98 protein-coding genes and 6 pseudogenes (2 of these 104 only partly in view) are annotated in these 114,439 nt (G+C 59.8%); 46 read left to right on the top strand and 58 right to left on the bottom strand.

The annotated features are described in order from the left end of the window. The 7 genes from ACR9ZQ_RS32015 to ACR9ZQ_RS31985 all read left to right on the top strand — a co-directional run. Positions 1 to 1,751 carry the 3' portion of an acetate--CoA ligase family protein gene (locus ACR9ZQ_RS32015; protein ID WP_481429654.1) on the top strand. 304 nt of this gene lie to the left of the window's left edge, so the window shows 1,751 of its 2,055 coding nt (coding positions 305-2,055); its start codon lies beyond the left edge, outside the window; its stop codon occupies positions 1,749 to 1,751. Between the two features lie 6 nt (positions 1,752 to 1,757). After that, the gene (locus ACR9ZQ_RS32010) at positions 1,758 to 2,540 is read left to right on the top strand and encodes a carnitinyl-CoA dehydratase (protein WP_481429653.1); all 783 of its coding nucleotides are present in this window, start codon (positions 1,758 to 1,760) and stop codon (positions 2,538 to 2,540) included. A gap of 121 nt (positions 2,541 to 2,661) precedes the next feature. Continuing rightward, on the top strand, positions 2,662 to 4,251 hold the full coding sequence (locus ACR9ZQ_RS32005; protein ID WP_481429652.1) for an ABC transporter substrate-binding protein: 1,590 nt from the start codon (positions 2,662 to 2,664) through the stop codon (positions 4,249 to 4,251). Between the two features lie 97 nt (positions 4,252 to 4,348). After that, complete coding sequence (locus ACR9ZQ_RS32000) at positions 4,349 to 5,356, top strand: ABC transporter permease (protein ID WP_113325141.1); 1,008 nt, start codon at positions 4,349 to 4,351, stop codon at positions 5,354 to 5,356. Then, positions 5,353 to 6,180, top strand: a complete 828-nt coding sequence (locus ACR9ZQ_RS31995) for an ABC transporter permease (RefSeq protein WP_113325142.1) — start codon at positions 5,353 to 5,355, stop codon at positions 6,178 to 6,180. The genes ACR9ZQ_RS32000 and ACR9ZQ_RS31995 overlap by 4 nt, the downstream gene beginning before the upstream one ends. Next, positions 6,173 to 7,804 carry an ABC transporter ATP-binding protein gene (locus tag ACR9ZQ_RS31990; protein WP_481429651.1) on the top strand — a complete coding sequence of 544 codons (1,632 nt, stop codon included), beginning with the start codon at positions 6,173 to 6,175 and terminating at the stop codon, positions 7,802 to 7,804. The genes ACR9ZQ_RS31995 and ACR9ZQ_RS31990 overlap by 8 nt, the downstream gene beginning before the upstream one ends. Before the next feature lie 57 nt (positions 7,805 to 7,861). After that, entirely contained in the window at positions 7,862 to 9,865 is a 2,004-nt protein-coding gene (locus ACR9ZQ_RS31985) for a CocE/NonD family hydrolase (protein WP_481429650.1), read from the top strand. Between the two features lie 3 nt (positions 9,866 to 9,868). Here ACR9ZQ_RS31985 and ACR9ZQ_RS31980 read toward each other — a convergent pair whose 3' ends face one another. After that, entirely contained in the window at positions 9,869 to 10,783 is a 915-nt protein-coding gene (locus tag ACR9ZQ_RS31980) for an alpha/beta hydrolase (RefSeq protein ID WP_113325556.1), read from the bottom strand. Between ACR9ZQ_RS31980 and ACR9ZQ_RS31975 the strand changes: the two genes are divergently transcribed. Together ACR9ZQ_RS31975 and betC are read left to right on the top strand one after the other, a co-directional pair. After that, positions 10,782 to 10,994, top strand: a complete 213-nt coding sequence (locus ACR9ZQ_RS31975; protein ID WP_481429649.1) for a hypothetical protein — start codon at positions 10,782 to 10,784, stop codon at positions 10,992 to 10,994. The genes ACR9ZQ_RS31980 and ACR9ZQ_RS31975 overlap by 2 nt on opposite strands. A 196-nt stretch (positions 10,995 to 11,190) precedes the next feature. After that, complete coding sequence (gene betC / locus ACR9ZQ_RS31970) at positions 11,191 to 12,705, top strand: choline-sulfatase (RefSeq protein WP_481429648.1); 1,515 nt, start codon at positions 11,191 to 11,193, stop codon at positions 12,703 to 12,705. A gap of 169 nt (positions 12,706 to 12,874) precedes the next feature. On the opposite strand, the gene ACR9ZQ_RS31965 is transcribed toward betC, so the two are convergent. The 3 genes from ACR9ZQ_RS31965 to ACR9ZQ_RS31955 are packed head-to-tail and all read right to left on the bottom strand — an operon-like array spanning position 12,875 to position 15,626. Then, positions 12,875 to 14,125 (bottom strand): Zn-dependent hydrolase, encoded by a 1,251-nt coding sequence (locus ACR9ZQ_RS31965; protein WP_481429647.1) that lies wholly within the window; start codon positions 14,123 to 14,125, stop codon positions 12,875 to 12,877. An 11-nt stretch (positions 14,126 to 14,136) separates the two neighbouring features. Beyond that, a complete protein-coding gene (locus ACR9ZQ_RS31960) occupies positions 14,137 to 14,778 on the bottom strand; it encodes a TenA family protein (RefSeq protein WP_481429646.1) in 642 nt (213 codons plus the stop codon). 5 nt (positions 14,779 to 14,783) lie between these two features. Further along, complete coding sequence (locus ACR9ZQ_RS31955; RefSeq protein WP_481429645.1) at positions 14,784 to 15,626, bottom strand: BtpA family protein; 843 nt, start codon at positions 15,624 to 15,626, stop codon at positions 14,784 to 14,786. 26 nt (positions 15,627 to 15,652) lie between these two features. On the opposite strand from ACR9ZQ_RS31955, the gene ACR9ZQ_RS31950 reads away from it, so the two are divergent. Next, on the top strand, positions 15,653 to 16,555 hold the full coding sequence (locus ACR9ZQ_RS31950; RefSeq protein WP_481429644.1) for a PfkB family carbohydrate kinase: 903 nt from the start codon (positions 15,653 to 15,655) through the stop codon (positions 16,553 to 16,555). A gap of 3 nt (positions 16,556 to 16,558) precedes the next feature. Here ACR9ZQ_RS31950 and ACR9ZQ_RS31945 read toward each other — a convergent pair whose 3' ends face one another. Genes ACR9ZQ_RS31945 through ACR9ZQ_RS31920 form a run of 6 tightly spaced genes read right to left on the bottom strand, consistent with a single transcriptional unit; the run spans position 16,559 to position 22,242 of the window. Then, positions 16,559 to 17,329 (bottom strand): glutamine amidotransferase, encoded by a 771-nt coding sequence (locus ACR9ZQ_RS31945; protein ID WP_481429643.1) that lies wholly within the window; start codon positions 17,327 to 17,329, stop codon positions 16,559 to 16,561. Positions 17,330 to 17,356: 27 nt separating this feature from the next. Then, entirely contained in the window at positions 17,357 to 18,427 is a 1,071-nt protein-coding gene (locus ACR9ZQ_RS31940) for a phosphotriesterase family protein (RefSeq protein WP_481429642.1), read from the bottom strand. Further along, positions 18,427 to 19,431 carry an ABC transporter permease gene (locus ACR9ZQ_RS31935; protein ID WP_439018240.1) on the bottom strand — a complete coding sequence of 335 codons (1,005 nt, stop codon included), beginning with the start codon at positions 19,429 to 19,431 and terminating at the stop codon, positions 18,427 to 18,429. The genes ACR9ZQ_RS31940 and ACR9ZQ_RS31935 overlap by 1 nt, the downstream gene beginning before the upstream one ends. Further along, the gene (locus tag ACR9ZQ_RS31930; RefSeq protein ID WP_405049695.1) at positions 19,428 to 20,237 is read right to left on the bottom strand and encodes an ATP-binding cassette domain-containing protein; all 810 of its coding nucleotides are present in this window, start codon (positions 20,235 to 20,237) and stop codon (positions 19,428 to 19,430) included. Before ACR9ZQ_RS31930 ends, ACR9ZQ_RS31935 begins: the two co-directional genes overlap by 4 nt. Beyond that, on the bottom strand, positions 20,234 to 21,184 hold the full coding sequence (locus ACR9ZQ_RS31925) for an ABC transporter substrate-binding protein (RefSeq protein ID WP_310381770.1): 951 nt from the start codon (positions 21,182 to 21,184) through the stop codon (positions 20,234 to 20,236). The genes ACR9ZQ_RS31930 and ACR9ZQ_RS31925 overlap by 4 nt, the downstream gene beginning before the upstream one ends. Continuing rightward, on the bottom strand, positions 21,181 to 22,242 hold the full coding sequence (locus tag ACR9ZQ_RS31920; protein ID WP_310381768.1) for a LacI family DNA-binding transcriptional regulator: 1,062 nt from the start codon (positions 22,240 to 22,242) through the stop codon (positions 21,181 to 21,183). The genes ACR9ZQ_RS31925 and ACR9ZQ_RS31920 overlap by 4 nt, the downstream gene beginning before the upstream one ends. 329 nt (positions 22,243 to 22,571) lie before the next feature. On the opposite strand from ACR9ZQ_RS31920, the pseudogene ACR9ZQ_RS31915 reads away from it, so the two are divergent. From ACR9ZQ_RS31915 to katE, 3 genes and pseudogenes are all read left to right on the top strand, one after another. Continuing rightward, a pseudogene (locus tag ACR9ZQ_RS31915) lies at positions 22,572 to 23,280 on the top strand (SDR family oxidoreductase). Between the two features lie 255 nt (positions 23,281 to 23,535). Continuing rightward, positions 23,536 to 24,036 (top strand): YciE/YciF ferroxidase family protein, encoded by a 501-nt coding sequence (locus ACR9ZQ_RS31910; protein WP_310381764.1) that lies wholly within the window; start codon positions 23,536 to 23,538, stop codon positions 24,034 to 24,036. 86 nt (positions 24,037 to 24,122) lie between these two features. Continuing rightward, positions 24,123 to 26,261 carry a catalase gene (katE, locus tag ACR9ZQ_RS31905; RefSeq protein ID WP_481429641.1) on the top strand — a complete coding sequence of 713 codons (2,139 nt, stop codon included), beginning with the start codon at positions 24,123 to 24,125 and terminating at the stop codon, positions 26,259 to 26,261. 77 nt (positions 26,262 to 26,338) lie between these two features. Here katE and ACR9ZQ_RS31900 read toward each other — a convergent pair whose 3' ends face one another. The 3 genes from ACR9ZQ_RS31900 to ACR9ZQ_RS31890 form a co-directional block, all read right to left on the bottom strand. Then, a complete protein-coding gene (locus ACR9ZQ_RS31900) occupies positions 26,339 to 26,611 on the bottom strand; it encodes a hypothetical protein (RefSeq protein WP_481429640.1) in 273 nt (90 codons plus the stop codon). 297 nt (positions 26,612 to 26,908) lie between these two features. Further along, positions 26,909 to 28,963 carry an ATP-binding protein gene (locus tag ACR9ZQ_RS31895; RefSeq protein ID WP_310381758.1) on the bottom strand — a complete coding sequence of 685 codons (2,055 nt, stop codon included), beginning with the start codon at positions 28,961 to 28,963 and terminating at the stop codon, positions 26,909 to 26,911. A 270-nt stretch (positions 28,964 to 29,233) separates the two neighbouring features. Next, positions 29,234 to 30,769 (bottom strand): sensor histidine kinase, encoded by a 1,536-nt coding sequence (locus ACR9ZQ_RS31890; protein ID WP_481429639.1) that lies wholly within the window; start codon positions 30,767 to 30,769, stop codon positions 29,234 to 29,236. 1,262 nt (positions 30,770 to 32,031) lie between these two features. Here ACR9ZQ_RS31890 and ACR9ZQ_RS31885 point away from each other — a divergent pair. Beyond that, positions 32,032 to 32,331 (top strand): GCG_CRPN prefix-to-repeats domain-containing protein, encoded by a 300-nt coding sequence (locus ACR9ZQ_RS31885; protein WP_481429638.1) that lies wholly within the window; start codon positions 32,032 to 32,034, stop codon positions 32,329 to 32,331. A gap of 112 nt (positions 32,332 to 32,443) precedes the next feature. On the opposite strand, the gene ACR9ZQ_RS31880 is transcribed toward ACR9ZQ_RS31885, so the two are convergent. Continuing rightward, complete coding sequence (locus ACR9ZQ_RS31880) at positions 32,444 to 34,558, bottom strand: carboxy terminal-processing peptidase (protein WP_442206628.1); 2,115 nt, start codon at positions 34,556 to 34,558, stop codon at positions 32,444 to 32,446. A 538-nt stretch (positions 34,559 to 35,096) separates the two neighbouring features. On the opposite strand from ACR9ZQ_RS31880, the pseudogene ACR9ZQ_RS31875 reads away from it, so the two are divergent. From ACR9ZQ_RS31875 to ACR9ZQ_RS31855, 5 genes and pseudogenes are all read left to right on the top strand, one after another. Next, positions 35,097 to 35,398 (top strand): annotated as a pseudogene (locus ACR9ZQ_RS31875) (transposase); the annotation flags it as partial. Between the two features lie 242 nt (positions 35,399 to 35,640). Beyond that, positions 35,641 to 35,815, top strand: a pseudogene (locus tag ACR9ZQ_RS31870) (histidine/lysine/arginine/ornithine ABC transporter ATP-binding protein); the annotation flags it as partial. Positions 35,816 to 35,988: 173 nt separating this feature from the next. Beyond that, a complete protein-coding gene (locus tag ACR9ZQ_RS31865) occupies positions 35,989 to 39,237 on the top strand; it encodes an adenylate/guanylate cyclase domain-containing protein (RefSeq protein ID WP_481429637.1) in 3,249 nt (1,082 codons plus the stop codon). 73 nt (positions 39,238 to 39,310) lie between these two features. Further along, positions 39,311 to 39,991, top strand: a complete 681-nt coding sequence (locus tag ACR9ZQ_RS31860) for a peroxiredoxin-like family protein (RefSeq protein ID WP_007822094.1) — start codon at positions 39,311 to 39,313, stop codon at positions 39,989 to 39,991. A 449-nt stretch (positions 39,992 to 40,440) separates the two neighbouring features. Next, positions 40,441 to 41,274 (top strand): SMP-30/gluconolactonase/LRE family protein, encoded by an 834-nt coding sequence (locus tag ACR9ZQ_RS31855; RefSeq protein WP_481429636.1) that lies wholly within the window; start codon positions 40,441 to 40,443, stop codon positions 41,272 to 41,274. Between the two features lie 8 nt (positions 41,275 to 41,282). Here the strand turns inward: ACR9ZQ_RS31855 and ACR9ZQ_RS31850 are convergent, their stop codons facing one another. Further along, complete coding sequence (locus ACR9ZQ_RS31850; protein ID WP_481429635.1) at positions 41,283 to 41,600, bottom strand: FCD domain-containing protein; 318 nt, start codon at positions 41,598 to 41,600, stop codon at positions 41,283 to 41,285. Between the two features lie 40 nt (positions 41,601 to 41,640). Here ACR9ZQ_RS31850 and ACR9ZQ_RS31845 point away from each other — a divergent pair. Further along, positions 41,641 to 41,895: pseudogene (locus ACR9ZQ_RS31845) on the top strand (dihydroxy-acid dehydratase); the annotation flags it as partial. Between the two features lie 17 nt (positions 41,896 to 41,912). Beyond that, a pseudogene (locus ACR9ZQ_RS31840) lies at positions 41,913 to 42,630 on the top strand (ribonuclease activity regulator RraA). 30 nt (positions 42,631 to 42,660) lie between these two features. Here ACR9ZQ_RS31840 and ACR9ZQ_RS31835 read toward each other — a convergent pair. The 7 genes from ACR9ZQ_RS31835 to ltnD form a co-directional block, all read right to left on the bottom strand. Continuing rightward, positions 42,661 to 43,560 carry a carbohydrate ABC transporter permease gene (locus ACR9ZQ_RS31835; RefSeq protein WP_481429634.1) on the bottom strand — a complete coding sequence of 300 codons (900 nt, stop codon included), beginning with the start codon at positions 43,558 to 43,560 and terminating at the stop codon, positions 42,661 to 42,663. Positions 43,561 to 43,669: 109 nt separating this feature from the next. Further along, positions 43,670 to 44,602 (bottom strand): carbohydrate ABC transporter permease, encoded by a 933-nt coding sequence (locus ACR9ZQ_RS31830; protein WP_310381732.1) that lies wholly within the window; start codon positions 44,600 to 44,602, stop codon positions 43,670 to 43,672. A gap of 81 nt (positions 44,603 to 44,683) precedes the next feature. Next, positions 44,684 to 45,988 carry an ABC transporter substrate-binding protein gene (locus ACR9ZQ_RS31825; RefSeq protein ID WP_310381730.1) on the bottom strand — a complete coding sequence of 435 codons (1,305 nt, stop codon included), beginning with the start codon at positions 45,986 to 45,988 and terminating at the stop codon, positions 44,684 to 44,686. Positions 45,989 to 46,140: 152 nt separating this feature from the next. Continuing rightward, positions 46,141 to 47,208 carry an ABC transporter ATP-binding protein gene (locus tag ACR9ZQ_RS31820; protein ID WP_481429633.1) on the bottom strand — a complete coding sequence of 356 codons (1,068 nt, stop codon included), beginning with the start codon at positions 47,206 to 47,208 and terminating at the stop codon, positions 46,141 to 46,143. A gap of 77 nt (positions 47,209 to 47,285) precedes the next feature. Continuing rightward, entirely contained in the window at positions 47,286 to 48,059 is a 774-nt protein-coding gene (locus ACR9ZQ_RS31815; protein WP_481429632.1) for an SDR family oxidoreductase, read from the bottom strand. Next, complete coding sequence (gene denD, locus ACR9ZQ_RS31810; protein ID WP_481429631.1) at positions 48,056 to 49,042, bottom strand: D-erythronate dehydrogenase; 987 nt, start codon at positions 49,040 to 49,042, stop codon at positions 48,056 to 48,058. Before denD ends, ACR9ZQ_RS31815 begins: the two co-directional genes overlap by 4 nt. A gap of 277 nt (positions 49,043 to 49,319) precedes the next feature. Next, positions 49,320 to 50,246 carry an L-threonate dehydrogenase gene (gene ltnD, locus ACR9ZQ_RS31805; RefSeq protein ID WP_310381722.1) on the bottom strand — a complete coding sequence of 309 codons (927 nt, stop codon included), beginning with the start codon at positions 50,244 to 50,246 and terminating at the stop codon, positions 49,320 to 49,322. A 153-nt stretch (positions 50,247 to 50,399) separates the two neighbouring features. Between ltnD and ACR9ZQ_RS31800 the strand changes: the two genes are divergently transcribed. The 8 genes from ACR9ZQ_RS31800 to ACR9ZQ_RS31765 all read left to right on the top strand — a co-directional run bounded on the left by ACR9ZQ_RS31800 (position 50,400) and on the right by ACR9ZQ_RS31765 (position 60,082). Then, a complete protein-coding gene (locus tag ACR9ZQ_RS31800; RefSeq protein WP_481429630.1) occupies positions 50,400 to 51,395 on the top strand; it encodes a LacI family DNA-binding transcriptional regulator in 996 nt (331 codons plus the stop codon). A gap of 171 nt (positions 51,396 to 51,566) precedes the next feature. Continuing rightward, positions 51,567 to 52,490, top strand: coding sequence for an ArsR/SmtB family transcription factor (locus ACR9ZQ_RS31795; RefSeq protein WP_481429629.1), 924 nt, complete (start codon positions 51,567 to 51,569; stop codon positions 52,488 to 52,490). 206 nt (positions 52,491 to 52,696) lie between these two features. Then, entirely contained in the window at positions 52,697 to 54,205 is a 1,509-nt protein-coding gene (gene arfA / locus ACR9ZQ_RS31790) for an arabinosylfuranosidase ArfA (RefSeq protein ID WP_481429628.1), read from the top strand. 196 nt (positions 54,206 to 54,401) lie between these two features. After that, positions 54,402 to 56,306, top strand: a complete 1,905-nt coding sequence (locus tag ACR9ZQ_RS31785; protein ID WP_481429627.1) for an ABC transporter substrate-binding protein — start codon at positions 54,402 to 54,404, stop codon at positions 56,304 to 56,306. Between the two features lie 109 nt (positions 56,307 to 56,415). Then, positions 56,416 to 57,420, top strand: coding sequence for an ABC transporter permease (locus tag ACR9ZQ_RS31780; RefSeq protein ID WP_310381711.1), 1,005 nt, complete (start codon positions 56,416 to 56,418; stop codon positions 57,418 to 57,420). A gap of 3 nt (positions 57,421 to 57,423) precedes the next feature. Then, positions 57,424 to 58,281, top strand: a complete 858-nt coding sequence (locus tag ACR9ZQ_RS31775; RefSeq protein WP_310381708.1) for an ABC transporter permease — start codon at positions 57,424 to 57,426, stop codon at positions 58,279 to 58,281. Positions 58,282 to 58,283: 2 nt separating this feature from the next. Then, on the top strand, positions 58,284 to 59,273 hold the full coding sequence (locus ACR9ZQ_RS31770; RefSeq protein ID WP_310381706.1) for an ABC transporter ATP-binding protein: 990 nt from the start codon (positions 58,284 to 58,286) through the stop codon (positions 59,271 to 59,273). Continuing rightward, on the top strand, positions 59,270 to 60,082 hold the full coding sequence (locus ACR9ZQ_RS31765) for an ABC transporter ATP-binding protein (protein WP_481429626.1): 813 nt from the start codon (positions 59,270 to 59,272) through the stop codon (positions 60,080 to 60,082). Before ACR9ZQ_RS31770 ends, ACR9ZQ_RS31765 begins: the two co-directional genes overlap by 4 nt. Before the next feature lie 281 nt (positions 60,083 to 60,363). On the opposite strand, the gene ACR9ZQ_RS31760 is transcribed toward ACR9ZQ_RS31765, so the two are convergent. The 5 genes from ACR9ZQ_RS31760 to ACR9ZQ_RS31740 form a co-directional block, all read right to left on the bottom strand. Further along, positions 60,364 to 60,978 carry a DJ-1/PfpI family protein gene (locus ACR9ZQ_RS31760; protein WP_310381702.1) on the bottom strand — a complete coding sequence of 205 codons (615 nt, stop codon included), beginning with the start codon at positions 60,976 to 60,978 and terminating at the stop codon, positions 60,364 to 60,366. Positions 60,979 to 61,037: 59 nt separating this feature from the next. After that, positions 61,038 to 61,985: a substrate-binding domain-containing protein gene (locus ACR9ZQ_RS31755; RefSeq protein ID WP_481429625.1), complete on the bottom strand. Its 948-nt coding sequence runs from the start codon at positions 61,983 to 61,985 to the stop codon at positions 61,038 to 61,040. Between the two features lie 53 nt (positions 61,986 to 62,038). Beyond that, positions 62,039 to 63,031, bottom strand: a complete 993-nt coding sequence (locus ACR9ZQ_RS31750; RefSeq protein ID WP_481429624.1) for an ABC transporter permease — start codon at positions 63,029 to 63,031, stop codon at positions 62,039 to 62,041. After that, positions 63,028 to 64,515 carry a sugar ABC transporter ATP-binding protein gene (locus ACR9ZQ_RS31745; protein ID WP_481430956.1) on the bottom strand — a complete coding sequence of 496 codons (1,488 nt, stop codon included), beginning with the start codon at positions 64,513 to 64,515 and terminating at the stop codon, positions 63,028 to 63,030. Before ACR9ZQ_RS31745 ends, ACR9ZQ_RS31750 begins: the two co-directional genes overlap by 4 nt. Before the next feature lie 103 nt (positions 64,516 to 64,618). Further along, positions 64,619 to 65,299: a GntR family transcriptional regulator gene (locus ACR9ZQ_RS31740; protein WP_310382178.1), complete on the bottom strand. Its 681-nt coding sequence runs from the start codon at positions 65,297 to 65,299 to the stop codon at positions 64,619 to 64,621. A 211-nt stretch (positions 65,300 to 65,510) separates the two neighbouring features. On the opposite strand from ACR9ZQ_RS31740, the gene ACR9ZQ_RS31735 reads away from it, so the two are divergent. From ACR9ZQ_RS31735 to ACR9ZQ_RS31720, 4 genes are all read left to right on the top strand, one after another. Then, on the top strand, positions 65,511 to 66,737 hold the full coding sequence (locus ACR9ZQ_RS31735) for an iron-containing alcohol dehydrogenase (protein ID WP_481429623.1): 1,227 nt from the start codon (positions 65,511 to 65,513) through the stop codon (positions 66,735 to 66,737). Positions 66,738 to 66,753: 16 nt separating this feature from the next. Beyond that, positions 66,754 to 68,241 carry an NAD-dependent succinate-semialdehyde dehydrogenase gene (locus ACR9ZQ_RS31730; RefSeq protein ID WP_481429622.1) on the top strand — a complete coding sequence of 496 codons (1,488 nt, stop codon included), beginning with the start codon at positions 66,754 to 66,756 and terminating at the stop codon, positions 68,239 to 68,241. A gap of 18 nt (positions 68,242 to 68,259) precedes the next feature. Beyond that, a complete protein-coding gene (locus ACR9ZQ_RS31725; RefSeq protein WP_481429621.1) occupies positions 68,260 to 69,078 on the top strand; it encodes an alpha/beta hydrolase in 819 nt (272 codons plus the stop codon). 275 nt (positions 69,079 to 69,353) lie between these two features. Continuing rightward, a complete protein-coding gene (locus ACR9ZQ_RS31720; RefSeq protein ID WP_310381687.1) occupies positions 69,354 to 70,610 on the top strand; it encodes an arsenic transporter in 1,257 nt (418 codons plus the stop codon). Between the two features lie 112 nt (positions 70,611 to 70,722). Here the strand turns inward: ACR9ZQ_RS31720 and ACR9ZQ_RS31715 are convergent, their stop codons facing one another. From ACR9ZQ_RS31715 to ACR9ZQ_RS31695, 5 genes are all read right to left on the bottom strand, one after another. After that, positions 70,723 to 71,790, bottom strand: a complete 1,068-nt coding sequence (locus tag ACR9ZQ_RS31715; protein WP_310381685.1) for an ABC transporter ATP-binding protein — start codon at positions 71,788 to 71,790, stop codon at positions 70,723 to 70,725. Positions 71,791 to 71,804: 14 nt separating this feature from the next. After that, the gene (locus ACR9ZQ_RS31710) at positions 71,805 to 72,650 is read right to left on the bottom strand and encodes a carbohydrate ABC transporter permease (protein ID WP_113324376.1); all 846 of its coding nucleotides are present in this window, start codon (positions 72,648 to 72,650) and stop codon (positions 71,805 to 71,807) included. Between the two features lie 3 nt (positions 72,651 to 72,653). Then, positions 72,654 to 73,571, bottom strand: coding sequence for a carbohydrate ABC transporter permease (locus tag ACR9ZQ_RS31705; protein WP_481429620.1), 918 nt, complete (start codon positions 73,569 to 73,571; stop codon positions 72,654 to 72,656). Positions 73,572 to 73,641: 70 nt separating this feature from the next. After that, the gene (locus ACR9ZQ_RS31700) at positions 73,642 to 74,886 is read right to left on the bottom strand and encodes an ABC transporter substrate-binding protein (RefSeq protein WP_481429619.1); all 1,245 of its coding nucleotides are present in this window, start codon (positions 74,884 to 74,886) and stop codon (positions 73,642 to 73,644) included. Between the two features lie 105 nt (positions 74,887 to 74,991). After that, complete coding sequence (locus ACR9ZQ_RS31695) at positions 74,992 to 75,690, bottom strand: GntR family transcriptional regulator (protein WP_310381676.1); 699 nt, start codon at positions 75,688 to 75,690, stop codon at positions 74,992 to 74,994. A 62-nt stretch (positions 75,691 to 75,752) separates the two neighbouring features. On the opposite strand from ACR9ZQ_RS31695, the gene ACR9ZQ_RS31690 reads away from it, so the two are divergent. After that, complete coding sequence (locus ACR9ZQ_RS31690) at positions 75,753 to 76,895, top strand: mandelate racemase/muconate lactonizing enzyme family protein (protein ID WP_481429618.1); 1,143 nt, start codon at positions 75,753 to 75,755, stop codon at positions 76,893 to 76,895. Between the two features lie 139 nt (positions 76,896 to 77,034). Here the strand turns inward: ACR9ZQ_RS31690 and ACR9ZQ_RS31685 are convergent, their stop codons facing one another. The 3 genes from ACR9ZQ_RS31685 to ACR9ZQ_RS31675 form a co-directional block, all read right to left on the bottom strand. Beyond that, positions 77,035 to 78,249 (bottom strand): GGDEF domain-containing protein, encoded by a 1,215-nt coding sequence (locus tag ACR9ZQ_RS31685; RefSeq protein WP_481429617.1) that lies wholly within the window; start codon positions 78,247 to 78,249, stop codon positions 77,035 to 77,037. 100 nt (positions 78,250 to 78,349) lie between these two features. Then, complete coding sequence (locus ACR9ZQ_RS31680; RefSeq protein WP_481429616.1) at positions 78,350 to 79,222, bottom strand: alpha/beta fold hydrolase; 873 nt, start codon at positions 79,220 to 79,222, stop codon at positions 78,350 to 78,352. A 929-nt stretch (positions 79,223 to 80,151) separates the two neighbouring features. After that, the gene (locus ACR9ZQ_RS31675; protein ID WP_481429615.1) at positions 80,152 to 81,066 is read right to left on the bottom strand and encodes a phosphotriesterase family protein; all 915 of its coding nucleotides are present in this window, start codon (positions 81,064 to 81,066) and stop codon (positions 80,152 to 80,154) included. 343 nt (positions 81,067 to 81,409) lie between these two features. Between ACR9ZQ_RS31675 and ACR9ZQ_RS31670 the strand changes: the two are divergent. Continuing rightward, positions 81,410 to 81,595 (top strand): annotated as a pseudogene (locus ACR9ZQ_RS31670) (hypothetical protein); the annotation flags it as partial. Here ACR9ZQ_RS31670 and ACR9ZQ_RS31665 read toward each other — a convergent pair. Beyond that, on the bottom strand, positions 81,522 to 83,315 hold the full coding sequence (locus ACR9ZQ_RS31665; protein ID WP_481429614.1) for an ABC transporter ATP-binding protein: 1,794 nt from the start codon (positions 83,313 to 83,315) through the stop codon (positions 81,522 to 81,524). The pseudogene ACR9ZQ_RS31670 and the gene ACR9ZQ_RS31665 sit on opposite strands and share 74 nt — an antisense overlap. A gap of 751 nt (positions 83,316 to 84,066) precedes the next feature. On the opposite strand from ACR9ZQ_RS31665, the gene ACR9ZQ_RS31660 reads away from it, so the two are divergent. Further along, entirely contained in the window at positions 84,067 to 84,894 is an 828-nt protein-coding gene (locus ACR9ZQ_RS31660; protein WP_481430955.1) for a MipA/OmpV family protein, read from the top strand. An 18-nt stretch (positions 84,895 to 84,912) separates the two neighbouring features. Here the strand turns inward: ACR9ZQ_RS31660 and ACR9ZQ_RS31655 are convergent, their stop codons facing one another. From ACR9ZQ_RS31655 to ACR9ZQ_RS31590, 14 genes are all read right to left on the bottom strand, one after another. After that, positions 84,913 to 85,269: an EamA family transporter gene (locus ACR9ZQ_RS31655; RefSeq protein ID WP_481429613.1), complete on the bottom strand. Its 357-nt coding sequence runs from the start codon at positions 85,267 to 85,269 to the stop codon at positions 84,913 to 84,915. A gap of 5 nt (positions 85,270 to 85,274) precedes the next feature. Further along, the gene (locus ACR9ZQ_RS31650) at positions 85,275 to 86,450 is read right to left on the bottom strand and encodes a peptidogalycan biosysnthesis protein (protein ID WP_310381661.1); all 1,176 of its coding nucleotides are present in this window, start codon (positions 86,448 to 86,450) and stop codon (positions 85,275 to 85,277) included. Beyond that, a complete protein-coding gene (locus tag ACR9ZQ_RS31645; protein ID WP_481429612.1) occupies positions 86,431 to 87,246 on the bottom strand; it encodes an alpha/beta hydrolase in 816 nt (271 codons plus the stop codon). The genes ACR9ZQ_RS31650 and ACR9ZQ_RS31645 overlap by 20 nt, the downstream gene beginning before the upstream one ends. Then, entirely contained in the window at positions 87,236 to 88,111 is an 876-nt protein-coding gene (locus tag ACR9ZQ_RS31640) for a fatty acid desaturase family protein (protein ID WP_310381657.1), read from the bottom strand. The genes ACR9ZQ_RS31645 and ACR9ZQ_RS31640 overlap by 11 nt, the downstream gene beginning before the upstream one ends. After that, positions 88,108 to 88,458 (bottom strand): DMT family transporter, encoded by a 351-nt coding sequence (locus ACR9ZQ_RS31635; protein WP_310381655.1) that lies wholly within the window; start codon positions 88,456 to 88,458, stop codon positions 88,108 to 88,110. The genes ACR9ZQ_RS31640 and ACR9ZQ_RS31635 overlap by 4 nt, the downstream gene beginning before the upstream one ends. Further along, the gene (locus ACR9ZQ_RS31630; protein WP_481429611.1) at positions 88,455 to 89,408 is read right to left on the bottom strand and encodes an arginase family protein; all 954 of its coding nucleotides are present in this window, start codon (positions 89,406 to 89,408) and stop codon (positions 88,455 to 88,457) included. The genes ACR9ZQ_RS31635 and ACR9ZQ_RS31630 overlap by 4 nt, the downstream gene beginning before the upstream one ends. Before the next feature lie 4 nt (positions 89,409 to 89,412). After that, a complete protein-coding gene (locus tag ACR9ZQ_RS31625) occupies positions 89,413 to 90,825 on the bottom strand; it encodes an aspartate aminotransferase family protein (RefSeq protein ID WP_113325177.1) in 1,413 nt (470 codons plus the stop codon). 12 nt (positions 90,826 to 90,837) lie between these two features. After that, complete coding sequence (locus tag ACR9ZQ_RS31620) at positions 90,838 to 91,524, bottom strand: MtnX-like HAD-IB family phosphatase (protein WP_481429610.1); 687 nt, start codon at positions 91,522 to 91,524, stop codon at positions 90,838 to 90,840. Between the two features lie 87 nt (positions 91,525 to 91,611). Further along, positions 91,612 to 92,982, bottom strand: a complete 1,371-nt coding sequence (locus ACR9ZQ_RS31615; RefSeq protein WP_481429609.1) for a sensor histidine kinase — start codon at positions 92,980 to 92,982, stop codon at positions 91,612 to 91,614. Beyond that, positions 92,979 to 93,641, bottom strand: coding sequence for a response regulator transcription factor (locus ACR9ZQ_RS31610; RefSeq protein ID WP_310381646.1), 663 nt, complete (start codon positions 93,639 to 93,641; stop codon positions 92,979 to 92,981). The genes ACR9ZQ_RS31615 and ACR9ZQ_RS31610 overlap by 4 nt, the downstream gene beginning before the upstream one ends. 326 nt (positions 93,642 to 93,967) lie before the next feature. Then, positions 93,968 to 95,098 carry an NAD(P)/FAD-dependent oxidoreductase gene (locus tag ACR9ZQ_RS31605; protein ID WP_481429608.1) on the bottom strand — a complete coding sequence of 377 codons (1,131 nt, stop codon included), beginning with the start codon at positions 95,096 to 95,098 and terminating at the stop codon, positions 93,968 to 93,970. A 43-nt stretch (positions 95,099 to 95,141) separates the two neighbouring features. Next, positions 95,142 to 95,417 carry a hypothetical protein gene (locus ACR9ZQ_RS31600; protein ID WP_481429607.1) on the bottom strand — a complete coding sequence of 92 codons (276 nt, stop codon included), beginning with the start codon at positions 95,415 to 95,417 and terminating at the stop codon, positions 95,142 to 95,144. A 23-nt stretch (positions 95,418 to 95,440) separates the two neighbouring features. Beyond that, positions 95,441 to 96,949: an amino acid ABC transporter permease/ATP-binding protein gene (locus tag ACR9ZQ_RS31595; RefSeq protein ID WP_310381640.1), complete on the bottom strand. Its 1,509-nt coding sequence runs from the start codon at positions 96,947 to 96,949 to the stop codon at positions 95,441 to 95,443. A gap of 60 nt (positions 96,950 to 97,009) precedes the next feature. Further along, a complete protein-coding gene (locus ACR9ZQ_RS31590; RefSeq protein WP_310381638.1) occupies positions 97,010 to 97,843 on the bottom strand; it encodes an ABC transporter substrate-binding protein in 834 nt (277 codons plus the stop codon). Between the two features lie 227 nt (positions 97,844 to 98,070). Here ACR9ZQ_RS31590 and ACR9ZQ_RS31585 point away from each other — a divergent pair, with 227 nt between their 5' ends. Continuing rightward, positions 98,071 to 99,147, top strand: a complete 1,077-nt coding sequence (locus tag ACR9ZQ_RS31585; protein ID WP_310381637.1) for a LacI family DNA-binding transcriptional regulator — start codon at positions 98,071 to 98,073, stop codon at positions 99,145 to 99,147. A 214-nt stretch (positions 99,148 to 99,361) separates the two neighbouring features. Here the strand turns inward: ACR9ZQ_RS31585 and ACR9ZQ_RS31580 are convergent, their stop codons facing one another. The 3 genes from ACR9ZQ_RS31580 to ACR9ZQ_RS31570 are packed head-to-tail and all read right to left on the bottom strand — an operon-like array spanning position 99,362 to position 102,107. Beyond that, positions 99,362 to 100,081 carry a GntR family transcriptional regulator gene (locus ACR9ZQ_RS31580; RefSeq protein ID WP_310381635.1) on the bottom strand — a complete coding sequence of 240 codons (720 nt, stop codon included), beginning with the start codon at positions 100,079 to 100,081 and terminating at the stop codon, positions 99,362 to 99,364. A gap of 35 nt (positions 100,082 to 100,116) precedes the next feature. Next, entirely contained in the window at positions 100,117 to 101,547 is a 1,431-nt protein-coding gene (locus tag ACR9ZQ_RS31575) for an MATE family efflux transporter (RefSeq protein ID WP_481429606.1), read from the bottom strand. An 11-nt stretch (positions 101,548 to 101,558) separates the two neighbouring features. Further along, a complete protein-coding gene (locus ACR9ZQ_RS31570; RefSeq protein ID WP_481429605.1) occupies positions 101,559 to 102,107 on the bottom strand; it encodes a cysteine hydrolase family protein in 549 nt (182 codons plus the stop codon). 390 nt (positions 102,108 to 102,497) lie between these two features. Between ACR9ZQ_RS31570 and ACR9ZQ_RS31565 the strand changes: the two genes are divergently transcribed. From ACR9ZQ_RS31565 to ACR9ZQ_RS31530, 8 genes are all read left to right on the top strand, one after another. Next, positions 102,498 to 103,613 (top strand): ABC transporter substrate-binding protein, encoded by a 1,116-nt coding sequence (locus ACR9ZQ_RS31565; protein ID WP_481429604.1) that lies wholly within the window; start codon positions 102,498 to 102,500, stop codon positions 103,611 to 103,613. Positions 103,614 to 103,627: 14 nt separating this feature from the next. Next, positions 103,628 to 104,680 carry an ABC transporter ATP-binding protein gene (locus ACR9ZQ_RS31560; protein WP_310382177.1) on the top strand — a complete coding sequence of 351 codons (1,053 nt, stop codon included), beginning with the start codon at positions 103,628 to 103,630 and terminating at the stop codon, positions 104,678 to 104,680. Positions 104,681 to 104,682: 2 nt separating this feature from the next. Continuing rightward, on the top strand, positions 104,683 to 105,555 hold the full coding sequence (locus ACR9ZQ_RS31555) for an ABC transporter permease (RefSeq protein ID WP_481429603.1): 873 nt from the start codon (positions 104,683 to 104,685) through the stop codon (positions 105,553 to 105,555). Further along, entirely contained in the window at positions 105,552 to 106,352 is an 801-nt protein-coding gene (locus tag ACR9ZQ_RS31550; protein WP_310381626.1) for an ABC transporter permease, read from the top strand. The genes ACR9ZQ_RS31555 and ACR9ZQ_RS31550 overlap by 4 nt, the downstream gene beginning before the upstream one ends. Before the next feature lie 16 nt (positions 106,353 to 106,368). Beyond that, entirely contained in the window at positions 106,369 to 106,989 is a 621-nt protein-coding gene (locus tag ACR9ZQ_RS31545) for a cysteine hydrolase family protein (RefSeq protein ID WP_113320833.1), read from the top strand. 1 nt (position 106,990) lies between these two features. After that, positions 106,991 to 108,376, top strand: a complete 1,386-nt coding sequence (locus ACR9ZQ_RS31540) for a zinc-binding metallopeptidase family protein (protein ID WP_310381623.1) — start codon at positions 106,991 to 106,993, stop codon at positions 108,374 to 108,376. A gap of 48 nt (positions 108,377 to 108,424) precedes the next feature. Continuing rightward, a complete protein-coding gene (locus ACR9ZQ_RS31535; protein ID WP_481429602.1) occupies positions 108,425 to 109,312 on the top strand; it encodes an MBL fold metallo-hydrolase in 888 nt (295 codons plus the stop codon). Between the two features lie 325 nt (positions 109,313 to 109,637). Then, positions 109,638 to 109,844, top strand: a complete 207-nt coding sequence (locus ACR9ZQ_RS31530; RefSeq protein WP_405049703.1) for a helix-turn-helix domain-containing protein — start codon at positions 109,638 to 109,640, stop codon at positions 109,842 to 109,844. 52 nt (positions 109,845 to 109,896) lie between these two features. Here the strand turns inward: ACR9ZQ_RS31530 and ACR9ZQ_RS31525 are convergent, their stop codons facing one another. The 5 genes from ACR9ZQ_RS31525 to ACR9ZQ_RS31505 all read right to left on the bottom strand — a co-directional run bounded on the left by ACR9ZQ_RS31525 (position 109,897) and on the right by ACR9ZQ_RS31505 (position 113,963). Further along, positions 109,897 to 110,805 (bottom strand): homocysteine S-methyltransferase family protein, encoded by a 909-nt coding sequence (locus ACR9ZQ_RS31525; protein ID WP_481429601.1) that lies wholly within the window; start codon positions 110,803 to 110,805, stop codon positions 109,897 to 109,899. A gap of 120 nt (positions 110,806 to 110,925) precedes the next feature. After that, complete coding sequence (locus ACR9ZQ_RS31520; RefSeq protein ID WP_481429600.1) at positions 110,926 to 111,615, bottom strand: ABC transporter permease; 690 nt, start codon at positions 111,613 to 111,615, stop codon at positions 110,926 to 110,928. Between the two features lie 12 nt (positions 111,616 to 111,627). After that, positions 111,628 to 112,353, bottom strand: a complete 726-nt coding sequence (locus ACR9ZQ_RS31515) for an ABC transporter permease (protein ID WP_481429599.1) — start codon at positions 112,351 to 112,353, stop codon at positions 111,628 to 111,630. 12 nt (positions 112,354 to 112,365) lie between these two features. After that, the gene (locus tag ACR9ZQ_RS31510; RefSeq protein ID WP_481429598.1) at positions 112,366 to 113,139 is read right to left on the bottom strand and encodes a transporter substrate-binding domain-containing protein; all 774 of its coding nucleotides are present in this window, start codon (positions 113,137 to 113,139) and stop codon (positions 112,366 to 112,368) included. Positions 113,140 to 113,183: 44 nt separating this feature from the next. Further along, positions 113,184 to 113,963, bottom strand: a complete 780-nt coding sequence (locus ACR9ZQ_RS31505; protein ID WP_310381610.1) for an ABC transporter ATP-binding protein — start codon at positions 113,961 to 113,963, stop codon at positions 113,184 to 113,186. Between the two features lie 162 nt (positions 113,964 to 114,125). Here ACR9ZQ_RS31505 and ACR9ZQ_RS31500 point away from each other — a divergent pair, with 162 nt between their 5' ends. After that, a protein-coding gene (locus tag ACR9ZQ_RS31500) for an Lrp/AsnC family transcriptional regulator (protein ID WP_310381608.1) crosses the window boundary here: on the top strand, positions 114,126 to 114,439 show its 5' portion. The gene runs 151 nt beyond the window's last position; only the first 314 of its 465 coding nucleotides appear in the window; it begins with the start codon at positions 114,126 to 114,128; its stop codon lies off the right edge, out of view.

Genomic DNA, 114,439 nt, shown 5'->3' with positions numbered 1-114,439 from the left:
CCGTGGCGGAACTTGCCGATGGCGCCGACCTGCAACAGGCGCTGATTGCCGCTGCAGGCGACATGCCGATCCTCGGACCGAACTGCTACGGCTTTATCAACGGTCTCGACGGCGCACTGCTCTGGCCCGACCAGCACGGCATGGCGCGTGTCGATCGCGGCGTGGCGATCCTGACCCAATCGTCGAATATAGCGCTCAACCTGACCATGCAGACGCGCGGTCTACCGATCGCCTATGTCGTAACGTCAGGCAACCAGGCGCAAACCTCGCTGTCCGACGTCGCCTGTGGCCTGCTTTCCGACCCGCGCGTGACGGCGCTTGGCCTGCATGTCGAAGGCTTTGGAGATCCAGCCGCGCTCGAATGCCTCGCCGCCACCGCCCGCCTGACGAAAAAGCCTGTTGTCGTGCTGAAAGTCGGCAAGTCTGAACAGGCAAGGCAGGCAACGCTTTCCCATACCGCATCGCTTGCCGGTGGCGATGCCCTGGCCGATGCGGTGCTTACCCGCCTCGGCCTCGGCCGCGTCGGAACGCTGCCAGCGCTGCTTGAAACGCTGAAGCTCCTGCATGTCGCCGGCCCGCTGCCAGACCCTTCGATCTCGTCGATGAGCTGTTCAGGCGGCGAGGCCTCGTTGATGGCGGATGCTGCGGTCGGGCGCGCCGTCACGTTCCGGGACCTCGAACCAAGGCAATTGCCGCGTCTGAGGCGCATCCTCGGCGACATGGTGACGCTCTCCAATCCGCTCGATTACCACACGTTCGTGTGGGGCGATCTCGCGCGCCAGACAGAGGCTTTCACGGCCATGTTCGAGGGTGGCTACGCCCTTAATCTCGTCGTGCTCGATTTTCCCCGCACCGACCGGTGCAGTACAGCCGACTGGGTGACGACGGCGAATGCCGTCATTGCCGCTGCCTCTGCGACAGACGCACTCGCCGGGATCCTGGCGACCCTGCCCGAGACCATGCCGGAGGCCGTCGCCAGCCGCCTGATCGCCGAAGGCGTCGTTCCCTTCTGCGGCATTGATGAAACCCTGATTGCCGCGGAAGTCGCAGCCGGCATCGGCTATGCCTGGCGCAAACCGCCTCCCCTGCCGCTCCTCAATGTGTCGTCCGTTGAAGGCGCAGTCGAAACGCTGACGGAGGCCGATGCCAAGGTAGAACTCAACCTCGCCGGCCTTCGGATACCCAAAGGCCTGATTGCGAGTACGCCCCTTCAGGCGGCAGATTGTGCGGAGCGGATCGGCTTTCCCGTCGTCCTGAAAGCGCTCGGCGTCGCGCACAAGACCGAAGCAGGAGCGGTCGTACTCAACCTGAAGGATGCCAGAGCCGTCTCGGATGCCGCATCAAAGATGGCTGCGACAAGCGGTTTTCTGGTCGAGCAGATGATCGATCGTCCCGTCGCCGAGCTGATCGTCGGCGCCTCCCGCGACCCGGTTTTCGGATTATCGCTGACGCTTGGCGCCGGCGGGATTTTCGTCGAATTGCTGGAGGATTCCGTCATTTTGCCACTGCCAACGACGAGATCGGATATTTCAGAAGCAATTTCACGCCTGAAGATCGCAAAGCTGATCGACGGCTATCGCGGACGCCCGAGAGGCGACCTCGAAGCAACCGTAACGGCTGTCGCACGGGCGGCAGATTATGTCGTAATGAATGCGGCACGGCTGGAGGAACTCGACATTAATCCATTGATGGTTCTTCCCGAAAGTCGCGGCGTTGCCGCAGTCGATGCCCTGATCCGGCGAAGGAGGTAGCATAGGTTGAGCGACCCCATTCGCACCCGACAGGTTGGCGCAGTGCTGGAAGTCATCATCGACCGGCCGAAGGCAAATGCCATCGACCTTGCGACCAGCCGCGCCATGGGACTGGTATTCCGTGACTTCCGCGACGACCCCTCGCTGCGCGTGGCGATCATCTCCGGCGCGGGCGAGAAATTCTTCTGTGCCGGATGGGACCTGAAGGCTGCCGCAGCAGGCGACGCGGTCGACGGCGACTATGGTGTCGGCGGTTTCGGCGGGCTGCAGGAACTGCGCGATCTCAACAAGCCGGTTATCTGTGCTGTGAATGGGATCTGTTGCGGCGGCGGGCTGGAGATCGCGCTCTCCGCCGACCTGATCCTCGCAGCCGAACATGCGACCTTCGCCCTTCCGGAAATCCGCTCCGGCACGGTTGCCGATGCCGCCTCGGTGAAGCTACCGAAGCGCATCCCCTATCATATCGCCATGGACATGCTTTTGACCGGCCGCTGGCTTGACGTCCAGGAGGCGCATCGCTGGGGTTTCGTCAACGAAATCCTGCCAGAGCACAAGCTGATGGAGCGGGCCTGGGATCTTGCCCGTCTGCTCGAAAGCGGACCGCCGCTCGTCTACGCGGCAATCAAGGAAATCGTCCGTGAATCGGAGGGTTCGACCTTTCAGACTGCCATGAACAAAATCACCAAACGGCAGTTTGCGACGGTCGACCGACTTTATTCGAGCGAGGACCAATTGGAAGGCGCACGGGCTTTCGCCGAGAAACGAAGCCCTAACTGGAAAGGACGGTAACAAGGCGGCGGCAACCGCATCATCTTCCCGCAAGCGTGCGGGCACCGCGAACGGAAGAGGAAACCGTTCGGGGATCATGCCCAAAAACCGAAGTCAACGCACCATAAGAAGGAGAAGGGGAATGAACGACTACACGAAATATCTCGCAAGCCGGGTGACCGCCGGTGGCCTCAGCCGCCGCGAATTCCTGGGACGCGCCATGGCAGCCGGCCTGACGCTTGCTGTTGCCGACAAGCTCTTTACCGAAAGTGCCGAGGCCGCCGAACCGAAGCGTGGCGGTCATCTGAAGCTTGGCCTCGAAGGTGGTGCAGCCACCGATTCGAAGGATCCGGCGAAGTTCCTGTCGCAGGTCATGTTCTGCATCGGCCGCTGCTGGGGCGACATGCTGGTCGAATCCGATCCGCTGACGGGTGCTGCCGTGCCGTCGCTTGCCGAATCCTGGGAGCCGTCGAAGGACGCGGCGACCTGGACCTTCAAGATCCGCAAGGGCGTCAAGTTCCACGATGGCAAGGAACTGACCATCGACGACGTCGTTGCGACGCTGAAGCGTCACACCGACGCGAAGTCGGAATCCGGCGCGCTCGGTGTTCTCGGCTCGATCAAGGAGATCAAGGCCGACGGCGGCAATCTCGTGCTGACGCTTTCCGAAGGCAATGCCGACATGCCGCTGCTGCTGTCGGACTACCATCTGGTCATACAGCCGAACGGCGGCGTCGACGACCCTCTGGCCTCGATCGGCACCGGCCCCTACAAGATGACGAGCTTCGAGCCCGGCGTCCGGGCCACCTTCGAAAAGAACAAGGACGATTGGCGCACCGACCGGGGTTATGTCGATTCGATCGAAATCATCGGCATGAACGACGCCACCGCCCGCATCGCGGCACTGTCGTCCGGCCAGGTCCACTACATCAACCGCGTCGATCCGAAGACCGTCAATCTGTTGAAACGCGCTCCGAACGTCGAGATCCTCTCGACCGCCGGCCGCGGCCACTACGTCTTCATCATGCACTGCGATAAGGCGCCGTTCGACAACAACGACCTGCGCCTGGCGCTCAAATACGCCATGGACCGCGAGACCATGGTGGAGAAGATCCTCGGCGGTTACGGCAAGGTCGGCAACGACTTCCCGATCAACAGCACCTATGCGCTTTTCCCCGAGGGCATCGAGCAGCGCGTCTACGATCCCGACAAGGCGGCCTTCCACTACAAGAAATCAGGCCATAGCGGCTCGGTCCTTCTACGCACTTCCGAAGTCGCCTTCCCCGGCGGTGTCGACGCGGCCGTCCTCTATCAGGAAAGCTGCAAGAAGGCCGGCATCGAGATCGAGGTCAAGCGCGAGCCGGGCGACGGTTACTGGACCAACGTTTGGAACGTCCAGCCCTTCTCGACCTCCTATTGGGGCGGCCGTCCGACGCAGGACCAGATGTATTCCACCGCCTATCTCTCGACGGCGGACTGGAACGACACCAAGTTCAAGCGTCCCGACTTCGACAAGCTGTTGCTGCAGGCCCGCTCCGAACTTGATGAAGCCAGGCGCAAGGACATGTATCGCACCATGGCGATGATGGTACGCGACGAGGGCGGCGTGATCCTGCCAATGTTCAACGATTTCGTGAACGCCTCCACCAAGCAGGTGAAGGGTTATGTGCACGACATCGGCAACGACATGTCGAACGGCTACGTCGCAACGCGCGTCTGGCTGGACGCCTGATGGCTAGGGGGCACATGCCCCGCCGATCTTCAACGAAGCCGGGACCGTGGGATGAAAACCCGCGGTCCTCCCGACGTTTTAGCGCGAGGTCCTCGCCATGACCAATCCTGCCTCAAGCAATATCTTGCCCGGCCTCAGGTTCCGGCAGCGTTTTCCGCTGCTTGCCCTCATCCTCGAGCGCTTCGTGCTCAGCCTCGTGCTGCTTTTTGCCGTTTCCATCCTGATCTTCGGCGGCTTGGAAGCCCTGCCCGGCGATTTTGCTACCACCTATCTCGGCCAGTCGGCGACGCCGCAGGCCGTTGCCAATATTCGTCAAGATCTCGGATTGAACCGCCCGGTCACGACGCGTTACGTCGAATGGCTCGGCAACGCCATTCAGGGTGATTTCGGCACCTCCTGGGCCAGCAAGAATTCGGTGAGCGAACAGATCGGCAAACGCCTCGGCAATTCGCTTTTTCTGGCCGGTTTCGCAGCGGTGATATCCGTGCCGCTCGCCATCGGCCTCGGCATGCTGTCGGTGCACTTCCGCAACCGCCTGCCTGACAAGATCATCAACGTCATCTCGCTTGCGGCGATCTCGCTCCCGGAATTCTTCATCGGCTACCTGCTGATCCTGTTCTTCGCGGTGAAGTTCGGCATGGCCACATTTCCGGCGACCGTCTACGACAGCATGGGCTTCGTCGAGCGATTGAAGGCGATCGCGCTGCCGACGGCGACCCTCGTGCTCGTCGTGCTCGCGCACATGATGCGCATGACGCGGGCTGCGATCCTCTCCGTCATGTCCTCGGCCTATATGGAAACCGCTGAGCTGAAGGGCCTTAGCGCCTTCCGCGCGATCGTCAAGCACGCCGCCCCCAATGCGCTCGCGCCGATTATCAACGTCGTCGCATTGAACCTCGCCTATCTCGTCGTCGGCGTCGTCGTTGTCGAAGTCGTCTTCGTCTATCCCGGCATGGGGCAATACATGGTCGATGCAGTCACCGTGCGCGACATGCCGGTGGTGCAGGCCTGTGGCCTTATCTTTGCCGCCGTCTACATCTTCCTCAACATGATGGCCGATATCCTCGCGATCATCGCCAATCCCAGGCTGAGGCATCCAAGATGAGATTGCGAGATATCCCCATCACCGCCTGGATCGGCATGTTTGGCATCGCCGTCGCCTTCATCTTCGCGATCTTCGCACCCTGGATCGCGCCCTATGGCGAGACGCAGGTCGTCGGCGACGTCTGGCAGTTGCCTGATGATCAATATATCTTCGGTCTCGATAATCTCGGCCGCGACATTCTCTCGCGCCTGATCTACGGCGCGCGCACGACGCTGCTCGTCTCATCCGCCGCCACCGTCATCTCCTTCTCGCTCGGCGTCATCCTGAGCTTCACCGCCGCCGTCTCGCGCGGCCTCATTGACACCGTCCTCTCACGCTTCAACGATCTAATGATGTCGATCCCGACGCTGATCTTCGCGCTCGTGGTTCTTGCGGTGCTGCCGCAAAACCTCATCGTTCTGATCCTCGTCATGGCTATCCTCGATTCCACCCGCGTCTATCGTCTCGGCCGCGCCGTCGCACTCGATGTCGCGGTGATGGAATTCGTCGAGGCAGCGAAACTTCGCGGCGAAGGCAAGCTCTGGATCATCTTCCGCGAGATCCTGCCGAACACGCTGTCGCCGCTGCTTGCCGAATTCGGGCTGCGTTTCGCCTTCTCGATCCTGTTCCTCTCGACACTTTCCTTCCTCGGCCTCGGCATTCAACCGCCCGCGGCCGATTGGGGCGGCATGGTCAAGGACAACAAGGACGGCATCATCTTCGGCATCTCCGCAGCGCTGGTGCCGGGCACGGCGATCGCCGTGCTTGCCGTCTGTGTCAACCTCGTCGTCGACTGGCTCTTAAAACGCACATCCAGCCTCAAGGGAGGGCGCGGCGATGCCTGAGCTTCTTTCCGTTCACAATCTGAAGATCGAAGCCACCAGCTATCCGCCGGGCGAACCGCCCAGGCGGGTGACGATCGTCGATGGGGTTTCCTTCGACCTGCAGAAGGGCAAGGTTCTCGGCCTTATCGGGGAATCGGGCGCCGGCAAGTCGACGATCGGCCTTTCCGCACTCGCCTATGGCCGGGGTGGAGCCGAAATCACCGGCGGCGAGGTGCTGCTCGACGGTGCCAACATCCTGGCGCTCAGCAAGAACGGCATCCGTCAAATTCGCGGCGCGCGGGTCTGCTACGTCGCGCAGTCGGCTGCCGCTGCTTTCAATCCTGCGCATCGGCTCGGCGATCAGGTGGTCGAAGCTTCGATCAAACATGGATTGATGAGTAAGGACGAGGCGCGCAAGCGCGCGCTTTATCTGTTCGGCGTTCTCGGCCTGCCCAATCCCGAAAGCTTCGGCGAGCGCTTTCCCCACCAGGTCTCGGGCGGCCAGCTGCAGCGCGCCATGACGGCGATGGCGCTCTGCTCCAACCCCGAACTGATCGTCTTCGACGAACCGACCACGGCACTTGACGTCACCACCCAGATCGACGTCTTGGCAGCGATCAAGCACGCCATCGAGGAGACCCATACCGCGGCTCTCTACATCACCCACGACCTTGCGGTCGTCGCCCAGATCTCCGACGACATCATGGTGCTGCGCCATGGTCGGACGGTGGAATATGGCAGCGTCCGGCAGATCATCGAAGAGCCACGGGAGGATTATACCCGCGCCCTCGTCAATGTACGGCAGAGCTTGCGACAGGAAGCAACCGACCAGTCCGACACTTTATTGAAAGTCGAAAACGTCAGTGCGGAATATTCCAATGGCTTCAAGGTCCTGAACGATGTCAGCCTCCATCTACCGAAGGGACAGACACTAGCGATCGTCGGTGAATCGGGCTCGGGAAAATCGACGCTCGCCCGCGTCATCACCGGGCTCTTGGCGCCCAGCGCCGGGACGATCTCCTTTGCCGGCAAGCCGTTGACCGCCGAGGTCAGGCATCGTTCGCGCGACGATCTGCGCCGTATCCAGCTCATCTATCAGATGGCCGACACGGCGATGAACCCGCGCCAGACCGTGCGCGACGTCATCGGTCGACCGCTGACCTTCTACTACGGCCTCAGGGGAGCTGCGAAGACGGGCCGCGTGAAGGAACTGCTCGACCAGATCGAGATGGGCAACGGCTTCCTGAACCGCTACCCGGCAGAGCTCTCGGGCGGCCAGAAGCAGCGCGTCGCCATCGCCCGCGCGCTTGCGGCCAAGCCGGAACTCATCCTGTGCGACGAGCCGACCTCGGCCCTTGATCCACTGGTTGCAGAAGGCATCCTCAAACTATTGATGCGGCTGCAGGAAGAGGAAAAGCTCTCCTACATCTTCATCACACACGACATCGCCATCGTGCGCGCTATTGCCGATAGCGTCGCAGTCATGCATCGCGGCAGGCTCGTTCGCTTCGGACCGAAATCGAAGGCGCTCTCGCCGCCCTTCGACGACTACACCGACCTGCTCCTGAAATCCGTCCCGGAAATGGAGATCGGCTGGCTGGAAAAAGTGTTGACCACCCGCCGGATGGAGAGTGCCGGAAACTGAACCGTCACGGCCGCCAGTCGCGTTCGGCCGCCTGAAAGATTGCTTCCAAGGAGAACCATGAGCCAACGCTCCTTCACGACGATCGAAAACCAGTGGATCACGCTCAGTGACGGGACGCGCCTTGCCGCACGCATCTGGATGCCCGACGGTGCGGACGCCGATCCGGTGCCGGCCGTCTTCGAATTCCTGCCCTATCGCAAGCGCGATGGAACGAGCCTGCGTGATGAGTCGACCTATCCGGTCTTTGCCGCCGCCGGCATTGCCGGTGTGCGTGTCGACATCCGCGGCTCGGGCGAATCCGAAGGCGTGATCGATGGCGAATATACCGAGCTTGAGCTTGCCAATGCCTGCGAACTGATCGCCTGGATCGCTGCCCAGCCCTGGTCGAATGGCTCGGTCGGCATGATGGGCATTTCCTGGGGCGGGTTCAACAGCCTGCAGGTCGCAGCCCTTCGCCCCCCGGCATTGAAGGCCGTCATCTCGATCGCCTCGACCGTCGACCGCTATAATGACGACATCCATTACAAGAACGGCTGTCACCTTTCCGCACAGCTCTCCTGGGCGGCGACCATGCTCGGCTACCAGTCCCGCCCGCCCGATCCTGCCATCGTCGGTGATCGCTGGAAGGACATGTGGCTGGGGCGGCTGGAAAACGAGCCCTTTTTTATGGAGGAGTGGCTTAGCCACCAGCGACGCGACGCGTTCTGGAAACACGGTTCGATCTGTGAGGATTTCTCAGGCGTGGAGATCCCGGCGCTGGTGATTGCCGGCTGGGCCGACGGCTATCGCAATACGCCGCTGAAGGCGATCGCGGGGCTTGGGGAGGGAGCCAAGGCGCTGATTGGTCCCTGGGTTCACAAATATCCGCATTTCGCCTTTCCAAAGCCGCGCGCCGATTTCCATGGCGAAGCGATCGCCTGGTGGAACCGCTGGCTGCGCGGCGAAGAAAACGGTGCGGAAAATACGCCGCAGCTTCGCGCCTACATCCTCGATGCCGTGCGCCCTGCCCCACGCCGCGATGCCGATCCCGGTTTCTGGGTCGCCATGGACGCATGGCGCGCACCGGCAATGCAATTCTTCCACGTCGGTTCGTCGGGCCGGATCGAGGAAGGTAAGGCCGAGCCGCAGGCATTGGCGCACGAGGTCTATCTGCGCTCGCCGCTCGATACAGGAACAGCATCGGGGGAATATTTCACGCTGAAACCGGATGCCGAAATGGCCATCGACCAGCGCGGGGACGATGCCGGCTCGCTCACATTCGAGACCGCGCCACTTGCCGAAGATCACGACTATCTCGGCCAGCCTGTTGTTACCCTGGCGCTTCGCTGTGAGGAGAGGACCGCAAATCTCTGCGTGCGGCTCGTCGACGTGCATGAGGACGGTACTGCGACACGCGTTTCCTTCGGCGTTCTCAATCTTGCTCATCGTGATAGCAATGCCGAGCCCAAACCCGTGAAGAGCGGAGAGCGGACGTCGGTGCGCCTGCTGCTCGATGCCTGCGGCTACCGCTTTCGCGCCGGCCATCGCATTCGCCTTTCGCTTTCGACGGCCTACTGGCCGATGATCCTGCCGCCGCCGACTGATCCCGGCCTTGTCATCGATACGGCCTCAATCGAACTTGCCCTGCCGATACTTACCGATCATCGCCTCATCGCCGTGAAGGAACCGGACAATCCCGATCCACTGCCGAAATATATCGAGCATGCGCCGGCGGAGACCAAAAGACAGGTCATCAGGGAGCTTTCCGCCAATCGAACAGAATACCGCATTCACGAAGATACCGGCCTTTTCGAGCATCCCGACACCGGGCTCAGCACGCGCCAGGTGCGGGATGAGACATGGTCGATTTCGCCGGATGACCCGCTCTCGATGACGGGGCAATCTACCTGGACCTGCGACATGCAGCGTCCCGGCTGGTCCGTGACGACGGTTGCGACCGCATCGATCGGTTGCACGGCAACGCACTGGATCATCGCCGCCACGGTCATCGCCCATGAAGGCGGAATAAAAATCTTTGAGAAGGATTTTGGCGAGACGGCAATCGCTCGCGATCTGATGTAACCGTCAGCGCGATGCGAAGAGCCGTGCCGCCTCGCATACCGCCTTGAAGCCGGCCCGGGCACCCTCGCTCATATGGCGGGCACGTAGCCACGCATGCACCATCTGCGGTTCCTCGCGGAACCAGACTTCCACGCCGGCCTCCGCAAGCCGGGCAGCGTAGGTGCGCCCGTCGTCTCGCAAGGGATCGAACCGCGCGACCGTGATGAAGGCGGGTGCAAGCCCCTCGACCGAACCCGCATGAAGCGGCGCGGCCACAGGGTGGCGCGACGGAGCCTGCAGGACGTCGCGATAATAGGCGACATCAGCCGTGGTCAGGCCAGGTGCATTTGCCATTTCCACATAGGAACCCTTCTGCAGGTCGCCACCCAACGCCGGATAGACGAGAACCTGACCGGCAACACCGGGTAGCGCCTCCTCCAGCGCCCTGATCGCAAGCCCGGCCGCCAGATTGGCGCCGGCGCTATCGCCGATGATGACGACCTTGCTGCCAACGGACGACAGCAGGTGTTTCAAGATGAGGAAACAATCCTCGCTCTGCGCCGGCCAGCGGTACTCAGGTGCCAGCCGGTAATCGACGGAAACAAGTTCAGCGCCGGCAAAATCGGCGATTTCAGCACAGATCGAGTGATGGCTTTCGAGCGAGCCGACAACGAAGCCGCCGCCGTGAAGATAAAGGAGAACAGTTGATGTCGTGATTGTCCGCGGCCGATACCGGCGGATCGGTATACGCAGCACCATGCCATCGGCATAGACCAGCCCCTGCGGCAGAAGGTGGTCAAACCGCGCGCAGAGTGCATCATACCATTGCCGTTGCTGCTGGATTGATGCTTCGACCGCGTCCGGTGGATAAAAGCCTTCGCAAATCTCCAGAAATTCCAGAATGCCCTCTTCGGTGGGCATCGGTCGGGCGATCGACATGAAGATCCTTCCGCGTGCTCGCAAGATGCTGTCGAGGCGATGGCCAGCCAGCCAATACCGCATCATGCACGCACTCCGCCGCGACGCCTGTCTTGCCGCGACCCTTGGTGTCGCCGGCAAGTCTGTCGCTGGAAAACAGGCCCCGCGCTTGTCCGGAACAACCGATGTCGGCGAGGCGATAGTGCGCAGTCACGCAGTCGGCTATCGTTAATGTGTCAATTGCGACCCACGCCGCCAAGAGGATCACTCATGCGACGACCAGCGCCGCTTCTGAAGAGGATAATGGATCCGATCGGCACTCGCCCCGCCGACAAGACGGTTCCGTCAGGCGTTCGCCAACTGGTGGTGGACACATCCGTAAGCCCTTCCGCCTAATAGCCATCGAACACGAACAGCAGCGACATATCATGGCCCGTCCCAATATTCTCATCATCATGGTCGACCAACTGAACGGCACGCTGTTTCCGGACGGGCCGGCCGACTTCCTGCATGCGCCGCATCTCAAGGCACTCGCGGCACGTTCGATCCGCTTTGCCAATAGCTACACGGCAAGCCCCCTGTGTGCTCCGGCGCGCGCCTCCTTCATGTCGGGCCAGCTGCCGAGCCGGACGCGCGTCTACGACAACGCGGCCGAATTTGCCTCGGATATTCCGACCTATGCGCATCATCTCAGGTCCGCCGGCTATCACACCAGCCTGTCGGGCAAGATGCATTTCGTCGGCCCTGACCAGCTGCACGGCTTCGAGGAGCGCCTGACGACCGATATCTACCCGGCCGATTTCGGCTGGACGCCCGATTACCGCAAGCCTGGAGAGCGGATTGACTGGTGGTATCACAATCTCGGCTCGGTCACCGGCGCGGGGGTCGCCGAGATCACCAATCAGCTCGAATATGACGACGAGGTCGCCTACAATGCCACCCGCAAGCTCTACGACCTGTCACGCCGGCAGGACGAGCGTCCCTGGTGCCTGACCGTCAGTTTCACCCATCCTCACGATCCCTATGTCGCCAGGCGCAAATTCTGGGATCTCTACGAGGACTGCCCGGCCCTTGACCCGACTGTTCCGGCACCGCCTTTCGACGAGATGGATCCGCATTCGCAGCGTCTGCTCGAAGCCTGCGACTATACGGCCTTCGATATTACCGCCGAGCAGATCCGTCGGGCCAGGCGCGGCTATTTCGCCAACATCTCCTATATCGACGAGAAAGTCGGGGAAATCCTCGAGGTGCTGGAGCGGGGGCGGATGCGCGACAATACCGTCATCCTGTTCGTCTCGGACCATGGGGACATGCTCGGCGAGCGCGGCCTATGGTTCAAGATGTGCTTCTTCGACGGGTCTGCGCGCGTGCCGCTGATGATATCGGCACCCGAGTGGAAACCCGCCTTGATCGATCAGCCGGTCTCCACTCTTGACGTCACACCGACGCTCGCATGCCTTGCCGGCCTGGATATTTCGGCGATTGCCAAATGGACGGACGGCGAAGATTTGTCACAGCTGTTGAATGGCGCGAAAGCCCGCGGTCCGGTTTTGATGGAATATGCCGCAGAAGGATCGATCGCACCGCTGGTGGGCATTCGCGCCGGGCGCTTCAAACTGACGGTTTGCGAGAAGGACCCACACCTGCTGTTCGACCTTCAGGCCGATCCCTATGAGCTTGTCAATCTGGCCGCAGATCCGGCCTATGCGAACACATTGGACACGCTTCTCGATCAGGCGAAGTTACGTTGGGACCTTGCAGCTTTCGATGAAGCGGTTCGAGAAAGTCAGGCTCGGCGCTGGGTCGTCTATCCCGCCTTGCGCGAGGGAGCCTACTATCCCTGGGATTATCAACCCCTGCAGAAAGCAGCCGAGCGATATATGCGCAATCATATGGATCTGAACGTGCTGGAGGAAAACCAGCGGTTTCCTCGGGGCGAATGACGCTCAGGCACACCATTGGGCGCCACGTCCGCCGGCCCGACCACCCGCACTTTCTTGATACATCCGCTTGCGGGCTGATCCGCACCTTCCTCAAGCGCGCAACCATCTCCGCTACAGGCCATCTATCAATGCGGCGTTTGTCGCCATCAATCCCGATCCAAAGCCTTGCTCAAACCTCGGCTTCCAGGATTTCGATCGTCGACAGCAGCAGCATGCGCGCGCCCGAGACAACATGATGCGGCGCCGCATATTCGGCTTCATTGTGGCTGAGGCCATCGCGACAAGGCACGAAGATCATTGCCGCGGGCGCGACCCGGTTGACGAACAGCGCATCGTGGAAGGCACCTGACAACATTCTCCTGGTTGCCAGTCCGCCTTTCACCGCGGCCCTGTCCAATGCATCCAGCACCTTTTGAGGAAAGTTGGCCGGCGGCATATTGAAGGTCTGCCTGAGCGCAACCTGGCAACGTTCTGCTTGGGCTCGTTCACCAAAGACTTGCTCGATGGTCGCACTCAGCCGCTCCATCTCTGATGGATCCGGGTGACGGATGTCGATGGTGCATCGCGCCGTCTGCGGGATGGCGTTGATGGCACCGGGTTCTACGGCGATACGTCCGACGGTAAATCGGGCACGATCGTCCTGAGGCATGATACTGGCGTAGAGTCCGTCGAGGGCCGCGATCATCGCGCGAAGCGGATCTCGTCGATAGTTGAGTGCGGTGGTCCCAGCATGGGCGGTCTGGCCCGAGACTGTCACTTCCAGCCACCGCGTCCCCTGAATGCCGGTGACGATACCGATAGGGATATCCTCTTTCTCCAGAGAAGGTCCCTGCTCTATATGCACTTCGAGATACGCGTAAGCAGGAAAGCCGAGAGCGCGCATCGCGGCCTGCGGAAGACTGGCAACGGTTGCTCTCAGCTCGTCGTCAAACCATACGCCATCGGTTGCGATGAGGTCGGACCACGCAAGCGGAATTTCGCCTGCGGAGAAGGCTGACGACCCCATGCAGCCGGGTGCGAAGCGGCATCCCTCCTCGTTGGTCCAGGCAACCACCTCGATCGGCCTTCCGGTTTCAACGCCCGCATCCTCAAGACTTTCCAGGACCTCGAAGGCCGACAGCGTTCCGAGCGCACCATCAAAGCGGCCTCCAGACGGCTGGCTATCGAGGTGGCTGCCGATCAGGAGCGGCGTCGCCGCCTCGTCCCTGCCCGGGCGGCGGATGAAGAGATTGGCGGCGGGATCCTGGAACACGCCGAAACCGCGCGCCTCTGCTAACTCTGCCAGCAGCAGCCGGGCCTTTCGATCCAGCTCCGTCAAAGCCTGGCGATTGACGCCGCCGCCCGCGGTCGCGCCGATCTCGGCAAACCGATCCAGGCGTTCCTGCAGACGTGCTTCATTGATAACGGGATTGCCAGTCATTGCGCGGGCTCTCAGGAATAGGCTGCTTCGTGGAAGTCGATCTCAAGGCGTTGGGCCCGGCCGAAAATGGCGCTCAATCGCTTGCGTTCGGCAAGATCCATCGTCTCGCCAGCCTCGTCCAGCACCGCCTTCAGCCAGCGCGCCTGCGCTTCGAATTCCGGTTCGGCATGAAGCCTGACCCATTCCTTGAGAAGTGGATCGCTGATGGCCGCTCTGTCGGCCTCGGTCGACCAGGTCCAGTACATCCATTCGGCGGCAAACATGGCGGCGATCGTATCGAGGAAACCGCCGTCACGGGCAATCGCCAGCATTCCCTCTCGGAACGCAGCGACATCGGCTCGGCCGGTGTCATAGCTGGCGGGGTCGATGGCGCGAGCTGCGAAGGTCTTCTCGAAATAGGCAATCTGCTGGTTTGCCAGCGCGTCCAGCACACCGATCAGCCAGCGCTTCTCCTCGATGGTGCCGGCCTTTGCAGTGGCATAGGAGAAGATCGCAATCGCCGTATCGACGAAGGCACCCTCGAAGACGAGATATCGTTCGAAGGCCTCATTCGGGAGACGGTCAGCCTTGATGTCTTCGACAAAGCGGTGGCGGACCATGGCTTCAAAGACGTCGCGGTTCTCGTCGAGCATCTGTTCGGAGAGAGATACCATGATCGTCACAACTCCAGACCGGGTTTTGCGGCTTCGACGAAGGCTGCGACACGGGCCGGCTCCACAGGGTTCCACCAGACGCCACCCTCCTTCAGCGAAGAAGCGACGATGACGCCGTTGGTGCGCTTGAGGATCTCGACGATATTATCCTTGGTCACGCCCGAGCCGACGAGCAATGGAAGATGGGTTGCAGCACCGATTTCCTCGATCTCCTCCATCGTTGCACTGTTGCCCGTTCGCTGGCCGGTAGCGATCACCACATCCGCATCGAAGAAGGCCAAATCGCGAGTCAGTTCATCGATCGTCCGATCGGCGGTGATGGCGTGTGCCCCATGCTTGACGTGGCTGTCGGCAAACACCTTGATATGTTCGGCACGCAGCAGCGAGCGATAGCGCATGGCCTCGGCAGCGCGGCCCTCCATGAAGCCCTCATTGGCGACGTAGGCGTTCGCCCACTGGTTGACGCGGATGAAGCGTGCGCCACCGGCGGCCGCGATCGCGAAAGCGGGGATCGGCGCATTGGCAAGCACATTGATGCCGAGTGGCACGCCGACAGCACGAGAGATGCGGTCGGTTACGACAGACATGAAGGCTGCGGTTTCGTGGCCGATATCCTCCGGCTTGGAAAAGGGGATGTCGCCGTGATTTTCGACGATCAATCCATGAATACCGCCTTTGACAAGCGCCTCGGCATCGCGCATGCAGGTGTCGTAGATGGAATCCATTGCCGCGTTGCGGTAGCGTGGAGCACCCGGGAAAGGCGGGCAATGGATCATGCCGATCAGCGCCTTGTCAGTGCCGAATATTTCCCGTATGGCGCTTGTGGCCTTATCCGATATCTGCTGCATTTTTCTTTCCCTTCTGAAAGCCCGCCATGCGTGCCTATGTCATCGGTAACGTCGCCATCGACGAAACCATTTCTGTAATGTCCATGCCCGAAGCGGGTGCCTCGATCCTCGGTCGGGAGGAAACCCGCGACCTCGGCGGCAAGGGCGCCAATCAGGCCGTCGTAATGGGCCGCACCGGCCTTCCCACGACGCTGGTCACAGCCGTCGGCGAGGATTTTCGCGCCCAGACGATCCGCGACCAGCTTGCTGGTGAAGCGCTGGACGCCCGATTGTTGGGCAGCCCTCACCGCTCCAGCGATTTCTCCATCATCTTCACGACGCCTGATGGCGAAAACGCCATCGTCACGACGACGGACTCGGCCGAGGCACTGACCCTGTCCGAGGCGCTTGCCCCGCTCGGCGATGCGGTCGGCGGCGACCTCGTCGTGCTGCAGGGCAACCTCAGCGAAAACGTGACCCGCGGCATCCTTGCCGAAGCCAGACGCCGCGGCCTGACGACCGCCTTCAACCCATCGCCGCTCAGGCCCTATTTCGCCGAGCTCTGGCCGTTCATCGACATCGCCTTTCTCAACAGGGGCGAGGCCGAAAGCCTGACCGGATCATCCGGCGAGGCCGCGATCCACCGCCTCGCCGAAGCCGGGGTGGCGCAGACCGTGCTCACCCTCGGCGGCAGCGGGGCGATCCTTGCCAGCGGCAATCAGGTGCTGGCAACCGTTCCTGCCCGTGTCACAGAGGTCGTCGATACGACCGGTGCCGGCGACACATTCATGGCCGTCGCCCTCGCCTCTGCCGCGCTCAGATCGACCACGCTCGACGCCAAAGCCATTCATCATGCGACTGCGGCGGCGGCCATTACCGTCAGCCGCCGCGGGACGCGTTCGGCCTTCCCGACCAAGGCGGAACTCGCCGGCATCCTCGCCGGCGAATGACGCCTACTTCGCCTCTGTCAGCCAGCCGAGGATATTCTTCCAGAGACGCCCGTAGCCTTCCCACTCGCAGAAGGCAGGCGAAAGCCAGTGCGGCCCAATATCCGAAGTCCAGGCGGCGGTTCTGCCTTTGCCGAAGCGGCCTGTGACCAGCAATGGATGGCCACCTTGCTCTTCCGGCAGGCGAGCGATGACTTCGACATCGTCGCGCTCGCGCACTTCTACCTCGTTGACGCCCAGAAGCAGAGGCCATTCATCCGACAGGCCGGCAACCGTGGCGTGATCGGACTTGACGAGGACCGGCGTCGTTCCCTCCGGAATTTCCACTCGGTCGTCATAGGGCAGACACGTGACCGGCAGGACATCCTCAACCGGCGTGCGGCGCCAGCGCGCCTTGCCGTCAATGCCCTGAAACGAGAAATAGCCGCCGACCATCAGCAGACCGCCGCCCTTTTCAACCCAAGCTTTGAGCAGCTTCAATCGGTTCGGAACCGTCTTCGAATGCAGCCAGACCGCCGGGGGAAGCAACAGGGAATTAGCGCCTATATCGGAAAGAATGATCGCATCGAAGGCGTCGAGCCCCGCCATATCGAAGGGGAATTTTTCGACCGCTTCATGGGCCGGCATGTAGGTCAGCTCGAATGCGCTGCCCTTGAGTGCCGCAACGAGCGGCTCGGCGCCGAGATGAAACGTGACGCTTCCGAACTGGTCGAAACCCTTGTAGTGCGTGGCGGAACTGACCCAGCTTTCGCCGACGAGAAGAACCTTCTTTGTCATGATGTTTCCATTTCTTTTATGTCACGGTCAGGCGCTGGCCTGAAAGACGGATTTCGGATTGGCGCGCATGAAGATATCGAGCGTCGCGTCATCGAGACCGTGACGCTTCAGGCGCGGCAGGAAGTGGCGCAGGATATAAGCATAGCCGTTGCCTCCGTAATGCTTGAGCATCATCTTCAAGAAGACGTCGTGGGAGAGCAGGAGGCGATCGGTATGCCCCATCTCGACGAGCTTGACGAGCGCGCGAGCCGCCTCCTCGTCGCTCGGGCATTGCACCTGCTGATCGGCGTAGAAGAAATCCATGCCGATCATGTCATATTCGAGAAACGCGCCGCGGGCGGCAAGCTCAGACTGATAGGTGAGATCGTCATGTGACGGGTTCATGTGGCAGAGCACGGTATGCCTGAGATCGCCGCCTTCGGAGGCGACGATATCGAGAACCTTGTGGCCCAGGCGGTACCAGCCGGGGAGATGGACCATCAAAGGCAGACCGGTGCGCACCTGCGCCTGGGCAGCACCGCGCAGGGACTTTTCCTCCTCGGCGGTGAAATCGGAGGACACGCCGATCTCGCCGATCAGGCCGATCTTCACGTCGGTACCATCCGCGCCGACGGTGGCTTCGGAGACGATCTCGTCGGCGATCCGGGAAGCAGACATGCCGGCGACCTTGGCCGGATGCGAGGAACCAAGATAGAACCCGGCACCCATGACGATGTTCAGTCCCGTCGCCCTGGAAATCCGCAGCAAGGCGAGAGGATCCCGGCCGATGCCCTGGCACGTTGGCTCGACGACCGTTCGACCGCCGAGGCCGGCGAAGTCCTGGAGTTCCGTCACGGCAAGCTGCTCATCGTCGAGGGTGATGTTGTGCTTGTTGACGAAAGGGTCCTGCCTGAGTTCGCCGAGGATCTCCATGCAGACGAAACCTTCGGCAAGATATTGCCGCTCGGAGGTCTTCGGTGCATGCCACCAGCAGCGGCAATCGTTGAGAATATGCTCGTGCATCAGCGTGACGCCGATCTCTGACGCCGGAACCGGCCCCGAGACCGTCATCACATTCCCGGATCGCACATGACCCGGCGAAAGCTCGTCCGTTGCCATCAGCTTTTCCTCCTGCCCGCCAGGCGGAAGTTTGCGGTGAAGATGCGGGTGTTCAGCCAGATGGCAACCAGAATGATGGCGCCGGTAACGATCTGGGTGAAGAAGGGCGAGATATGCATCAGGATCAGGCCGTTGCCGATGACGGCGATGGTCATCGTACCGAGCACCGTGCCGATCATCGTGCCGCGCCCGCCCATCAGGGAAGTGCCGCCGAGCACGACCGCGGCGATGACCTGCAGTTCGAAGCCGACAGCGGCATTCGACGAGCCAGAGCCGAGACGGGCCGCGATCAAAAGACCGGCGAGCGCCGAGGCAACGCCCGATACGAGGTAAACCGAGGCGACGATCCATTTGGCCGGCATGCCGACGCGACGCGCCGCCTCCATGTTGGATCCCACCGCGATAATCTGCCGTCCATATTTGGTGACCGCCATGATGACGTAGCCGACGATTGCGACCAGGATCGCAATCAGTGCCGGAACGGGAAAGCCCGCCAGCTCGCCGCGCCCCAGGTAGAAGAAGCCGGGCTCGTTATTGATCGGAATGGAATAGCCCTGCGTCAGGTAGAGGGCCACGCCACGCAGGATGGAAAGCCCGGCAAGGGTGACGATGAAGGCTGGAATGTTCTGGTAGGCGATGAACCAGCCCTGCAGCAGACCAACGATGCCGCCGAAGGCGAGCATGCCGATCGAGACGATCGGCCAGGGTATGCCTGTCGCAAGAGTAATGGCAGCGACGGCGTTGATCAGGGCCAGCATCGAACCGACGGACAGATCGATCCCGCCGGTCACGATGACGAGGGTCATTGCGATGGCGACGACGAGGATGGGCGCCGCCTGGCGCACTATGTTCAGGATGTTGCCCGTCGTCATGAAGGTGGTGGTCGTCAGTGAAAAGAAGACGAGGCATGCCAGAAAGAAGAAGGCGATCGACAGGACCTGGGCATTCTCCCCCAGAAAATCCGCCATCGGTGAGCCCTTGGCGCGTTCGGTGTAGACGGTCAATGTCTTTCTCCCCCGACGATGAGCTTGACGAGATCCTCGAGATTGGTCTTGCCGATATCCCGCTCGGCAACCTTGGTGCCTTCGTACATGACGGCAATCCTGTCGCAGACACGGAACAGATCCTGCAGACGATGGGTAATGAGGACGACGGAAACACCCTTCGCCTTGACCCGATTGATCAGCGAGAGCACGGCTTCGACTTCGGCAACAGCAAGGGCCGATGTCGGTTCATCCATGATCAGAACCTTGGGCTGGAAGGAAGCGGCACGGGCGATTGCGATCGCCTGGCGCTGACCGCCAGACAGCTTCTCGACCTTGGCGGAGAGACGCGGAATGCGGATTTCCAGCGCATCCAGCATCTTGCGCGCCTCGCTCATCATCTTCTGACGATCGAGGAACGGACCTCTGGTGAGTTCGCGCCCAAGAAACAGATTGCCGACGACATCGATATGGTCGCAGAGACTCAAATCCTGGAAGACCATTTCGATATGGCGGCCGCGGGCGTCCGCAGGTCCGGAGAGATGGACCTCCTCACCGTTCAGCGAAATCGTCCCCTCATCCGGCAGATAGGTTCCGGAGATGATTTTGGTAAGTGTTGACTTACCGGCCGCATTGTCGCCGACAAGCCCGAGGCACTCGCCGGGAAAGAGGTCGAGATCGACGCCACGCAGCGCCTGATGCGAGCCGAAAGTCTTGCGGATCCCGCGCAGTGAAACAGCAGGTGTCCGGACGGACGAGCCGGAGGAATGCGGGGAGGCTTGCGCCTCCCCGGCCCCGGCATAAACAGGCCGGTTGTCCGTCATCATTTGAAGACGGCCCGGTACGGCTCGACATTTTCCTTCGTCACGATCGTGATCGGAACGGAGATGCTCTTTTCAACGCTCTGACCTGCGGTCAGCTTGGCAAGAGCCTCGACCGCGGCTTTGCCTTCGCCGGCAGGATCCTGCTGGACGACGGCAACCACGTAGCCGTCGTCGAGACCCGAAATCGCCTGCGCGGTCAGATCCCATCCAAAGACCTTGATGCTGTCCTGCTTGCCCTGGCTCTGGACAGCGGCGATCGCGCCGAGGAGAGCCGGTTCACCGGTTGCATAGATCGCCGTCATGTCGGGATTGCCAGTAATCAGGTTTTCGGCAGCGGCAAGTGCATTGTCCTGGATATTCTGGCCGTCGACGACGCCAGCCGTCTCGATGCCGTCGCTCTTGACAGCGTCCTCAAAGCCCTTCTGGCGAACGTTCTGAATATAGGAGTTCAGGGCGCCGACCACGCCGAACTTGGCTTTGCCACCCATGTTCTTCTTCACGTAGTCGAGGAAATAGGCGCCCATGTCGGCGCCGGCCTTGCCGTTGTCGACGCCGATCTGCGACTTCTGCGGACCATCCGGCAGGATCGCGTCAATGGCGACAACCGGAATGCCGGCATCCGAAGCCTGCTTGACGGCAGGCATGATGCCGTTGACGTCGATTGCGACGACGATCAGGCCATCGACCTTCTGCTGGATGTAGTTTTCGATGGCGCTGTTCTGTGCGGCCGCTTCATTGTTGGCGTTGAAGATGACGAGCTTGTCGCCGGCAGCATCCGCCGCCTTCTGTGCACCTTCATTGATCTGATTGAAGAAAAGGGCCTGCTGGTTGATCTGCACCAGCGCATAGGTCTTGCCTGCAGCCTGAGCAAGTGAGGCTCCGAGCGTTGCACCGGCAAGCGCGGTAAAGGCAAGAGCGGCGGTAAACGCCCGACGTCTGATCTGTTTCATGTTCTCATCCTCTGGTTTTGTTCTCGTTGCTTATTATAGGTCGACGGCGGCGCAACGGAGTTCCGCACGACGATTTCGACTGGCACGAGTTCCTCGGTGGCGAGCGATTTGCTCTCCTGCCAGTTTGTTTCGAGAAGAAGGGATAGGGCACGCCTGCCAATGGCGCGCACCGGCTGTCGGATCGCGGTCACCGGCGGCGCAAAGAGGTGCAGCGGACTGACATCGTCGAAGCCGATGATCGACAAGTCCTCGGGGATCGATATTCCTTTCTCCCTCAGGACTTCGATCATGCCGATGGCGATTTCGTCGGAGCTCGCGAAGATTGCGGTCGCCGGCATGCCTTCTTCCAGGAAGCGGCGCGCCATGTCCCGCCCGCAGGCGATCGTATATTCGCCGCTGTAGCGCCTGATCGAGGTATCGTCGCCGAAACGTTCCTGCAGGCCCTTGCGCAATCCGTTGAAGCGCCGTTGCGTGCTGATCATCGCATCAGGGCCGCCGACATAGAGCACATCGCGATGAGCGAACTCCGCCAGATGGCGTCCCGCGAGATGGCCGCCCTGAAAGTTGTCACAGAAGAGCTTCGGGACACTGGCAAGCGGAACGTCTTCGTCGACGACGATGACCTTGCCTGTTCGATTGATGAGAGCTGCGAGGTCTCCGTTGTCGGGATGGTTGGTGACGAAAACCAGGCCGTCGACGTGATTGTGCTCGAGCAGCCGGAGATAGGCGACTTCACGGCCGGTCCGGTTGAGAGTGGCATAGAGCGAAACGGCAAGCCCCCGGTCGTTCGCCTCCTCTTCGACCGCCGCCACCATGGTGGCGAAGAATGGGTTGGCGATATCGGGCACGACCAGTCCGATCGTGTCGGAACGACCGCGGCTCAGCCGCCGCGCGTGAGGGTTCGGCTGGTACTTGAGGGAAGTGATAGCATTTTCGATACGCTGCTTGGTGAGGGCGGGCAGATCCAGCGAACCGTTCAGCATGCGTGAGACTGTCGTTACCGACACGCCCGCCGCTTTCGCGACATCCTTTAACCCCGGGGTTCGTCCTTGCGCCATTAGCTTTGTAAACCGCTTTAGTAAAACGCTTTACTTACCCTCCATCACAAGGGATTGCCTGTCAAGAGCCGTTGTCAGCTGCCGACAATTCGTTTTGAAAGGATGGTTACGCTGCCCCGTGGAATGCGCGCTTCGGTTTCGACTGCGCGCTGCGTCAGGCACGCGTTCGATCTGGGTCATCCCTGCGAACTGACAGGGAACTGCCGGCCGACCGACGAGTTGTTGTTCCGGAACGTTCGCCCCGCTTCTGCCGCGAGCGAAGACCGAAAGTTCATTTGGCCGACGTCATCTGGCGCCGGTCGGCGGTCTCAAACCTGGAGGAACAGACAATGGCCAATTACCCGACCCCACCCTTCGATACGCCGCGCCAGCCCATGCCGGGCACGACCGAGGCGATGTCGCCGGTACCCGACCACGGCGAGCAGACCTATCGCGGGTCTGGCCGACTAACCGGCAGGAAGGCCGTCATTACCGGCGGCGACAGCGGCATCGGACGGGCCGTTGCGATCGACTATGCCCGCGAGGGTGCGGATGTTCTCATCGCCTATCCTCGTCAACAACGCGGCGCATCAGGCAAGCTTCAAGGATATAAGCGAGATCAGCGATGACGAGTGGGAGCTGACCTTCAAGGTCAATATCCATGCGATGTTCTACCTGACCAAGGCGGCAGTCCCGCATATGAAAGCGGGCAGCGCTATCATCAATACCGCCTCGATCAATGCCGATAGCCCGAGCCCGCACCTGCTCGCCTATGCGACGACCAAGGGCGCCATCCAGAACTTCACGGCCGGTCTCGCCCAAATGCTGGCGGAGAAGGGCATTCGCGCCAACGCCGTCGCGCCAGGCCCGATCTGGACCCCGCTCATTCCCTCCACGATGCCGGACGAAGCCGTAAGGAATTTCGGCAAGCAGGTCCCGATGCAACGTCCTGGCCAGCCCGCCGAGCTTGCGACCGCCTATGTGATGCTCGCCGATCCGCTGTCGAGCTATGTTTCGGGGGCAACGATTGCCGTGACGGGCGGCAAACCGATCCTGTGAGCTGGCGCGCTCTGAGGCCAGCTAGACTGTCGAGCGGCCGGCGCACAATGCCGGCCTTTGACGTTCCAGCTGGTTCGAAGGTTCACCTCAAGGAGGCGCCAGGGCGGCGAAGCAACCGCCGACCGGGTGTCTTTCGTTCCAGTACGGTCGGGGACGGGAACAATCACGCCGCGCAGACATTGGGAATGCGTTCGCACCCGGTAGACGGGAGGACGGATTAGCACCAACAGCGCTTCGCCACAGAAGGACCCCATCATGGCAGCCACCAAGACGCTCGACGACCTTTTCCTTGATACACTCAAGGACATTTACTTCGCGGAAAAACAGATCCTGAAGGCTCTGCCAAAAATGGCGCGCGCCGCCCAGTCCGAGGACGGCAAGGCCGGTTTCCTCAAGCATCGCGATGAAACTCAGGGCCAGATCGAACGCCTCGAACAGGTCTTCGGACTTTTGGACAAACCGGCCCGCGGCAAGACCTGCGAGGCCATCCAGGGCATCATTGCCGAAGGCGAAGAGATCATGGAGGAATACAAGGGCACGGTCGCCCTTGATGCCGGTCTGATCTCGGCAGCACAGGCCGTCGAGCACTATGAAATCGCACGCTACGGCACGCTGATCACCTGGGCCAAGCAGATCGGCCTCAACGACGCTGTCGCCCTTCTTCAGGCAAACCTCGCCGAGGAAGAGGCCACGGACAAGAAGCTGACCGAGCTCGCACTCGCCTCGGCCAACGCCAAGGGGAAGAAAGCCGCCTGAACCGACATAGGTCCCACGAGAAGGCCGCCCACCAGGGCGGCCTTTCTCCAATCGGCAATTCACACATATCGTAAGGGATTGAGACAATGACCAAGAAAACGTCGACGCCCGCCAGAACAAACACAGCGACGATCCACGACCAGAAACTCCATCGCGGCGAAGGTGGCGAGCTTCATCAGTTCGCCGAAGATGGGCATCCGGTTCTAACGACTGCCCAAGGCGGACCCATAGCAGACGATCAGAACAGCCTGCACGTTGGGGTTCCTGGACCTGCGCTCATCGATGACTTCCACTTCCGCGAAAAGATCTTCCATTTCGACCATGAGCGCATTCCCGAACGCGTGGTCCACGCGCGCGGCTACGGCGCACATGGTTTCTTCGAGACCTATAAGTCCCTGGCTGACTATACGCGGGCCGACGTCTTCCAGCGCCCAGGCGAAAAGACGCCCGTCTTCGTGCGCTTTTCAACGGTTGCCGGCAGCAAGGGGTCCTTCGATCTTGCCCGGGATGTTCGCGGCTTTGCCGTGAAAATGTATACCAAGGAGGGAAACTGGGACCTCGTCGGCAACAACATCCCTGTTTTCTTCATCCAAGACGCCATCAAGTTTCCCGACATCATCCATTCCGTGAAACCGGAGCCGGACCGGGCATTCCCGCAGGCGCAGTCCGCCCATGACAACTTCTGGGATTTTATCAGCCTGACGCCGGAAAGCATGCATATGATCATGTGGGTCATGTCCGACCGGGCGATCCCCCGCTCCTTCCGCTTCATGGAGGGCTTCGGCGTCCATACCTTCCGCTTCGTCAACGCCAAGGATCAGTCGACATTCGTCAAGTTCCACTGGAAACCGAAGCTCGGGCTGCAGTCCGTCGCCTGGAACGAGGCGGTCAAGATCAACGGCGCCGATCCGGACTTCCATCGCCGTGATCTCTGGCAGGCGATCCAGTCGGGCAATTTTCCGGAGTGGGAATTGTGTGTCCAGCTCTTCGATCAGGAGTTTGCCGATACATTCGATTTCGACGTGCTCGATCCGACAAAAATCATCCCGGAAGAAATCCTTCCCGTTCAACCGATCGGTCGGCTGGTGCTCGATCGCATGCCCGACAATTTCTTCGCCGAGACGGAACAGGTCGCCTTCATGACGCAGAACGTTCCACCGGGGATAGACTTCAGCGACGATCCGCTTCTGCAGGGCCGGAACTTTTCCTATCTGGACACTCAGCTCAAGCGCCTCGGCGGGCCGAACTTCACGCATCTGCCGATCAATGCGCCCAAGTGTCCCTTCCATACCTTTCAGCAGGACGGTCACATGGCGATGCGCAATCCGGTCGGCCGGGTCAACTACCAGCCGAATTCCTGGGGAGAGGGTCCACGGGAATCGCCTCAGAAAGGCTTTCGACATTTCGCGTCCGAGGAACAAGGTCCAAAGCTCAGGTTGCGCCCGGAAAGCTTCGCCGACCATTACAGCCAGGCGCGCCAGTTCTACATCAGCCAGACGCCGCCCGAGCAGCGCCACATCGCCATGGCGCTGACCTTCGAACTCAGCAAGGTCGAAAATCCTATCATCCGCGAGCGGATGGTATCCCATCTTATCAATATCGACGAAACGCTGGCGACCACCGTCGCAGAAAAACTCGGATTGCAGTCTCTGCCGAAACCAGCTGAAGCCGCCATTCCAACGCGCCAGGACCTGGAGCCCTCACCGGCGCTCAGCATTGTGAAACGCGGTCCAGGACGCTTCGAGGGGCGCAAGCTTGGCATCCTGATCACCGACGGCGTCGACGCCAAACTGCTCAAGGGCCTGACAACAGCGCTCCTCAGGCAGAAAGCCGTCTTCGAACTGATCGCTCCGAAGGTCGGTGGCGTGACCGCTTCGGACGGCACTCGGATCGAAGCGCAGCATATGATCGATGGCGCACCCTCGGTGCTTTTCGATGCGATCGCACTTTTGACCTCGCCGGCGGCCATCGAGGATCTCGTCAAGGAGGCTACGGCTCGCGACTTCGTCGCCGACGCCTTCCAGCATTGCAAGTTCATCGGCTATGATCCGTCGGCACTGCCGCTGCTTGAAAAGGCGGGAATTTCCGAAAGTATCGACGAGGGCGTGCTGAGCTTGCCCGGGGAAGATGGCATCGCCGCCTTCGTCACCGAACTCGGCAAGCTGAGGGTCTGGGGCCGGGAACCCTCCGTCAAGCTTGGCAAGGCCTCGCCGCCGATAAAATGAGGGCAAGTCGGGACGCGACGTGGCGTCCCGCAGCTTTCTGTCCGAACCTTCGTCCGCGATGCTCGGCGCCGGTAGTCTCAGCCGCCCGCACCGGGCGGTGCATCATTCTCGAAGAATTCCCGGTACTGGATCGTTTCGTCTTCAATGGTATCCAGATTGGTCACGGCCGGTTGTCTGAACCGGACACCGGGTCCGCCCGGGCTCGAATAGTTTCCGTCGAGAAACGAAACATCTGCCGAATGGACTGCGTTGACGATCGCGTCAATTGCTCGCGCCTCTGCCTCCAGCTGCCCTGGCATGGCTTCAAGCTCTTGGATCAAGGGGCAATGAAACCCGCGCGGCTTCGGCAAGGTCCTTCTGCTTCCACCGCAATAGCGCGCGAGCTGCACGCAGCTGTTCGCTCGTAATCATAACACCGCATGCTCCAACCGAATTGTCTGACGAGGCGACCTGACCGGTGACCGCCTCACTTGGCGCTTGTTCCAGCGTCGCATCTCCGCAAAGGGCAAACGGCAAAGATTGACCTGGGTTCCGTTCGAAAGGGCCGGTGATATCAGCGTGACCGCCGATGGAGAGAAGCATCGGTACCGGCGTGGGTTTGCTGCAGTCGCGCGAAAAAATGAGTCTCACACAGGTGTCGAGGCTGATCAGCCCTTTGTCGGAATTTCCAGACGTACGACGTTTGCCGATTGGACCACCGAGGTTTTCGCCTTCTCCAGGCAGGCGGCCAGATCCTCGACCTTGAAGGGTTTCGGGACGACCGGACGTCCGACTTCCGTACCGGCCTCCAGCCTGTCGCTATAGCCAGTCATCAGCACGACGGGCAGAGACGCATTTCTGCGGCGGATCTCCTCGGCAAGCTCGATGCCTGACATGCCCGGCATCATGATGTCGCTGACGATCGCCTCGATTTCAGGATGACGGTTCAGGATCTCGATCGCCTCGGGTCCACCTGCGGCGACGAAGATCGTCGGCACGATGCCGTCAAGCGCCAGTCGCACGGATTCCAACGATGCCGGTGTGTCGTCGACGATCATGATTGTACGGGGAAGGTTCGCCGAAGGAGCTGTATCCGCACGCACCGCCCGCGGCTCGTTTGATCGCGGCAGAAGCAAGGTAAAGGCGCTGCCGTGGCCGGCCAGACTTGCGACTTTGACTGCACCGCCGCTGCCGGTGGCGAAACTGTGGACCTGCGTCAGACCAAGGCCCGAGCCACCATTCTTCTTGGTAGAAAAGAACGGCTCGAACACCCGTGCGAGATTTTCCGGGGCAACACCTGTCCCGGTGTCGGAAATCGTCAGCGCGACGAACGGCCCCTCCAGCCCGGAATCCTCGGTGGCGGCGTCGAGCACATTGCGGGCGGAAATGGTGACCTTTCCGCCTGCCGTCATGGCTTCGCGCGCATTCGTCAGGATGTTGATCAGGGCAATTTCAAGCCCCGCAGGATCGACGTGAACCGGCCAGGTATCTTCCGGAACCCTGATCTCCATCAGGATCGCGTCGTTGACGGCTTGGCGCAGCAGCGGAGACAATTCGGCAAGCCTGACGTCCAGCTCGACCTGGGAGGCGCCCTGGTTTGAGCGTCTTGAAAACGACAGCAGCCTTTGCGTGATCGCCTTTCCCCGAGCGACTCCATCGCTCATATGCGCCAGAAGCTGCGTCACACGCTGTTCGTCATTTCGTCGCCTCTTGATGCCCTCCACCCCGGACTGGAAAACCATCAGGAGATTGTTGAAATCGTGGGCCGCCTGCCCCGTCAGCTTTCCAAGCGCATCCATCCGCTGCCAGTTGGCCATACTCTCCCATTCCCGATTTCTGGCGCGCACCTCCCTATAGAATAGGAATACAGCCGAGCCTGACAGCAGGAACGTGAAACAGCTCGCCGTCACGAGCAGCATGGTGGCCCTGCGCGCCAGCCGCTCGTAGTCGGAGACCGGCAGGCCAACCCTCACCCGCCAGGGCGTGTCGGCGAGCGCGACTTCGGCGACCCGAAGCTCCATCCCGTCCTTGAGCGTGGCCGCGCCGATGTCCTGGCCGGAGAAGGTTGCGAATTCGCTGGCCGGATTACCGGCAAGCGCGGGAGCGCCGGTGGATGCCACCAGACGGTCCCGTCCATCGACGATCCAGGCCGACCAGGATCCTGGAAGTCCATTGGCGTAAAGCAGTTTGGTCACGATCGTTGGACGGATCACCACCGACAGGACGGCTTTCAAACGATCGCTTCTCTGGATCGGGGCGCGCAACGCAAAGGCCGCCTGGCCTTTCGGCCCGATGGCGATATTGCCGACCAGGGCGACACCTGTGCGAACCAGGTCGTCGTGGCTTTCCATGTCCACAACGTGCGTATCAGCCGACGGATCGAGCGGCGGAAACGACAGAACCACTTCGCCCTTCTCATTCGAAATGCGGATCTGCTCCCACTCGGGCACCCGATCGCGCAGACGCCGCGCAGTCTCGGCAAAAGCCGCGCGGGGGATCGGTGGGTCGAGGCGGGGAGAGTCGGCGACGATCGAGAGCAACTGGATCTGGCTCTTGAGTTCACGTTGAAGAGTAGCGGCCAGCGTCGCTGCCCGGCCGCGAATGTCATCGTCGAGAGCGGCTTGCTGCTCCTTGATGAAGAACCTTCCCATCAGCGCCGCCAGTATGATGACCGGAATGAGCGACGCCGTAATGAGAAGGAGCGCTGGCCGGGTTTTGTTCAACGGACACTCCGGATGTGTTCTTCGAGCCCTATCAAATAATCCAGGGTAGGAAACTTGCAATGCCAAGCTGCGACGAGACTGAACTTTCCCCCTAAAGATACGCAGTGACAGCAGAGCTGGTATCATAACTCGGCTTCCGAATGGGTATGCTTCAACCCGTCAGACCGCGTCGCCAGCCGGCTGTCGATGCGAATCACGAACGTCATTTGCCTAGGTCTTCCAGATCGCCAGCGGATCACCGTAGATCTGAGGTCCATGGACGTGTGGCGGCTACCGTGCGGTAATCGACAATAGAGCGGTAAAGACGGTACCTTGCGCCCGCTCGGTACCGTAGGTCCCATCCATCTGGCCGACGAAGGATTTGATCAACCTGCTTCCCATGCCGGTTTCCGTTGCAACCGGCTCATATCCGACGCCGTCGTCCGCCACTTCAAGCAGGACCTTGCCGTCGGGACGCTGAAGCAGCCTGATGCGGATATGTCCGTCGGCCCGGCCGACAAAGGCGTATTTCATGCTGTTTGTCAGAAGTTCGTTCAACAGCAATGCAAATGGCGTGGCCTTGTCCGCATCGATCCTGATGTCGTCGATCTCGAAGGTCAGCTTGATTTCGCGATCATGCAGCCCGACCAGCGTGCGAACCAGGTTTGGGACGAACTGCCGTGCAGTGACGCTGCTGAACTGATCGAAGCCGTACATTTGTTCGTGCACCGCCGACATGGCGACGATCCGCTCGTTCACCCTCCGCACGGTTTCGGGCCGCAAGCCCTGCAGCCGGATGAGCGCCATCACGGTCTGCAGATTGTTTTTTACGCGGTGGTGAATTTCCCGCATCAGCACCTGATTGGTTCGAAGCGCCTCGGCGAGTTCGGCGGTGTGGCGCGCGTCCGCATGCGCCAGCCTCAGGATCTTCAATCCGCCGACCACGGCCGCGCAAAGGGCCAGAAGAACGATCAGCGCGGCAATCGAAACATCGGTCCAGAAAGGCTTGAGGATTGCCGCGGTGTCGGCCGATGCGATGGCGACGAAGGGTGTGCGCTCGACGATGCGGTATGCCACCAACCTTTCGACCTGGTCGACGGGTGAGACAGACACATAAGAGCCCGACGTTGCCTTGCGCATATAGTCGGTAAACAGGACGTAGTTGCCGAGATCGACAGCTTCTTTCGGCTCGGGATATCTTGCGATCAGCTTTCCATCGCGCCTCAGGAAGCTCACCGTCGAGCTTGGCCCGAGCGACGCAGCGTCCCAGATCGATCGCAGCATCCCGACATCAAACGCCAGGATCGCGACGGCTTCGAACTTGTCGTTCCGCTCGATGCGCGCGGCCGAGAGGAAGACGTGGCGATCTGTGTTGCGCATGACCGTCATCGCCGACGTATGGTCCTCAGCACCATTGGCCAGGCGGCGGAAAAAGGTCTGGTCGACGATGTCGGCGGGGCTGCTTTCCCGGTCGGTCGAATAGAACAAGGTCCCGTCCGCTGCGACCACATAGGCGGTTGCCGTGGTCGGCAATTCGGCCGTCGCGGCGTTGAACCTTCGAATGCGCTCCCCGTCTGACAAGGCTTCCGCCGTTCCGAAGGCATCATCCATGCGGTGAAGGGTCTGGCGCGCCAGGGAGTTGATCCAGATCGCGTTGGCTGCAACGATCTTGGCCGTGGCTGTGACCTGATCTTCTCCACGCCTGACAGCGGACATGTAGCTCGAATGCAGCCAGAAGCCCAAGACAAGCGAGAGCGCAAGGAACATTGACACGATGGCGGCTATTGCGGCCCTGCCGACAATCGTGAAGCCTTTCGTGAGGCCCATCGAATCCCCATGGATTTAACAGGCAGCACTGTCGGATAGCAGGCTATCAGAGTCAAGGATAGGTTGCAGCCGCCCCACTCTTCCCATTCTCCGCAACCCGATTTAAGGGACGAACACACGCTTTGCGAGCTTGGTGGCCGACGGCTCCGGCTCATGAAATCGGGGCCCAAGACGGTGTTGTCATGATCGGTGACCCAACGGCTCAGGCTCAGGGTCAGCGTGGAAGGCAAGCGATCGGACGAGTCCGGAAGGCTCGACTGTGAAGCGGCTGACATTGCTGCCTCTCGACGAGAATTATGGTATTCTCAAAATTACGGTTATCCTTGGCTGGGAGGCAGTTGATGGTCGCGCGAAGGGACATGACAAGCGACGAATGGAAGTGGCTTGTGCGGCTCTGCCAGCACGAAGCGGATAGCATTCCCAAGGCGATCGAAGCGAGGTTAACCGAACTCGGACTATCCGGGCCGAATGGTCTTTCGAACGAAGCGAGAGACCTGGTTCAACATGAATTGTTGAATGAGCGGCGAAATCGGCTGCAGGGCCTTCATTGAGTTATTGATCGACCACAAAGGTGGTACGCGCTCTCTTGCGCGAGGTCCAATCCGCAAGGCAGGACCTTTCTGCGAGCCGACAGGTGCGACAGTGCTTGCGGCAGCATGCGATCTGTTCCCGACAGACAAGATCGGACTGAACGATACAGTCGTCCGCATCGTCACGCACCAGTCGCAGCCCCACAATAGGAACTATCGCCTCGACCCATCGTTACTTCCGCACAAAAGCGAGGTAACGTCATGAAGAAAATCATAGGACTATCGGCGGCTATCTTTGGATTGGTCTCCACTTGCGCCTTTGCGCAGGCCCCAGCTGAACCATCGCCGCGTCCACCTGCATCGCCAGAATCCAGTAGGGAAAATCCGCCACCTCCGCCGAATTCTTCAAGCAAGAACGAAGAGCGAGCGGACGCTGATTGGCGGTCGCAGCCGAGGGAGCGCGGCGCCCGGTTCCACATCGAGAACGGCCAGACCAGGATCGACCTCAGGTGCGCCGACGGGGACTCCACGAAGGACTGCGCCGACGCAGTTCTGCAGGTGCTGGAGCATTTGCAAACGTCCAATTCCGGCAACAACGATCGACGCGGCGATGACCGACGTGATCGCTGGGAGCGCGACTAGCAGCTAAAGCTGTCCCTCGGGTGAACGGCGTTTTCAGCCTCGGTTCACCAGGACAGGCGCTAAATCCCTCCGACAATCGGAGAAAAGAAGATGCGAAAACTTCTAGTCACTATAGCCCTTCTCGCAGCCGGAATAACGGCTGAAGCCGCAAATGCCGCGCCTGTCGGCAGCATGACGGCGCCAGCAGCCTCGAACATCATAACCGTCGATTTTGCATGTGGCCGCGGTTATCACCTGAGCCCGCGCGGCTTTTGCCGACCCAATCGGTGGGCACCGCCGCCGCGACGCTACTACGGTTGGGATCGCAGCTACGGTTGGGATCGTCCCCATCGCGGCTGGCGCGAATACAGGCGCTACGAGCGCTGGGATCGCGATCGCGACTGGCGGTGAGCACTCCTTTCGCCGGCCGGAATCTCGATCACCTGCTATAGTTCATGCCGGTGATCGACCGCCGCCGTCATGGCTGGACTACCCGGAGCACCACGAAATTGATCGGGCATGACTATTTGCCCGTATCCCCCGATTGTTTCGTAGCTGCCCGCAACACGCCTTTCTGCAAATCCGCCTCGTCGGCAAGAATGGCCGCCGCCTCGTTCAGCAAGACGTCTTTTGCTTTCTTGCGTGCATTTTCAATGGCAATATCGGCACTCAGGCTGCGCTCGTTTGACTCCAGGCCATCATCTCCACCAGGATCTTCGCCATCGCCTAACTCGGCTCGAGACTTCCGTCGATTTTCTCGAGCGGTCGCTTCCTTGCGACGTTCGGCTTCATTGAGAGAGATAATCCCCTTCTCGCGCTGCGCCTTCAGGTCGGCAATATCCTTTACGAGACCTTGGAAGTCCGGATCGCTCGCAACCCGCCCGTCATGGCGGCTTTGCAATGTCGGCAGCAACTTCGTAACCGTGTCGGCGGGCGTGTAGTTCGCGGGCTTGATCTGCGCCCACGGCAGGGCATTGTCATAACTGGTCTCGCCGAAGCTCGTCGGATCGGAAAGTCCAGGCAAACTGATATCAGGCGTCACACCGCGCAACTGCGTCGTACCGCCGTTGACCCGGAAAAACTGGGCAATCGTCACTTTCAGTTCCCCGAATTCGGGTTTGCTGTTGCGAACCATCTGGTCAAGGTCGACGACGGTCTGAACCGTCCCCTTCCCGAAACTGGGTTCGCCGACGATCACGCCTCGACCGTAATCTTGGATTGCCGCAGCAAAAATCTCTGAAGCCGATGCCGACCCGCGATTGATCAGGACACCCATCGGGCCTGTCCAGACAGGTGCTGCAAACTCAGCGCTTCTGACCTCAACCTTACCATCGCTGCCGCGTTGCTGAACGACCGGGCCATTGCCGATGAACAGACCGGTTAAATCAATCGCCTCGTCCAATGAACCGCCGCCATTGTTGCGCACGTCAATGAGAACGCTATCGACCTTTTCTTGCTTCAGTTCATCGAGAAGCTTGGCGACATCGCGGCTTGCACTTTTATAGTCCTTGTCGCCTTTGTGCCGAGCCTCAAAATCCTCGTAGAATGTTGGCAGAGTAATCACCCCGATTTTGCGCGTGACGTCGCCCACGTTCACGGACAGCACGGTCTTTCTGGCGGCCTGCTTATCGAGACTGATTTTATCGCGCACAAGGCTGACAACGCGGTGTGCGCCATCTGCGCCGGCATCCGCCGGCAGGATGTCCAAGCGCACGACGGAGCCCTTTTTCCCGCGTATCAATTGCACGACTTCATCAAGGCGCGTGCCTACCACTTCTTTTATCGCACCATCCTTGCCTTGACCGACGCCGGTAATGCGGTCTCCGACCGAGAGCTTGCCGGACAACTGGGCCGGACCGCCAGGCACGAGCTCGCGGATCGTCGTGTAGTCGTCGCGCTCCTGCAGTACCGCACCGATACCAAACAGTGAAAGCTTCATCGAGATATTGAAGTCGGCCGAAGCGTTCGCGCCAAAATAGTCCGTGTGCGGATCGATCGACGTCGCATAGGCATCCATGAACAACTGGAAAACGTCGTCGCTTTTATACTGGTAGGCGCGCTCAAGAGCGTTTGCGTAGCGTTTGTCGAGCGTTTCGCGAATAGCCGCGTCGGTTTTGCCGGCGAGTTTCAACGGCAACCAATCGCTTTTGACGCGCTTGCGCCAAAGCTCATTGCTCTCGGCTTCCGACTGCGGCCAGGGCTCTTTGTCGCGCAGTACGGAATAATTTTCCTGCACACTGAAATCGAAGTCCTGCTTAAGCAAATTGCGCGCGTAGTTCATGCGATCGACAATACGCTGTTCATACGCGTTGAAGATCGCAAACGGGATCTTCAAATCCTTCTGTTCGATGGCGTCGTCGATCTCGCTGCGGTCAGACATGAACCTGTCGATGTCGGCTTGCAGGAAGAGCACATGGTCCGGATCCAGTGACTTGATAAACTGATCCATAATTCTGGCCGACAAGGCATCGTCGAGTGCAATGGGCCTGTAACTGTATCGCGTGAGAAGTTGTGCACTCAACTGCGCGGCTTGCGCCTGTTGCTTTAGCGGCGCCAAAACAGGCGGTGATGCGACTTCAGCATAGGCGGACTGCGCGACTGCAAGAAATGCAGCAAGAAAAAGGTATGGTATGCGCATTCAGCTTCGATCCAATTCTTAGTGCCTGTTGTCGATGTGCGATCTAGGCGGGTAATTATGGTTTTTTGGCAACCAAATGGTAAACGGCATGGTTTGCAAAGCCGCGAAAAACCATCCGGCACGATCGGTCGGGAGGCAGTGAAGCCCATCGGGGCTTCAGCATAGCACCACGCAAAGCGCGCGGGAAAGCGGGAATTCGCGTCACACGAGGTCGTGACAAGGGCAGCCGCAGGAGCTTCAGGATAGCGGTCCGCAGGGAAGCGGGGCCAACTGCCCTAGGACTTCGCGTTCCGCCTTCGGGCCGCGCTCGCCACAAGTCGCGATCCTCACACCTGCCAACCAGCCAGCACTGCCTCACCTTCTTCAGTTCACCCCGGGTTCGGCAAGTGACCGCCTACCGACGCATGTCGTATTGATATACTGATGCATTAGCGCTTTAGAACCTCTTTGCGTAGCATGACGTGCCCCCGTCAAATTGGGCCATTCAGACCTGGGATTTTCCACTTATGATCCCCGTTCGGAAGAAGAGGAGAATTCGATGAAGGCCTCGAAGTTTTCAGAAGCGCAGATCGCGTTCGTTTTGAAGTAGGCAGAGGAGGGAACGCCGATCGGTGAAGTCTGCCGCAAGGCAGGAATTTCGGACGCGACCTTCTACAACTGGCGCAAAAAATACGCAGGGCTGATGCCCTCGGAGATGAGGCGTCTGCGGCAGCTCGAGGAGGAGAATGCCAAGCTCAAGCGGATGGTGGCCGACCTGTCGCTGGACAAAGCCATGCTTCAGGACGTGCTGTCAAAAAAGCTCTGAGGCCTGCCCGCAAGCGCAAGCTTGTCGACACTTTGAGAGGCGGTGAAATCGCCATGGCTGCGACGGCGGCACCGGCGGAAAGGAGTGCGCTCCTGCGTGTCATGGAAGAAAAGGTCTGGGTCATTTTCGGCTGCCTGCGGCTTCTTCGTTGAGGCATCAGGCGACAGTGAGTTCGTCTGACGGTCTGATAGTGCCGCAAGCGTGGGGCGCTCACAATTGCGCCAATAGTCTCGATTTTATTGCGAAATCTGAAATGGGGACGGTGGTCGACGGTCCCGATGGCCGCATTATGCTGATCGTGACGCACGAGATGGAGTTTGCGCGCGACGTTTCCAATAAGGTTTCTTCACGAGGGTGTCATCGAAGCAGCCGGCGCGCCTGCCGAGCTTTTCACGCAGCCGAAATCCGAACGATTTCGGCAGTTTCTGTCAGGGCGAGGCGACGCCGTTTGACGTGCGCTTCAGATCCCGTTCGCAGCCTGGTATTCAACGCTGACACGTCAATCCGACCACTTGTTTAGTGCTTGCAGGCAAGTGGCAGCAGGTTCATGCTTGTCTTCGCTTTTGAAGCCCGCCAGTAGCGGCTGATCAGCCGAACAAAGTGGGCTCTTCGTGAGACGCGTGCGATGGAATGCGCCGGCTGCGGTTTCGACATTCAAAGCGGTTTTGCTTTCTGTCCGCGATGCGGCGCAAAGCAGCCGCTCTTGTGTGCTGGCTGCGGCTACTCATGTCAGCCCGATTTCGCCTTCTGCCCCCGTTGCGGCGCGTCGCTTGCCAGCAAAATGCAGCCCGTCCTGAAGTCAAGTACCGAGGTGGCGGTACCGGAAAAATCAGACAGCGATGCCGATCGGCGGCCGGTGACCGTGCTCTTTGCCGATCTCTGCGGCTTCACCACTCTGAGCGAGCAGATCGACCCCGAAGTCATGCGGGCGCTGCAGAACGAATTGTTCGAAGAGATGACCCGGGCGGTTGAAACTTATGGAGGCTTCGTCGACAAGTTCGTCGGCGATGCGCTGCTGGCGTTGTTCGGCGCGCCTGTGGCGCATGAGGACGATCCGATCCGAGCGCTCAACGCGGCGCTCGACATGATCGATCGGGCCACCGAGGTCGGCACGCGCTGGCGTTCACGCGCCCGCGTACCGCTGCGGCTGCATATCGGCATCAATAGCGGACCTGTCGTCACCGGCGGTTTCGGTGCGGTTGGCGCAAAGTCCTATTCTGTCACCGGCGACACGGTGAATACGGCACAGCGCCTGCAGTCCATGGCCGGCGAAAACGACATCCTCGTCGGGCCGCTGACCTATCGCCTCACCCGTCATGCCTTTGCCTTCGATAGTCTCGGCGCACAGACACTGCGGGGCAAAAGTGGTAACGTCCATGTCCATCGACTGACAGGGCTCCTGGAAGCGCCGCATACCGCGCGGGGGCTCGAAAGTTTCGGCCTGCAAGCGCCGATGATCGGACGGGACGCGGAACTGTCGCGGTTGCTGACATGCCTCGATCTTGCCTGCGGCGGCACGGCACAGGTTGTTCGCTTGATCAGCGAAGCGGGCATTGGCAAATCACGCCTGGCGAATGAATTCGTGACAATCGCCGGCAATGCCGGCCGTTTCCCGGGCCTCGCCATTCGCAAAGCCACTTGCTCTCCCCTCGGCGAACAATCCTATGGTACGCTTGCCGCCGTGGTGCGGAGCGCCTACAGCGTCGGCGAGCGGGATGATCCCGACAGGACGCGGCAACTGCTGTCGACGGGGTTTCGCGCGTTGGATTTCACGCAGGAGGAAGTCGAGGGGCTTTTGCCGCTCTTCCTGCATGTCCTCGGCCTCGGTGACCCCGACGGCGCGTTGCGGCATATCGAGCCGGAGCAGTTGCGGCGGCAGATCTTCTATGCGGTCCGCACCGTCTTCGAGCGGCGGCTGGGACAGGGTCCGCTGCTGCTCGTTATCGAGGATCTGCATTGGGCGGACGCCGCCTCGCTGGAAGTGCTTCGCTTCATGATGGACCGGCTGGAGCGCAGCCGGCTGATGCTGCTTGCGATCTACCGGCCGACATCGCAGACCGACCCGCTGAATTCCCATCGTGTCAGCGTCACCGTGCAACGCCTTGGTCCGCTCACGGCAGCCGACGGGCAGAAGCTGCTTGCCGCGTTTTTCGGCGAGGCTCACGGAAAGCTGCCGGTCTCGATGCGAAAGCGCATCCTTGAGCGGGCCAGCGGAAATCCGCTTTTCATCGAGGAAATCCTTCGGGGACTGATCGACATTGGCACGTTGCATCATGACGGTCAGCACTGGCATGTTGCGGCCGAAGACACGGATGTCGATATCCCGGTCAATCTGCAAGCGCTGCTGCTTGCCCGCGTCGATCGTCTGCCGCAGGAGATAAGGCGGTCGGCGCAAGAGGCGGCGGTGGTGGGACCGAAGTTCGATACCGCGCTCCTGCGCACCGTCGCCACCGATCCGGCCGGCATCGATGCTGCATTGGATTACCTCTGCGACGCCAATATCATCGAGGAACTGCGCGGCCCCGATGCCGCTGTATCGCCGGGCTATCGATTCAGCCAGACGCTGATGCATGACGTCATCTACCATAATCTCCTGCTGCAAAGACGCATGGAGCTTCATCGACGGATCGGCCAGTTTCTGGAACGCCAATATGGCGCCTCTCCCGACCGGCCCGAGCATCTGGCGCTGCTCGGCCACCACTTCAGCCTAACCACCGAAAGAGCCAAGGGAGCAGCCTATCTGATGGCGGCGGGCGATCTGGCGCGCAAGACCTACGCCAATGACGATGCGATGCGCCTTTACCGCCAGGCGCTTGCTGCCTTCGCAAACGAAGCGGAGGTGACGCCGGAGCAACCGGCACTCCTGGAGCGCCTTGCCGATCTCTGCGGCCCGGCCGGTCTGCGCGACGCTGCGTTGAACCATTACCAATGCGCGCTTGCGATCCATCGCTCCAAGGACGACCCCATCGCCGCAGCTAGGATACTGCGAAAGATCGGCCGCCTGCATCTCGATGCCGGGCGCCGCGATCAAGCGGAAACACATTGCGCCGAGGCTGAAGCACTGATCGCGGCGATCGATGCGCCGGTCGAACATGCGCATCTTCTACAGGAGCGCGGTCATCTGGCCTTCCGCATGGGGGATCAGGCCGCTGCCGCCGAGTGGGCCACGCAAGCCCTACAACGCCTGCAAACGCTACCGATCGACGGAACGACTGAGGCCGGACGGGAGGCAGCGCGCGCGATGGCGGAGGCGCTGAACACCAAGGGTGCCGCGCTTGCGCGGCTCGGGCGGCGGCGCGATGCCGTGCAGGAAGTGGAACACAGTCTTTCCGTCGCCGAAAAGGCCGATCTGCAAAGTGCCGCCTGTCGCGCCTATTCCAATCTCGGTGTCCTCTACACCATCGTCGATCCGGGCAACGCCATCAGGATCTGCCGGCGCGGACTAGAGGTGGCGACCCGTATCGGCGATCTCGGCTTCCAGGCGCGCCTTCTCGCCAATCTCGCAGTCTCCTGCTGCACTTTCACCGATCGCTGCGCCGCCGAAGGCGTGCCGGCGGCGGAAAAGGCCGTCGAAATCGACCGGGCGCTCGATCAGCGCGATCATCTCTCCGTGCCGCTGATTGTGCTCGCCCAGATTCATCAGTGCCATGGGCAGCCGAAGCTAGCTCGTAAGTATTACGAGGAAGCCCTTGAGGTTGCGAAGGAAATTGACGAGCCGCAATTGCTCTTTCCGTGCTATGATGGTCTGGCGACACTCAGCCTCGACCATGACGACATAGACGAGGCGGAACGGTATTTCACGCTGGCACAGGATGTATGCATCCGCCACAACCTCGATCCAGCCACGCTCGTCGTATTGCCGTTCCTCGACTGACTGTCCCCGTTGCAACGACTGCAGGAGATCGATGAGGAGAATCGTATCCAACGCATAAAGGGAGGAATGAAAGATGCAGGAGAACCACGTAGCAAAACCATTGCAGCCAGGAGATCGCGCGCCGAACGTGGTGCTGGATGCGATCACCCGCCAGGGCAAGATCGCTATTGACGATTTTCGCGGCCAGAAGCCGGTGCTCGTCGGGTTGTTCCGCGGACTGCATTGCCCCTTCTGTCGCCGGCAGATCGCCGCTATGGCCGAACTCACCGATGCCCTACAGGAGAAAGGCATCGATAGCCTGACCGTCGTCAACACGCCGATCGATCGCGCCCGCCTCTATTTCCGCTACCACCCGCTTCCCAATCTGCTGGCGGCTTCCGATCCGGAACGGGTATCGCACAAGGCCTTCGGCCTGCCGAACCTTCAGTTCACGGAAAACGAGAACGACTGGCCGCACAAAGTCAGCATGAGCACTGTGTCCTCGATGCAGATCGACATGCCGGGCGAGCTTCCGGCGCCCATGGGCGTGATGGAGGCGGTGGAATATCTCGACAAGGCGGATGGCTATGAATTCACCGAGGACGACACGCAGATGATCGCCACCGGCCACGGCCAACTTGTCGGCGAATTTCTGCTCGATCGAGATGGCGTCGTGCGTTGGTGTTTCACCGAAGTCGAGGATGGTGGCCGCCATATGTTCGGCGGCCCCGCCCCGCGGGAGGTGATGTCGGCAGCTTCGAACATGGCAGTCTGAGACGAATTGCTGGTGCGACAAGCGACGACAAGATTATGTCGTCGCTTGAAGGACTGATGGTGACCGATCTTCTGGTTACCGAGAACATGGATGGGGAAAACACAACCATTCATCGTGGCGGATCCCACACCCGCAGTCCTGACAGCCGCTACCACCCGTCGCGTAAAAAGCTGCCGCGCAAACCTCATCCCCGAGGCCCAGAGGATCCTTGTCCGCCGCCCACGCCAAAATCCCGTTCGTTTGGATAAAATCTCAATTAGTTTGGATGTCATCGCAGGGCTGAAACTGGAAACGCAGGTCGCGGGCACCTACCTAAGTTATTGGTCCTACGCAGTCGGCGTTTGAGAATACGATTCTGGAATTCCAATAAGCTTAGCTAGAATTACGATTTTTTTGATCCAGAATTCCCTTCTTTTGGTGCTGACACGGCGAGGCAAGCCTGGGGCGAAATGACGATCACATTCGAAGTCTTCTCCGACCACTGGGCGCATCTCGGCGAGAGCCCGGTCTGGTCGGAGAATGAAAATTGCATCTGGTGGGTTGATACCGATGGCCGCAGGCTGCTTCGCACCGATTCGGCAACCGGCAAGACCTTGACATGGGACGCACCCGAAGCAGTCGGCTGCATCGCATTGCGGACAGATGGCACGTTGCTCGCAGGCCTTGCGACCGGCATTTTCCTCTTTGATCAGCGAACAGGCCTGTTCAAGCGCGTCTGCGCGCCTGAAAGCCGCGTGGATGTCCGCTTCAACGATGGTACGCTCGATCCGGCCGGCCGGCTCTGGGCCGGCACGATGCAGCGAGAGATTGCATCGCCAGCGGGATCGATCTTCTGCATCGAGCCCGATTTTAGCCACCGCCGGGTCTTCGAAGATTTCTGGACGCCGAATGGCCTGGCCTTCGATCCGATACGGCAGAGAATGTATTTTTCCGATTCCCATCCTTCGGTTCAGACCATCTGGGCCTGCGACTACGATCTCGCCACCGGCACGCCGTCCAACCGGCGGGTCTTTGCGACCACGCATGCCTTTGCTGGACGGCCCGATGGCGCATTCGTCGATGAGGACGGCGTCTACTGGATTGCCGGTGTCGGCGGCTCGCAGTTGCTGCGCTTTGCGCCATCGGGTGAGCCGCTTGAGCCGGTGGAGCTACCGGTAACCCACCCGACCAAGCTCGTGATGAACCGGACAATGCCGCGCACGGTCTTCGTCACCACGCGACGCATGGCTGATCCGGATCAGAGCGACGCCTCCGGCCATCTCCTGCGCTGCCTGCTTGCCTGAGGCTGCCCTTAGCGCCGGACGAAATCGGGATATTGTTCGCAGATGAGATCGATGATCGACAGCGTGCCGGACAGGTGCTTGCGCATGGCCGCGACCGCCCTTTCAGGCTCGCCGGAGCGAACCGCTTCAATGATCGTACGATGATCGGCAAGCACCGTCTCCAACTTGCCGGGCATCGGCAGGTTGAGGCGGCGCAGCCGGTCGAGATGGACGCTCAGACGCCGCACCGTTGCCCAGAGGCCCAGAATGCCGCTGCGCTCAAAGAGCACGCGATGGAAATCCCTGTCGAATGAATCGAATTGGTCAAACTCATCCGCCGAGGCCACCGTCTCCTGTTGCCGAAGTACCCGCTCCAATACGTGCGCCGTCGGCGGCCCGCTCGCTTTGTTGAAAACCGGCGATATCGTTCGCCTCGATCTCGAAGCCCGCCGAATCGACATGCTTGTCGACGATGAGGAACTGGCCCGCCGCCGTGCCGCCTGGCTCAAGCCGGCGGAAAAGTTCGGCCGCGGCTACGGCTGGATGTTTGCCCGCCACATCGCCCAGGGCGATACGGGCTGCGATTTCGATTTTCTGGAAACCGGCTTTGGCCCCACTCCAGGCGAGCCGGATATCTATTGATTTCAGGAGGACAAGATATGACCATCACTTTGAGCCAGCAGACGCGTGAGAAGCTGAAGGGCGTTTCGACCGCAACCCTTTGTGCCGCTCTTTTCAAACGCGGCCTGCGCAACCAGTTCATCCAGGATGTGCGCCCGCTCTCGCAGAAGAAGACCAACATGGTCGGCCAGGCTTTCACGCTGCGCTATATCCCGGCGCGCGAAGACCTGAACACGCTTGATGTCTTCCGCAATCCGGAACATCCCAGCGCGCCGCCGTCGAGCGCTGCCCGCCGGGCGCCGTGTTGATCATGGACAGCCGGCGGGATGCGCGTGCTGCCTCCGCCGGCTCGATTCTCGTCTCGCGCCTGCAGGTGCGCGGCGTTGCCGGCGTCGTTACCGACGGTGGTTTCCGCGACAGCCCCGAAATCGCCGGTCTCGATATTCCCGCCTATCACCACCGGCCATCGGCGCCGACCAACCTGACCCTGCATCAGGCGAGATCAATGTTCCGATCGGCTGCGGCGATGTTCCTGTCTTCCCCGGCGACGTCGTGGTCGGCGACAATGAGGGCGTCGTGGTCATCCCCCTGCATCTTACCGAGGAAATCGCCGACGAGGCCGTCGAGATGACGGCCTACGAAGATTTCGTTACCGAGGAGGTGCTCGGCGGCGCGACCATCATCGGGCTCTACCCGGCGACCAGCGAAGCACCGCGCGAAAAGTTTGCGCAATGGCGTAAGAGGAATAACCGGTAGGAGCGAAAAGGGGCAGCTTTTGCCCCTTTTTCATTCCTTGACGGCGCCTGTCATCGACGAGACGTAATAGTCCACGAAGAACGAATAGAGGATGACGACGGGCAGCGAGCCGAAGAGAGCTCCCGCCATCAGCGATCCCCATTCGAACACATCGCCACGCACCAACTCCGTCAGCACGCCAACGGGGATCGTCTTGTTCTCCGACGACTGGATGAAGGTCAGGGCGTAGATGAACTCGTTCCACGACAGAGTGAAGGCGAAGATGCCGGCCGAGATCAGGCCGGGCACTGCCAATGGCAGGATGATCTTCGTCAGGATCTGCCAGCGATTGGCGCCATCCACCAGTGCGCTTTCCTCCAGTTCGAACGGGATCGAGCGGAAGTAACCCATCAGAAGCCAGGTGCAGAAGGGAATGAGGAAGGTCGGATAGGTGAAGATCAGCGCGAGCCGCGAGTCATAGATCCCGAGCTTGAAGACGATGAAGGCAAGCGGAATGAACAGGATCGATGGCGGCACGAGATAGGCGAGGAAGATGACGAGGCCGACGGAACGGGAGCCGGTGAAGCGGACGCGCTCGATCGCATAGGCGCCGAAGACCGACGCAACAAGCGACAGGAAGGTCGAGCAGACTGCGACGAGGATCGTGTTCCACATCCAGCCCGGATAGGACGTTTCGAGGAACAGATATTTGATATGTGCAAGCGTCGGCCCGACCACCCAGAACGGGCTGTAATTGCTGTAGTCGGTCAGTTGTTCGTTCGGCTTCACCGCGGTGACCGCCATCCAGTAGAATGGGAAGAGCAGCACGAAGACGAAAACCGCCATCGGCAGGTAGAGCATCACCACCCGCCGTGGCAGGCGGTTCAGGTAGCTCATACCTTCGGCATTGTCGGTCAGGACGACATTGGCGGTGTTGGAATTGGTCGACATATCTTCCTCCCTAGAGCATTTCCGTTTCTTCAAACCATGGAAATGCCCTGTCTCTTTGTTTTCACGCAATTCCGACGCAAGACCGCTGCACGCTTTTGCTGGAATTTCCCTAATCCTGTCCGCCCTGCTGCCATTTGCGGCGCTGCAGGCCAAAGAAGCTGAACATGATCGCGCCGAGCAGGAAGGGGATCATCGCGACTGCGATCGCGGCACCCTCGCCGAGCTGGCCGCCGGGAATTCCGCGCTGAAAGGACAATGTTGCCATCAGATGCGTGGCGTTGACCGGCCCGCCCTTGGTCAGCACGTAGATGAGCTGGAAATCCGTGAAGGTGAAGAGCACTGAGAATGTCATCACGACGGCGATAATCGGCGTCAGCATCGGCAGCGTCACATAGCGGAAGCGCTGCCAGCTGGTCGCCCCGTCAAGCGACGCTGCCTCCTGCAGCGAGACCGGAATGGTCTGCAGGCCGGCAAGCAGCGAGATCGCCACGAAGGGAATGCCGCGCCAGACATTGGCGATAATGACTGAAATGCGCGCATTTGTGGGATCACCGAGGAAGTTGATCGGCGCGTCGATGAGACCAAGCTCCATCAGCGACCAGGAAATGATCGAAAACTGGGAATCGTAGATCCACCAGAAGGCCAGGCCGGACAAAACGGTCGGCACGACCCAGGGCAGAAGCACGATCGCCCGGAAGAAGCTCTTGAACGGCAAATGTTGGTTCAGAAGCAGCGCCAGCCAGAGACCAAGCACGAATTTCAGTATCGAAGCGACGAAGGTGTAGAGGACGGTGTTGAAGACCGACAGCCAGAAGACGTCATCCTCCATCAGGTATTGGTAGTTCTCCAACCCGATGAAGATACCGTCGCGGCCGATGCGCGTATCGGTGAAGCCGAGCCAGACGCCGAGCCCCAGCGGATAGGTCAGGAAGCAGACCAGGAAGACCGCCGCCGGCAGCATGAACAGGAAGCCGAGCACGTTGTTGTTCTGCAGGAGCGAGGATGTCGGTCCGCGCGTATCCCCGGAATTCACCGTCGACATTGCTTATCTCCAGATTGCGATATGCCCTAGAGACTTGCGGCACGTCGTTTCCGGCATGCCGCAAGTCTTGGAAAAATAGGATCAGACGCGATAGTAGCGGTTCGCCCGGCGCTCGGCCTCCTTCATTGCATCCTCTGGCGACCTCTGGCCGGTGACGGCCGCGGCATACATGTCGACCAGCACGTAGTCGGCCATGGTCGCGGCCGAGGCATAGCCGAGCGGGCCGGCATAGCCGTTCGGGCGCAGCTTTTCCGAGGCGCGCGCGTAAGGCGCATGGATCGGATCAGCAGTCCAGATCGGGTTCTTGGCGAATTCCTTGAGCGGCTGGCAGCAATAGGCGCTGGAGCCCTGGATCCAGGCATTCATCTGATCGGCTTCCATCATGAACTTGATGTAAGCCTTTGCTGCTTCAGGATATTTGCTGTGCTTGAAGAGAAGCAGCGAACTTGTCTGGTAAAGCTCGACGCTCTGGCCGACCGGGCCGATCGGGAAGTTCGTCGTGCGAATGTCCTTGGTGATTTCTGCAAGCTTGGGATCGCTCTTTGCGGTGTAGTAGACCGACACACCGTTGGCGATCAGCGAAACCTGGCCGGCGAGGAAGGCGCGGTTGTTGTTGACGTCCTGCCAGCTTTCCGTGCCCGGAATGAAGGTCGCATAGAGCTCCTTGGCATAATTGATCGAAGCCAGCGTTTCCGGGCTGTTGATCGTCACCTTGCCGCCTTCGTCGACCATCTTGCCGCCGTGGCTCCAGAGCAGCCAATGGGCATAGTTGTTTCCGTCGCCGACGGCCTTGCCGTGCGGGAAGCCGGCGGGCGTGCCCTTAGCCTTCATCGCCTTGCAAAGCTCAAGGAAGCCTGCGGTATCCTTGGGGAATTCGCTGAAGCCCGCCGCCTTCACATGACTGTCGCGATAGACCACGGCATTGCCGATCGCCGTCAACGGCATGGCGATGAATGTATCTCCGCGCGAGGCATAACCTTTGACGCCATCGTACCAGCCGCCATATTTGTTGCCGAGATAGTTGGCGAGCTCGGTCAGGTCGACCAGCTTGTCCGGATACTGATGAGCATCATCGAACCAGCACATGATGAGATCCGGACCGGAACCGACATTGGCCGCAACCGCAGCTTTTGGGCGAATGTCCTCCCAGCTCTCCTTGTCGATGCGCACCTCGACACCGGTCGCCTCAGTGAATTTCTTGGTGTTTGCAAGCCAGGCTTCCTCATCGCCTTTCACGAAGGGTGTCCAGCGCAGCAGCCGCAGGCTCGCGCCGCTTTCCGGCTTATAGGCCGGTTCGGCCTGTGCGAAAGAAGGCCTGATGCCCAGACCGGCGATGCCGGCTGCGGCTGCCGAAGCAGCAAGAAATTCACGTCTCTTGATCGTCATGATATTCCTCCTCCTTGAAAAACGCGGGAGAGAATTCTCCGACATTCATCTCCCGCTTGATGAACGACGGTATCTGCATCCGGAAATGGGATGCCTGCCATCTGACGACTGAACGGGAAGACTCCTCCTCTCCCGCGCACCGCCTGAAGGCGTCAGCTGGTTAATCTCCGGCCACCTTCGGCATCGAAGAGATGAACATGCGAGGCGTCGATTGCGACATTCAGGCTTTCGCCTGGGCGCGCGTTGACGCGTTCACGGAAGACGCAGTTGAGATCGCTGCCGCCGAACTTCAGCGTGAGATGCGTCTCGTAGCCGGTCGGCTCGATCACAACGATCTCGCCCGGCAGACCGCCCGCGTCGAGCGAAATATATTCCGGGCGGAGCCCATAGACGAGGTCACGCCCTTTTGCACTGTCCGGAGGATTGGCGACCGGTAGCGCCGTGCCGTCGGCGGCGATGAAACGTATGGGATTCTCGGGATCGAGCCTGCCCTTGATCATGTTCATCGCAGGTGAGCCGATGAAGCCGCCGACGAAGAGATTGGCCGGCTTGTCGTAGAGTTCCAGAGGCGAGCCCACCTGTTCGACAATCCCGTCATGCATGACGACGATCTTGTCGGCCATGGTCATCGCTTCGATCTGGTCGTGGGTGACGTAGACAGTGGTGGTCTTCAGCCGCTGGTGCAGTTCCTTGATCTCGGCGCGCATGGCGACACGCAGCTTTGCATCGAGATTGGAGAGCGGCTCATCGAAGAGGAAGACTTCCGGATCGCGCACGATGGCGCGGCCCATCGCGACACGCTGGCGCTGGCCGCCGGAAAGCTGGCGCGGATACCGGTCGAGCAGTGCATCGAGCCCGAGAATGCCGGCGGCGTATTTCACGCGCTTTTCGGCTTCGGCCTTCGGCGCCCTGTTGAGCATCAGCGAAAAGCCCATGTTCTGCTGCACCGTCATATGCGGGTAAAGCGCGTAGTTTTGGAAGACCATGGCGATGTCGCGGTCCTTCGGCGGCAAAGTGTTCACCACCCGCCCGCCGATCCGGATTTCGCCGGCGGAGATATTTTCCAGCCCTGCCAGCATGCGCAGCAGCGTGGACTTACCGCAGCCGGAAGGCCCGACCAGGATCACGAACTCCCCGTCGGCAATATCGATGTTCACGCCTTTAATGACCGGAAACGCACCGAACGATTTGCGGACATCCGCGAATTGAACACCTGCCATACTCCCTCCTCCCAGATATCGAGCACTACACGCTATGTATACGTATTCTCACGGCTTTTTCGGCCAAACACCGCCAGTTATCCACGCCCGACAAAGGGCATTTTCGTCGCCATCACAGTCATCGTCAGCACGTTGGCGCTGAGCGGCAGGCCCGCCATATAGACGACCGCATCGGCGATATGGGCAGGATCGATGGTCGCCTCCGCGGCAGTCGTACCATTGGCCTGAAGAACGCCGGCGGCGATCCTTTTTGTCATGTCGCTTGCCGCATTGCCGATATCAATCTGGCCGCACGCGATGTCGAATTCGCGCCCATCAAGCGCGGTCGATTTCGTCAGGCCGGTGATGGCGTGTTTGGTCGCCGTATAGGGCGAGGAATTGGGGCGTGGCGTCGTTGCCGAAACCGAGCCATTATTAATGATGCGGCCGCCACGTGGTGTCTGGCTCTTCATCAGCCTGAACGCCTGTTGCGTGCAGAGGAAGGCGCCTGTCAGATTGGCCGCGACGATGGCGCTCCAGTCTTCGAACGACACATCCTCCAGCGGCATGCCCGGCACCGAGACACCGGCATTGTTGACCAGCAGATCGAGGCGGCCATGCTGATTTGCGATCGCATCGAACAAGGCTCTGACCGAGACCGGATCGCCGACATCGGCCCGGATTGCGGTAACTTCCGCACCCGTCTCGCTGCCGAGTTCGGCGGCGGCTTTTTGGAGAATCTCGGCACGCCGTCCCGAGATCACGACCCTGTAGCCGGCAGCCGCGAGCCCCTTTGCGATCGCGCGACCGATGCCCGTGCCGCCACCGGTCACCAAGGCAATCTTCGATTGCGTGCCGGTACTTTCACTCATGCAATCCTCCCGCCGAGTTCATCCTCGATATGCACCTGCAGGATCTCGTCAAAACTCGTCTCCGCCTTGAAGCCGAGCGCGGACGCTCTCTTCGCATCGAACTGCGTCGGCCAACCGGCCACGATGCGTTCGATCACCGGGTCGGTCTCGTGCTTGATCAGCGCAACGGCCTTGTCGCCCGCAATCCGGCGCAACGCTTCGATCTCTTCCGAAACCAGGGCCGAGAGGCCCGGCATGGTCAGGTTGCGCCGCGACCCCACCTTTGCCGTGTCGATCCTCGCCGCGTGAACGAAGAAACCGACTGCCGCCCGCGGGCTTGCGAACCAGTGCCGGACGTTATCGCTGACCGGCAGCACCGCTGGCTTGCCGGCGAGTGGCTCACGCAGAATATTGGAGAAGAAGCCGGAGGCCGCCTTGTTCGGTACGCCCGGCCGCACGCAGATCGTCGGCAGGCGAATACCGATGCCATCGAAAATGCCACGGCGCGAATAATCGGCAAGCAGCAACTCGGCAATTGCCTTCTGGGTGCCGTAGCTCGTCAGCGGCGTGGAAAAGAATTCGTCCGGAATGACATCAGGAAAAGGCGTGCCGAACACGGCGATAGAGGAGGCGAAGACTACGCGCGGCACATAGCCGGACTTCAGGCCCTGGTGGCGGATCGCCTCGAACAGAGCGCGCACACCATCGAGATTGACGGCATAGCCTTTATCGAAATCGGCCTCCGCCTCACCGGAAACGATCGCCGCCAGATGAAAAATCAGACCGGGTCGGGTCTCGATCAGCTTTTCGGCGACACCTGTCTGGGCGAGGTCGATCGTCAGGGTGCTTGACACGGACCGAAGCGCCTCGGGCACCGGCGGCTGAACTGCATCGACCAGCGTCAGTCGGCTGATCGCGGCGCCAAGCACACTAGGCTCGCGGGCAATTCTTTCGACCAGCTTGCGACCGATCATGCCTGCCGCACCCAAAATCATCACATGCATATTGGCTTACCTCCCAGCGCTGCCGGCGTCATTTTTTCGAGACGATCTCGATGTTTGATCGGAATCCTTTCTCCCCAGTCGGATTCCGCGCACGTCACGCGAGGCGCAACGCCATCTACTCCTTCAAGTTTTCCACTGCCTCAGACCGATACTCCGGAACGTTAGCGATCAGACGAAACCAAACAAAACTGCAACCTGCAGGTAAACTTACCTCGCATGATCTGCGGATGGTAGCAATCGAACATAAGTCTCATGCGCATTTTGCCCAGTGCCGCCATCAACCTATAACCGTCATGCCCGGCAGGACGACACCGCTCTTTTCAGCGAGGATCTTTGCCACCGCGGCATCATCTTCGAGGCCGAGACCAGCATCGGACGCTTGCCGGAAGAGATCGAGCGCGGTCGCCGCGAGCGGTGTGACTGCGCCTGCCCGATCCGCTTCAGAGGTGACGATGCCGAGATCCTTGACGAAGATGTCGACTGCCGAGCGCGGTGCATAGTCACCCGAGACGATATGCTCGCCCCGGTTCTCGAACATCCAGGAGGACCCGGCCGAAACCCGCAACACATCGTAGAGCGTCTTCAGGTCGATCCCGGTCTTGGCCGCAAACGTCATCGCCTCGGCCGTCACGGCGATATGCACCCCGGCGAGGAGCTGGTTGATCATCTTCACCTGTGAGCCGAGACCAGGCCTGTCCCCCAGCCGGAAGACCTTGCCGGAGACCGCATCGAGCGCCTGTTTGGCACGCGCGAAAGCTTCCGGCGAACCAGAACCCATGACGACCATCTCTCCGGAAAGTGCCTTGGCGTGACCGCCGGAAACCGGCGCGTCGACGACAAGCATGCCGGCGGTTTCGAGCCGATCGGCAATCGCGACCGTGGCGCTCGGCGCCATGGTGGTGCAAAGCAGGAAGACGGTGCCGGCACGAGCCGTCTCCAGCGCGCCGCCAGGCCCGAACAACACCTGCTCAGTCTGGCTGCTGTTGACGACAAACACGAAAACCGTGTCGGCTGTACTGGCAGCTTCAGACGGGGTTTTACACGATTTGCCGCCGGCCTGTGAAAAGCGCTGGAGAACATCCTGGCGAACATCGCATCCGTTGACGAAAAATCCTGCCCGCAAGAGGGACAGGGCAGCACCCCATCCCATCGAACCGAGGCCGATGACTGCAGCCCTGCCGACGTCCTGCAAAGTTCTCTTCATAATACCAATCCGTCGATTGATCTTGTGTTACCGATACCGGTATCGATACCAAGCGCTAGAATCGCTACAAATGTCAAGCGCCGCCAGTTCCACTTCAACCGCAACAAGCTTATGAATACTGGCGCGGCAGACGCCCTGCTATCGGGAGATCCCTTGCATACGCACAAATCCACTCTGGAAGAGGTCGCTGCGGCAGCCGGCGTCAGCAAGATGACTGCATCGCGAGCCCTACGCGGCGCGCCCGACGTCTCGATGAAAACGCGGGACAAGGTGCTGCAAGCGGCCGAGCGGCTGAATTATCTCGGCAATCGCCTGGCTCTGTCGCTTTCATCGCAGCGAACCGACCTTGTCGCCGTCGTGGTTCCGAGCATGTCCAACATCGTCTTTCCCGAAGTCCTTGCCGGCATCTCGACCGGCCTGGAAGGGTCGGGCATGCAGGCCGTATTCGGCATTTCCGATTACGATGTGACTAAGGAGCGCAACGTTATCAGAGACATGCTGTCCTGGCGGCCTTCTGCCATCATCGTCACGGGTCTGGACCAGCCGGATGAGACCGTGAGGATGTTGAAGAACGCGGCTATTCCCGTCATTCAAATCATGGACCTCGATGGCACGCCGATCGATTTCAATGTCGGACTCTCCCACGGCAAGGCGGGTGAGGAGATGGCAAGCGCACTGCTTGCGGCCGGCCGGAAGCGTTTCGGCTACATCGGCAGTGCACTGGACCGGGACTTGCGTGCGGCAAAACGCAAAGCCGGCTTCGAGCGCGTCCTGCATGAAAACCGTCTCGCCTTCATCGGGCAAAGGCTTGGCGACACCCTTTCCTCCGTTGGTCTCGGCAAATATCTGACGCACCAGCTGTTGAGTGCCGAGCCGAGCCTCGACTGCATCTATTATTCCAACGACGACATGGCGGCCGGAGGCGCATTCGCTATCATGGAGGCTTCTCGCACCGACGACATTCTGATGGCAGGCTTCAACGGATTGGAACTCGCGGCCGCGCTTCCCTTGAGGATCGCCACATCCAGATCACCCCGCCGTATGATCGGCGAAGTCGCAGCGCGTCTGGCACGTGGCACCATGGCGCCGGACGCTCCATCGGTCAGCAAGATCACCGCCTTCGTCCCCGAGATTACGGGCATTGTGTAGCCCCCACTTGAGATCCGGCAGCCAATTGGAGACGGCTGCGGAGAAAACGGGCCTATTATTTAAACGAATCCTGAGATTTAAATCAGAGAAATCGATCCATATCCGCCTCTGGCAGCTTGCTGTATCAGCATTGTCGATATAAAGCCGTGTGTGACGCAGCATGGAGTAATCATGGAACGCTCGTTTTTGACGATCGATGCCGGAGTCAATGACACCGTTATCAAAGCTCTCTCTGCGCCAGGACGCCTGCAGCTCCTCAAACTTTTATGCTCAAAGGGCCCCATGAACGTCAACGACATGGCCCGAGCTCTGTCGCTGCCGCAGTCAACCGTCGCAACCGGCATTCAAATTCTGGAAAATGTGGGATTGGTCGAATCTCGCCTCGCCAAAGGCCGGAAGGGCAATCAGAAGATCTGTTCCGCAGTTTATGATGAAATCCTCATCAGCTTCGAGGACAAGTCCGTCAACAAGGTAGACGACGTCATCGAGGTTGAGATGCCGGTTGGGCTCTATACGAGTTGCGACATCCACGCCCCTTGTGGCCTTTGCTCAAGCGACAGTGTAATCGGCCTGCTCGACGTTCCTGACTATTTCCTTGATCCACAGCGTATGCAGGCCGGTCTCGTGTGGTTCGGAAGGGGCTTTGTCGAATACAAGTTCCCGAACAATGCTAAGGTTTTGAACAAGGACGTGCGCGCCATCGAGTTTTCGATGGAACTGTCTTCAGAAGTACCGGGAACCAATCCCGACTGGCCCTCCGACATCACGCTTTGGGTCAATGGAATGCCGGTCGGCACATGGACTTCCCCGGGCGACTATGGCGACAAGCGCGGGGCCTATACGCCTGACTGGTGGAAGCTTAAAGGCTCCCAATATGGCAACCTGAAAACCTGGCGTATCTCCACACGAGGCACATTCATCGACGGCGTCTCAACCTCCAACGTCACGGTTGGAGACCTTGCCCTCGCGCAACATTCCTCGATCCGTCTGCGCGTCGGTATTGCCGAGAATGCCAGTCATACCGGCGGCGTGAATATATTCGGCCGTGGCTTTGGGAATCATGGCCGCGACATCGTTATGCGGCTCTACATTTAACGAACAATATCAGAAATCCTGATTTCAATATTGCGATATTTTTTTCGCCAAAAGACGACAATTCCGATCTAAATCACTGTGAACTAATAACTATTTCTGACACCCGAGCGGCGCATAGCACACGCGCTGTTTAATTGACTCCCTTCTATCAAGCCATCAAGATAACTGTATAAGAACGAAGAAATCGATATTTAAGGGAGGGTTCGTTGAAGGCGAATGTTGTCGTTCATCGCGATTTTCGGGTCGCGAACATTGATCCCAGACTTTATAGTTCGTTCCTTGAGCACCTCGGGAGAGCCGTTTACGGTGGCATATACGAGCCTGGGCATCCAACAGCCGATGCGGACGGTTTCCGGCGAGACGTGATCGATCTCGTGCAGCAACTCGATACGCCCTATTGCCGTTACCCCGGCGGCAATTTCGTTTCCGCCTACGATTGGCAAGATGGCATCGGCCCGCGTTCGGAGCGCCCTGTCCGTCTCGACCTTGCCTGGCGCACCCGTGAAAGCAACCAGATCGGCGTCAACGAATTCGTCGACTGGTGCAAGAAGGCGAAGACCGAACCGATGCTCGCCGTCAATCTCGGCTCGCGCGGGCTGGATTCGGCCCGCAATTTCCTCGAATATTGCAACCATCCCGGCGGCACCTACTGGTCGGACCTGCGTCGCAAGGATGGTTGGGAAGCGCCCCACAATGTCAAATTGTGGTGCCTCGGCAACGAAATGGACGGCCCCTGGCAGGTCGGACACAAGTCGGCGCATGAATATGGCCGGCTCGCCGACGAAACGGCAAAGGCCATGCGGAATTTCGACAAATCGCTGGAACTCGTGGTCTGCGGCTCATCGCATTCCGATATGAAAACTTATCCGGACTGGGAAGCGCAGGTCCTCGACGAGTGCTATGATAGCGCCGACTATATTTCGCTGCATATGTATTTCGCAAACCGCGAGAAAAATACGCTCAATTACCTTGCCCGCACGACCAAGCTTGATCGCTACATCACCACCATCGGTGGCGTGATCGATTATATCAAGGCGAAGAAGCGGTCGAAGAAGACGATCGGCATTTCCTTCGACGAATGGAATGTCTGGTATCATTCCAACCAGCAGGACAAGGATATTCTCGCGAAGAACGAGTGGCCCGATGCCCCACATCTTCTCGAAGACGTCTATAATTTCGAGGACGTGCTGCAGGTCGGCGGTATTCTCAATACCTTCATTCGCCGTTCGGATCGTGTGCGCATTGCCTGCATTGCCCAGCTCGTCAACGTCATCGCTCCGATCATGACCGAGAATGGCGGTCCGGCCTGGCGTCAGACGATCTACTACCCCTTCTATTTCGCATCAAAGTATGGCCGCGGATCGGCCCTGCAGCTCATCGCCGACGCGCCGACCTATGACTGCGACGAAGCAGACGACGTCCCCTATCTCGACGCATCAGCGGTCCTTTCCGATGACAGCCAGACGCTGACCTTCTTTGTCGTCAACCGTCATCCGCAAAACGCGCTTGACCTCGACGCCCGGCTGGATGGCTTTGCCAACGCCCGCGTGCTGGAACAGGTGGAGATGACGCATCCGGACCTGCAGGCCGTCAACACGGCGCGGCAGCCGGAGACAGTCGCCCCCGTCAAAGTCGAGAACGCGAAAATCGAGGATGGCAGATTGCGCGCAGCGCTAAAGCCCCAGTCCTACAGCGTCATCCGGCTGTCGGTCTGACACCTTTCCGGCCATCACACTCGTGCTGGCCTGGAGAATATCCGCTCGCTGCGAGGAGGCAGCCGAGCCGGAGGAATGGTTCGCAGAAGCATCGGACCTGACAAGCGCAAGTCCCAATGCTGCTACGAACCCAAAACCGCGACGTCCCATGCGTCCATTGCGGCCGCGTGCTCGTCGCATTCAAAGGGAGGAGATTATGCAGCATTGGAAGAAGCTTGCATTCGGCGTCGCCTTGGCGACGCTCGGCCTGATGGCCGCGGCTAAGGCTGATGACTATAAATCCTTGCCTCGCAAGGACACCCTCATCGTCGAAAATCCGGAAGGCACTATCAAGAATCCCGGCTGGTTCAATATTTGGGTCAACGGCGGCGGCGGCGTTTCAACCGGCCTGCAGCAATTGACCATGGACACGCTCTGGTACATCGATCCGGAAAAAGGTCTCGGCGGCTCAACCTGGGACAACTCCCTTGCCGCCGACAAACCGCAATATAATGCCGACTTCACCGAGATGACGGTGAAGCTGCGCAAGGGGCTCTACTGGAGCGACGGCGTGGAATTCACCGCCGACGACCTTGTCTATACGGTCAAGACGCAGATGGACCATCCCGGCATGGTCTGGAGTGCTGCCTTTTCCGTGCAGGTGGCAAGCGTTGAAGCGACCGATCCCTATACGGTCGTCTTCAAGCTGAAGAAGCCCAATTCGCGCTTCCACGCCATTTTCACCGTTCGCTGGAACGGCGCCTGGATCATGCCCAAGCATGTCTTCGAGAAGGTGGCCGATCCGCTGCGCTATGATTTCGCCAATCCGGTCTCACTCGGCGCCTACAAGCTCAAGGCCTATGACCCTCAGGGCCAATGGTATACCTGGGAGAAGCGGGACGACTGGCAGCGGACATCACTTGCACGCTTCGGCGAGCCGGCTCCGAAATATGTAACCTATGTCGATCCCGGCCCGCCGGATAAACGCACCATCGCGCAGCTCGAGCACAATCTCGATATCATTCACGACAATACGCCGGAGGGCATGTTCACCCTCAAGGAGAAGTCCAAGACGATCGATACCTGGTTCCCGGGCTTCCCCTTCGCCCATCCGGATCCGACACTTCCGGCTGTGATTTTCAACACCCAGGATCCGCCATTCGACAATGCCGATGTGCGCTGGGCGCTGGCCCTCTTGATCGACATCAAGGCCGTTGACATGGCAAGCTACCGTGGCGCTGCGACGCTCTCGGCGCTCGGCGTGCCGCCGACGGCGGCCACCATGAAAGACTATCAGGCGCCGATGCAGGATTGGCTGAAGAATTTCGAGGTTGATACCGGCAAACGAAAGATTAAGCCCTATGATCCCTCGGTCGGGCAACAGGTTGCCGATATCCTGCGCAAGCAGCCGAAGTTCAAGGACCAGATCCCGACCGATCCGGCGGCTATCAGCACGGCATTCGGCTACGGCTGGTGGAAACCGGATCCGCAGGCAGCAGCCGAACTTCTGGAAAAGGCAGGCTTCAAGAAAACCGGCGGCAAATGGATGACCCCGGACGGCCAACCGTTCAAGATCCGGATGACGGTTGAGGGCGACACGCGCTCCGTCTTCACCCGGGCAGGCACCCTGATCGCACAGCAATGGGCCTCTTTCGGCATCGACGCCAAAGCCGTACCCGCCGCGAAACTGTGGCAGGTGGCACTGCAGCCCGGCGATTTCCAGGTGGCGATTGCCTGGAGCGTCGAGACCTGGGGCGGCGATCCCGACCTGTCCTTCTTCCTCGACAGCTGGCACTCGCAGTTCGTGGCGAAGAAGGGTGACAACCAGCCTCCGCGCAACTGGCAGCGTTGGAGCAATCCGGAGCTCGACAAGATCATCGAAAGCATCCGCGGCATCAGCGCCGACGATCCGAAGGGCATTGAGCTCGGCAACGATTATCTGAAGCTGGTCGCCCGTGAAATGCCGACGATCCCGCTGATGTCCTACAACGTCTTCACCTCGATGGATACGACGTATTGGACCGGTTATCCGACGATATCAGACCCCTATACCGACCCGGTTCCGAATTGGGCGAATTCCAGGCTCATGATGGTCAAACTAAAGCCGGCACAACCGAAATAATCCTCCCAACGCCGGCGCGATCACGTCGCGCCGGCCCCCTATTGACGGGCATGCGCCCCATGTCCGTCAATCCTTTCGAAAAAGGGAACCAGAGAGGAACCACTGCTCTATGACGTCCTATCTGATCTTTGTGCTGAAGCGGTTCGGTCAGTTTCTGCTCGTTGTATTTCTTGGCGTGACCATAACATTCTTCGTCACCCACCTGACCCCGATCGATCCGGTCGAAGAAAGCATAGGCGCCATCACCCAGATGGGGCAGTCCGATCCGAATGCGATCGAACTGATGCGTCAGTCGCTTCGCGAACTCTACGGAATGGAAGGTTCGATCTGGCAGCAGTACCTGCATTTCTGGCTGCGGCTGGCGACCGGCGATCTCGGCCCCTCGCTTTCGGCTTTTCCGACACCGGTCACCACAATCATTCTGCGCTCCCTGCCCTGGACTGTCGGGCTAATGACGGTGTCGACGCTGATCACCTTCGTGCTCGGCAATGCGATCGGCGCGCTTGCCGGCTACTACCGGAAGAATATGGTGCTGAAGGGCGTCAGCCTCGTCTTCATCGCCCTGCTGCCCATTCCCTATTATATCCTCGCCTTCGTCCTTCTCATTATCTTCGGCTATCTCTGGCCGGTGCTGCCGATCAATGGCGGCTACGAGATGAACGCCAATCTGGACCTCTCCTTCGCGCTGGTCCTCGATATCCTGAAACACTCCATCCTGCCGGCCCTGTCGCTGATCCTTGTAGGAGCTGGAAGCTGGCTGATCGGCATGCGCGCGCTGGTTTCCAACATCATCACCGATGATTACGTCGTCTTCGCCGAGCTTGGCGGCGTTCCCAAAAGGAAGATCCTCCGCTCCTACATCGCCCGCAACGCCATGGTGCCACAATTCACCGGGCTTGCCATGTCGCTCGGCGCGATCTTCAACGGCACGGTCATCACCGAAATCGTCTTCGGCTATCCCGGCATCGGCAACCTGCTGATCTCGGCGGTGCATGCCGGCGACTACAGCCTGGTGCTTGGCCTCAGCGCCTTGTCGATCGTCGGCGTCGCCGCCGCCGTCTTCATCATCGACATTCTGAGCCCGCTGATCGATCCGCGCATCAAGGTGGAATAGAGCATGTTTACGATCGTCCGCGACCTCGCGCGCCAGAATATGGAATTCCTCTGCGGCCTGCTGCTCTTTGCCATCATCGTCGGCCTAGTCATCATGTCCTATTTCTCGCCCTACGGCGCGACCGACATCTATCTGCTGCCACCCGACATGCCGCCCGATGGCGATTATTGGCTCGGCACGACATCCCGCGGCCAGGACGTTTTCTGGCAGTTGACGACCGCACTTCGCAACACCTTGTTTTTCGGCATCGGCGTCGCCTTCCTTTCGCGCATCATATCGCTGGTCGTCGGTCTCGTCGCTGGTTATGCCGGCGGCACGGTCGACCGGGTGCTGATGGCCATCAATGACAGCGTCATGGTCATCCCGCAGTTCCCTCTGTTGATCCTGTTCTATTTCGTGCTGAAGGACAGCATGACCTGGACTGCGCTGATCGTCATCATGGCCGCGCTCGGCTGGTCCTACGATGCCCGCCTCATCCGTTCGGTCGCGATCGGTCTGAAGACGAGACCCTTCACCACCCAGAGCGTCTATTCCGGCATGAGCATGCGCAAGATCCTCGTCCAGGAGCACCTGCCCTATGTATTGCCGATCGTCTTCGCCACCACGATGAACAACATGATCTGGTCGATCGGCATGGAGATCACCCTGTCGGTGCTGGGCTTCACCGATATCGAGACGCCGACCATGGGCATGATGATCTACTGGGCGAATGCCCATTCGGCGCTGATAGCGGGAATATGGTGGTGGGTGGCTGCACCCGTTGCCGTCATCGTCGTTCTCTTCCTGGCGCTGTTTCTCCTGTCCATGTCGATGAACGAATACAACGATCCGCGCAGCCGGCTGAACCGGATGGGAGGCTAGCCATGGATGCCCTGGTCGAAGTCCAGAACCTGAAAGCCTATTACCGCGCCTTCCTTTACGGCGTCGATCGCGAGGTGCGCGCCGTCGACGACATCACCCTGACGATCGGGCGCGGCGAGATCTATGGGATCGCCGGCGAATCCAGCAGTGGCAAAACAACCTTGATCAAGACCATTGCCGGCGCCATCCGGCCGCCGCTCAAGGTCGTATCTGGCAAGGTGATATTCCATTTTGCCGGTGGCACGCAGGACATGTACGCCATGACGCCGGACGAGCGTATGGCGCTTCGCTGGCTGTACCTATCCTATATCATGCAAGCGTCGATGAATGTGCTGAACCCGGTTCGGCGCATCCACCACTCCTTCACCGATTTCGCCTTCCGGCACATGAAGGTCGGCAAGAATGAGTTCTTCATAAAAGTCGGCTCGCATCTTGAGAGACTGAAACTTGATCCGCATCTGCTCCAGGCCTATCCGCACGAACTCTCCGGTGGCATGCGCCAACGCATGACGATCGCGCTCGCAACGATCCTGACACCCGAATTCATCATTGCCGACGAGCCGACAACGGCGCTCGACGTCATCGTCCAGCGCGACGTGCTGTCGATGATCCGCGAAATCCAACGTGAGATAGGCTCCTCCTTCTTGTTCGTCACCCACGATATGGGCGTGCATGCGACGGTTTCTGACCGCGTCGGCATCGTCTACGCCGGTCGCCTCGTCGAGGAAGCGCCGACCCGCAAGCTCTTTGCCCTGCCGCTGCACCCTTACACGCAGCATCTAGTCGGCAGCCTGCCGCGTATCGGCGATGCGAAGGCCCGGCCCTCGCTCGAAGGCCGTCCGCCGAACCTTGCCATGCCGCCCGAGGGCTGCCGGTTCCATCCGCGCTGTCCGAAGCGGATGGAGATCTGTTCGCAGAAGGTCCCACCGATGATCACGGTTGAGCCAGATCGGCGAGTGGCTTGCTTTGCGGTTACGGGAGATCAGGCTTGAGCGCTCTTCTCACTCTCTCTCATGTCACGAAGATCTACCGTCAGGGCGGCATGCTTGGCCGGCGGCAGATTGTGGCGGTCAACGATGTCAGCTTCGAGATCGGCAGCGAGCCAGAGATTCTCTCCATCGTCGGAGAATCCGGTTCCGGAAAATCAACGATCGCAGCGATGATCCTCGGACAGACAGCGCCCACGCAAGGCGAACTCCAATTTCGTCAGAAAGTGGTGGCCCTCCACGGAAAGGCCGAGCGTCGCGCCTTCATGAGGGAAGTGCAGCCAGTCCTGCAGAATCCCTTCGAAGCCTTCAACCCGCTCAAGCGCGTGGATCGCTACCTTTTCGAAACGGCGCGGAACTTCTCAGCTGGCGCGGGCAAGTTGGACCGGCAGCAGATCGAACGATTGGCCGACGAGGCTCTCGGCCATGTGGGCCTTAGTCTTGCGGAAGTGAAGGGCCGGTTTCCGCACGAACTGTCCGGAGGCCAGCTCCAGCGCGCCGCAATTGCCCGTGCTCTGATCCCGCAGCCACGCCTGCTTATCGCCGACGAGCCGGTATCCATGGTCGATGCGTCACTGCGCATGGCAATCGTCAGTCTTTTCGAACAACTGAAACGCGAGCTCGGACTTTCGATCGTTTACATCACCCATGATCTCGCCACCGCCTACTACATCAGCGACCGGATTATCATCATGCGCAAAGGCGAGATCGTCGAGCAGGGCGAGGCGCGCAAGGTCCTCGACAATCCTCAGCACCCCTACTCGCGTGCGCTGAAGGAGGCCGTGCTGAGCGCAGATTTCGCTGCAACGGCCTAGCAACTCGAACGGCGGCGCCGCGCAGCCGGCGACGGAAAGGCGGGAGCCGGAATTGTCTCGCGCGCGACGCGCTTATATTCATAATTTAGATTGAAGCGAGATCCGGCAGATCGCGGCAGGCGCTCTCGTCCCCACCGTGATTTGCTGCCGGCAGATGACGCTACCCATGCATCTGCCACCCGAGGACACATAAGGACCGTCCCTGGAAAGGCAATCCCCGCGTCCTACGAGGATTGCCTGATCATCAAACCAAGGGAACAAGGTGTAACAAGAGTGAAGGTTCAAGCAGCCTTGGCGATATCGTCGCTGTGGCGGATTTCCGTGCCCAGCACCTTGAGGCATTCGCGGATGAATGCCGCAAGTGCAGTCCATCCCTTCGCCGAAACCATGGTGCCATCGACATAGGCTTCCGTCGGCGACAGATCGATATAGGTACCGCCCGCCAGCGTGACTTCCGGCTCGCAAGCCCCCAAGGCACCCACCTTCTTGCCGCGCACAACGCCATCGACTGCGATCAGAATTTGGACGCCGTGGCAAATCGTAAAGATCGGCTTCTGCTTCTCGTGGAAATGGCGAACGATTGTCTGGACGCGTTTGTCGGTCCGGATGTATTCGGGGCCGCGACCGCCTGCGCAATAGACTGCATGATACTGGTCGAGCTGCGCCTCGGCCTCCGAGAATGTCTTGTTGATCGTGAAGAAGTGCCCGAGCTTCTCCGTGTAGGTCTGATCGCCTTCGAAATCGTGGAGCGAGGTTTTTATCAGCTCGCCAGCCTTCTTATCGGGGCAGATGACGTGGACTGTATGGCCAACTGCCTCCATCGCCTGCTGATAGACGTAGATTTCGTATTCCTCGGTGAACTCACCGGTCAGCATTAGTATCTTCTTACCAGGCATGATTTGCTCCTCTTCTTCATGCAATGGGGCGGCCGCGGCCGCCCCGGTTTCAGGTATTGTCAGAATGGAGAGTCGGGGAAGTAATATTCCTTGGCATTCTCCTGCGTGATCAGCGGCGCATCCAGCTTGACAGTGCCTCGCACCGGCGCCTGGCCGACAATATTAGCAACGGTCATGTAGATGGCGGTCTTGATCATCGACGGCGGATAGGGTGTCTCGACGGGTGTCATCTGATCGCCGTCGATGACCTTCTTGACGATGTCCTTCATGCCATTGCCGCCGAGGGCGAGCTTGATGTCCTTGCGGCCCAATTCCTTAACGGCCTCGAGTACGCCGAGAAGCATATCGTCGTCGTTTGCCCAGACCGCGTCGATTTGCGGGTATTTGGCGAGATAGTCCTGCATCAGCTTGAAGGCGTCGTCACTGTTCCAGTTCGCGTACTGGATGTCCAGAACCTTGAGATCGGTTCCCTTGATGGCGTCCTGGAAGCCTTGGATGCGTTCATCGTCGATGACAGTCGGAATGCCGCGCAAAACGACCAGGTTGCCTTTGCCGCCCAGCTTGTCGATCATGAACTTCGCCGTATTGCGGCCGACCGCGATGTTGTCGCCGGCAAGGTAGAGGTCCTGGATGGACTGGTCGTTCAGGCCACGATCCACGACGGTGATAAAAGTGCCTGCATCCTTGACCGCCTTGACCGGCGTTGTCAGTTCCTCTGACGTATAGGGCAGGATGACCAGCGCATCGAGCTTTCGTCCTGCGGAGAGATCTTCAAGCGCGCTCACCTGCGCCGTTGCCGAGGGCGAGGTCTTCACGACGACCTCGACATTCGGAAAGGCGGCATTGATTTCCTTGGCGGCGGCCTGCGCGTGATAGACGATGCCCGCCGTCCAGCCATGGTCGGCTGCCGGGATCGACACTGCGACGACCTTTTTGTCTGCCGAAAGGGCCTGGCTGGCGAGCAGCACCGTACTGACGGCCAAGGCGGCAATCCATTTTTTAGACATTCATTCCTCCCAGAATCGGACCACAAACATCAATCCGCGCGGTCCGGACGCGGTTACTTCGAGAACCTCTGTATGAGCATGGCGATGATGATGATGACGCCTTGAACGCCGGCGACGAGATATTCGGACACGAAATCCGAGAGCACCATGAGGTTGGCAATGAGCTCGAGAATGACCGCCCCGGCGACCGTGCCCCAGACATGGCCCTTGCCGCCGCGCAGTGCGGTTCCGCCGATGACGACCGCAGTGATGACTTGCAATTCCCACAACACGCCAGTGGTCGGCGTTGCGGCACCGAGGCGCGGCACGTAGCAGATCGCGGCGATCGCAACGCAAGCGCCCTGGATCGCATAGGCGATCGTGCGCGTCTTGATGATAGAAATGCCCGAATAGCGAGCAACGTCCTCGTTTGCACCAACGGCGGCGCATTTCCGGCCATATTTCATCTTGTAGAGGATGAAGGATGCGATGGCGGCGACGGCAATCGAGATGAGGATCGGGAAAGGAATACCGCCGAGGGTCCCGAAATAGACGGGCCGATAGGCGTCGCGGAGGCTGCGATCGATCGGGATCGTTCCGCCATCCGACATATAGGTGATGAGGGCCCGGAAGATCCCCATAGTGCCGAGCGTTGCGATGAAGGGCTCGATCTTTCCGACCGTAACGATGATCCCGTTCATCAGCCCGCAGATGAGCCCGACGACGAGCGCGACCGCCATGCCGGCGGGAATTGCCAGAACACCCCAGTCGGGAGCCATCCTATTCATGAACATGATGGTTATGCCGGTGATGAACGCGGCCATCGAACCGACGGAGAGATCTAGCCCGCCGGACGAGATAACGAAGGTGGCACCGACCGCGATGATGGCAATGAAAGCGCTTCGCGTGATCACATTGCCGAGATTGGTCGCAGAGAGAAAATCCGAGTTGATCGAAAAACCGATCACCAGCAGCGCCAGAAGCGCAAGGAAAGGACCGACATCCGACCAGCCGATGTTCCATTCCCGCTCCGGCCGAACCGGCGTCGAACCCGTAATCACAGTCATTGCCTTCCTCCCTGCTTCGCCACAAGCGTCGTTTCGCTGGTGGCAAGAAGCGCAATCTCATGTTCCGTCATTCTGTCGCTCGTCACCTCTCCTGTGATGCGCCCCTCCCGCATCACAAGAATCCTGTCGCAGATCCCGATCAGTTCCTGCATTTCGGACGAGATGACGATGCAAGTCCGGCCCTCCGCGACAAGGCGCTCGATGAAGGCATAGATCTGGGCCTTATTGGCGATGTCGATCCCGCGCGTCGGCTCGTCGATGACCACGACCGAAGGCTCGGTGAGAAGCACCTTGGCAAGCAGAAGCTTCTGCTGGTTGCCGCCGGAAAGCTGGCCCGCCTTGACCGCGTAACTTTTCAGGCGGATGTCGTAGGCGTTGACGGCCTCGACAAGCGCGCCCTGCTCGCGGCGGCGGCGCATCAGAAGGCCGGGATGAAACCTGCTGAGGGCGGACAGCGTGAGGTTCGGCGCGAGTCGCTCTTGTAGCAGCAGCCCCTTGCCCTTGCGGTCTTCAGTCAGGTAACCGATGCCGGCATCCATCGCCGCCCGGGGGCGCCTGATGTCGATCGCCCTGCCCTGCAATTTTACGGTTCCCGTGGCGGGACGCAGGCCCATGATGCCCTCGAACACTTCGGTGCGGCCAGCACCGATCATGCCAGCAAATCCGAGGACTTCGCCTTTGTGGGCGGTAAACGAGATGTCGCTTGCAAAGCCAGGAACGCTGAGGTCCCGGACTTCAAGCATCGCCTGTAAAGCCGGCTTTGCGGTCTTCTCAGGATAAAGTGCAGCGAGATCGCGCCCGACCATCAGCCGCGCCATGTCCATCTGCGTCAGCCTGTGGCCGGGATATGTGCCGACCATCTTGCCGTCTCTGAGCACCGTCACCTTGTCGGCAAGCCGCTGGACCTCATCCAGGCGGTGGCTGATGTAGAGCACCGCCGCACCCTGTTCCTTCAGCTGCAGGATGATTGCGAGCAGCCGCTCGACCTCCTCACCCGTCAGGACTGCGGTGGGCTCATCGAAAATGACAAGCTTGTAGTCGTCGAGAAGTGCGCGCGCGATCTGCACGAGCTGGCGATCTGCAAGCGAGATGTCGCGCACCAGAGCATTCGGCGACACGTGGCAGCCGAGGTCGTGAAGCTTTTCGACGGCCAGACGCCGCATCGTCCGATCATCGACCAAGCCATGGCGCATCAGTTCCCGGCCGAGGAAGAGATTTTCGGCAACGGTCAGGGCATCGGCAAGTAGGATCTCCTGGTGCACCAGAACGATACCCGCCTCCTGGGCCTGCTCCGGCTTCGAGAAACCGACCTTGCGGCTGTCCATCGACAGCGTTCCGGCAGTGGGTTCGGCATAACCGGAGATGAGCCGCATGAATGTCGACTTGCCGGCGCCATTCTCGCCGATGATGGCATGGATCTCACCGGGCAAGATATCGAGCGTGACCTCCGAGAGTACGGTGACGGATCCGTATTGCTTCGACATGCCCTCTGCACGAAGGATCGCACGAGAGGCGAGGTCTTCTGTCTCGGCCACCACGCTCCTCCCTCTCCTCTCGATGGTCATGACGTTCGACATTACCCGCCCCTTAATCGAAGGCCGGCACGAGCCGGTCCCGCGAATGTTCGAGATGGGTTCTCATTGCCTTTTCGGCGGCCGACGGGTCGCCTGCAGCGAAGGCGGCGAGAAGTGCCTCGTGCTCGTCCAACGCCTCTTCGGTGACGCGGGAATGGAACATCAGTCGAAAAATGTGAAAATGCGTGTGCTGGTGGCTAAGGGTTTGGCGAATGAGCTCGTTGCCGGCAAATTCCATGATCCTGTCATGGAAAAGGGCGTCTTGCCGCGCGAAGGTCGAATAGCGTAGCCGTTCATCGCCTCCTTCCCGGCGCCCCATGACACCGGCCGCCTCCCGCAGGATGGCAAGCTTCTCATCGTCCATCGCCCTTGCTGCCCTTGCCGCACCATCAGGTTCGAGAAGCAGCCGCAAATGGTAAAGCTCGTCGAAGCGCCGATGGGTGATCTGCGGGGCAGCGCTGTAACCGATGAGATGCGTCTTGACGACAAGTCCCTCTCCCTCGAGGCGGCCGAGCGCTTCGCGGATCGGGGTCTGGGAGACGTTGAACTCCTTGACAAGATTATCGACGGTGATGCGCGCACCTGGAGCGATCTTCAAGGACATTAACTGCGCAAAAATCACCTCGTAGACGCTGTCCGCGAGACTGTTGCTGCGCTGGATGAAACCACTCGGATCAGGCGTGGCATTGAGCATCATCGTATTCCGGCCCTGTATTTCTTTTGCCTCTTGACAGGAACAATCGCTAACACGATGCTCGGCGATACGCAATCCCATATCCTATAGGATTTTATATTGGAGGTTTCATGAGGGTCATTTGGGTGGGTGCGAAAGAAATCGCGCGCCAATTTTGCGACACTTCCTCACGGTCTTTCTTCATCCCACAACTGGTGAAAGGACCAGCACAATGACCCTCTTCGCCGCCATCAGGCTCCCGAAAGAAATCCTGTTCGGCAAAGGTCAACGTTTTGCGCTGCCGGCGGTCGCCACCAGGCTTGGTCGAAGGGCACTGATCTGCACGGATGAGCGCCTCGCAGGAACGTCCACATTCGCCGAACTCGTCGCCGCGCTGAGCGCAGCATCGATCGAGCCATTGGTCTACGACCGGGTGTTGCCGGATGTCCCGCGCGACACTGTTGCCTCATGCGTTGAAGAGGCTCGAAGCTTCGCGCCCGACATGGTGATCGGGATAGGCGGAGGGAGTTGCCTCGACATGGCAAAATGCGCCGCCCTTCTGCTGAGCCACGGCGGAAGCCTCGCCGACTATTACGGTGAGTTCAAGGTTCCCGGTCCGACAATCCCGATCATCGCTATCCCGACTACGGCGGGGACCGGCTCCGAGGTGACGCCGGTTGCCGTCATCTCCGACCCGGACCGGACGTTGAAGGTCGGCATATCAAGCCCATATCTCATCGCCGCAGCGGCCATCTGCGATCCTGACCTGACGATGTCCTGCCCGCCGGGCCTGACCGCTGTCGCAGGCGCAGACGCACTGACTCATGCAATCGAGGCATTCACGGCCGCTCGACGCGGCACCGACCCGTCGCTGCCACAGAACCATGTCTTCATTGGTAAGAGCACACTTACTGATCATTTCGCGCTACTCGCCATCAAGCTCTTGGGACGCAGCCTGGAGGCGGCTTGCAAGGAGGGATCGAACGAAGATGCGCGCGCTGACGTCATGATGGGTGCGTTGGCCGCCGGCTGTGCATTCGGCACGGCCGGCACCGCAGCAGCGCACGCCATCCAGTATCCCGCAGGCGCATTGACCCATACGGCCCATGGGCTCGGCGTCGCAACGATGATGCCCTATGTCATGAACTACAACCGCTCGGCCTCGATGACCGAAATGGCTGAGATCGGGCAAGCGCTGGGTCTGGATTCAACCGGCAAGACGACGCAGGAGGTGGCAGACGCAGCCATTGAGGAGATCCGCAGGCTCTTTCAGGCCATCGGCATCACGCCGACGCTCGCCGATCTCGGGCTTTCCGCCGACAAGCTCGACTGGACCGCCGAACAGGCGCTCAGCATCGACAGATTGATCAAGAACAACCCGCGGCCCTTCGACATCGACGCCATGAAACGTCTCGTTCGTGCCGCCTATGACGGCGATCTTGCCGCCTCCGCCCTTTAAAAATTCGAGGAACAAAATGACCATTGCCCAGCAAGTGCCACAGGCCGACAGCCACCTGCCAGACATCGAGGCTGCGGCCCGCGGCCTCTATATCGACGGGAGCTGGCGGCAGCCAAAAAACGGGCGCAAGATCGATGTGATCAACCCCTCGACCGGCGCGCTTCTTGCGGCAGTGGCGGACGCGACCGTCGAGGATGCGCAGGCAGGCGTCGAGGCCGCAACCCAGGCTGCGCCTGCCTGGCGATCGACACCACCACGCAAGCGTTCGGAGATTTTGCGACGCTGTTTCGAGCTGATGATCGAGCGTTCCGAAATGCTTGCTGCCTTGATCTCTCTCGAGAACGGCAAGGCGCTGCGCGACGCCCGCGGCGAGGTCGCCTATGCCGCCGAGTTCTTTCGCTGGAACGCCGAAGAAGCCGTCCGCATAACGGGAGAATTCGGCGTCGCTCCGTCGGGTGCCAACCGGATCATTGTCGACTACCAGCCGATCGGCATCTGCCTGCTGATCACGCCCTGGAACTTCCCTGCTGCGATGGCCACGCGAAAGATCGCGCCGGCCCTCGCGGCTGGCTGTACCGTCATCCTGAAGCCAGCAAGCGAGACGCCACTGACGGCCTACGCGCTGGCCTCGATCTATCAAGAGGCCGGCGTACCGCCAGGCGTCGTCAACGTTCTGACGACAAGCGCCCCTGCCCCATTCAGTGCCGCCATTCTGGCGGATCCACGCGTTAGAAAACTTTCGTTTACGGGCTCGACAGGTGTCGGTCGCCTGCTTCTCGCAGAAGCGGCCAAGCATGTCGTCTCATGTTCCATGGAGCTCGGCGGCAACGCTCCGTTCATCGTTTTTGATGACGCCGATCTGGAGGCAGCGCTCGACGGCGCGATGGTTGCCAAGATGCGCAATGCCGGCGAGGCCTGCACCGCCGCAAACCGCCTCTACGTCCAGTCCGGAATCTACGCGGCCTTCGCTGAAGGGTTGACCAAAAGAATGGCAGCTCTCACCGTTGGTCCGGGCGTCGACGCTCTGACAGAATGCGGGCCGATGATCACGCCAAAGGCTGTGGAGAAGATTGATCGCCTGGTCGGCGACGCAAAGGAAAAGGGCGCGCGGGCCATGTGTGGTGGCGAGGTCTCTGCCGGGCCGGGTTATTTTTACCCGCCGACAGTTCTTGTCGACATGCCTGATGGCGTCGAGATGGCGCATGAGGAAATCTTCGGACCGGTTGCGCCTCTTTACAGGTTCGAGACCGAGGACGAGGTGATAGGACGTGCCAACGACACCGAATACGGCCTTGCCGCTTACGTCTTCACGCGCGACATTACGCGGGGACTGCGCGTTTCCTCCGCTTTGGAAGCGGGTATGATCGCCCTCAACCGGGGTCTGGTTTCCGATCCGGCGGCGCCCTTTGGCGGCGTCAAGCAGAGTGGTCTCGGCCGTGAGGGCGGGCAGCATCACGGCATCGCCGAATTCATGGAAGCCAAATATATCGCAACCAGCTTCTGACACGCCAGGGGGAAATCTTTGGAGACCGATCCGTTCCGCATACGGGGACACGTGCCGGAATTCGACGCCATCGTGTCGGAGATCAAGGCAAGGAGTGCTTCAACCCGCGCAAGGCTCCGCATGAAGGAAATCTCCTACGGAGGCGATGCAAGCGAAATCCTGGACATCTTCTACCCGGAAGGTACGCGTGACGGGCTGCCGGTGCACATGTTCATCCACGGCGGCTACTGGCGGATGTTTTCCAAGCGCGACTACTCCTATGTCGCCGACACTATTACCGGCGCAGGGGCAATCGCCGTCATCGTCGATTACGCCTTGATGCCGCATGTCCGGATGGAGGTGCTCGTCGACCAGGTTCGACGGGCCAAGCAATGGGTGCTCAAACATATCGCGAGCCACGGCGGCGACGTATCGCACTTTACGGTCAGCGGTCATTCCGCCGGTGCGCATCTTGCCAGCTTCCTGTTTCATCGACAGGAGGCTTTCTCGGGCGTGTCGGCGGCTCTCCTGCTTGGCGGTCTTTACGACTTGAAGCCCCTGCAGTCATCGTTTCTGCGTTCAGAGATAGCCATTACCGATAGAGAGGTTGCCGACTTTTCGCCGATGCTGCATTCCTATGACGAGGGCTGTCATGCCACTATCGCGATCGGCGCTGATGAAACGCCCGCGTTTCATCAGCAGGCGGACGCCTTCGCATTGCGCTTGCGACAGCAAGGACTGTCGGTGACCAACGAAAGGCTCGAAGGCTTAAACCATATGAGTAGCGTTCGCGATCTTGGTCTGCCGGAAACGGCTATCGGCCGAATCCTCGGCAAAACAATTGCATACGCCCGGTGACGTCCAAGTACAGATCTTGATCAGGATCAGGTGGTTTCAGTCTGGAGCGCTATTGACGCCTAGCCTTTGACCGATAAAACCACACCAAAAGCCTTGTATTGTGCCGATCCTGCGGGAGCTAACACCAGTCTGCGGCCAGCGACCTGGCGCAACTGAAAATCGGCCTTCTCGCTTGGTGCTTCCGATTGGTCCGGGCAAACGTCCCCGAGATAATTCTCTTGCGCCTGCCGTGTCGGCTGATAAAAGCCGGCCTGCCAACCGAAAACAGCGACTGAATGACAGAACACGCCATTACCTGGAGCATTGCCGGCTTGACCGCCATGGGTGTGGTCGTTCGTCCATTCCGATGGCCGGAAGCGGTATGGGCCATATTTGGCGCCTTGTTGCTCTTTGCCTTTCGCCTGATTGGACCACACGATGTCATCGCGGGGATCTCGAAAGGCGGCGACGTATATCTCTTTCTGATCGGGATGATGCTTTTATCGGAACTCGCTCGTCGGGAAGGCCTGTTCGACTGGATTGCAGCGATCGCCACAGCGCACTCCAGCGGCTCCCCCAGACGCCTGTTCCTACTTGTCTATGTGGTTGGCGTTATCGTGACGGTCTTTCTCTCAAATGATGCGACGGCCGTCGTTCTTACCCCAGCCGTCTTCGCTGCCTGCCGGGCTGCCCGGGTTCGGGACCCGATGCCCTACCTCCTGACCTGCGCCTTCATCGCCAATGCGGCGAGCTTTGTCCTCCCCATCTCCAATCCCGCCAATCTGGTAATCTTTGCTGGCGGCGAGATGCCGCCCCTGGCGCGCTGGATGTCGACGTTCATGCTTCCGTCGATCGTTTCGATCGTGGTTACGTTTGGCTGCCTTTACTGGACCCAGCGCCGGGCTCTTGCTTCGGACAGCGTTGCCGAAAATGTGGCCAGGCCGATCCTTTCGGCGAGCGCTCGGCTGGCCGGGTGGGGAATTGTCCTGACGGCCATCATTCTTATCGCCGCATCGGCGATGCATATTGATTTGGGTATGCCGACCTTTCTCGCCGGCACGATTACCTCGGTGCTCGTCCTGGCGCTGACCCGGCAAAGTCCAATCGAGACCTTCAAGGGCGTCAGTTGGAGCGTCCTGCCTCTGGTCGCTGGCTTGTTCGTCGTCGTGGAAGCCCTGGATCGCACCGGTCTGACGACCATGCTCTCAGACCAACTGGCCTTGCTCGCGGCAACATCGGAAACACAGGCGGCTGGCATCGCAGGCGTGTTTGTTGCGATTATCTGCAACCTTGTTAACAATCTTCCGGCAGGCCTGGTCGCGGGAAGCGCCGTGCAGGCGGCGCATGTCTCAGACAAGATCGCCGGAGCGGTGCTGATCGCAGTCGATCTCGGCCCCAACCTTTCCGTCACCGGATCCCTGGCAACAATATTGTGGTTGTCTGTCCTTCGCCGCGAGGGACTTCACGTCAGCGCGTGGCAGTTTCTGAAGCTCGGAACTGTCGTCATGTTTCCGGCACTGATTTTGTCTTTGCTGTCTCTCGTTCTCTTCTGAGACTTCCAACGGGCAACGTCTCGCGAAGAAGGCGTGATAATCCAAAACTGTCCGCCAATGATGACATTCGCCTCCATGCTGCGACGCGACAGGAAGCCAATCTACGTCAGCGCTATAGCCTCATCTGCGTCTCTGCATCGAAGAGACTGACGCTCGATGGGTCCACAGCAAAGGCAATTGGCTCTCCCCTTTTTCCGGCAAAGCGTGGTTCCACCCGGGCGATAACGGTTTGGCGGCCGATGACAGTCGTCAGGATCGTATCTGGTCCCGTCGGCTCGACCACGTCGATGACGCCATTGAAGGCGCCATGTCCTTGCACAACCTTGAACTCCTCCGGACGAACACCGAGAATTAAGACTCGCTCGGTCAATCCACCGTTGCCGGATCCAAGTTCCAGCGCTACGCCTTCCGCCCTGAACTGCCAGCCACCCTCGCTTCCGACCACGCGCCCGTGGAGGAAATTCATGGCCGGTGAGCCGATGAAACCGGCGACAAACATGTTGGCGGGGCGCTCGTAGACGGTTCGCGGATCGGCCAGCTGCTGAAGGTGGCCGCCTTTCATGACCGCCACTTTGGTGGCGAGTGTCATGGCTTCGATCTGGTCGTGCGTCACGTAGACGATACTGGTCCCGAGCCGCTCGTGGAGCCTCTTGATCTCGGTGCGCATCTCGACCCTGAGCTTGGCATCAAGATTGGAAAGCGGCTCGTCGAACAGAAACAGGTCCGGATTCCGGACGATTGCGCGGCCCATTGCCACGCGCTGGCGCTGCCCGCCGGACAGGTTTGCCGGTTTGCGATCGAGGAGATGCGTGACCTGCAGCATGTCGGCCGCTTGCGCCACGGCTTCGCGCCGCTGATCCGCAGGCACACCGCGCATCTCCAGACCAAAACCGATGTTACGTTCGACCGACATCGTCGGGTAGAGCGCGTAGGACTGGAAGACCATCGCGATATTGCGGTCTTTCGGCGGCAGAGCCGATACCGAGCGACCGCCGATGGCGATATCGCCGCTGGAGGAATCGTCGAGCCCAGCGATAATGTTGAGCAAGGTCGACTTGCCGCAGCCGGATGGTCCAAGCAGAACAAGGAAACCGCCGTCCTCCAGCTCGACGTCTATCCCGTGAAGAACTTCAAGCGCGCCGTAGGACTTTCGGATGTTTTTGAGTGAGAGCGTAGCCATTCGATATTGTCCCTTCAACCCTTGATCGCACCGGCAGTGAGCCCCTGGACCATCGCCCGTTGGACAATTGCAAAAAGAAGCATGACGGGCAGAATGCTGAGGATGCCTCCGGCGGCGAGAACGCCCCAGGGAAGCTGGAATTCACCGACCATCAGTTGGAGCCCGACGGGCCACGTGCGTGACCCCTGCCCGGTGGTCAGCATGAGGGCAAAAATGAACTCGTTCCAGGCGGCGATGGCAATGAAGACGGAACTGGCGAGGAGACCATTTCGCGCTAGCGGCAAGACAATGCGGACCATGGCGCCGAGACGCGTCGACCCGTCGATGCGCGCAGCGCTTTCCAGCTCCTTTGGTGCGGCGTCCAGGAAGCCCTTGAGCATCCACACGAAGAGCGGCAGCAGGAAGCTGGTATAGGCAAGCGCTAGGCCGAAACGGCTGTCCACCAGCCCCACGGTTTTCATCATCACATAGAGCGGGATGATCATCATCACGGCGGGGAACATGCGGATCAGCAGATAGCCCAGCATGAGGCTGTTGCGGCCGCGGAATGTCATCCGTGCAAACGCATAAGCGGCCAGTGTGCCGGCAACGACGCAGATGGCGACGGTGACGATCGTTACGATCAGACTATTGGTGATCAATACCGGAAAGTTAGACTGCGTCCAGATCGCCACATAGTTCTGAAATGTCACGTGCTGGGGAATATACTGCATCTGCGAGGTGACGATGTCCGTCTCTGCCTTCAGCGAGGTCAGGAACATCCAGAGGATCGGCCCAAGGCAGAAGGTCCCGAGCGCACACAGGACGATGTAGGTGAGAACATCGGCTGCCAACCGCCTGCTGTGTTTGGTTCGAAACATGGATCATTCTTTCGTTATGCGCGACAGGCGGATGTAGATCGTCGCAAAGATCATCAGGATCAGGAACATCACGACCGACAGAGCGCCGGCATAGCCAAAATTGAAATCCCGATGGGCGGTCTGAAAAGCATAGAGTGACAGCACTTGGGTCGCGTTTCCGGGGCCGCCGCCCGTCAGGACCAGCAGAAGATCGGGAGAATTGACAAGGCTGATGACGCGCAGAATGACTGCAGCGGCAATCACCGTTTTCAGCATCGGCACCGTGATCAACCGGAATTTCGTAAAGGATCCGGCGCCGTCTACCGCAGCAGCCTTGTAAAGGTCCTCGGGAATCCCCTTAAGACCAGCGAGAAACAGCAGAGCAAAGAACGGAAAACCGTGCCAGGCTTCGACGAGGATCGTGGCCGCAAGCGCGGTACTCGGGTCGGCGAACCATGCCTTGTAGGTATTGAGCACGCCTATCCGGACGAGGATGTCATTGATGACGCCAAGTCGCGGGTCGAGAAGCAAGGCCCACATGTGTCCGGCCACGACATTCGGAAGGAAATAGGGCAGCAGGATCAAAACGCCGAAGATCTTCGTCCCCGGCAGATTTCGGTTCAGCGCAACGGCAGCGATGAAGCCGAGCGTCATCTCGACGGCGATCGCCGCCATCACCCATATCGCAGTGTTCTTCAACGAGATCCAGAACACGCGATCGGACATCATCGCCACGTAGTGCTTCATCCCCACCCAGCCGTTGAGGCCTGGCCGGGTGAGCCGCATTTCCCGCGCACTGATGACGAATCCATAGATCGTCGGATAGGCGACGACGAGGAGTAGCAGAAGGAGGCTCGGCAACAGGAGAAGATAGACCCAGGAGCGTGTTTCCGAGAGTTCGCCGAGGCGGCGAAGCGGTTGGCGGCGTGAGGCTGATGTCATTGGATGTCGGCGATGCGCCGTCCTTGATTAAGGCGCGTGCCCCCTACGGGGACATTGCGCCTGAACGAGGTTAGCGAAGGGCGACTTCAAGGCCTTCGATGATGCGGTCCACGGCCTGCTCCGGCGTCAACTGACCGGTGAGGACTGCCTGGAAGGTCGGATTGACGACGTTCTCCGACCAACCGGCGGCACCAACGAAACTGTTGGGCAGGCGCCCGAACTCCAACGTCTGCGTTGCCGCGTTGTAGATCGGGTTACCCGTGATGCGCTCGTCCTTCAATGCTGCCGTGGAGGCCGGGAAATATCCCGTTGCCTCAAGAAGCGCGATGGCCGCATCGGTCTCGCCCCAAAAGCTGATCCACTTCCACGCGGCTTCGACATTGTCTTCCTTGAAGATCCCGTTGCCGGCGTAGGCGACGCGGGCAATATGCGCCTTCGGACCCGCAGGCATCGGTGCGGTGGAAAACTGCTCGCCTTGTTTGAGCGCTGCAGAGATCTCGATGAGCGAACCGGTATGGTGCCAGACCATCGCCGTCTGACCGGTCCTGAAGCCCTCCATGATCTGCCGGTAGCTATCGTTCGGCGCGCTGGGCGGAACCACTTTCTCCTTGCGGAAGAGATCGGCGTAGAAGGTGATCGCCTCGACGGCGGCCGGCTTGTCGATGGCGGCCTGGCCATCCTTGACGAGCGGCGAGCCGAACGCTTCCATCACGTCGATGACGTATTTGAAAGCCCCGGCGCCGCCGCGCATCCCGAATGCATAGCGGTTCTTGGAGGGATCTGTCAGCTTTCGGCAAGCGACCAGGAATTCCTCGAAAGTCTTGGGAGGAGCGGAAAGCCCAGCTTCCTCGAAATAGTCCTTTCTGTAGTACATCCAGTCGACAAAGGCGTAGGCGGGAACTGCGTAGATGGCACCATCCTGCGACATTCCCGTCCAGCGGTTGTCAGGTAAGTTCGCCTTGCCGGCCCAATTGTTGACGCGCGCGCTGATGTCAACCAACGCTCCCATCGCCGTCAGGTCAGCAAAACGCTCGGCGATTACCATGCCGGTGTCGGGGCGCCCTCCGGCAACGACCGCCGACGAAACCTTCGCCATATATTCGGAGTTGGGGATGCCCTCCTGCGTCACCGTCACATCCAAATTTGCTGCTGCGAAAAGCTGGATGATCTTTGCGAGTCCGGCCATCTCCGACTGGCTGGCGAAATGGTGCCAGTAGTTGATGGCGGTGGCGGCGTTGGCGCTGCGAAGGCTGGCCGCCAGGCTCAGAGCTGCCGAGGCTATCAGGAATTCACGCTTGCTTAGTTGCACTACCATCTCCTCCCGAGATATCAGACCATCAATCTGATCGATCAGATGGCAATATCATCGTTTTGGAAATCCCGCAACACACTCGCTCGAAGACAGCGAATGTGGAAACGCTCAGACGAGACCGAGATTGCGTTGAACGGCAGCCTGGAAGTGCGCAATCAGGGCCTTTTCGGCAGCATCCGCGTCCCTCGTGCTGCATGCTTCGAGGATATCGAGGTGCTCCTTCAACGTGCGCACAAGGATCGGCGTCGTGACCTTTCGCTCGAGCCGCAGAAGACGCAGATAATTGTGCATGCGCTTGTAAGCACTGTCGATCAGCGGATTGCGCAGGGCCTTGATGATCTCGCCGTGCAACTCCAGTTCGAGCGCGTCCGTCTCCAGAAGCTGTTCCGGCCCTATGCCGTTGCGCTCAAGCTGGCGAATAAGCCTGGAATGCCTGACTTCCAGGGCATTCATCAGATGCTCGTCGCCCTCCTCGGCAAACACCCGAATAGCCGCGCGCTCGACGATCGAGCGGAACTGATAGGTGGAGCGCGTAAGCTCCATGCCCGGCCGGACGAACTGGATGCCCGAGCGAGGATGGATGGTCAGAATGCCCTCCGCTTCCAGCACCCGCAGCGCGTCGCGCAAGGGTGCCACGGGAACATCAACGATTGCCGACAGCTCGTTCTGCGAGATGAAGGCACCCACAGGCACCTTCCGCTCGAACAGGCTTTCCAGGATGCGCTCATAGGCTATGTCGCTGAGGCGCATTGCTGCAGCATCCCCGATCGCCGACTTCGCGACATGCAGCTCTTGCAGTTTCTTCATAGGTCCGATATCACCTTTCTGATCGATCAGGTCAACATTTTAAACGATCAGTGAGCGCTACGATGTCTCTCTCCCACTTCCGTATAACCCGATTTCAGTTTGCTCGCGACCGCGTAATCGGCGACAGCCAGGTTCGCGCCGACGAGACCAACGTCGCAGCACTCGAACTGATCTCGGACACAGGCGAGGTGGGGCTCGGATTCATCCAGACCCTTTTTTATCCTCTGCCGGATCAGGCGGAGATCGAGGCTGTTTTTGAGAGCGAGGTCTGGCCGACGATCAAGGGAGAAAAGGCGATCGGACTGGTTCATCGCGTGAACAGGCCGCGCGGTGGCAACCAGCGCGCCTATTCCCTGCCGTTCCATGAAGCGCTGCAGGTGGCTCTCTGGGATCTGGTCGCCAAGCAGGCGGGCATGCCCTTGCACCGTCTTCTTGGAAGCCGACGCAACCGCGTCCGCGCCTATGCGAGCGGCCTTGATTTCCATCTGAGCGACGACGCCTTCAGCGCACTGTTCGCGCATGCTGCAAGCGTCGGCTACACGGCCTTCAAGATTAAGGTTGGCCATCCCGATTTTGCCCGCGACCTTCGCCGCCTCGAACTCTTGAAGAAGGTCGTGCCGGAGGGATCGCAGATCATGATCGATCCGAACGAAGCGTGGAATTCCAAGGAAGCCCTGGTCAAGCTGACGGCAATACGCGATGCAGGACACGATCTCCTCTGGGTGGAAGATCCCATCCTGCGCCACGATTTCGAGGGTTTGCGAACCCTGCGTCACGCCGTCAACTGGACGCAGATCAACAGCGGGGAATATCTCGACCTGTCCGGCAAGAGGATCCTGCTCGACCATCACGGCGCCGACATTCTGAACGTTCACGGCCAGGTGACGGACGTCATGCGGATCGGCTGGCTGGCCGCCGAACTGGGCGTCCCGGTCAGCCTCGGCAATACTTTCCTGGAGATCGGTGTGCATATGGCTGTCGCCCTGCCGGAGGTCGAATGGCTGGAATATTCCTTCCAGAACTTTGACCACCTGGTCGAGACGCCGATCGAGATCCGCGACGGCTTCGCCTACGCGCCTGACCGCTTGGGTCATGGCCTGGTGCTTTCCGAGGAAGCACGGCGCGAATGGGCGCGGCCACACCGGCTGGAGCGGTCCAAGCTAGGCCCAGCACCCACAAACAACCGGCTCCCCCTCCTTTCGTGAGGAGAAGTTCGCAAGAGGCGAACTGCGGCGATGAGGATGTGCGGGGCATCAGCTGAAGCGCCGAACTCCCCCTGCAGGTGAGTTGGCTGGGAGGGATACGAGAGCGACGCTAACAGACCCGGCTGCCTGATAATTCCTGCTAAGCGGCAAGCTCGCCCATGGGATGTTCGGGGCCGATCGAATGCCGGGTTGCGATCATTCCCGTCGCGCCTGAAGGGTGTTCTTCCATGCTTTGTGGGTTTGCATATAGCTCGACTCGGTTACGGCCGCCTCGCTTCGCAAGGTAGAGTGCCTGGTCTGCCTGATCCCGCAGCTTCTGTGCATTGCAATCGCCTCTCCAAACGGCAACGCCCGCGCTCACACTCGGCACTATCGTCTCCGCACCAGATGCGAATGCCAAAGTATTGACCGTCCTGCGGATTTGATCCGCCTTTGCAACAGCAGTTTCTTCGGTTTGATCACGCAGAAACAGCGCGAACTCCTCGCCACCAAGACGGCCGAGCGTGACCTTGCGTCCAGCGGCCGTGGCTATGGCTTGTGCTACGCCGACAAGAACCACATCGCCAGTTTCATGGCCGTAGCGGTCGTTGACACTCTTGAAGTGGTCGATGTCTATCATGATGAAGGCGTCACCTCCCCTGAGCTCTCTCGGAAGGGATGCCAGGAAGTGCTGCCGATTTGGGATTCCCGTCAGTGCATCGGTGTATGCCAGACGTTTGAGCTGAGCTTCCGCTCGTTCCTGGACCAGGACAACCACGAAGAGCGCGACAGAGAAATGGCAAATGATAAGCATGAAAAAGGCATAGCGGGGTTCGACCGGCCCATACTGCGGAAAGATCATTCCGACAGCGACCAGTGTCGAAAAGCTCATCGCTGCCGCGAGCGATGCAAGCAGACCCCATCTCGCGGGCAAGCGGTCGAGGAAAAAATCCCTTAAGATGACAGCGCAGGAGACCCCAAGGAAAACCGCGGTGTTCGCATTGAATATTGCAGCGCGCATTTGGTTTTCGGCGTACCAATGCATAAAGCCAACAGCGACCGACAAGGTCAGGGCCACAACGAGCAGAAAGCAATCCGTACTCTTTCGCCGGCGGCCGCTCAACTGGACAAATCCCATCGCCATCAGCGCATAACCTATGACGCCGACGGAAAAGCTTCCAAAAGTCCACACCTCATAGGGCAATATGCCCTGCTCTCCCACTCCGGCGAGCGTGGATGCAAAAGCAAGAAGGCCTTCGCCGATTGCCAGAAAATCGAGGCCTGGCTCCCTGGAGCGCCACCTAACGTAAAAAAAGCAGATCGCGCCGACTATGAACGAGCACTTGTGAAGAAGAAGAACTGTAGCAAGATCCATCGTCAAACCGAAAAACAACCAAGGCTGCCGATGCCTATAATCTCCGAGAACTACTTTTGAATGAATCTTCTCCCGCTGGGAGGGCAGATTAAGGACGACTTCATCGTGAGACCAGCTTATGAGCTTCAAAAAATGCGAGGACTGCGCTTAAAAATTCTTCCGGCTGTTCCAAGTGCGCGAAATGGCCGCTTTGGGCGAAATGTACCAGCTCCGAGTTCGAGCAGCTGTCATGCAGGTTTTTTCCCCGTTTCGGACCGCATATGAAATCGTGATCGCCGACGAGAACAAGCACCGGCACGGAAAGGCCCTGAAGTTTCTTTCGAACATCGAACGGCTCGTTGTTACCTATGAGAATTGTCGCCTTTATCCGTGAGCGCAACGCTTCAAGATCAAGCTTCTCACGAACACCATCGGCAAAGTAAACGGGAAGCAGGTCGCGCATGATCTTCGTATAGTCGTCGTCGCTCGACATGTTCGGAACCGACTGCCAGGCTCGCAGTACCGCCGGCCCCTCAACCGGGTAACGATCGGCAAAGCTCTGAACGCCGTTTGCCGCCGCCGCCATGAAGTCACTGCCCGTCACAGCCGATGACGAGTACAAGATCATTGCCGATACGCGATCCGGGTGGTCGATCGTATGTTGCTGGAAGACGAACCCTCCGTGGGAATGACCAAGAAGAACGACTTCGGACAGGTCGAGTGTCTCGAGGAACCTGCCAAGCTGTTTTGCGAAGCGTTCGACGGTATAGCCATGGGGGTGCTCCGCTAACCGGCCTGAACCACCTGTACCGATTGGTTCCAGGTACAGCATGGTAAAATGACGCTCCAAAAAACCCATGCGAAGATATTGCCAGTGGATCCCTGGGCCCCCGGGATGAACTACTATAACCGGCCCTTGGCCCGTGACATAAAAGCTTTGCTGAATTCCGTCGATATCGATGACATGATGTCCGGAGCTGAGGGTATTTCGCATTGATTGGACCTTATATCGCTTGAAAAGCGCAGCCGTACTCGAACCGCGCCAGGCAAATGGATTGAGTTTGGGGAGCTGTGGACGCACACGTCGCTAACAATGCGAGCTTGAAGGACGTCGAGATCTTCAAGTCATCGAAGCGTCGCTTGCATTACACGCGGTACCTTTGGACACGCGGTACCTTGGCCTAAACTCTAGCGAGCGCCGTGCCGCAGCGTTGCACGAAGAAGCTGCGGCGGCGGCGTTTGAACCAGAAGGTCAAGTTCGGTCGACTGCTGGTTTTGGTTCGTGCCAGTCACCGTCTCGTCAGAAAGACCTTATGTTTCGCATCGACTAGTAGCATACCTCGGTTCTGACTGGATGCCCGGAGTGCTCATCGTTCCATTGCCAATAGCAGCGATCATAGTCATCGTTGCTACCCAGGAAGATAGGACTGCGGTCCCTGAACCGTCCATCGAAGCGGTCATGGGCAAAAAACGCACCGCGGTTTCCCTCCCTGTCGAAATGGCCCATACCAAATCCTCCCATGTGCCCCCCTTCCGCGTGGCCTCCCCCTCCATGACCTCCTCCCCCGTTGTGAGCCAGTGCGGGCGTTACTGTTGCGATGGAGCCAACGGCGAGGGTCAGAGAGATTAGACCCGTTGCGGCGATCTTACGAAGCATAGACATGGTAGTTTTCCTATAAAGCGGCTCTGTGTAGCCGCCATCTGCATATGTTCATCGAAATTGGCGAACACTTGCCACAATTCAGGGATTTTGCTCACATGTTGTCACATCTTCTCACCACAACCCGTAACGTCCGTGATCGCCGGCGGCACGGGAAACGGGAAAGCGCCATCCGGTCATTGCGATTGCCCGTGCTCTCATCCACAACGGGACACGCGGCCGTCTCTCTCGCCGCGGCATAAAAGCGAGAATCGCGCCTTGCTTCAGCGTGCAAATGCCTCGAACGGATTGACTTCGGTGAGTTGCCGGACCGTGTCCTGACCTACACCCGCAACTTTGAGCAACGGCAGAAGGCCCTCGACAAGGTGCGTGTAAGGTCTCGGGGTTCCACCACCGGGCTGCGCTGGATCATACCAGCCGAGATCGTGGCTTATGAGCAGTTGCTCGCCCAGCCCGTTTTCAAGGGCGCGCGTTATCATTGCGACCAGCTCCTCGTCGGGGGCCCTTCCGACATGGTCGTATTCGATCCACGCACCGCGCTCCACCAATGCCCGGTGAAGCCCGAAGTCCCTTTCCTCCTGAGTATGAATGGATATGAAGCGTTCTGGTGCGCAGCCCTCTGACTGAAGGATGTCCAACTGCTCCATCACAACCCTTCCCCGGATCGTATGCGAGCCGATTACCGCATTGGTCCGCACGGATGCTCTTGCCGCGGCGCGGAGGATACGGGCTTCGAGCGGCGTAATCCCATCGTCGCCGGCGCTGAGCTTGATCCATCCCGCCAGCACACCGGTGTCCTCGATTCCCTCTGTAAGCTCACTTACCATCCATTGTTCAAGATCACTCTCACTAGCCTCGGCTACCCAAGCGGGTATCCATGGTTCGCGATAGTTGCCGGTCGGGACGACGATCGGAAAGTCGGCTGCCTTCGACACAGCGAGATCTATGTCAGCACGTCTTCCAACGCCACCCGTCGTACACTCGACGAGCAGCGTAATGCCTTGTCTCTTGATCGCCTCAATCTGCGGGACCATCAGTGCCACAACGGCGTCTGTCTCCGCCTCGGCATAGCCAGGCTGGTCCGGCGTCCTAAGGTCGACGAACACATGCTCGTGCGGGAGGATCATCCCGAGTTCGTCACGGCGCTTTGGTCCCAAGGTCGTGTAGATCTGCTTCATCGTTTAAGGCCTCCCTCTCGCAATTGGTAGAACGTCAGAACTTTGAATGCATCTGGTCCATCTGGTCCATAGAATAGTAGGATCAGGCGTCTGCAGGACATTCGATGACATCTCGCTGACTGTGGAAGATCCCTGCGTTGCCACGTCGCCGGCCGCCTTGAACGTGTAACGCCCTTATATCCGCACAGCCGTGATTTTGTGCGATTGAGCCTGTTGCCGGGTGGCCGCCAGGCAACAGGCATAGTGGCGTCGCCCGTACCCCGATCCACCGTGGATGAGCGGGGGCCGCCTACCCCACGACCCTTGTTCCGGCCTCAGGCCACGCTCGCCAAAAGTCGCGACTTCATATTCGACGGCACCATCATCGCTCGGATACCAGACCCCGGCAGATTATGCCGGGATCATCGACGCAAGCGAGATGAATGCTTCGTGTTTCCGGCGGTTGCTCACCGCGGTCATGAGGCCACCAAACCCTTGGTCAACTCCAGCGCCTGCCGCTCGAACAGCCGGCGATAGATGCCTTCATTGAACCGGATCAGCGCCTGGTGGTCGCCCTCTTCAACAATCTTTCCTTTGTCGAAGACCAGCAGCCGGTCCAGCGCTCGCACCGTGGACAGCCGGTGCGCGATGACAAGCGTCGTGCGACCGTCCATCAGACGTTCCATCGCCTGCTGGATCTGTACTTCGCTCTCGCTGTCGAGGCTCGAGGTCGCCTCGTCCAGGATCAGCAGCGGCGCATCAGCCAGGAATGCCCGGGCAATGGCGACACGCTGCCGCTCCCCGCCCGACAACTTGACGCCACGTTCCCCCACCAACGTCTCATAACCCTTGGGAAGGTCTATGATGAAGTCGTGGGCATTGGCCTGTTTCGCAGCCTGCTCGATTTCGCGCCGTGAGGCGTTCGGCCGACCATAGGCGATGTTTTCTGCCAATGTGCGATGGAACAGGATGGGCTCCTGCTGCACGATGGCGATCTGGCCGCGCAGGCTTGACTGTTTGACTTGGGCGATATCCTGCCCGTCGATGCGGATCAAGCCCGACTTCACGTCATAGAGACGCTGGATGAGCTTGACGAAGGTCGTTTTGCCCGAGCCCGAATGTCCCACTAGTCCCACGCGCTCGCCCGGCTTGATGGTGACCGAAAAATCCTCATAAAGCGGGTTGGGATGAGCGCCGTATTGGAAGGTGACTCGCTCGAAGACAATCTCACCCCTGCCGATCTTGATCGGCGCAGCGTGCGGTTTGTCCTCGATGCCCAGCGGCATCTTGTCGAGCAGCACCAATTCTTCCATGTCGTTGACGGCCCGCTGCAGATTGCGGATGTGCTGGCCGACATCCCGCAGATAGCCCTGCAGGACGAAGAACATTGCCAGCACGAAGGTAATGTCCCCAGCTGTCGCCAGCCCCCGCTGCCACATAACCAAGCCCGTTCCCAAAATACCGGCCTGCATGGAAACCATCATGAAGCCCTGGATCGTGCCGCTCAATGTGCCGCGCTTCCATGTTCGCCGCGTGCGTCTGTCCCATTTGGCGAGCACGTGGGCCAGTAGCGTCTCTTCGCGGCTCTCGGCGCCGAAGGCTTTCACCACTGAGTTGCAACTGATGGCATCCGCCAGCGCACCACCAAGCTTGGTGTCCCAGGCATTGGCAAGCCTTGCCGCCGGCGACACAAAACCCATGGAGAGCGTCACAGTCACACCAATATAGATGAGCGATCCCGCGCTCACGACTAGGCCCATGATAGGCCAGTAGCTTCCGAGCACGATACTGGCGCCGACCAGCATGACGATGGACGGCAGCAGGGCGACCAGGAGCAGGTCGTTGAGCGAGTTGAGCGCCCACATGCCCCGGGTAATCTTGCGCACCGTGGAACCGGCAAAGCTGTTGGCGTGCCAGTCGGTTGAGAAACGCTGCACCTTGTGGAAGCCATTGTTGACCACATCCGCCATGGTGCGCAGCGTCAGCCGGATAATGCCATTGAAGATGAACCAGCGCAGTGCCACGCTGGTCAGGCCGAGTGCCACGACGATGACAAAGGCGCGCAGGGCACCGTCAGTCCCATCGCTGCCTGCAATGGCATCGACGATCTGGCCGGAAAACACCGGCACCATGACTTCGGCCAGCGTGCTTGAGATCACCAGCACGATGATGCCGCCGACCAATGCCGGCCGATGGGTCCAATGATGGAAAACAAAGCCGAGCACGTGGCGATAGGCATCGGCGCGAAAATCGAGCTTCTTGCGAGTCATTTTAACCAGCCCGGCCCGTATCTCGGTAACCGGTCCTCAAAATCGAGAGTTTAAGGGCACAGCCCGTGCGGGAGACGAAATGATCCCGTCAGATCAATCGGGCTATGAAGAGAGACAAACCGCGTGTCGCGCGCTCAAGGCAGGCCGCGAATGGAAATGACCTAGTGTCGGGACATTCCACGCAGGAAGGTTTCGATGATTGCTGGTCTCATGCAACGCCTCCCTATGTTCGATCTAAAGCGGTAAGCGTTTTGTAACGAACCAATTCGCCATTGCCAACCGGTTTTTACAACCTTATGGAAAGTGATGCGAAAATCACACAATTTGGCAACTTGCAGCTTTGCATTTAGTCATGCTCGGAGCCTTTGATCCTATGCGGGATTCGGCGACCCCTTGGGCTGAGGGAGATCGTGCCTCTTGAGCGGCTGCCGAGAGGTAAACAAGGAATATTTCTTCGCCGACCGATGAAATCCGAGACGCCAAGCTGTCCTATCCTGAGAGTGGCACTCGCTGCTGATCGCCAGGAAAGGAACTCGAAATTGCAATTCGGTCAGATTGGTTACGACTTCGCGATGGGCTGGGTCAACATCGTCTCGGCGGCGACCGACGGAACGATAGTCGCGCAGGGATCACGACCCCGACATGCCCTCGCGCAGATAACCTATTGACTAGCCTCGCCTTGCCGGCCATTTTTCGGCTGCATCGTGGCGCCTAGGGGCGATGCTTTATCCGGAGAGCAATCTCGTTGAGAATGAGAGCCAAGAGGCTTACGCTTTTTTCTGTCGCCTTGGGGGGGCTGTTGACCGCGTCGCTGGCGCGTGCCGCCGATAGCGCAGACACGCGCAACCATCCCGATTCCGGCACCTGGATCGTGACATTGGGTGCGAGTGTCGAGTACGGTCCGAAATTTCCGGGCTCGAAGCATGATGCCTTCAGCGCCTTGCCCTCTTTCGATATCAGGCGTTTCGACGAACCGGATGAGCACAGCGCGCCGGACGACAATATCGATTATGGCCTTATCGACTTCGGCGGCTTCGAAGCGGGTCCGGTAGTCGGCTTGCGCGACAGCCGTTCGCAGTCCGATGATGACCGCTTGAAAGGCATCCACTCGGTGGATTGGGACGTCGATGCCGGGATTTTTGCACAACATTGGGCGATTCCGAACCAGCTTCGATTCCGCTCCGAAATCCGCCAGGCCGTATCGAATGGCAGCGGTCTCGTCGTCGATATCGGCGCCGATTGGTTCCAGCCGCTCGGCGACAGATGGCTGCTCTCGGCAGGCCCTCGTGCTTCGTTCGGCAACGGCGCGTATATGCGGACCTATTTCGGCATTTCGTCGAGCGAAGCATTGCAGAACGGCGCCCTACCTGCCTTCGATGCAAAGGGCGGACTGAAGTCGATCGGCTTTACGGTTTCGGCCGCCTATAATGTGACCCCGACCTGGACGCTGCAGATTTATGATCGCTTCGATCGCCTGACCGGAGATGCGGCCAACAGCCCGATCACATCGAAGCTCGGCAGCGAGAACCAGAATGTGATCGGCATCTCGCTCACCAAGGCCTTCAACGTCAGCTTCTGAAATCCGTAATTCAACCGCTCAGCCGGCCGGTCTCGACGCCGTTGCGATCAACCAGACACCGACCAAGATCAGGAGGCTGCCCGCAAGCCGAAGCAACGGCAATGGCTCGCCAAAGGCGAGCCAGGCAACGCCCATGATGAGAACATAGCTGATGGCCGAGAGCGGGAAGGCTTTGCTGAGATCGAGCTCGGAGAGCACGCTCATCCAGATGGAAAAGCAGACGATCTCTGCGACAATCGCCGCCAGGAACCAGTGTGACGACAGAATATCGCCCAGCCAAGCTCCGCCCGCCCTGCCCGCATCGACCGCGCTCTGCTTCAGCAATATCTGTTGCGCCGTGTTCAGGAGCGGCACCATCAGCCAGATCGGCCGCATCGTTCTCATCCTTGCACCTCGCCACCATCGTCTGCGGCAAAAAGCGGCGAGATCGTCTTGAGGATGAATTGCAGCAGCGAATTGGAATGGCGGAAATACATCGCATTTGCCGTCAAGCAGCTTCCAAGCCGAACCTTGTTGCGATAGTAGGCCTGCCCGCTCTGATAGCGGCCCATGCCATGGCTCAGGCAATATTCGATATTGGCGCACCAACTGAGATAATAGAGATTGTAGGATCTGCCCTTCTGACCGTCCATACAGAAGAACTTGTCGACCAACCTGTCCTCGTCGTGGATCAGCAGATTGGCAGCAAGCAGTTCGTCGCCCACAAAATACATTGCGCAGAAAGATCGGCCAGGCATGCCTTTCAGCACCCCTTCGAAATAGGCCGGCGTCAGCTCTTCGAACTGTAATCCGCTCCGCTCGCGCGTCTCACGATAGAGCTGCATGACGCGCGGCAGGAGATCACCGAATTCCGTGCGGTATTCGACCCGAACCTCCTGCCGGCTCCGCAGTTTCCGACGCATATCCTTGCGGGTTGCCGTGGACAGAGTGGCAAAATAGGCGTCGATCGTACCGAACCCGATGTTCATCCATGCTGTCGGCAGTCCGCCGATCTCGGCGTAACCTCTCGTCGACAAGACCGGTTCGACGCCTGACGGAATGGGGTAGGACAAATCCTTCAGCGCCGTCAGCGAGCAACCTTCCATGCGCGCATGCGCCTCGAAAGCGTCGAGGAGTTCGGTAAAAAGCGCCGGCCGGCGAGACTGCGCGATATCAGGATGAAAGCCGATGGAAGCCGTCTCCGTGCAAGGTGAGCCAAGACAGGCGAGGCGCAGCGTCAGAAAGCCGCTGAAGATGCGGCGAATGCTTTCCACCACCCTGCGGAAACGCCCGGCCTCCAGCGTCGTCTCAAGGGCATAGCTGCAAAGGAATGCCGGCATGGCGGCAACAATCTCGTCGTCTTCGCGCACGACCGCATAGCGCCACTCAAAACCCTCGATACCGGCTTCCTCGACCGCGAGCAAATAGTCATAGGTCTCGACCTCACCGGGGAAGCAGGCGTTCCAGTCATCGCGGTCGAGTATTCGAATGCTCGGAACGATCATCGCCGCCACAGATGACGTATCGCTTGAGACCTGCGCTTCAGGTGACCGCACTTTAAGCGCTTGCTGCTGCATATTCTGCCTCGAAGAATTCCGCTGTCATGTCAGCCACACGCCTGTGCTGCCGATCGAGATGGATCATGTGATAGCTGTCGTCGAGCCAGCGCAGCTCCCGGCGCCCGCCAATATGCGCGGCGATATACTGGGCATGCGCGGGTCCGCTGAGATCGTCTTCGCGCGAATGGAGGATCAGGGTCGGTGTCCTGATCTCGGGAAGCCGCGCTTTCAGCGTCCGGCCAAGCTCATGCATCTCGATCAGGCCGCGGCCGGGAAAGGTTTCGAGCATGCCCTCGCCTGTCATGCCGGCCACCATTCGGCGCATGCGCTCGTCCTTGATGCCGAGGGAAGCCGTCTCGCGAAAATTCAGCCGGTCGATGAATGGGATAAACGAGATCCAGCGAATGTGCGGAGAAAACAGCGAATAATAGCGCGGCACGTCCCATCCATCGTAATGGAAACAGGGCGAATAGACGGCGACGGCACGGATCGACATGGGATTGCGATCGGCTGCCATCATCGCCAGCTTGCCGCCAACGCAAATTCCGGCGGCAAAGACCATATCGCTGCGTTCGCAAAGCCAACCAGCCGCCGTTTCGACGCTGCCGAGCCAGTCTTCCCAGCGCGAGCGACGGAGCGCCGCTTCGTTTTCGCCGTGGCCGGCCAGCAGCGGGGCGTAGACGCTGAAGCCGCGGCGATGGAATTGCCTCGCCACAAGCCGCATTTCCGCCGGCGCCCCCGTCAGCCCATGAACGAGGATGACGCCCTTGCCGTTCGTGCCCTCGAGAAAGAAGGAAAGACCGTCAGCCGACATGCGGGAATTCTCCCTGCTGGCGGTTCTCCTTCGCCATGAAACCCAGAGCATGGCAAGTGCTGATCACATGCGTGCCCGCCGCCTCCTGCTCCTGCTTGATCTGATCGTGGAAGGTCCTGAGCTTCGTCCAGTGCATCTTCGGGCGGTAGTGATGTTCGGCGTGATAGCCGTTGCCGAACCAGAGCCAGTTGTAGAAACCGTTATGGCTGCTGACGCCCCAGGCGATGGGGACATCGGGGTCGCCGTTCAGATGCTCGTAATAGCCGTTGAGGGAGGACAGGCAGTTGCCAAGATAGTAAAACGGCAGGAAAAAGAACGCCGCTCTCCAGTCGTAGATAAGAGCGAGGACGACGAAGGCAAAGAACGAGACGAGCTCGATACGCGCCCATCTCGCATCGAACGGCCTTTTTTTCGCAATCGCTCGATGGATGTCGCCGACATCATCGCGGAAGAAGCTGAGAAAGGTATAGGAGAAGACATTTTCCGGCGCACCGTTCTTGCCATGCTTGTAGATCGACAGGAGGTCGACCGTCTCGCCGTTTTCGTTGGGACGGTCGCTATTGCCGGAATGGTGACGCATATGCACCCAGTGATAATAGACCTGCGAAAAGCCGATCGTTACGGATTCGAGCAGGCTGAATGCGTAGTTCATCCACTTCGGCTTGAAATACGGCGTGTGGATGAAGTTGTGCGAGATGCTGTTGATGTTCCACGATATCGACACGGCATAGACCGCACCGAGCACCGCCGACAGCCAGAGCGGCCGGCTTTGGAAGCCGGCGATCAGATAGATGTTGAATGCCAGATGCGCTGTCGCGGCAAGCACCGGCACGATATCCCATTTCGTGTGCGCGAAGATTTTCATAGTCCCGTCGCTCCAATACAGACCACGCCGGCCGTCACCAGGACGATGCCGAGAGCGTGGCGAAAATTGATGGTTTCCTTGAAGATGGCGGCGCCTGCAAAAGCGATCGCCGCATAGCTCAGCGCCATCAGCGGAAAGGCCACCGACAACGCCACCTGTTCCAGCACGCGCGTCCACATAACCAGTTCGGCCGCCCAGAAAACGATCCCGAGCCAGATGACCGGTTTCTGAAGGGTCTCAACCAGCACGCTTGCTGCGCCATGCTTGAAACACAGCTCGCGGCCGGTTTCGGCAAGAATGCAAAAAGCAATGATGGCGAACGTCGATCCTGTCAGTCCCGTCGTCATGCCATCAGCTCCGACAGGACTTCGAGCAGTGCATGGTTTGCCGCGCTGTTGATGTTGCGGACGGCCTTCATGTCGCGACGGCGGAAAGGCTGATCGATCAGCACCTCTGCTTTCTTCATCGCGCGCGTGTAAAGATCGCCGCCGTAGTGCGGCGTCGAATAATCGCCGGTCACGTCTGCTCCGATGACGCGATACCGTTCACCGATTTCGCTGAGCAGCCAAAGGACGTAGGGTAGCCGCATGCAGCCCTGATCCCAATTGGTCACGGCATCGGCGTCGGAGAGGGCGTCCTTGTCGATCGTTACATAGACCGCTTCGGTTTGGATGCGGCCAAGAAGCCGGTCGAGGAAATTGCTCTCGCCGAGTTCCGATATCGATTGCCAGTGCAGCGCGCCGTCGATCTGGCTGAAACTCGGGCCGGAGCCGTAGTGCAGTTTCACTTTGCTCGGCGGATGCTGATAGGGATAGAGTTCCAGGCGGCCATCGGATAGCGGCATGAGATTGGCCCCCTTGCGCTCCGGCGACTTGAGATCGCGGCTGCAGACCCCGAGGGTTATCACTTTTTTGACCAGTGGCTGTTCGAGCGCTTTGTTGACCCAGGAACCGCAATGCATGCCAGGGTCGAAATGGACCCAGTCGGGGTGATTGTCGATATGGATAACGGTGACGGCCTTGCGGCTATTTTCCAGAGCCTGCGACAGAAGAAGAGCCGTCACATGGTGGAAGTCGCCCGATCCCATGAAACAAAGGCGGGCGCCGTCACCGGCTGAGGGCCGTGCCTTCGCCAGGTTGCGCCAGACAGTATCAAGGTCCGGCCGGCGCCCCCACAGCCTGATGGCGCGACCGCTATCCTTGGCCTCGACTTCGCGCGCCCCTGCCATCCGGCAGGAATGCACGAAGTCGGGCTGCAACTCCAACGCATCATCAAGATGGAGAAGGAGGAGCTGCAAGGTTCTACCTCCGCTCGGCGCGTGTCAGAAGCTGGTCGAGCAGCGAGATCGCAAGCTCGATCTCTTCGCGGCTGATCATCAGGTTCGGAGCAAGAGTGATGACGTTCTTGTGGTATCCGCCAACATCGAGCACCAATCCATATTTCCTGCCATCGACCACAAGATCACCCTTCATGCCTTCATCCGCCATCCAGTCGAGCGTCGCCTTGTCGGGGGTGAAGCCGTCAGGCCCGCAGATTTCCATGCGAAGGGCAAGGCCAAGGCCATCGACATCGCCGACGATCGCATGCCGCGACTGCAGGTCCTTCAGGCCTTCGAGGAAGTGCGCGCCCTTTTCCATCACATTCGCGCCGAAGTCGGTCTCAGACACCATCTTCAGTGTTTCGAGAGCGACGGCCGTGCCCATCGGGTTGCTGGCAAAGGTCGAATGCGTGGAGCCTGGCGGGAAGATCGTCGGGTTGATCATCTCTTCCTTGGCCCAGATGCCCGAGAGCGGATTGAGACCATTGGTGATCGCCTTGCCGAACACGAGTACATCTGGCGACACGCCGAAATGTTCGATCGACCAGAGCTTTCCGGTCCGATAGACGCCCATCTGGATCTCATCGACGACAAGCAGGATGCCGTGATCGTCGAGGACCTTCTTGAGCTCCTTGAAGAAATTCATCGGCGGAATGACATAGCCGCCGGTGCCCTGGATGGGTTCGATGTAAAACGCGGCATATTCCGATTTTCCGGCCTTCGGATCCCAGACGCCGTTGTACTCACTTTCAAACAGCCGCGCGAACTTCTGGACGCAATAGTGCCCGTATTCCTCCTTCGACATGCCCTTCGGCCCGCGAAAGTGATAGGGGAATTCGATGAACTGGGCACGCTCGCCGAAATGGCCGTAACGCCGGCGATAGCGGTAGCTTGAGGTGATCGACGTCGCGCCGAGCGTTCGCCCATGGTATCCGCCCTCGAAGGCGAACATCAGGCTCTTGCCGCCGGTATAGTTGCGAACGAGCTTCAAGGAATCCTCGACGGCCTGCGAGCCGCCGACATTGAAGTGAACGCGACCTTTCGAACCGAATTTATGTTCGGCATCCCGAGCGATCAGCGCTGCGAGTTCGACCTTTTCGCGATGGAGATATTGCGAGGCGACCTGCGGCAATCGATCCAGCTGCCGATGCGCGACATTGTTCAAACGCTCGTTGCGATAGCCGAAATTGACGGCCGAATACCACATCTGGAGATCGAGAAATGGTGTCTCGGCTGCGTCAAAGACGAATGAACCATCGCAGCTTTCGAAGAATTTCGGCTTCTGCGAATAGTGAACCGTATCGCCGTGGGAGCAATAGGTCTCTTCGAGCCGTCGCAGCTCGTCTTCGGAAGCGATGGGGTGCATGCTTGCAGCAAGTTTCAGGTTGGAACGCATGAAGTCCTCTTCTCACGCAGTTTTTGCCACGGGCAGCGCAACAGGCTGCCGTGACGGGCTGGAAAGGATGGCTGCGACACTCGCCTGGATTTCGGCGAAACCGCTATAGGGGATGAAAGGAAGGCAGTTCGCGCGGCAATAATCCGCAAGCTTGGCCTTGGCGAAGACAAGCTGCGCCTCGTGGGAGACGCAGAAGTCGCTGCGGCCGTCGCCGATATAGATATGGTTGCCGGACGGCCTCACCTGGGCGCATTTGCACACGCCGGCACCAGAAGCGCAGGCTGCGCTCTTGAACGGAAAGCCGAGATCGAAATCGGGCATAGTGCAAGCGTGCGGGCGAGAAATCAGCTTGTTTGCGATGATCTGAATGTCTTCAAGACCATGTCTGGCAAGGACCCGCCTGATAAAATGATCGACACCGTCGCTGACGATGGTGAGGCCGAACCCGTTCTTTTCACAGAATGCCTTGAAAGCTCCGAAGGCACTGTCGATTTCGATCATGTCCAGGAATGCGTCGATGTCTTCGTGTTTTGCCTGAAGCAGCTGGATCTGGCGGCGCATGCACTGGGCGGCTGTGATCCTGCCGTTGGTCCACTGATCTTCGATCTCGCGCCACTCTGGACGCGCGAAACGGTCCAGAACCAGATCGGTCACGTCTTCTTTCGATATGGTTCCGTCGAAATCGCAAAACACCTGCATCGCATGCTCCTTCAATGTGACGAAGCATTTAGCGTCGCTACCTGAAGGCGAGATGAGGCGAATGTGAAGCGAAACTGAATTGACCGCTTACGCGGCAGGAATATCGAGATCCACCTTCAGGCCGGATCCCCAGGCAGGCGTGCCGAGGCTGATCCCAATGTCGAGACGGTTGCCGATATCGGCGACGATCGGCAATCCCAATCCCGCGCCCTCCTCGCCGGCTCGCGCGTCAAGGCGGTTGAACCGCTGAAATGCGGCTTCTCGCTGTTCGGGTGGGATACCGGGGCCGCTGTCTTCAATGGAGAGGAGAAAGCCGCGCGAGCTAGGTTCGATGCGTACCTCGATGCGACCGCCGGCAGGCGAATATTTGATCGAATTGTCGAGGAGATTATCGATCATGACGCGCAGCAGGGCACGGTCGGTCAAGACTTGTGGGTCGTGGGTTCCGACCAGCCCGGCATTGAAACCGCGGCGATTGAGCATGACCCCAAAATCCGCCAGGGCTGCCGCCGCAATCTGGCGCAGCGGCAACGCCTCCAGCTGCAGCGGCTGATGGCTGACCCGTGCAAGCCGCAGCAGCTGTTCTATGAGATGCATGGCGCGCTCGTTGCTGACAACAAGGTCCTTCAGCAGGGCGGCGCGCTCCTCGTCGGAATCGGCACGATCGAACATTTGCAGAAGCAGTTTGATGCCGGCCTGCGGTGTGCGCAGTTGATGGGCGGCAAGATCGGAAAAGCGCCGCTCCATTGCCAGCGAGTGGCCTAGCTTTCGCAAAAGGTTGTTGAGCGAGTGGACAAGCGGCGTCAGATCCCGCGGCAGTCTTCCCGTCGCAATCATCGACAGATCATCCGGCGTGCGGGTCCGGATCTGCGAGACCAGTCCCCGGACATTGGCAAGCCCGTTATTGATGGCGAGCCAGATGATGATGGCACTGACAGGCACAAGGACGAGCAGCGGAAAGGCGAGATTGAGAAGGATGTTATCGACGAGGCCTTCCCGAAGGATGATCTTTTCGGCGACCTCGATGGTCACGTCGCTATTCGGGATCGGCAGAGAGTAGATCCGCCAGAGCTCGTTCTGATAGGTCACATCGGAGAAACCGGCCGAGAAGCGCTTGACCTCGGCTGGAAAGGCGTTGCTGCTGGCAAAGGCCAGTGCCGGCCCCTTCCAGGCGCGAAACGAATGGGCGTCGGCATAGTCGTCCGCATCCTCGTTGAGCGCAAGCTGGTTGTCCATATTGAAATCAAGATCCGGAACCTGCACCGTCGGCCTCGCAGTCATTCGTGTGAGGGGGTGCTTCATCAACGACCAGAGCACGTTGGCATCGTTGATCAACTGCGCATCGTAGATGTTGTCGATCTCGCGCGTTGCGCTGTGATAGGCGAAGATGCCGACGATGGCGATCGTGATGATGAGTGTCGGGAGAATGCGGAGAAAAAGGCGTTGGCTGAGTGTCACTGCTGCCGCTCGACCATGTAGCCGACGCCGCGGATCGATCGGATGAAATCGGTACCGAGCTTCTTGCGCAGATTATAGACCGTCACTTCGATCGTATTGCTTTCGACCGAAACATCCGTGTCGTAGAGTGCATATTCGATATCGTTCTTCGTGACGTACCGTCCGCTCCGCTCCATCAGGAGGCGCAACAGATGGAACTCCTTGGCGGGGATGTGAAGCTGTACGCCATTTCGACGCGCCACCATGGCCGAAGGGTCGAGCTCGACGTCGGCGCATCGAATAATGGTTTCGGTGCGGCCCTGCCGTCGCCGGATCAGTGCACGCAGCCGGGCGAGCAGTTCGTCAAGGTCAAAGGGCTTGACGAGGTAATCGTCCGCACCCTCGTCCAGGCCGTTGACGCGATCGCGCACGCTGTCAAGCGCCGTCAGCATCAGGATCGGGACGTCGTTGCCTCCCCTCCTCAGCGAACGGACCACCTCGAAGCCGCTTGCTTTGGGAAGATTGACATCGAGGATCACACATCCAAATTGACTGTCGCGCAGCGCATCAAGCGCCGTCTCGGCATCGCGGAACCAATCCACGCCATAGGCGTGCTTCTCGAATGCGCGTTTCAGCGAGGAGCCGAGAATGTAATCATCTTCGACTAGGAGTATGCGCACGTCCGCGTCCTTGCGATTTCAACTCTCAACCTGCTTCTTCGGTCTCGATTGAGGCCGAAATCCGGCGAAGGTTTCGCGGGCTGTCCGAAGCCCTTCCACGCTACCATCTCGGCATATTGGCTCGAAGCAGCGAGGACGCCACCTCGTTGTTCAATGCCTTGACGCTGTCACGCCACGAGGGAACGCAAACTGTCGCAGCCAGCAGATTGCGGCGCAGCATTGTGTCAAATCAATGGAATTACCTCGCCATTCACCTTGGCGCGACAATTGCGCTAAGGGTCCCGCTGTATTTCGCGGCGAGACCACATGCAAAAACCACGCGCCAACTAATGCGCAGCAAACCGTTCAGGTCGGAACGAAGCAAGCATAGGATGCTCCCTCCCCGTGGCGATTTCGAAAGCTTGCAGCTCGCCCACGATGAGGCCGAGCGTTGCGCCACTGTGGCTGAAGGCAACATGGTAGCCTGCAATGGCTTTGAATGCACCGAGGACCGGTTCTCCATCGCCGGGGATTGGCTTGCCGCCGACGCCGATGGAAGCAACCTCGAGTTTTGGATTACCCTCCAATACCTTCGACGCTTCTTCAAGCAAAGCCACAACGACTGAGTGGTCGATCTCATAGCTGCCATCCGGATTGATCTTCACGCCTTGATCTGCCGCCCAGTCGGCATCAAGCGAAAGGGTTCCGTCTGGTGCCGGACGCACCGCGACACGCGGCGTGTTCAAGACGGCCTTGAGGGGATGGTCAAGCCGTTTGGTCTGCACCAGAAGTGCAATCGGTGTCCCATCGCCGATCGTCTGCCCGGAGTCGGCGGCCATTTCCGGTACGGCAGGGCCAGTGGCAAGAAGGACGGCATCCGCCTTGAAACGGGTACCGGATGTCGTGTCGACCCCGATGGCCCGCCCGCCCTCGACCACGACCCTGGCTTTGCCCTGATCCGTAATGAGCACGCCGCCCAGCGTAAGAAACTCCTCAAGCAAATGGTCGATCAATCTCGGCAAATCGACCCAACCCTCCCCTGGATTGAAGATGGCGCCCGGCGACGTGACGGCCCTTGCATCAACGCCCGGGGTCACACTCGCGATTTGGTCGGCCGAAAGATGCTGAGCGTCATAGCCGATCGAGGTCTCGTAGTCGAAGGCGCAAACGATCTCATTCCCCTCGCCCTCGGCGTCCCAGGTCAGGCCGCCCTCGAAGCGGAGCCAGTCCGCATCAGGGTTACGTGCAGCCAGCGTGCGATAACGGTCGATCCCTGCCATGCGCAGCAAATGATAGGGTCTGGAGCGCATGCGCGCAGAATTGAGCCAGGAGAGCGAACGGCCCGAAGCGCCGTTGGCCGGCGGACCGTCATTGACGATGGTCACCCGGATGCCGCGCCGGGCCAGCTGCAGACCGGTGGAAACGCCGAAGATACCGGCTCCGATGATGACCGTTGAACTGATGATGTTGTCGTTCATTTTCGTGTCTTTCAGTGGTTGTGCGTGATGATCGGGAAAGAGATCAGAAGGCTTGCCAGCCGCCGGTCCCCGCAGAGCGAATGAGAACGTCAATCGCCTTCATGTTGGCGATGGCATCGTCCAGCCCTGACAAGGGCGGTTCCCCCGTTGAAACGGTTGAGGCAAAGGCGTCGGCCCGCTCGCCGTAGCCTGCGCCCGACCCGGAACGCGCCAGGCGATGGCCGCCGCCCTGCCCAGCCGGCTCGACTGGATCGCCGCAAGAACCGCTTTTGATCGCAATCCTTGCGCAGCCAAGCACGCCCCCGATCGTTCGTGTCATTGTCATCTCCATGCGCCGGGTGGTCAGAGCACTTCCGCAAGGAATCGCTGGAGGCGCGGGCTTTCGGGATTGTCGAAGATCGCCTCGGGCGTTCCCGCCTCGACCACACGGCCCTCGTCCATGAACACGACCTGATCGGCGGCCCGACGGGCAAAGCCCATCTCGTGGGTGACGACGACCATGGTCATTCCCTGCTTTCCAAGATCGGCCATAAGATTGAGCACACCCTTGACCAGTTCGGGATCGAGCGCGCTTGTCACCTCGTCGAACAGGATGACCTCAGGCTCCATCGCCAGCGCGCGGGCGATCGCAACACGCTGCTGTTGACCGCCCGAAAGACCACCGGGACGGTGATGCTGGCGGCTTGCAAGGCCGACATCGGCAAGCCGCGCCTTGGCGATGCGTTCGGCTTCAGCCTTTGGCAGGCCCTTGATCTTCGTCAGCGACAGCATGACGTTTTCGAGCGCCGTATGATCGGGGAAGAGGTTGAAGTGCTGGAAGACCATGCCGACACGCCGGCGCAGCCGCTCCGGCTTCATGGCGAGAATGCTTTGTCCGTCGACAAGGATATCCCCGCTCTTCGGCTCGACCAATCGGTTGAGGCAGCGCAACAGAGTGGATTTGCCCGAGCCGGACGGACCAATGATACAGGTGACGCTACCAGCTTTCACCGTAAGATCGACGCCCTTCAGCACATCGAGTTCGCCATAGGCCATGCCGAGCCGGCACACATCGAGGCTGCCCCCCTTGAATTTAGGCTGAGATATGCTGCCGGTGCCGTCGAGTTCGCTGACCTCCTCCAGGCCACTGGTAATGATCGCAGGGCGTTGCTTTCCAAGTCTCAAGCGATTGTCGATCGCGTTGACGACATGGGTCAGCGGCACGGTGACGATGAGATAGAAGATGCCTGCAAGCAGCAGCGGCGAAAGATTACCGGTTACGACCGCCTGGTCCTGCCCCACGCGAAAAATCTCGCGCTCCGATGCAAGCAGGCCGAGGAAGTAGACAAGGCTCGAATCCTTCACATTGCCGATGAACTGGTTGACAAGCGCCGGCAACACGCGGCGCACGCCTTGGGGCACGACGATCAGCCGCATGCCCTGGCCGTAACTCATACTCAGCGCCCGACACGCCTCCATCTGGCCGCGATCGACGCTCTGAATGCCTGAGCGGAAGATTTCGCCGATATAGGCACCGGCAATCAGACTGAGCGCCAGGATGCCAAGGGGATAGGGCGACGGGCCGAAGAGCTCGCGTCCGATGCGCGCAAAGCCCTGGCCAATCAGAAGAATGGTGACGATGGCCGGCAGACCGCGGAAGACATCGGTATAGACGCGGGCGGGAACGCGCAGCCAAGGTGAGCGAGAGATGCCCATGATGGCAAGCACCATGCCAATGACGACGCCAAGCACGGTCGAAGCCGCGGCCAGGATCAATGTATTCTTCAGGCCGACAGTGATCATGGTCGGCAGGACTTCGGCCATCGCATTCCAGTCAAGGAAGCTGCGACGCAGATTTTCAAGCCAGTTCATCAAATGGTCCCTTGCAAGAAAGGCCGGCCCGACCGACAGAGGTCGGACCGGAAGGTGGCATCACTGCTTGGGAAGATAGGCCTCTGGCATGGGGGTGCCGGGGAACCATTTTTCGTGGAGCTTTTTCCATGTTCCGTCCTGCATGGCGGCATGAAGACCCTTGTTCAGAGCTTCGCGCAGTGCGTCGTTGCCCTTGCGGACAACGAAGCCGGCCGGCGCATCAAAACTCGGGATGTTGATCGCCACCTTCAGCACTGGGTAACGCGCCGAATAGTCCTTGGCGGCCTCGTAGTCGAGGAAATGCGCATCGACCGTTCCGTTGTTGAGGGCCGACACAGCGGAATTGTTGTCCGGAAATTTCACGAGGTCGGCACTCGTGAAGTTCTTCTGTGCATAGATTTCCTGCAGCGTTCCCTGCACGACGCCGAGCCGCTTGCCCTTGAGGCCCGCAACGTCGGTAATGCCCGCATCCGACGTCAACACGGTGAGGTAACCCGCAAGGTAACCATCGGAGAAATCGACTGTCTCCTTGCGCTTTGCGGTGGTACCGATCGCTGCGGCCGCAACGTCGAAGCGGCTGTTGGCGACCGATGGCATAAGGGCCGAGAATTCCTGACCGGTGAAGACCACCTGCTCTTTTTTGAAGCCCATGCGCTCGGCGACATTGAGAAAAAGTTCGATGTCAAAGCCGGTGAAATTGCCGTCAGCGGTCGTGAAAGCGTAGGGCTTTGCGTCACCCATCGTGCCGACGCTGATGACGCCCGGATCGATCAGGCCATAGGGATTATCTTCGGCAGAGACCGGCGCGGCACCTGCTGAAAGGCCAAGGGCGATGGCAAAAAGGGCGACGCGAACTCTGGCGAAGGGGGACGTGACAATCTCGGGAAATTTCATCGTTTCATTCTCCTCTGGTGGTATCGTTTGCGGTTTTCGACGACGCAGGGGTCCCATCCGGGCGACGGCAGAAACCGCACGTCCGGCCCATGCGAGCGCATGTCGGATTTCGATGGATTTTTATATGAGACCGGTCTCTTTTTGAGTTGAGACCGGTCTCATTGGCTTTTATCAATTGTTATCTTCGCATTTGCTAGTCGTCAATATCTCTTGTAAGGCTAGTTTTCATGAATCCGAACTCACCTCAAACCGCCTCCGTTACGGTGGCCGATGTCGCGCGCAAGGCGGGCGTATCAAAGGCAACCGCTGCGCGCGTGCTGGGCGGCTATGGGACCGTCAGCGATCGGGTGCGCGATGCTGTCACCGCCGCCGCCCGCGCGCTCGACTATCGGCCCAACGAACTTGCACGCAGCATGACGACGGGACGTTCCGGCACGATCGGCGTGGTCGTGGGCGATATTGAAAACCCCTTCTTCAGCCTCGCGATGCGCGGCATCACGGACGTCGCCCGGCAAGCCGGCTTTACCGTCATCCTTATCAATTCGGGTGAAGACGTCTCGGCAGAAAAAGCCGCAATCCGGACGTTGATTGCCAAGCGGGTAGACGGCCTGATCGTCTCTCCGGCCAAGGAGACCGACGTCGAGCATCTTCGGGAGGTTGTCGGTTCAGGACGACCACTGGCGTTGCTGGACCGCGGCATCAATGCTTTCGAGGTCGATACGGTCATTGCCGACGACCGGCAGGCAGCCGAAGGTGTCACACGCCAGCTTATCGCATTGGGGCACCGCCATATCGCCTATCTCACGGCCTGCGACACACCCGATCACCTTTTCCGAACGCCGAGCGACATCAATACCGGTTCCGTTCGCAGGCGAATTGAGGGCTTTCTTAGCACCTGTCGCGAGGCCGGTCTTGGCCCGGTCGAACGTTGGATTCACATGGGCGCCGTGATCCCCGAGCAAACGCGTCAAATCGCCGAGCGGCTGCTCGAGGGAAAGGATCGTCCAACGGCAATCATCGCCTCCGACAGCGTGATCGGGCTGGAAGTGTTCAAGACGAGCCGCACGATCGGATTGGCAATTCCAGATGATCTGTCACTCATCTCATTTCATGATGCTGACTGGACCGCGGTCACCTCTCCTCCCGTAACGGTCGTGCGCCAACCGGTCTATCAGCTTGGTGAAATGGCTGCGCGTCTTCTCGTCGAGCGCTTGAACGGGTTTGCAGGGCTAGGACGCGAAGTCGTCCTTCAAACAGAGTTCGTTGAACGTGCGTCTATCTCCAGCGCTCCGATCCTACGGTGATAGCCCTTCACGCGGCCCGGACGGCAACTGTCCTTGCGCCCATCATGACGGCACATCTACTGATCCTCTAGCAAATCAGCAAAACGCGCTCGAAACCATCAGCAAATGCGCGTCAGGGCCCCTTTTTTTGCCGGCCCAGAAGACCAATCCCGCCGAATCGCATCTGGTCACAATCGTACTATTTTGCAATCGACGAGAGCTCTAAGCACCGCCGCTAGAGAGAAACGGACGGGGCTTTTAAGCCGGCATATTCCTCGTAGGAATCCTCGACGGTGAGGATATGGCTTCGCATCGTATCGGCGGCAAGTTCGCGGTTGCCCTGCAGGATGGCGACGAGGATCGCGTCATGTTCTTTGTACGATTTCGCCAAACGTCCTGTGGTCAGAAACTGTGCGCGACGAAACGGCGATAGCCGCCGACGCGTCGCGAGCGTGATCTCCACAAGGTAGGCGTTGTGGCTGCCGGCATAGATCGCCGCATGAAACTTCTCGTTGAGCACATGATAATGGCTCGGATCGTTTTCCTTGAGAATCTGGGCAAGGCCTTCGTGAATGGTCTCGAGATTGCGCCGTTCCGAAAGGGTCATGCTGGCGGCGGCGAGGCTTGCGCAAAGCGCTTCAAGCTCCGCCATGACGTGAAACATCTGCCGCAGATGTTCCGGCGAAGGACGGGTGACTATTGCGCTACGATGCGGCCGCGTCTCGACGAGGCCCATGGCTGCCAGGTCCCGGATCGCTTCCCGCAAGGGGGTTCGCGAAACGCCGTAGCTTGCGGCGATCTCGGTCTCGTCGAGCGGCATTCCCGGCGACAGCTTGCCATCGACGATATCGTCTGCAAGGCGCGTGCGCACTTCCTCGGCACGCGTCAGCTTCCGCCGCGATCCGGCTTCCTTGATCAACGAATTGTCTTCGCCCCGGCTGGGTCTCGTCTTCATTATGTTGTCCAAAGCGGCCATCTTTGCGAGTATTCTTATGTCGGACTGGTGAGCTTGCGCAACATGCTTCGACCTCGGCGTGTATTAGGCGATCCCGTCACCGATATAACCGCGCTATCGGCAAGCCTCCTCCAGCGCAGGAGAAGCGTGCAGGCGACACTTGTAATGCCCACCAATACGCCGAACCAGATGCCGACGGCGCCGAGACCGAGCCCGAAGGCGAGAAAGATTGCGATTGGCATGCCGAGCAGCCAATAACCGCAAAGACCAATGATCATCGGCACTCTCGTGTCCTTCAAACCGCGCAGAGCGCCATTGGCTGCCGACTGTATGCCATCGAAGATGAGAAACGCCGCGAGGATCATGATCAGCTTCTGCGCCAGCGCCTGGATCGCCGAAAATTCGGCGACCCCTTCGGCGAGGAACACGCTGGCAATGTCTTCCGACGCCACCAGCAGGATCGCGCCGAACAGCGCCATCAGGCCGGCTGCGGCGATCAATGAGAGATTGCCAGCCAGCCGGGCGACCGCGTCTCTGCCGGCACCCAGATGGTAGGCGACGCGGACGGTTGCCGCCTGGCCAATCGCAACGATCGGGTTGAAGGCGATGTTGTTCAGCGTATAGGCAATCTGGTTGGCAACGATCGCAACCGTCCCCAAGCCGCTGGTAATCAGTGTCAGCACCAGCGTCATACCGAGTTCCGCCGCATAGATCAGCGCGATTGGCCAGCCGATCGACCAGACATCCCTCGCCGCCTTTGCCGCCGTCGGAAAGGCGCTGCGGAACGTCGAAAGCGGCAAATGTCCTCGAGCAATTGCATAGGTCGTCAAACCGCCGGCGACCAGCCACCAGGCGATCACATAGGCGAGGCCGGCACCCGCAATCCCATGGCCGGGATCGCCGAAGGCACCAAAGGTGAGAACCGACAGAAGCGGCACATACGAGAGCGCCCCAAGCCCGACCGACACCATGATCAGCCAGGATTTTCCCGATACCGAGCAATAGAGACGGATCGGCGCGATCCACAGGATAGCCGGTAGCGCCCAGGCCGCCCGGCTGATGAACTGCTCTACATCGCCAAGAATTTCGGACGTGACACCGAACGGCGCAAGTACGGACGGCAGATTGAGGAGGATCGCCACCGATAGGAGCGAAAAAACGAGGCCGACCAGCACGGCCCCGCCATAGGCATAGGCCGCGCCATCCTCCTCAACCGTCGCCGTTTCGCTTCTTCCTTTTGCGGCCGCCATCAGCGGGTGCGCGCCGGCGATCACACCTTGGGAGACGACCGTCAGCGCCTGGATGAAGATGGCGCAGAGGCCACCGGCCGCGAGCGCCGAGCCGCTGAGGCGGCCGAGCATGACGCTCGCCGCCAGGCTCATAACGAGCTGGCTTGCCTGGGTCACAGCCAGGGGAGCTGCGATGCCTGCAAGCGAGCGCAGTTCATTCCATGTCGTACGGCTCATGCTTGTCCCGATCAGGCTGCAGCAACCTGACCGGCGAAGGCATCGATGACCTCCTGGGCGCTGCGGCGGGCGCCGGCCTGCAGATATTCCATGGCGACCAGCGCCGCATCATGCGCAGCCTGCCCGGAACCGGATACGCAATCCTCGATGACGCGGCAGTAATAATCGCCCTGGTGCGCATCGACAAAGCTGTAATGAATGCAGACATCGGTGAAGCCGCCGACGAAGAACAGGGTCTCGGCTTTGACAGCCTTCAGCAGGATTTCCATTTCGGTGCCGTAGAAGACCGAATAGCGGCGCTTGGTAATGCGCAGGTCATCCGGACGCATCTCCATTTCCTCAACCGGGAAGGGCGTGCCTGGCGAGCTTTCGAGGCAATGGATGCTTTCCGAGCCATCCAGTTCGCGTCCGAAATCGATCAGGCTGTCGCGATGGGCTTCCTGCACGAAGATGACGGGAATGCCGGCCTTGCGGGCGGCATCGACGACCGACTTCGCACGCCAGTTGCGCTCGATATGATCGCCCATGAATTCCAGGCGGGACGTCGTCGGACGCGGCATAAGCCCGACTTCTGAATATCGACAACGATCAGGGCGGCACGACCGACGATCATAGGCTTCGGCACGATCGGATTTTCAGACGTCATTTTCACTCGCTCGCTTTGAATAAACACCCTCGCCATTCCTCTCCTCGACCATCAGATTCGGTTGGGGGGAACGGCTTTCACGGCCGCAATTATACACGTCGAAATTCAGTATGCAACATTGCATACAATACGCATATTATTTGTGCATATGCCTATTTGGCTTCACGTTTTAGGGCGCATAGAGTCAAACAAAAACTTCTTCAACTTCCATATCTATTTGTTTTCGTAAGATTCTTCCAACATGGCACGGCCGTTTGCATAGTTCTTGATCATCCACTCATGGAACAGTTAAGGAGAACATAGCATGGCATCCAGAAAGCCCTCCTCGCCTTCCGATCAGGACAACAACTCGGCGATATCGCGCAGATCGGTCCTGAAAGCCGCCGGCGGCCTTGCCGCTGTATCGATCCTTTCGGCGCCCTTCGTGCGTCCCTCCTATGCCGCAGCGACGCTCAAGGTCTCGAACTTCGGCGGCTTCTTTGAGGAAGCTTTCGCAAAGAGCGTCTATCCGGCCTTCACCAAGCAGACCGGCATCGCGGTTCAGTCGATCCCGCAATCCGGCAGCTCGCAGTTCCTGGTCCAACTCGGCCAGGCAATCCAGGCTGGCTCGGCACCCATGGATATCTGCTGCGCCGGTCAGGCGGACGTCATCCGCGGCCGCCAGCGCGGCCTCTGGGCAACGGTCGAAAGCTCGAAGCTCAAGAACCTCGGCAACCTGATGGAGGGTTTCGTCTATAGCGACGGCGGCAAGGTCGACGGCGTCGGCGCCATGGCCTGGTACATCACTCTGATCGCCAACCCGTCCGAATTCGAAAAGCTGCCGGACAGCTGGACGGAACTCTGGAAGCCGCGCGCTTCCGCCTGGGGCCTGCAAGGCGGCGGCAACAGCGTGCTGCTCGACATCGTCGCCTCTGTCTATTTCGACGGTGCCTCGACGCTCGATACCCAGGAAGGCATCGACAAGGTCATCGCCAAGATCGCCGAGCTGAAGCCCAATGCAAAGCTCTGGTGGACCGACGAAGGCTCGATGCAAAGCGCCTATCAGAACGACGAGGTCGTCGGCGGCCTCTACTTCCACGACGTCTCGATGATCATGAAAAAGGAAGGCACCGACGTCGCCTCGATCTTCCCGAAGGAAGGCGCCGTGCTCGGCTACAACGCATGGTGCGTTCCGAAGGTCGCCCAGGTGACCGACGCGACGATCGCCTTCCTCGATTGGAGCGCCACGCCGGAATGCCACGAACTGATCGCCCGCAATGTCGGCGCAGCACCGCTGATCGAGCGTTCGAAGCTCAGCTTGACGGATGACGAGTTCAACGCGGTTTCCTTCACTGGAAACCCGATTGTCGTCGCGTCCGCGGCAAAGGTGAAGAACGCCGACTACATCTCGACGCAGATGCTCAAGATGCTCGGTCAGTAAGTCTGGACGGAATGATGCAAGGCTTGGAAATTTCACACCTCACGAAGTCCTTCGGTACAAATACGGTCGTCTCCGACGTCTCGCTTGCCATCGAACAGGGCAAGTTCGTCTGCTTTCTCGGTCCGTCCGGCTGCGGCAAGACGACCCTGATGCGGATCATCGCCGGCTTGGAGCAACCCACGAGCGGCACAGTGCGTCTCGATGGTCGTGACATCACCGGAATTCCGACGAACGAACGAAACTTCGGAATGGTGTTCCAGGCCCTTGCCTTGTTCCCGCATCTCGATGTGGCCGGCAATATCGGCTACAGCCTTCGCTATCGGACGATGGCGAAGCACCATAAGCAGGAACGGATCGACGAGCTTCTGAAGCTGGTCGATCTGCCCGACATGCAGTCGAGGCGGGTCGATCAGCTCTCCGGCGGCCAGCGGCAGCGCGTCGCGATTGCCCGCGCCCTGGCGCAGGAACCGCTTCTCTTCCTGATGGACGAACCGCTCTCCGCGCTCGATGCGAAGCTGCGCGACCATATGCAGGTCGAACTGCGGCAGCTGCAACAGAAGCTCAAAATCACCACGATTTTCGTCACACACGACCAGCGCGAGGCAATGACCATCGCCGACCAGATCGTTGTCATGGCGCATGGCAAGGTGCAGCAGGTCGGCAGCCCGGTCGATATCTACCGCAAGCCGGTCAACCGGTTCGTGGCCGACTTCATAGGCCAGAGCAATCTCGCCGAGGGAACTCTCGTCGATCGCGACCATGTGCGGATCGGCGAAAGCGTGATCACGACCAGCCCCGCTCCCGCCGCACTCAAGATGGGAGACCACGTCACGGTCTGCGCCCGGCCGGAAAGCACGCTCATTGCGCGACCGACTGCCGGCAGCGATGCCCCGTCCGGAACGGTCACCTTCGTGCGCGACCTTGGGTCGAGCGTCGAAGTATTTCTCGAAAGCGGTGGCCGCCAGGTCGTCGCCTCTCTTGCTCCCGCCGCCTGGGCTGCGCTCGAAGGCGCCAGCGAATTTTCCATCTCCTTCGCACCGGGATCGGTGACTGTGCTGGAGGATTGACCATGTCGCTCGTATCCGGACAAGACGGCATGAACCGGCAGCGTCTGTCGGTGGCATTCGGCCTGCTCTGGCCGTTCTTCATGATCGTTGCCTTTTTCGGCGTGCCCTTCGTGCTTCTGCTGCGTGTCAGTGTCGCCCGCGTCGATCCCGCCTATTACCAGGGCAGCGGCTGGTCGCTCGAAGCGATGACAAGCCTGTTCCAGCCCATGGTGATGAACGGCCTCGCTTTCTCGCTCTGGCTGGCGCTGACGGTCGCCACGCTCAGCATGATTATCGCCTTCCCGGCGACCTATTTCATTAGCCGGATGAGCCGCAAGGCGCAGATCGTCTGGCTGATCGGCCTGCTGACGACGCTTGCTCTGTCCGAGGTGCTGATCACCTTTTCCTGGCAGATCATCCTCTCCAAGCGGGTCGGCATATCGAATATCGCCGTCTTCCTCGGCTTCCTCGACAAGCCGGTGTCGCTGACGCCGAGCTTTTATGCCGTCGTCAGCTGCCTGATCTATGTCGTCATCCCCTTTAACGTGATGACCATCTATCCCGGGCTGTCGCGTATGGACGCCTCCTACATGGAAGCGGCCTCCACCATGGGCGCCACCCCGGTCCGGGCCTTTTTCAACGTGCTTCTGCCCCTGATGCGCAAGCCGATCGCCACCGCCTATCTGACGACGGTAGTGATGACGATCGGCGCTTATGTCGCGCCGCTGGTGCTCGGCGGCCCGAGCAACTGGACGATCGGCGTGATCATCAGCGAAGTCGCCAATTCCGCCCAGAACCTGCCGCAGGCCTCGGCAATCGCAGTCTTCCTGATGCTGGTCACCGGCGCGATGATTCTGGTGATTAACCGCATCGGCGGGAAAGGATATACGTCATGAGCCGGTTCGCCGTGAAGCTGCTGCGCCAGTTCTTCCTGCTCTGCCTCGCCTTCTTCCTGGCAGCGCCGCTCATCATCGTCGCGGGCGTCAGCTTCAACACCACGGCGCAGATGACTTTTCCGCCGCAGAATATCAGCCTGCGCTGGTACTGGACCTTCATGGAGGATCCGGCATGGACCTCGGCCTTCCTGCGCTCCGTCATTATCGCGATCGCCTCCTCGCTGCTGACGATCAGCGTCGCCTTTCCTATCGCCTATATCCAGTGGAAGACCAATTCGCGCTTCGCAAAGCTGCTGGCGGGCATGGCGGGCGTCCCCTTCATCCTGCCGCCGGTCGTCATCGCCGTCCTGTTCCTGCTTTTCTGGGGCACGGTCCGGCATGTCGGCCAGATCGAGAACATCGTCATCAGCCATGCCGTGACCTTCATCGCCGTGCCGCTGGTGATGATCTCGCTCGGCTTTTCGGGAATCGATAAGTCGCTTGTCGAGGCCGCGCGCACGATGGGCGCGCGCGACAACGATATCCTGAGAACCGTCGCCGTACCGATGGTCCTGCCCTTCGTCGTCTCGAGCTTCATCTTCGTCGCGATCTTCAGCCTCAACGAATATGTCATCGCCTTTATGGTGGCGGGTTTCACCGCCGAGACGATGCCGGTCAAGATCTTCTCCAACATGCGCACCGGCTTCTCGCCGACCATGTGCGTTGGGGCGGTACTCTTCATGCTGATCGGTCTGTTCGGCTTCATCACCGTTGCTCGCCTGGGCAATCTTCCGAAACTTCTCGGTGCACGTTTCTAGATCGAAGGAGCATCCCATGCCAAAGAAGCAAAACCCCATGATCGTCGGCCAGCCGGTCCTGATCGTCGTCGACATCCAGAAAGTCGGTTTCGACGATGATGGCTCGATCCCGCTGATGCCGGGCATAATCGAGCGCATGCGCAAGGCGCGTACGGTCATCGATGCCGCCCGCGAAGGCGGCGTGCCGATCATCTTCCTGCAGGAAAGCCACCGCAAGAGCGGCGTCGATTACGGCCGCGAAATGGATGGCGACGAGGACATGCACCTGCGCGAAGACTGGGAAGGCACCAAGATCGCCGCCGAGGAAGTCGGGCTGCGCGACGACGACTATGTGATCGTCAAGCGCCGTTATTCCGGCTTCATCGGTACCGACCTGCAGATCCTGCTGCGTGGCCTGAAGGCTGAGACGCTGATCCTCGTCGGCGGCCTCACGAATATCTGCGTCCATTATACCTTCGCGGATGGCCACCAGTCCGATTACCATTGCCGCGTCGTCGAGGATTGCGTCGCGGGATCCTCGATCGAGGCGCATGACGCCGCGCTCGCCAATATGGAATATCTGCAGCATGGCGCCCGCCGTACCGCTGCAGAGATCAACGAAGCATTCCTCGCTTTCAAACAGGGGAAGGCTGCCTGACATGCAGGATCGCTTGAAGACGGAAACACGCCGCATCTGGTCGGGGCTTGCCGCAGAAATCGAGCAACTCTTTGCGGAGATGTGGAAAGTGCCGGAACTGCCGGCGCTGGAATACAAGTCGCAGGCGATCCTCTGCGACTTCATCGAACGGCACGGTTTTTCGGTGGAACGCGGCGTCGGCGGCGTGCCGACCTCGTTCATCGCCCGCATCGCCAAAGGCGACGGCCCGAAAATCGGCATCCTGATCGAATACGATGCGCTGCCGAGCCTCTACAATGACGCGGTTCCCTACCGGCAGGGCAATCGCCGCCTGCCCGGCCATGGCTGCGGCCACAATCATATCGGCCCGGCCAATACCGGCGCCGGTATCGCCGCCGCCAAGGCGATGATCGAACTCGGCCTGCCCGGCGAGATCGTCATCGTCGGCTGCCCGGCCGAGGAAATCGGTTGGGGCAAGCTTGCGCTGCAGGCAGCCGGCGTGTTTGACGGGCTCGACCTCGTCCTGACCTCGCACGGCGACTACCAGAACGGCTCGCTTGCCCGGCCATGCCACGCCATGGCGAGTGGCGAATTCAAGTTCATCGGCGAAAGCGCCCATGGCGGCAAGACCGCCACCCGCAACGCACTGCTGGCCGCAGAAGCCGCCTATGCGGAATTCGACAGCCTCCGCAAGGAGGTTTCCGGCCTGCAGCTGAAGCACGTCTATCGCTTCGCGGGCATCACACCTGGCGTGACGCCTGAGGAAGTGCGCCTCTGGTCCTCCGTCCGGCATCATGACTTCGACATAGTGCAGCAAGGTTACCAGCTGATGCTCGACACCTACAGCCGGATCGCTGCCGAACAAGGCGTCGAACTGGTGGCCGAGCAGATCGCCAATTGCCGCGGCTATCTCGGCAATGACACCGTCGGACGTGTGCTGGATACGTGCCTGAGGGAAATCGGCCCGCCGCGCTGGACCGAAGCCGATATCGAATGGATGGAGCAGCTTTCCGCCGCCTGTGATCCCGGCAAACCTTTCAAGCTGCATCGTGAACTCGAATATTTCGACACGGGCATCGATTACTACGGCCAGGATGACGGCGACATCAGTTGGCATATCCCGCTCGGACGGGTTAACTGGGCCTATCCAGACAATGTGCCGATCCATCACTGGGCATGGACGGCGCTGTCAGGACATTCGTCGAGCAGTCCGGGGCCGCTGATGGCGTCGGAAGCGCTTGCCATGGGCGCGATCACATTGCTGGCATCGCCGGAAACGATCGCTACTGCCAAAGCGGAACTCAGCGAACGCACCGGCGGCAAGCGTATTCCGGGACCGGCACCGACGATTTCCGACGTGCTGGCAAAGGATCCGAAGTCCTTCTGGGACGCGACCTGGGCGCGCTGAAGCACCCCGCTCATCATAATGTAAAGGCTAATGTCCAGGAGGAACCGAATGAAGGGCATGCTTGACGACTTCCGCATATTCGAACCATATCCAGGCATATTCGCCTATTATGACGGGCGCATCGCCGGCAAGCGGCTCTATTCGGAAGGGCCCAACTGGCTCGACGACGGCGCCTTCAGCCTCGGCATCGCATCCTATGCGATCGTCGATGGCAATGAGGCGCTGGTCTACGACACCCACATAAGCCTAGACCATGCCCGCGCCATCCGCGCCCATCTGGAAGCGCGAGATATCTCGAAGATCACGGTCGTCCTCAGCCATTTTCACAACGACCATATCGCCGGCAACGAGGTATTTGCCGATTGCATCATCATCGCGAATGGCGCGACCGCCCGGCTTCTCGAAGCGGAAAAACCGCGCATCGCCGCCCGCCTGCCGAAGATCGATCCTGTCATCATGCCGAACAGCCTGTTCGACGGCAGCCGGTCGATCACGGTCGGAAGCCGCGCGATTGAACTCCACGAGTTCAACATCCACAGTCCCGATGCGACGATCCTATGGCTGCCTGAGGAGCGGCTTCTGTTTGCCGGCGACACACTCGAAGACACCGTCACCTACATAACGGATGCTGCCGCCCTGCCGCAGCATCTGGAAGAACTGAGACGTCTGCGCTCCTTTCCCATCGCCCGTATCCTCCCCTGCCATGGCGATCCGGATCGTATTTTCGCAGGCGGCTACGAACCTTCCTTCATCGACGCGACGATCCGGTATGTCGAGGCGATGAGTGACGAGGCGCCAGAACCGGAGATCTGGCGCAAGCCTCTGGCCGAAGCGGTCAGCGAGGATGTGAAAAGCGGCGCGCTGATCTACATCCCCGCCTATGAAGATGTGCATGTCTCCAATATCGCATTGCTGAAGACCTTCCGAGAAAGGTGAGGCGTTTACGAACGCTCTCCAATGACATCCACTACGCAACGGACCCGACCTGGGCGATGACCGGATTTATGGAGCATCCTTGAACAAGCGGCACGGGGGAACAGGCTGAAGTTTCTTCATGCAGGCTATGCCGGTCTGCAATCTCACGCTGATGTGCAATCCGATCGAGCCTCTGCCCCGACCCCCTCGCGTGATGGTCTTGATGAGATTCGAACTGCCAGACTGGGAGCTTCCGACAACATTATCGTTCACCGCGAAGCAAGATCGGGTGACTGCATCGACGCTCGAAACCGTGGCCGAGGATATGGGAATGCTGCCATAACCTCTGGCAACAGATAAAGCCCTGGCGGCCGTTCTGGCGCAGACAATCGAGCGAGGTGGCTTCGCCATCGATGATCTTAACCGCCAGATCTATCAGATGACCATGCGGCAAGCAGATGGCAACGTAGCACGGGCAGCCCGTAGGCTCGGGCTCAGTCGGGCCCAGTTCGCCTATCGGCCGGGTCAGATCAGCAACGGAAGGAGCCGCTAAAACAATGCTGCCGCTGCCAACTCCCAGGCTATGAGCGATTTCGGCGGGTGCTTCAATCCAAAAACGTCTTCCTCAAGCGATGAATATGAGCAGCACCGATGCCGCAGCAGCCACCGATTATTGTCGCACCCGCTTCGACCCAGGAGCAGGCATAACGCGAATAGGCATCGTCGTTCAGATCGTTGCGGGTGTCGTGCAGACCTTCATTGGCGGCTGCGTCGCCTGTTTCCCCTTCGAATGCATTGGCGTAGACGCCGATTTCGATGGAAGCATCCATCTTTCGGAAGACCCGCGCTGCCGTCTCCACTGCCGCCTGCATGACTTCGGGCTTGCTGCAATTGAACAGGAGAGCCTCGGCGCCCGATGAAACCGCCCAGGATGCCGCGTCCTCGACCCTTTCTTCGGAGCGAAGCTTCGGTTCGCCGCCACTGATGGCTGCCTCGTCATCCGCCAATGTGAAGGAAATCCAGAACGGCTTGCCTAATGTCGCCACCGCCTTGCGGACAGCCTCTGCCTCGGCGATCAGGCTCAACGTCTCGCCGAGCCATATATCGACAAAGGGGCCGAGGTTTTCGACAAGCACCTTAAGATAATCCTGCACCCGCGAAGGCTGAAAATTCTGCGGCTCGTATGAACCGAAGATCGGCGGCAGCGACCCGGCGACCAGCACCTTGCGCTCCGTAACGGCATCCGCCGCCTCGCGCGCCAGGCGACCGGCGAGACGGATCAGCGCCGGCCCTTCCTTCCGGAACCGATCCTCGCCGATGTGAAAGGGCACGAGTGCATAGCTGTTTGTCGTAACGACCTCAGAACCGGCGGCGATGAATTCCTGGTGTACCTTGCGCACGATATCCGGCGCGTTGATCAGCGCCAATGCCGACCATTCCGGTTGTTTCAGTTCGGCACCCAGCCGCAGCAGCTCGCGGCTCATGCCGCCATCGAGAATTCGCGTCGTGCTCATGAAGAGGTCTCCATTCAGGCTGTCGCGCCGTCAGCGGCGGCGGGCTTTTCATAACAAAGTGGGCGAGTTGCGCGTGGTTCGTGCGCCAGGGAATTCATGAGCCAGTCCTTTTACGTCGGCCTAGCGGCGAACCGGCACCTGCGCTTCGAGACCTCGAAAGACGCGGGCGATCACTGCGGTCAGCGCGAGATAGAAGAGGGTGACGACCAGCAGCGGTTCATAGACGAGCAGCGTGTCCTGCCGAACCTTGTTTGCCACGGCGTAGAGATCCATCACCGTCACCGTAAAGGCGAGCGGTGTCGCCTTGAGCTGCATGACGATCTCTCCTGCAATCGTCGGCAGGGCGATGCGAATGGCACGCGGCAGCCAGATGCGGCGGGTCAGCATCCAGGGTGAAAGGCCGAAGGCCCGGCCCGCTTCGAGCTCACCCTTGGGAACTGCAAGCAGCGCGCCGCGCAACACCTCTGCCTCATAGGCGGCATAGTTCAGCGTGAAACTGACGGCGGCAAAGAAGAAGCCCTCGCGCAAGACTGGCCAGAACAGGCTCTGGCGGATGCCGGGGATCACGGGGAGCAGCGAGCCCACCCCGTAGTAGAGGAGCCATAACTGTATCAGCAGAGGTGTGCCGCGGAAGAAGGTGCAGTAGCTGCGGGCGAGCAGCCGTGTCAGCCCGCCGCCGCTGACCTGCGCGAAGGCGAGGCCAATGGCGATGACGAAGCCGAACACCACGGAAATCACCAGCAGGCAGACCGTCTGCCAGGCGCCCGTCAGAAGCAGCGGCCAATAAGAAGAGATCCAGGTGAAACTCATGGGGCGCTTTCTTCAGGCAAGGCGCGGCTGCCCTCGCCGTACCCGTCCCTCGATCAGCTTGACGATGACGTTGGAAACGAGCGTGATGGCGAGGTAAAGAAGGGCCGAGGCGAGGAAAAAGACGAAGTAGTGTTTGGTGCTTGCCCCGGCAAGACGGGTGGCGAGCGTCAGCTCCTGATAGCCGACGACCGCGACCAGCGCGCTGTCCTTGGTGACCGACATCCACAGATTGGCAAGACCCGGCAGGGCGTTTGGCAGGAGCGTCGGCAGCAAGACCCGGCGGAACCTCAGCACCGGTCCCATGCCGAAGGCCTTGGCGGCTTCGATCTGACCGACAGGAATGGCGAGGATCGCGCCGCGCAGCACCTCCGTCATGTAAGCACCCTGCACGAAGCCCAGCACCATGACGGCCGCGACGAAGCCGTTCACGTTGACCGGTGGCAGGTCCAAGGCGGCCAGGAGGCGGTTGAGGCCATCGGTGCCGGCATAATAAAGCCCGACGATCAGGATCAGCTCCGGAACGGCGCGGATCACCGTAGTGTAGAAATCGAGCAGCAAGCGGAGCACGCGATTGCCCGAAAGCTTTCCAAGCGCGCCGCCCATGCCGAGCAGCAGGCCAATCGCGAAGGCGCAAGCCGAAATGGCGACCGTGGAGACCGCACCTGCCAGAAGAACGCCGCCCCATCCCGGAGGATAGGGAGACAGCAGGTCCAGAAAACTTTGTTGCGCGCTCGCCATTGTCAGGACTGCTTACTTTGCGCCGTAGATGTCGAAATCGAAGTATTTCTTGGTAATGGCGTCATACTGGCCGCTGGCCCGGACTGCGGATATCGCCGTGTTCAGCTTGGCTTTCAGCTCCGTGTCTTCCTTGCGCAGGCCACCCGAAACGCCGGCGCCGAGAATTTCCTTGTCGTCGGCGACGTCACCCATCTTGGCGCAACAATCCTTGCCGCCATCGCTTTTCAGGAAAGCGTCAAGCGCCAGTGAATCGCCGAAAACATAGTCGATACGGCCGGAGGCGAGGTCCTGAAAAGCCTCGTCGAGTGTCTGGTAGGTTTTTTCTTCCGCAGCCTCGGCGAAATACTTCTTGTAATATTCCGACTGGATCGTCGACACCTGAATGCCGATGGTCTTGCCCTTCACGTCCTCGGCATTGGCGCCCGGCTTCTGGTCCTTGGGACCGATCAAGGTGCTCGGCGTGTTGTAATATTTGTCGGTGAAGTCGATCACCTTCGAGCGTTCCGCGGTGTTGGACATCGACGACCAGATCACGTCGAACTTCTTGCTTTGCAGTGCCGGAATGAGACCATCCCAGGAAATGTCGACGATCGAGCATTTCTCCTTCATCTCTTCGCAAACGGCATTCATCAGGTCGATTTCCCATCCCTGCCATTGGCCCGACGCGTCCTTGGCGAAGAAGGGCGGATAGGATTCATTCATGACGCCGAAGCGGACTTCGGCCTGTGCGGTGACGGCAGAAAGCACGAGTGCCGCGCCGGCGAAAAGCGTGGGGAGCAGTTTCATTCGCAGGATTCTCCTGGTTTGTGTTGTCGACGAGAGTTCGCGCATCAGTGGGCGCGCAGACCGGTAAATTCCCGGCAGCGGGCGCTCACTGGCGCCCCGAATATCTGCTCCGGCGGACCTTCTTCCTCGATCCGTCCCTGATGCAGGAAGAGAACACGGCTCGAGACATCCCGGGCGAAGCGCATTTCATGCGTGACGATCAGCATGGTCCGGCCTTCTTCCGCGAGATCACGGATGACTTTCAGAACTTCGCCGACCAGCTCTGGATCAAGCGCCGAAGTCGGCTCGTCAAACAGCATGACATCAGGGTCCACGCAGAGCGCTCTTGCAATCGCCGCGCGTTGCTGCTGACCACCGGATAAGAAAGCGGGATAGACGTCGCGTTTATCGAAGAGCCCGACCTTGTGGAGCAGTGCCTCGGCCTTTTCGATGGCCTCGCGCCGCGAAATGCCCATGACGTGCACCGGCGCCTCGATGACATTTTCCAGCACCGTCCGATGAGCCCAGAGATTGAAACTCTGGAAGACCATCCCGAGCCCGGTCCGCACCCGCTCGATCTGCCGCCAGCTGCGCGGCTGCGGCCGTCCGCCCCGACCGATCTTCAGCACAATCTCCTCGCCGTTGACCGCAATCCGGCCACGATCCGGCATTTCCAGGAAATTGATGCATCTGAGGAAGGTGCTCTTACCGGAGCCCGACGAACCGATGATCGAAATCACATCGGACTTGTGGGCCTGCGCCGAAATACCCTTGAGAACCTCTTGCGAGCCGAAGCTTTTATGAAGATCTTCGACGCGAAGAGCAGGAAAGGGTTGATCCGACATGCATGGTTCCGGCTGAACTGAATTTGCGAAGGATAATGATAAAATAACGCGGTTTTTTCGCGCAATTTTCATCCATTCTGCATATTTTGTGCAAAATAATCTTCCCCGTGCGGCAAATGCGGCAGAATACGTGAAGTGCTACGGCAGGAATTGGACTGGGCAATGGAACAACTGGATCGCTTTGACCGTGACATTCTCGATATCGTTCAGCGAGACTGCCAGCTGAAAGCCGAAACGATCGCGGAACGGGTCGGGCTATCGGTCTCGGCCGTGCAGAGGCGGTTGAAGCGCCTGCGCGAGGAAGGGATCATCAAGGCGGAGGTGGCCGTCGTCGACCGCAAGTCGACGGGGACATCGATGGTGTTCATCGTCGGGATGGAGATCGAGCGGGACAATTACGACGCGCTGGCGAAGTTCCGCCTCTGGGCAGAAAAGCAGGATCACATACAACAGGTCTATTACGTCACAGGTGCGGT

Source organism: Rhizobium sp. KNZ14-9A, assembly GCF_056755015.1.
Note: the sequence above shows the minus strand (reverse complement) of the source record. Positions and strands in the feature narration are given on the sequence as shown.

What these genes read in the sequence shown, in the direction of transcription:
- ACR9ZQ_RS31750 (WP_481429624.1), bottom strand. Translation starts at nt 63,031, where the DNA reads ATGACTGTGATTACGGGTTCGACGCCGGTTCGGCCGGAGCGGGAATGG.
- ACR9ZQ_RS31685 (WP_481429617.1), bottom strand. Translation starts at nt 78,249, where the DNA reads ATGGATCTTGCTACAGTTCTTCTTCTTCACAAGTGCTCGTTCATAGTC.
- ACR9ZQ_RS32005 (WP_481429652.1), top strand. Translation starts at nt 2,662, where the DNA reads ATGAACGACTACACGAAATATCTCGCAAGCCGGGTGACCGCCGGTGGC.
- ACR9ZQ_RS31640 (WP_310381657.1), bottom strand. Translation starts at nt 88,111, where the DNA reads ATGAAAATCTTCGCGCACACGAAATGGGATATCGTGCCGGTGCTTGCC.
- ACR9ZQ_RS31625 (WP_113325177.1), bottom strand. Translation starts at nt 90,825, where the DNA reads ATGCGTTCCAACCTGAAACTTGCTGCAAGCATGCACCCCATCGCTTCC.
- ACR9ZQ_RS31760 (WP_310381702.1), bottom strand. Translation starts at nt 60,978, where the DNA reads ATGCCTGGTAAGAAGATACTAATGCTGACCGGTGAGTTCACCGAGGAA.
- ACR9ZQ_RS31910 (WP_310381764.1), top strand. Translation starts at nt 23,536, where the DNA reads ATGGCAGCCACCAAGACGCTCGACGACCTTTTCCTTGATACACTCAAG.
- ACR9ZQ_RS31505 (WP_310381610.1), bottom strand. Translation starts at nt 113,963, where the DNA reads ATGTCGGATCAACCCTTTCCTGCTCTTCGCGTCGAAGATCTTCATAAA.
- ACR9ZQ_RS31690 (WP_481429618.1), top strand. Translation starts at nt 75,753, where the DNA reads ATGTCTCTCTCCCACTTCCGTATAACCCGATTTCAGTTTGCTCGCGAC.
- ACR9ZQ_RS31945 (WP_481429643.1), bottom strand. Translation starts at nt 17,329, where the DNA reads ATGACAAAGAAGGTTCTTCTCGTCGGCGAAAGCTGGGTCAGTTCCGCC.
- ACR9ZQ_RS31735 (WP_481429623.1), top strand. Translation starts at nt 65,511, where the DNA reads ATGACCCTCTTCGCCGCCATCAGGCTCCCGAAAGAAATCCTGTTCGGC.
- ACR9ZQ_RS31600 (WP_481429607.1), bottom strand. Translation starts at nt 95,417, where the DNA reads ATGACACGAACGATCGGGGGCGTGCTTGGCTGCGCAAGGATTGCGATC.
- ACR9ZQ_RS31695 (WP_310381676.1), bottom strand. Translation starts at nt 75,690, where the DNA reads ATGAAGAAACTGCAAGAGCTGCATGTCGCGAAGTCGGCGATCGGGGAT.
- ACR9ZQ_RS31580 (WP_310381635.1), bottom strand. Translation starts at nt 100,081, where the DNA reads ATGAAGACGAGACCCAGCCGGGGCGAAGACAATTCGTTGATCAAGGAA.
- katE (WP_481429641.1), top strand. Translation starts at nt 24,123, where the DNA reads ATGACCAAGAAAACGTCGACGCCCGCCAGAACAAACACAGCGACGATC.
- ACR9ZQ_RS31680 (WP_481429616.1), bottom strand. Translation starts at nt 79,222, where the DNA reads ATGCGAAATACCCTCAGCTCCGGACATCATGTCATCGATATCGACGGA.
- ACR9ZQ_RS31740 (WP_310382178.1), bottom strand. Translation starts at nt 65,299, where the DNA reads ATGCTCAATGCCACGCCTGATCCGAGTGGTTTCATCCAGCGCAGCAAC.
- ACR9ZQ_RS31960 (WP_481429646.1), bottom strand. Translation starts at nt 14,778, where the DNA reads ATGGTATCTCTCTCCGAACAGATGCTCGACGAGAACCGCGACGTCTTT.
- ACR9ZQ_RS32000 (WP_113325141.1), top strand. Translation starts at nt 4,349, where the DNA reads ATGACCAATCCTGCCTCAAGCAATATCTTGCCCGGCCTCAGGTTCCGG.
- ACR9ZQ_RS31865 (WP_481429637.1), top strand. Translation starts at nt 35,989, where the DNA reads ATGGAATGCGCCGGCTGCGGTTTCGACATTCAAAGCGGTTTTGCTTTC.
- ACR9ZQ_RS31980 (WP_113325556.1), bottom strand. Translation starts at nt 10,783, where the DNA reads ATGTCGATCGCCCGACCGATGCCCACCGAAGAGGGCATTCTGGAATTT.
- ACR9ZQ_RS31770 (WP_310381706.1), top strand. Translation starts at nt 58,284, where the DNA reads ATGGATGCCCTGGTCGAAGTCCAGAACCTGAAAGCCTATTACCGCGCC.
- ACR9ZQ_RS31635 (WP_310381655.1), bottom strand. Translation starts at nt 88,458, where the DNA reads ATGACGACGGGACTGACAGGATCGACGTTCGCCATCATTGCTTTTTGC.
- ACR9ZQ_RS31975 (WP_481429649.1), top strand. Translation starts at nt 10,782, where the DNA reads ATGAAGATCCTTCCGCGTGCTCGCAAGATGCTGTCGAGGCGATGGCCA.
- ACR9ZQ_RS31585 (WP_310381637.1), top strand. Translation starts at nt 98,071, where the DNA reads ATGAATCCGAACTCACCTCAAACCGCCTCCGTTACGGTGGCCGATGTC.
- ACR9ZQ_RS31780 (WP_310381711.1), top strand. Translation starts at nt 56,416, where the DNA reads ATGACGTCCTATCTGATCTTTGTGCTGAAGCGGTTCGGTCAGTTTCTG.
- ACR9ZQ_RS31985 (WP_481429650.1), top strand. Translation starts at nt 7,862, where the DNA reads ATGAGCCAACGCTCCTTCACGACGATCGAAAACCAGTGGATCACGCTC.
- ACR9ZQ_RS31645 (WP_481429612.1), bottom strand. Translation starts at nt 87,246, where the DNA reads ATGTCGGCTGACGGTCTTTCCTTCTTTCTCGAGGGCACGAACGGCAAG.
- ACR9ZQ_RS31965 (WP_481429647.1), bottom strand. Translation starts at nt 14,125, where the DNA reads ATGACTGGCAATCCCGTTATCAATGAAGCACGTCTGCAGGAACGCCTG.
- ACR9ZQ_RS31590 (WP_310381638.1), bottom strand. Translation starts at nt 97,843, where the DNA reads ATGAAATTTCCCGAGATTGTCACGTCCCCCTTCGCCAGAGTTCGCGTC.
- ACR9ZQ_RS31720 (WP_310381687.1), top strand. Translation starts at nt 69,354, where the DNA reads ATGACAGAACACGCCATTACCTGGAGCATTGCCGGCTTGACCGCCATG.
- ACR9ZQ_RS31655 (WP_481429613.1), bottom strand. Translation starts at nt 85,269, where the DNA reads ATGCGGCCGATCTGGCTGATGGTGCCGCTCCTGAACACGGCGCAACAG.
- ACR9ZQ_RS31885 (WP_481429638.1), top strand. Translation starts at nt 32,032, where the DNA reads ATGCGAAAACTTCTAGTCACTATAGCCCTTCTCGCAGCCGGAATAACG.
- ACR9ZQ_RS31525 (WP_481429601.1), bottom strand. Translation starts at nt 110,805, where the DNA reads ATGAGCACGACGCGAATTCTCGATGGCGGCATGAGCCGCGAGCTGCTG.
- betC (WP_481429648.1), top strand. Translation starts at nt 11,191, where the DNA reads ATGGCCCGTCCCAATATTCTCATCATCATGGTCGACCAACTGAACGGC.
- ACR9ZQ_RS31710 (WP_113324376.1), bottom strand. Translation starts at nt 72,650, where the DNA reads ATGTTTCGAACCAAACACAGCAGGCGGTTGGCAGCCGATGTTCTCACC.
- ACR9ZQ_RS31955 (WP_481429645.1), bottom strand. Translation starts at nt 15,626, where the DNA reads ATGCAGCAGATATCGGATAAGGCCACAAGCGCCATACGGGAAATATTC.
- ACR9ZQ_RS31575 (WP_481429606.1), bottom strand. Translation starts at nt 101,547, where the DNA reads ATGAGCCGTACGACATGGAATGAACTGCGCTCGCTTGCAGGCATCGCA.
- ACR9ZQ_RS31550 (WP_310381626.1), top strand. Translation starts at nt 105,552, where the DNA reads ATGAGCCGGTTCGCCGTGAAGCTGCTGCGCCAGTTCTTCCTGCTCTGC.
- ACR9ZQ_RS31755 (WP_481429625.1), bottom strand. Translation starts at nt 61,985, where the DNA reads ATGTCTAAAAAATGGATTGCCGCCTTGGCCGTCAGTACGGTGCTGCTC.
- ACR9ZQ_RS31675 (WP_481429615.1), bottom strand. Translation starts at nt 81,066, where the DNA reads ATGAAGCAGATCTACACGACCTTGGGACCAAAGCGCCGTGACGAACTC.
- ACR9ZQ_RS31855 (WP_481429636.1), top strand. Translation starts at nt 40,441, where the DNA reads ATGACGATCACATTCGAAGTCTTCTCCGACCACTGGGCGCATCTCGGC.
- ACR9ZQ_RS31995 (WP_113325142.1), top strand. Translation starts at nt 5,353, where the DNA reads ATGAGATTGCGAGATATCCCCATCACCGCCTGGATCGGCATGTTTGGC.
- ACR9ZQ_RS31510 (WP_481429598.1), bottom strand. Translation starts at nt 113,139, where the DNA reads ATGAAACTGCTCCCCACGCTTTTCGCCGGCGCGGCACTCGTGCTTTCT.
- ltnD (WP_310381722.1), bottom strand. Translation starts at nt 50,246, where the DNA reads ATGAAGAGAACTTTGCAGGACGTCGGCAGGGCTGCAGTCATCGGCCTC.
- ACR9ZQ_RS31825 (WP_310381730.1), bottom strand. Translation starts at nt 45,988, where the DNA reads ATGACGATCAAGAGACGTGAATTTCTTGCTGCTTCGGCAGCCGCAGCC.
- ACR9ZQ_RS31660 (WP_481430955.1), top strand. Translation starts at nt 84,067, where the DNA reads ATGAGAGCCAAGAGGCTTACGCTTTTTTCTGTCGCCTTGGGGGGGCTG.
- ACR9ZQ_RS31940 (WP_481429642.1), bottom strand. Translation starts at nt 18,427, where the DNA reads ATGGCAACGGACGAGCTTTCGCCGGGTCATGTGCGATCCGGGAATGTG.
- ACR9ZQ_RS31775 (WP_310381708.1), top strand. Translation starts at nt 57,424, where the DNA reads ATGTTTACGATCGTCCGCGACCTCGCGCGCCAGAATATGGAATTCCTC.
- ACR9ZQ_RS31990 (WP_481429651.1), top strand. Translation starts at nt 6,173, where the DNA reads ATGCCTGAGCTTCTTTCCGTTCACAATCTGAAGATCGAAGCCACCAGC.
- denD (WP_481429631.1), bottom strand. Translation starts at nt 49,042, where the DNA reads ATGCATGTGATGATTTTGGGTGCGGCAGGCATGATCGGTCGCAAGCTG.
- ACR9ZQ_RS31535 (WP_481429602.1), top strand. Translation starts at nt 108,425, where the DNA reads ATGAAGGGCATGCTTGACGACTTCCGCATATTCGAACCATATCCAGGC.
- ACR9ZQ_RS31665 (WP_481429614.1), bottom strand. Translation starts at nt 83,315, where the DNA reads ATGACTCGCAAGAAGCTCGATTTTCGCGCCGATGCCTATCGCCACGTG.
- ACR9ZQ_RS31570 (WP_481429605.1), bottom strand. Translation starts at nt 102,107, where the DNA reads ATGCCGCGTCCGACGACGTCCCGCCTGGAATTCATGGGCGATCATATC.
- ACR9ZQ_RS31700 (WP_481429619.1), bottom strand. Translation starts at nt 74,886, where the DNA reads ATGGTAGTGCAACTAAGCAAGCGTGAATTCCTGATAGCCTCGGCAGCT.
- ACR9ZQ_RS31815 (WP_481429632.1), bottom strand. Translation starts at nt 48,059, where the DNA reads ATGAGTGAAAGTACCGGCACGCAATCGAAGATTGCCTTGGTGACCGGT.
- ACR9ZQ_RS31880 (WP_442206628.1), bottom strand. Translation starts at nt 34,558, where the DNA reads ATGCGCATACCATACCTTTTTCTTGCTGCATTTCTTGCAGTCGCGCAG.
- ACR9ZQ_RS31520 (WP_481429600.1), bottom strand. Translation starts at nt 111,615, where the DNA reads ATGAGTTTCACCTGGATCTCTTCTTATTGGCCGCTGCTTCTGACGGGC.
- ACR9ZQ_RS31785 (WP_481429627.1), top strand. Translation starts at nt 54,402, where the DNA reads ATGCAGCATTGGAAGAAGCTTGCATTCGGCGTCGCCTTGGCGACGCTC.
- ACR9ZQ_RS31920 (WP_310381768.1), bottom strand. Translation starts at nt 22,242, where the DNA reads ATGGCGCAAGGACGAACCCCGGGGTTAAAGGATGTCGCGAAAGCGGCG.
- ACR9ZQ_RS31830 (WP_310381732.1), bottom strand. Translation starts at nt 44,602, where the DNA reads ATGTCGACGGTGAATTCCGGGGATACGCGCGGACCGACATCCTCGCTC.
- ACR9ZQ_RS31730 (WP_481429622.1), top strand. Translation starts at nt 66,754, where the DNA reads ATGACCATTGCCCAGCAAGTGCCACAGGCCGACAGCCACCTGCCAGAC.
- ACR9ZQ_RS31820 (WP_481429633.1), bottom strand. Translation starts at nt 47,208, where the DNA reads ATGGCAGGTGTTCAATTCGCGGATGTCCGCAAATCGTTCGGTGCGTTT.
- ACR9ZQ_RS31925 (WP_310381770.1), bottom strand. Translation starts at nt 21,184, where the DNA reads ATGAAACAGATCAGACGTCGGGCGTTTACCGCCGCTCTTGCCTTTACC.
- ACR9ZQ_RS31795 (WP_481429629.1), top strand. Translation starts at nt 51,567, where the DNA reads ATGGAACGCTCGTTTTTGACGATCGATGCCGGAGTCAATGACACCGTT.
- ACR9ZQ_RS31605 (WP_481429608.1), bottom strand. Translation starts at nt 95,098, where the DNA reads ATGAACGACAACATCATCAGTTCAACGGTCATCATCGGAGCCGGTATC.
- ACR9ZQ_RS31650 (WP_310381661.1), bottom strand. Translation starts at nt 86,450, where the DNA reads ATGCAGCAGCAAGCGCTTAAAGTGCGGTCACCTGAAGCGCAGGTCTCA.
- ACR9ZQ_RS31555 (WP_481429603.1), top strand. Translation starts at nt 104,683, where the DNA reads ATGTCGCTCGTATCCGGACAAGACGGCATGAACCGGCAGCGTCTGTCG.
- ACR9ZQ_RS31860 (WP_007822094.1), top strand. Translation starts at nt 39,311, where the DNA reads ATGCAGGAGAACCACGTAGCAAAACCATTGCAGCCAGGAGATCGCGCG.
- ACR9ZQ_RS31930 (WP_405049695.1), bottom strand. Translation starts at nt 20,237, where the DNA reads ATGATGACGGACAACCGGCCTGTTTATGCCGGGGCCGGGGAGGCGCAA.
- ACR9ZQ_RS31515 (WP_481429599.1), bottom strand. Translation starts at nt 112,353, where the DNA reads ATGGCGAGCGCGCAACAAAGTTTTCTGGACCTGCTGTCTCCCTATCCT.
- ACR9ZQ_RS31890 (WP_481429639.1), bottom strand. Translation starts at nt 30,769, where the DNA reads ATGGGCCTCACGAAAGGCTTCACGATTGTCGGCAGGGCCGCAATAGCC.
- ACR9ZQ_RS31620 (WP_481429610.1), bottom strand. Translation starts at nt 91,524, where the DNA reads ATGCAGGTGTTTTGCGATTTCGACGGAACCATATCGAAAGAAGACGTG.
- ACR9ZQ_RS31545 (WP_113320833.1), top strand. Translation starts at nt 106,369, where the DNA reads ATGCCAAAGAAGCAAAACCCCATGATCGTCGGCCAGCCGGTCCTGATC.
- ACR9ZQ_RS31595 (WP_310381640.1), bottom strand. Translation starts at nt 96,949, where the DNA reads ATGAACTGGCTTGAAAATCTGCGTCGCAGCTTCCTTGACTGGAATGCG.
- ACR9ZQ_RS31950 (WP_481429644.1), top strand. Translation starts at nt 15,653, where the DNA reads ATGCGTGCCTATGTCATCGGTAACGTCGCCATCGACGAAACCATTTCT.
- ACR9ZQ_RS31835 (WP_481429634.1), bottom strand. Translation starts at nt 43,560, where the DNA reads ATGTCGACCAATTCCAACACCGCCAATGTCGTCCTGACCGACAATGCC.
- ACR9ZQ_RS31560 (WP_310382177.1), top strand. Translation starts at nt 103,628, where the DNA reads ATGCAAGGCTTGGAAATTTCACACCTCACGAAGTCCTTCGGTACAAAT.
- ACR9ZQ_RS31715 (WP_310381685.1), bottom strand. Translation starts at nt 71,790, where the DNA reads ATGGCTACGCTCTCACTCAAAAACATCCGAAAGTCCTACGGCGCGCTT.
- ACR9ZQ_RS31745 (WP_481430956.1), bottom strand. Translation starts at nt 64,515, where the DNA reads ATGTCGAAGCAATACGGATCCGTCACCGTACTCTCGGAGGTCACGCTC.
- ACR9ZQ_RS31540 (WP_310381623.1), top strand. Translation starts at nt 106,991, where the DNA reads ATGCAGGATCGCTTGAAGACGGAAACACGCCGCATCTGGTCGGGGCTT.
- ACR9ZQ_RS31705 (WP_481429620.1), bottom strand. Translation starts at nt 73,571, where the DNA reads ATGACATCAGCCTCACGCCGCCAACCGCTTCGCCGCCTCGGCGAACTC.
- ACR9ZQ_RS31565 (WP_481429604.1), top strand. Translation starts at nt 102,498, where the DNA reads ATGGCATCCAGAAAGCCCTCCTCGCCTTCCGATCAGGACAACAACTCG.